Source organism: Ferrovibrio sp. GW821-FHT12D07, assembly GCF_058807275.1.
On record NZ_JBXAQN010000001.1, the window covers coordinates 824,602 to 937,055 of the forward strand.

A 112,454-nucleotide genomic window follows, 5' to 3' on the forward strand; every position below is an offset into this window, starting at 1 on the left:
ACCGGCGCCGGCGGCACCATCGGCGCCAACCGCGTCGCCACGGCAGAGCCGGACGGCCATACCCTGCTGGTGCACCATGTCGGCATCTCCACGGCCGCCACGCTGTACCGCAAGCTGCCCTATGACACCAAGACGGCCTTCGCGCCCATCGCGCTGCTGACCGATTCCGCGATGACCATCATCGCGCGCGAAGACTTCCCGCCGAACACGCTGCCGGAGCTGATCAAGTATCTTGGCGAGCAGAAGGAGAAGGTTTCCTACGGCAATGCCGGCATCGGTGCCGCCTCGCATCTGTGCGGCATGCTGATGATGTCGGCCATGGGCGTGCAGCTCAACACGGTCGGTTATCGCGGCAATGCCCCGATCATGCAGGACATCCTGGGCAAGCAGCTCGACATGACCTGCGACCAGGCCACCAACACGACGGGTCAGATCAAGGCCAAGAAGGTGAAGGCCTATGCCATCACCACCAAGGAGCGCCTGCCCGACCTGCCCGACCTGCCGACCGCCGACGAGGCCGGCCTGAAGGGCTTCGAGGTCAATGTCTGGCACGCCCTCTACGCGCCGAAGGGTACGCCCGATGCCATCGTGCAGAAGCTGGCCGCCGCGTCGCGTGGCCTGCTGAAGGATGCCGAAATCGTCAAGCGCTTTGCCGATATCAACACCACGGTGGCCTCGGATGCGCGCGCCACCCCGGCCGCGCTGTCGCAGCATCTGAATGCGGAAATCGCCAAATGGGCACCGCTGATCAATGCCGCCGGGCAGTACGCCGACTGAGTGAGAAAAACGTTTAAGCCTCCCCAGTATTCTACAGTGACAAAAAAGGACGCGTGAGTATGGCCAAGAAACACAGGATTGCGGTTATCCCCGGCGACGGCATCGGCAAGGAAGTGGTGCCCGAGGGCCTGCGGGTGCTCGACGAAGTGTCGCGCAAGTTCAGCATCGACTTTAATTTCGACAGCTTCGACTGGAGCGTCGACCACTACATGAAGCACGGCAAGATGATGCCGGACGACTGGAAGGAGAAGATCGGCAAGCATGACGCGATCTTCTTCGGTGCGGTGGGCTGGCCCGAGAAAGTGCCGGATCACATCTCGCTCTGGGGCTCGCTGATCCAGTGGCGCCGCGAATTCGACCAGTATGTGAACCTGCGTCCGGTTCGCCTGATGCCGGGCATTCCCTCGCCGCTGGCCAATCGCAAGGTCGGCGACATCGACTTCTACGTGGTGCGCGAGAATACCGAGGGCGAGTATTCCTCAATCGGCGGCCGCATGTTCCATGGCACCGAGCGCGAATTCGTCGTTCAGGAAACCATCCTCAGCCGCATCGGCACGGACCGCATTCTCAAGTTCGCGTTTGAACTCGCGCAGAGCCGGCCGAAAAAGCATCTCACCTCGGCCACCAAGTCGAACGGCATCTCGATCACCATGCCCTACTGGGACGAGCGCGTGGCCGAGATGAAGAAGGGTTATCCCGGCGTGAAGGTCGACCAGTATCACATCGACATTCTCACCGCGCATTTCGTGCAGCATCCCGACTGGTTTGATGTCGTGGTCGGTTCCAACCTGTTCGGCGACATCCTCTCTGACCTGGGTCCGGCCTGTACCGGCACCATCGGCATCGCGCCTTCGGCCAACCTCAATCCGGAGCGCAAGTTCCCCTCGCTGTTCGAGCCGGTGCATGGCTCGGCGCCCGATATCGCGGGCAAGGGCATCGCCAATCCGGTCGGCCAGATCTGGTGCGGCGCCATGATGCTGGAGCATCTGGGCCACAAGGAAGCCGGTGCCGCCGTGCTCAAGGCCATCGAGGATGTGCTGGAAGCCGGGCCGCGCACGCCCGACATGGGCGGTCAGGCCAACACGAAGGATGTCGGCAAGGCGATTGCCGAGGCCGTCGCCAAGGGCTGAGTCTTTCCTGTATCGAATACCGAGCGGCCGGGCAGTTCACGCCCGGCCGTTTTCGTTTCAGGCCCCGTTTCAGGCATCGACCAGCGGTGCCACGCCGCGCACCATCGCCATGCCTTCGGGCGTGAGGCGCATGGCGGAGAGGAAATTCTCTACCTGATAGCCGGGCCAGATGCTGCGCGCCTGCAGCATCGCTGTCCGCGCGTCCTGCACGCGGCCAGCCAGCGCCAGGGCATAAGCGGCCAGCGCCCGCACATGGGCATGGGCATTGGGGCGCGCCGCGGCCTGCACCGCGAACTCGACGCCCTCGTCAAAGCGCTTCAACCGCAGCAGCGCGATGGCGCGGCTGGCCAGCATGGCGAAGAGCAGCGGATCGAAGGGGCTGATCTGGCGCGAATGATCGGATGCCGCAATGGCCGCCTCGGGATCACCGATCAGGCAGTGGAAGAAAGACAGCGTGTAATGCCCGAGCACGAAATTCGGGCTCAGCTCGATGGAGGTTTCCATCTCGCGCTGCGCCTGATCATGCTGTCCGCGCAGCCACAGCGCCCGCCCCATCACCTCGTGACAGGCCGGATCGTGGTCGTCGGCCAGCAGGCCTTGGCCGGCGGCGGCATAGGCGCGATCGGTTTCGCTGGCGCGGTCGGCCCAGCCCTGGAAGGCGTTCTGGTAATGGGTGCAGGACAGGCCCGCATAGGCGCGCGAGAACGTGGGATCAAGCCGCAAGGCGCGCTGGAACAGATGCTGGGCGGCCTGGTTGTCGTCGCGGCTGAAGCGATAGAAATGCCACATGCCGCGGTGATAGGCCTCCCAGGCATCCAGTGAATTCGGCGCCTTCAGGATCGCGCGATTGCGTTCCACGGCCTCCACTTCGCGGATGATCGAGCCAACGATATGGTTGCCGATCTCGTCGAAGATCAGCAGCGCATCGTCGGTCTTGCGCTCGAAGGCCTCGGCCCAGATGATCCGCGCCGTGCGCGTGTCGGCCAGTTCCACCGTGATGGTGATGCGGTTGCCCCGCCGCTGCAGCGAGCCGCTGACCAGATAGTCGACATTCAGCATCCGCCCGGCTTCTTCGGGCGCCACCCAGCGATCGCGCAGCGCAAAGGTCGTGCCCTGCGAGATCACCAGCAGGTTGCGCAGCTTGGCCAGACGGATGACGATGTCGGTGGTCAGGCCATCGGCCGGACCGCCCGGCAGCGTGACGGCGGCATTGCGGTCGAGAAACGGCATCACCGCGATGGAGGCCCGCCGCGCCGGTCCGGCAGGACTCTCGGTGGCACTATCGAGCATATCCGGAGCGGCGGCGGCTGCTTGCGCCTGTGGTGTCGTCGTCGGCGTCCGGATGGTCTGCCACAGCTCGCGGATCGGCCGGTCGTCCATATCCTCGGTCTCGAACAGCCTGGTGGTGGCTGCGACATGCTCGTCGCCTTCGCGGATGCGGCCCTGCCGTGCCAGCGCCCGCAGCAGAAGGTCATGGACGCGCCGATCGAACGGGGCAAGCTGCCGCCACTGTTCAAGCGGGATGAAGGCCTCTTCATCGGGCAGACGTTTGACCAGTTCTTCCAGCAGGGCGGCGTGATAGCCGCGGAAGCGGCGGCGCTGCGCCATCATCCAGCTGTTGAAGGTCGGGCTGTTGTCGGCCTCCAGCCCGGCGAGGAAGTCGCCTGTGAACAATCCGGCCAGCAGGCGCAGCCGGTCGGTCGGCAGGGTTTTCAGGCCGCCCTGGATCGCCTCGGCGATATCGGTCGCATCGACCACGCAGCCGGTCAGGTCGAGCCGCACGCTATCGTCGTGCGTTTCGATGCGACTGCGGCCGCGCTGGTCCGGCGCGTGGTCGATCACGCTGCGGATTTTGCTCAGGCACCAGCGCAGCTCGCCGCGCGGATCGTTCGGGCCGTCCCACAGCAGGTCGCAGAGCTGGCTGCGGGCTGTCGCCTGCGGCGCGACCGCCAGATAGGCGAGCAGGGCGCGGACCTTGCGCGAGGCCGGCAGCGGAACCGCGACGCCATCGCGGGTCACCGTCACCGCGCCCAGCAGGCGCAGTTGCATTCGTGATTCGTCCGCTTGAGCTGTCTTGTTCATGGGAGTTTCCACGCCGCTTTCCACGCTGGTTACTACGGGCGGCCGCTACGACTCACTGTCAGTGAGGATGGTGCATTTGGCATCCAGCGCCAATGCTTTCAATAACCCAGCAGAGTCAGTGCCCGTGTCCCCTTGGCGGGATCGCGCTTGGCTTCACCGAGTGAGGAAAAAATGGGCGGTTTTGTCGCGCTTCTGTACGGTCTCGTGAGTTACCTGATCTTCTTCGTTACCTTTTTGTATGCCATCGCCTTCGTCGGCAATCTGGGCGTACCCAAATCCATCGATTCGGCGACGACCTCGTCGCTGGCCGAGGCGCTGGTCATTAACGTCCTGCTGCTCGGCCTGTTCGCCGTTCAACACAGTGTGATGGCGCGTCCCGGCTTCAAGCGGGCTTGGACGAAGATCGTGCCCAAGTCGGTCGAACGCAGCACGTATGTGCTGCTCGCCAGCCTGATCCTGATCCTGCTGTTCTGGCAGTGGCGGCCGATGCCCACGCCGGTCTGGACGGTCGACAGCACCATCGGCGCCGTCGTGCTGCACGCCACCTTCTGGTTGGGTTTCGGCCTGGTGCTGCTCAGCACCTTCCTGATCGACCATTTCGAACTGTTCGGTCTGCGGCAGGTCATCGCGCGTCTGTTCCGCCGCGATATGCCCGGTCATGTCTTTCGCCTGCCCTGGCTGTACCGCCAGGTGCGTCATCCGCTCTATCTCGGCTTCATCATTGCCTTCTGGTCGGCGCCGGTGATGAGCCAGGGCCATCTGCTCTTCGCCATTGCCACCACAGGCTACATCTTCATCGGTATCTTCTTCGAGGAACGCGATCTGATCGACGCCTTCGGCGACCAGTATCGCAACTATCGCAAGCAGGTCGGCATGATCCTGCCGCGCCTGGGCGGCAAGGCCGTGGCACAGACACCGGAAGCGCCGAAGTAAGACCGGACGAAGCACCGGCGCTCCCGATCGTCATGGGAGGGCCGGCTTCCGGAACGGCCGGGCCCTGACCCCGGCCGTTCTTCTTTCAGACAGTGAAGCATCAACAGGGAGAATGCATATGCTTGCATCACGAACGGGAACCCTTGCCAATCCAGCGGAAACGATCGATCTGCAGGCGGTGAAAATGCGGCAGCAGGGCGCCTGGTCGTCTGGCGACTATGCGATCATCGGCACGACGCTGCAGATCGTCGGCGAACAGCTGTGTGAATCGCTCGATCTGCGATCCGGGATGGTGGTGCTGGATGTTGCGGCCGGCAACGGCAATGTCAGCCTGGCTGCCGCCCGCCGCTTTGCCAAGGTGGTCTCCACCGATTATGTGCCCGCCCTGCTGGATCGCGGTCGCGAGCGCGCCGCCGCCGAACGGCTCGATATCACATTCCAGGTCGCCGATGCCGAGGCGCTGCCGTTTCCCGAGGCGACCTTCGACGCGGTCGTGTCCACCTTCGGCGTGATGTTCACCGCCGATCATGACCGTGCCGCGGCGGAACTGCTGCGGGTCTGCATGCCCGGCGGCAAGATCGGCCTGGCCAACTGGACGCCCGACGGCTTCATCGGTCATGTCTTCAAGACGCTCGCCGCCTACATCACGCCGCCGGCCGGCACCCGGCCGCCGCCGCAATGGGGCACGCAGGAACGCATGACCGAATGGTTCGAGCCGCAGGCTGCGTCGCTGCAGATGGTCAAGCGGCAGTTCGCGTTCCGCTATCGCTCGCCGGCGCACTGGCTGCACATCTTCCGCACCTATTATGGTCCGACGCTGAAGGCCTTCGCCGCGCTGGAGTCGCAGGCGCAGACCGCGCTGGAACAGGACCTGCTGGCAGTGGCCACGAAATTCAACCGCTCGGGCGACCACAGCATGGTGGTGCCGTCGGAATATCTGGAAACGATCATCACCAAGCGCTGAGCATGAGGCGATGGTGGAGGCGAGGCGGCCGGGCCCTGATCCCGGCCGTCTTTTCTTTCCGCATGCGGCCCTTCGGGTCGCGGCCGCCCGCATGATGGAACCATGACAGTTTCTTCCAGTTATCTGCAGGTGATCATCCCTTCGGTGATTGGAGACATGCGTCAGCGTCTGGATTATCTCGATTGCGGCAAGGATTTCGCCCGCTGCCTGCCCAGCGTGGGTGTGGTGGACGGCGTCTGCATCGCCGAGGACGGCAATCGCTGGGCCGTCTTCCGGCCCGAGGTGCCGATCCATTTCAGGGGCCGGTTGCAGCGCGCCCTGCTGCTGCAGTGGCCCTGGGATGACCGCCAGAATGCACACGAACCGCCGGCGGTCACCATCGTGGAGATGTCCAGCGTCAGGGCCAGGGAATATGGCTTCGATCTTCGCCAGGCCCGCTATCTGGCGCGCGGCCGGCTGCAGCCGCTGTGAACAGGCCAGTCTGAATAGGCCGGTCTGAACAGGCAGGCACGGCCAGGCTTCGCTTCGCCACGGCCGATTTTGGCGGTTCATTCATTCCTCATCCGCACGCGGGAAATCGCCATATCCAGCGATTCCAAGCGGTTAAAAAATGTCTCCGACACGTCACGGAGACATGCAGAAGACCCGCCCTAGCTTGATGCCGGTCCGCTTCCCCAAGCCCCGGAAAAAATCATGCTGCAAGACCTCGCCTGGAGCAGTTTCACCCTGCCGCCCGAAGCCGATCAGTGGCGCGCCGATGTGGAACGCGCCACGGGTTTGCAGGTGAAGCTGCTGCGCGACGACGCGATGACTGATGCCGAGGGCGAGGCCTGGTCGGAGCCGGGCCTGCGCGCGGTGGCGCTCGCCGCCGACGGCAATGCCATGACGGTGGTGCACGAACTCGGGCATCTGAAACTGGAAACGCTGGGCTGGCCGCATTGCTACCTCTGCGCCGAGGAGATGGCCTGGATCGACGCGCATTACGCGCTGGTCAGCGATCTGGTCTCGCTGATCGAGCATCAGGCATTCTTTCCCGCCATGCTGCGCATGGGCCTCGATCCTTATGCTGCGTCGGAAGCCGATCTGGTCGATGCCGATGTGCTGGACTGCCTGCGCTGCACGCCGGCCGGCCTCATTCCGGACTGGGAGATCACCATGCAGCTGTTGCGCGCCCTGCTCGAAGCGCGGCCGCAGGCCGTCGCAGACGTGATGCAGGCCGCGACGCATCTGGTGGTCGAAAGCCGGCTGGCGCGAGCGTTGGCAAGGATCGCACGCGCCGCGCCGCCGACGCCGGCGGGATTCCGCACCGCCATGCGCGACTGCTGGGCCGCGCTCGATCTGCCGCCGCAGACGCTGTGCTTCGAGGAAGACGACTGTGCGGAAACGTCACCCATCAAAGACACGCAGGGCGGCGAGCAGGGCGCAACACCGATGCCGGAACTGGTGGCGGCCCGGCCATCATGATGCAGCCGTCATAACGGCTACAGCCGGCTCAGATCTTCCACCGCATCCAGCACCATGCCGGTGCCGACCGCGATCAGCAGCACATCGGCGGCGACGCGTACATATTTCGCACCGGCCGGCGCTTTGAGTCTGACGCGCAGCTCGGGCGGCAGGTCATAATAGATCAGGTCGCCGGGCAGGCGCTGGCCCTTGGCCCATTTCTTCGCCTGGCCCGGCGGCATGCAGCCGTTGTTCTTCTTCGCCAGGCCGGGCGGGCATTTGCCGCTGCGGAATACACCGCCGTAGTAATCCTGGATCATGCCACGATCCGACGTGTCGATGCTGATATCGATCGAGATGCCGTCGCCGCCGCCATGATGTTTGCCGCCGCCCTTGCCGCCTTTGGCATGACCGGGCGGATCGGCGAAGGCAGGCGCGGCGAGGAGAAGGATGGCGAGAACGGCGAACAGGGACGGGGCGGATTTGCGCATGGGGCGGCTCGCTCTTGTGGTTTGCTGGCAGCCGGATCGGAACGCGGCATTGGGGCGGAATGAGGGCGGAACTTCATGCGCCCTGCGTAATTGAATCCAGCGCCATCGCAGCAAAGAGGAGGCTGGGCATGACCGATCTGCGTAAGGACTTTGCTCCGTCCGATCTCAACCGGGTCAACATGGAAGCCGATCTTGAGGTGCGCTACTGGTGCCGGCATTTCAGCGTGACGCCGGATCGCCTGCGCGATGCCGTGGAAAAGGTCGGCGGCTCCACCCGCGCGGTGAGCCAGGAGCTGGAACAGACCTATCAGTGACTGCTCCAGGAGCTGGCGGCTGGCCCGAGCCGGGCTTGACTTTTTGATATAAATGTTCCTATAATGTTCCATTCTTCTGCCGAAGTGGCCTGGCGGGACGGTTTTCCATGCCTCGCAATGGTTTACGGGTTATGACGCCGAACCGCAGCGGGCTCCAGTGGTCGCCAGTGAACCCCAGCGAACCGGAATGAACCCGAACGAACTCAAACGAACCGAAACGAAGCCAAACGAAGGCGGGGGCAGTCCGGGGATGCCCGGCTAAGAGGTTGAAATGACATATCCGGACCCGCTGCCCGCATGCTGCGCCTGCGTTGCCGCTGGGCCCCCTGGATGCTACAACCCCGGCCCATGAGCGCCGCCCCCCAGAATCCCCCCGAGTCTGCTGCCATTCCTGCCGGAATGAAGCGGATGTCCTTCATGGGATTCATGGAGGTAAACGGGCCGCTCTGGGGCCGGCTGGATGAGAGCGACGGCCTGCCGGTGATGGGCTTCCGCGTCGAACAGCGCCACTGCAATCCGATGCAGATTTGCCATGGCGGCATGCTGATGACCTTTGCCGACATGCTGCTCGGCTTCACCTGCGGCGTGGCGGCTGGCGGCAAGAAATTCATGCCGACGGTCAATCTCGCCGGCGACTATGTCGGGCCCGCGCCGCTGGGCGCCTGGGTCGAGGGCAAGGGTCGCCTCATTCGCCAGACCCGCAATCTCGGTTTCGCCGAGACGCTGATCACCGCCGATGGCGTCGCTTGTCTGCGCGCCAGCGGCATCATGAAGATTCCCGCGCAGGAGACCCGCGAGGGCGACATCCTGAGCCTGTTCCGTTGAGCTGACATCGTGGCCACCGATCCGAATCTGATCCGCAACTTCTCGATCATCGCGCATATCGATCACGGCAAGTCGACGCTGGCCGATCGCCTGATCGAATCCTGTGGCGGTCTCGAAAAGCGCGAGATGAGCGAGCAGATTCTCGACAGCATGGACATCGAGAAGGAACGCGGCATCACCATCAAGGCGCAGACCGTGCGCCTGAACTACAAGGCCAAGGACGGCAAGGATTACGTCCTGAATCTCATGGACACGCCCGGCCATGTCGACTTCGCCTATGAAGTCAGCCGCTCGCTGGCCGCCTGCGAAGGCTCGCTGCTGGTGGTCGATGCGTCGCAGGGCGTGGAAGCTCAAACCTTGGCGAACGTGTACCAGGCGCTCGATGCCAAGCACGAGATCGTGCCGGTGCTCAACAAGGTCGACCTGCCGGCCGCCGATGTCGATCGCGTCAAGCAGCAGATCGAGGATGTGATCGGTCTCGATGCATCCGATGCCGTGCCGATCTCGGCCAAGACCGGCATCGGCATCGACCTGGTGCTGGAAGCGCTGGTCACCCGCCTGCCGCCGCCCAAGGGCGATCGCGAGGCGCCGCTGAAGGCGCTGCTGGTCGATTCCTGGTACGATGCCTATCTCGGCGTCGTCGTGCTGTTCCGCGTCATCGATGGCGTGCTGAAGAAGGGCATGCGGATCAAGTTCATGTCGTCGGGTGCCGTGCATCCGGTCGAACGCGTCGGCGTCACCACGCCGAAGAAGGTCATGGTCGACGAGCTCGGCCCCGGCGAGATGGGTTTCTTCACGGCCGCCATCAAGGAAGTGGCCGACACGTCGGTCGGCGACACCATCACCGAAGACAAGCGCCAGGCGGCCGAAGCACTGCCGGGCTTCAAGCCGTCCATCCCCGTGGTGTTCTGCGGCCTCTATCCGATCGACGCCGGGGCCTTCCCCGAACTGCGCGAGAGCCTGGGCAAGCTGCGCCTCAATGACGCCAGCTTCCATTTCGAGATGGAAAGCTCGGCCGCGCTGGGCTTCGGCTTCCGCTGCGGTTTTCTCGGCCTGCTGCATCTGGAAATCATCCAGGAGCGGCTTGAGCGCGAATTCAATCTCGACCTGATCACCACCGCGCCCAGCGTGATCTATCACGTCTACAAGACCGACGGCACGATGGAAGAGGTGCATAACCCCGCCGACATGCCCGATCCGATGCTGATCGACCATATCGACGAGCCATGGATCAGGGCCACCGTGATGGTGCCCGACGAATATCTCGGCGCAATCCTGAAGCTGTGCGAAGACAAGCGTGGCCGCCAGGTTGAACTGACCTATGCCGGCAACCGCGCCATGGTGGTCTATCGCCTGCCGCTCAACGAAGTGGTGTTCGATTTCTACGATCGTCTGAAGTCGGTCAGCCGTGGCTATGCCAGCTTCGATTACCAGATGGACGGCTACGAGGCCGGCAACCTGGTGAAGATGACCATCCTGGTGAATGCCGAGAATGTCGACGCGCTGGCCACCATCGTCTATGCCGGCCGTGCCGAAACCCGCGGCCGCCAGCTCTGCGAGCGGCTTAAAGAGTTGATCCCGCGCCAGATGTTCAAGATCGCCATCCAGGCCGCCATCGGCGGGCGCATCGTGGCGCGCGAGGATATCTCGGCCCTGCGCAAGGACGTGCTGGCCAAGTGCTACGGCGGCGACATCAGCCGCAAGCGCAAGCTGCTGGAGAAGCAGAAAGAGGGCAAGAAGCGCATGCGCAATGTCGGCAATGTGGAAATCCCGCAGGAAGCCTTCATCGCCGCGCTCAAGATTTCGGACTGATCTGTCTTAGGACAGCGCCCCGAAGCGCTGGCGGCGGCGCGTCGCGCGGCTGCGGAACAGGATCAGCAGCACCATCCCGATGATGCCCAGCGTGGGCACGGCGGCCCAGCCCAGCACGGTGACGACGCCCGGGTCCCAGGCGGCCGGTGGAATCAGGCTCTGGATGAAGTCGAGGCTGCCGCTATCGAGGCGACGCCAGAAGTCGCCCAGGGAGATGAAGGCGGTGCGGCCGGTTTCCAGCCAGCGCAGGCCGTCGCCACCCAGCGCGAGCAGCGCCAGTGCGAGCAGCAACCAGCCCAGAATGCGTCCCAGCAACACCGTCGTTTCCCCCTGAATCCGCCTGTGTGGTCAGGATGTTAAGCCGAAGGCCGGGTGGATTGCAAATTCGCCGGTGGCGGGTATAGTGCCGCCCCGCGCAGGAGAGATGGCCGAGCGGTCGAAGGCGCACGCCTGGAAAGTGTGTATACCTCAAAAGGGTATCGTGGGTTCGAATCCCACTCTCTCCGCCATTTTGGCCAGCCCCCTGGAGAACCGGTTCTCCGCCGGGTTGCCGCGCCCGGCAGGCCTGGCGGCCCTGGAGACAGCAATGTCCGCCGCCGTCCCCCTCCTATCTTTACGGCACCCCGCGCTTATATAGATTCCGGTCACCACGACATTGACACATGCAGCGGGCGTCGCGTCATGCCGCCTGCCTGTCCTCACTGAATTCCCTCTCGGGAATTGACAGTGTTTCCCGAGAGGGAATGCCCGGCGTCCCGGGCGACACCGAAGGCCAGCAACAGGATTGCTCGCTCCCTCGGATGCGCTTCATGTGATCGATACCTGCAATCGATAGCCGACTGAACTCCCTTCACCGAATCGGTGGGATGTGGGCGTAAGCGCAACGCTGCACAAAAGAGGTAGGCCGCAGGAAGTATTTCGTATCGAGATGCTGCGCCCATAGCCGTGTGGCTTATTGCCGTGCGGTCGACCCGACTAAACTGAATCATCGCCTTCGGTTCCGTGAACTCGAAGAGGCCGTGAAGGTCCGCGCGGAAGTTTGGGTGAAACACACAGGGAATTGAATGTCCGCCCGTCGGCGTGTGCTGGTCGCTTCGCGAAACTCAGATTTCGCCGCGACCCTGCATCGTGAAGTGAGTCGTCTGCCCGAATGGCAGCTGATCGGTATTATCGATCCACGGGCTGAGGATGTGTTCGAGCGGACCTGCGCGATGGCCGATGTCGTGCTGATCGATGCCGAGGATCTGGTCTGGCTCTGGAACAACAGGCGGGACGCCACCGACAAAACGCTGGAAACCCTCCGTGTTGTGGCGATTCTGAGCGACAAACAAATTCTTGATGTGGTGCCGCGCCTGCCGCTGAACAGCGGACTGCTGTTCAGGGCGCCGCATGGAGACGTACCGTTCGATACGCTGGAAATAGCGCTCAAGGGATACATGTCGGTTCGCGAGCCGCTGCTTGACCGCATGAAGCAGAACCGTCTGCGGCTCGACATTGTTGCCGGCTTTTCCCCCGAAGAACTGCGCGTCCTGGCCTATATCGGCAATGGCTTGTCCAACCGGCAGATCGCCAAGATCAGCGGACTGGCGGAGAATCGGGTCAAGACGGTGGTCTATCTGGTGACCCATAAACTGCGGATGGAGAACCGGACCGCGGTGGCCATGTTCGTCGTTTCAAACAGGCTGACGGATGGGAATTCGGGCTAATATACCTCTAAAGTAGACCACGGCTTGTGTTGGTCGTGCTCGCGGCCGCCGCGCGTCCCACGCGTCCGCAGGACAGCGGAGCGCGCTCCAGAGGCGGCGCAAGGCCACTGGCAATAGCCGGAGGCTGCGGCGGTGCCGAGGACTTGGAGCGACTGGCAACAGAATGCGCTTCGGCGATAACGCCGTTCTGCAGGGCCCAGATCGCCGCCTGGGTTCTGTTGGTGACGTGAATTTTTTTCAGAACGCCCTTCAGATGCACCTTCACGGTGCCTTCGGTAATCTGCAGATGACTGGCGATCACCTTGTTCGACTGGCCATTCACCAGGCAGGCAAGGATTTCGCTTTCGCGGTCGGACAACTGCCGGTTCCGGTCTGGCGTCCGGGTGCTGTCCTGGGCGAGATGTCGCGTATTGATCAGCAGATGCGCGAGATCGGTCGGGAAAACCTTTTCGCCCATCAGAACCAGGTTCAGCGACTGCTTCAGGGCTTCCGCCGACATGTCCTTCAGCAGATATCCGTCCACGCCGGCGCTCAGGGCATTCGCCAGTCGCGGAATGCCCACGGTGTCCGTCAGGATCACCACCCGTGGCGGCACTGGCAATGCCCTGACGCTCAGCATCAGGTCCAGCAGGATATCGCCATAGCCGGCGGTATCGATGATGACGACGCCGGGTTGATGGGCGGCGATCTGCGCATTTCCTTCCGAGAAGGACGAGACGCCGAACGCGATGGTGTATTGCGACCCTTCCAGTATCCGGCACAGGCCTTCACGGAAAAGCTGGTTCCGATCGATGTGGACGATCCCTATGCCGTTCATGCTTCCCTCAGGGGTGCAGAATGAAAAATGCAATATTGCGAATGGCGCCGGATGCGCACGATGAACACTAACGGGCGATGCATTCCGCTCATAAGGAGCGTTTGGCACCAGCTATGAACATTCGTAGGAGGTGTTTGCGCTCATGTTTCAAGCGGAGTACCTCCTTTGAGCAGCATGTGCGATTAGCGGGGTGTCTTATTTAAGGCGGCCCGCATGAAAAAGCGCGAATGCAGGTTGCGTGCAATCGTCTGAATGCAAGTTGCAGAGAAGACAATCGATAGACTGTCAGCAGGCGCATCGTCGCAAATGAGGATGAAGTCTCATATCTGGCGCTTGTTTGTCACGGAGCGCGCTGTCTGCATTGACAGATTCGATGAATCTGCTGAATCGCATGGCTCTTATGGAACGATGGCCTTGCTGTCTTCAGCCCAGCGCCAGTCAGACATGGCGGATTTTATTATTTCTGGTGAGGTGCTGCGTGTGTCACCAGTGCAGAGACGCAGCCTGATCGGGTGTTCGCTGCCGGGCAGGCAGGTCGGTCGCATCGCGCAGCCTGTTTCCGGAGCCGGTTCGGGTGGTGGCAGTTTCGCCGTGCAACTTGGCCGCACATGGTGTTCGACGCCGGCCAATGCATCGCTGACCGGGGAAGCGGCCGGGCGGCTATTCTGGGTTGCGGACGGTGCGCCGGCGAATGGCCCGGCAAGCTGCGATTTTTCTGCCGGCCCACCGAGCGCGGCACCCAGCAACGGCAACAGGGGCGAGCAGCCGGCGATCAGCCCTGTCATGGCAAACAGCAGCATCGCATTGGCGACTGGGTTGCATCGTGCCATCAGCGCACACGCAGCGGCGTCCAGGGCGACGCATTATGCTGTTCCAGCCATTGCAATGCGGCATCGGTTGCATGGGCCACCTGGTCGGCAGCCAGCCGGGGCGCCAGCTTGTCGATGGTTTTGCCGGCACTTTCCCTCAGCGCGTGATCCTGGCCCGTTGCCAGAATGAGAAGCCATTTCAGAGCTATGACCGGCTCGTAATGGTCGCTGGCCGCCTGCAGCAGCATCAGCGCAAGCGTGTATTGCGCCTTGGCCTTTCCGCCTTCGGCCGCCATGCCATACCATTTACGAGCGGTGACAAGATCCTGCGGAACCCGGATTCCGGTGTGGTGAAGCCATCCGAGATAATGCTGGGCCTCGAGTACGCCATTCATCGCGGCATCGGTAAGCAGCTCAAGACCGCGCGCGCAATCGCCCGGCGTACCAGTATTCTGGATATAGAGGACGCCAAGATTGGCCTTGGCATCGTGCAGTCCCTGTGCGATGGCAGCATTGAGCAGGTTGATGGCGCCGGCGGTATCGCGTGCCAGGCCGTTGCCCGACAGCATCAGTTGTGCCAGCGCGTTCTGTGCCCGTGCATGGCCCGAGCGCACGGCATTCTGGAACAGATGGACGGCTTTCGCCGGATTGGGCGGCATCAGGGTGCCCTGCTGATGCAGGGTACCCAGCGCGAAACAGGCGTTGGGGTGGTTCTGCATGGCGGCGGCAGCGAGCAGGGCATGAGCCTTGCGACGGCCGACGACGCCCAGTTTTCCGACCAGACCAAGGACACCAAGTGTGTACTGCGCTTCGGCATCGCCCCGGTTTGCAGCCCGGGCCAGGGCGGTGAGCCGCACCGGCGACACGGCGCGGGCCATGGCCGGCCCGGTCTTCGGCCGGGCCTGGGCATCGATGCTCACGCCAAGACGACGGCGTGAGATCGCATAAAGCGCCATGGTCTGCACCCAGGGACTTTGCATGACCGGTTTCTCTCTGCCACCGACCGTCTTCTCTTACGGCCGGTTATTGGAGTTGGTCTGGGTGCGCGTGATCGAATTGTCGATCGTGGTTCTGGTGCTGGCCGAGGCATCCTGGTTGCCGTGGCTATCCTGGTCGCTGTTGACCGTCGCCGTCGATCCGCCGGTCACGGTCTGGTTGACCTGGTTGGCGATCGCGGTCGAGCTGGAGTTGTACTGGGTGACATACTGGTTCAGCGCGCCCATGCCGGCAGCGGCGCTGCTCTGCTGCATGTTTTGCTGAAACTCGAACTGCGCCGCCATGCTGGGCGTGCGGACGGGGAAATTGTAGCCCTCGCGGCCCATCTGCTGCGCGGCGGCGGGTTGACTTGCGGATGCCAGGACGACCAGCACGGCAAGCGTTGAAAGGTTGGTCCAGAACATGACTGCCTCCATGGTTTGAAAGAGTGAAAGTCTTGGCTGAGGGAGAGAGGGCAGGGGGACCACCCTCTCTCCCGTCGCCACCAGTGCGTTACGGAGCCGCAACCACCGGGGTCTTGACCGAGATGGAGGCATTGTTGCCCACCGCGGTCGCAACCGAGTTCACGACCGGGCGAGTGAGGCTGCCCAGGCCGCTGTAGTTATTGATCGACACACCGGTCACCTTCGACTTCGCCGACACGTCGGCGTAGGCGAACTGGGTGATGTCGGCGATCACCATCGCGTTGGCAGCCGAAACGGGTTCGACGGCGACGCTCAGGTTGTTGCCGACTGCCGTGGCCGAGCTATCGACCGTGGCATTCAGGATGTCGGAGACCTTGGAAGTGGCCTTGATATTCGCCTTCACCAGGTCGCCGCCCATGACCAGATTGGTCAGGGTGTCGGCCAGGGTCAGGTTGGTGTTGCCGCTGTTGCCGCCATGGTTGTTGCCGCCATGATGGTTGCCACCGCCCTGGGTGTTCACGCTCGGGCTGCTGTTGCCGTCGCCGAAGGCGAACTGGCCGACATGCAGCTGAACGCCAACTTCCGAGGCGATGCTCAGGTTGTTGCCCACCGCCGTTGCCGCACCGATCACCGAAGGCAGATTCGCTTCGGCATTCAGGGCTGCAGTGGCGGGAACTTCAACGGTGCCAAGGTCGACAGTGGCCGTGACAGTGCCGTTGATGTTCGGCTGCTGGTCGGTCTCGTTGACATTGCCGGCAGACACGTTCGGGCTCTGGAAGCCGTCGTTGAGCATGCCGCCGCCAATCCCGTAATGGAACTGGATGTCGGTCGAGCCGAGATCCACGGTTCCGCCACTGGACGGCTGGTAGTTGTAGATGCCGTTGATGATCGACTTCGCCTTCACATCGCCGATGTTGATCTGCTGGGCTTCCACCAGAACCAGACCGGTCGGGTCGATATCAACGTTCACACTCACATTGGTGTTGATGTGCTCGTTGATGCGGAGGTCCCACTTCCAATCGACGTCATCGAAGGCGTGGGCAGGGGAAACGACCATCAGCGAGATGGCCGCCAGGGATGCGCTGGCCAGCAGGCCAGCCTTAAGGGAACGTTTCATTTCTTCTCTCCTTTGGGTTTGGATAGCGACTCTTCTGCGTAGGTGGTCCGTTCGAGTTGGCACTCGGCCGAGCTCGGCAGACCCAGGTATTCCGTCATGATCTGGTACACGGCCATCTCGACGACGGATCTCACACCGAGCTGCAGCGGTTCGTTTTGAATACGTCCCGCGTCAAACTCGACGAGCCTTGAGCCGAAGAAACGGAAGACGTTTGCTTCGACCTCATAACCAAAGATCTGCTTCTGAAGTGAGCTGACATATCGAACGTCAAAGCTCTGCGAATTAACGACCCGGATATCCAGGCCGACGTTGATCACCACCGTGCGCGCCCCGGCGCCGATACCGGTGACGGAAAGTCGCGCGCCTTCGCTCATGATGTTGTAGTTGAGCTCGGTCAGCGCCCCCATGACGACGAAGTTGCTGGCGCGAATGGGTGCCGCGGTCTGGGCCGGCGCCATGGCCAGCTTCTGTTCGACCATGCGGGCTTCGGCCAGCGGAATGCGCAGGTCGAAGCGTTCAACCAGATGAACGCGGCGCGTCTTGTAGAACGCGCTCATCATCATCTCGGTGATGCCCTGGGAGAGCACGGCGCCGTTGTTGGAACGGTCGACCTGGCCGGTCTTGTCGGCTACCTCGCCTACCGTGAAGATCGGCAGGTTGTTGCCCGGTATCTTGGCGAGTGCGGAAAGGCACTGCGAATAGGGCGTGTCGTTGTTGGTGACGGGAAGTCCGTATGTTGGACGGACGCCATGGCTGGAATAGACGCTTTGTGCCGAGCAGGCGCTCAGCGACATGGCGGCTACAGCGATCAAAGGTAAGGTGCGCACCGGATCTCTCCCGCCTGTTGTGGAGGTTGGCGCCTACCGAATTTGCAGTCCGGTCTGGCGGAAACTCCGTGATCTCTCGTCAGCCACAATAGGGATCGCGTGCAGCGACTAAAGAAATCAGGCGGTTGGTTTTGGGCGCAACAGAGGTATGCACATCAGGTGTGCCTCGTCGCGAGATGGGGAGGTGATACCACCGATGTATGATTGGTGTTGACGTGCCATGTGCATTAAGCGATTACTGCAACATCGCATTTATGCTCTGCATTCCTGAGAGGCCAGAATGGCCCGTGCAGAATATTTGCCGATAACAATGGTAAAATGTATGTCCACCGGCCGGCGCGTACTTGTCGCCTCAAGAAAGTCTGATCTTGCCTGGGCGTTGCATCATGAAGTGATGCGGCTGACGCAATGGGAGCTGATCGGCATTATCGATCCGCGGGTCGGGGATGCATTCGATCGGACATGCGCCATGGCGGATGTTGCCCTGATAGAGGCCGATGATCTGATCTGGCTGTGGGATCATCGCCTCGATACAACGCAAAAAACCCTTTCAACTGTGCGCGCGGTGGTGATTCTCACGGACCAGCAGATGCTGGATGTGATGACTCGGACGCAGCAGAGCTGCGGCCTTTTGTTGCGTGAAGAGTATGGCGATGTGCCGGTAGACCTGCTGGAACTGGCGATCAGGGGCTATATGTCCGTATCCGATGCGCTGCTGGATCGTCTCAAAGAAAACCGTTTGCGCCTCGAGATTGTCGGCACCTTCTCGACGGAAGAGCTGAGCGTTCTGGCCTATATCGGCGCCGCGATGCCGAATCGGAAGATCGCGCAGACCAGCCGCCTGGCGGAAAGCCGCGTCAAAACGCTGGTGCATCTGGTGACGCACAAACTGCGCATGCACAATCGGACAGCAGTCGCGGTATTCGCATCGGCAAATGGGTTGACGCCAGTTTCATCCGGTATGCCCGCACCCCATATTCTGGCCCTGCCAGGTTGCGCATAAGGGGTAGCGCAGCGCATAGGGGATAGGCGGCCGAAGCCCGCTTCCTGGTAAGAGTGAAAGCACTACAGTCGTGTCGCCATATATGGGAGGCACGACATGATTTCAGGTATCAGCCCCATTCGCCTGCTGAGTACGGTTTTTTTCGGGGTGGCGCTTTGTCTCGTCGGTGCGACGGCGGCGCAGGCTCAGGCTGGCAATCTTCCCTATCAATCCGGCAGTGCCGGTCTCAGCTACGGCGCGCGTCAGGCGATCCTGAATGCGAGACTTATCAACAGCCGTCCGAAGGCCCTGGTGCGTGGTGCCGATGGCAGCCTGCTCGATGTGTCGCGTCGCGGCAGCCAGGCTTTCCTGCGCTCACCGGAAACGGGCGCCATTCTTCCGGGCGGCAGTCCGGGCCGCGGCTGGGCGACCGGTCTGGGGACCGGATTGGGATGGGGCGGCCTGGCCAGTGCGTATGGCGGTGCCCTGAGTCATCGCTATTCCAGGCCAGGCGCCGGCGGCGAAAGCATGATGCAATGGATATCCATGCTGGATATGGGCGCGGGCCGGTCTTACAGCGGTTTCTCGGTCAGTGAGTCTGCAGGTCCGATCGACCAGTGGACCCAACAAAACGACCTTGGCTGAACGGCCTCAGGTATGGGCGATCTCTGCATCGGATGTGATATCCGCGACAATGCCGTGCTGTAAGGCCCAGATCGCCGCCTGTGTCCGGTTTTGCGCGTGAATCTTTTTCAGAACGCCCTTCAGGTGCACTTTCACCGTGCCTTCGGTGATTTGCAGTCGATTGGCGATGGCCTTGTTGGAATGGCCGTTGACCAGACAGGCCAGGATTTCGGTTTCGCGTTCCGAAAGCGTGCTGCTGCGTTCAGTCTGCCCGCCATTCTGGGCGACGAAGCGGTTGTTGATCAGCAGGTCGGCCAGATCGGTCGGGAAGACCTTCTCGCCCATCAGGACCAGGCGCAGCGACTGCTTCAGGGCTTCGGCCGACATGTCTTTCAGTAGGTAGCCGTCCACGCCGGCGCTCAGTGCAGAGGCAAGACGCGGAATGCCGACCGTATTGGTGAGAACAATGACGCGGGGCGGGACGGCGACGGATCGTGCGCAGAGCATCAGCTCGGGCAGAACTTCGCCGTAACCGTCGGTATCGATGATGACGATGCCGGGTTTCTGGGCCACGACCTGACCGGCGCCTTCGGAGAAGGAGGCTGCCTCGAAAGAGATATAGAAGGGCGAGTCGTCGAGAATGCGGCGGAGGCCTTCCCGAAACAACTGATTGCGGTCGATGTGCAATACTGGAGTCCCGTCCATGCGCCTCCCCCTCAGGGTGTGAACTTTTAGAAAGTCGATTTGCAAAATTGCATCTGCTGCGATGCAAATGACGCTAGCGAAGTCGCGGTTGCTGTCCTAATGAGCGTTCGGAGCAGTCCGGGCGCATTCGGGCGCCGACGCGGCATTCTGCTCCTGAACTGGGTACCCCTTTCAGCTGACTACACCGCTATGTGCCGCTGAGCCCCCATTCTATGATAGGCAGCCTTATCCGACGAGCATGGTCATGCTTCGGTGTGCGCGGCGATTCTTCTAGCGAAGGGAGCGTATAGGAGTACCTGCTCACAGTTTTGATTGTTCAGCACCTACTATCTAGCAATCAGTGGTAATGCGGATGCCTCCGACCTGCTGTCTTGCAACCGTTTTGACCCGAATACCGCGTTCAACGCTTTGTCAATCAACTACCACGTTCATTGTTAATCTCAAAGAGACGCCCGACGGGGCGTTGGCGCCGCCAGCCCAGGCGTTTTAGAGACGATCTGCCGTTATATTCGTGCGCGGCTTGATTGTGCAGCATACGGTCCCCATCTGTATAAATGTCGATAGATGGCCGGACGACTCCGCCTTCCGCTGATTTGATCAGCGCCATGCTGACATCTTCTTTCCTGAAAATGCGATTTCGACGGCGCCCGGAGGGGCGCGCTCCTCTATTTGAAAGGGTTTCCTTATGACGACGGGAACCGTGAAATGGTTTAATGCCACCAAAGGCTTCGGCTTCATTGCGCCCGACGAAGGCGGCAATGACGCCTTTGTTCACATCAGCGCGGTTGAACGCGCCGGCATGAACGATCTGCGCGAAGGCCAGAAACTAGGTTTTGAGCTGGTTGCCGACCGCAAAAACGGCAAGATGTCGGCCGAGAATCTCAAGGCTATTGGCTGAGATGACTGACCTAGCGGGATGCACAAACGGTCCGCCAGGCTTCAGCGCCATGAAATACAAGGCCCATGGGCCCCGCACCTGATCGAGGTGACGGGGCCTTTTCATTTTTCAGCCCGGCCGCATCCGTGGATCGGGCAGCACAGGAGGTCATCATGGCCAAGTCACAAAAGCGCAGTAACCGCGAAGCCAAGAAGCCGAAGAAGGCTGCTGCCGTCGCCGTGGTCGAGTCTACGCCGATGAAGGGGTTGATGGCCTCGGCCTCGCCGGCGAAGAAAAAGAAATGAAGGCGCCCGCACAAGCCGTGATGTCGCCTCATACGGCCAGTCCGTAAGGCGACATCATGCGCTATCTCGGCAACCTGCATGGCCGGGCGACGCTCGCATGCGGCATCGAGATGTTCGGGCAGGCCGACTATGACTTCGAAGGGTTCATCGGACCCACCGGCCAGATCATGGCCAATGGCGAAATCCGGATGTCGCCCGAGATTCTGCGTAGTGTGTTCGGCCGCCGGGACCTGCAGCTGCTGATGGAGGGCGGGCACGTCGTCAGCCTGCGTTTCAGCGAGCGGCAGCTCATCCCCAATGGCGATGTCGCCCATGTCGATATCGACGGCGATCTTCCGGCGGCGGCCGACTGGCGCCAGTAACACGGATTATCCAGAGCTTTGCATGTGGCGATAGCGCCGGTGCGAAGTGGAAAGGCGTTCATGATCGCGATCATTCGTCAAATGTTCAGTCGTCGATCATTGCCATGGCATGACACAGCGCCGGTCAGGGAGGAGCTGTTCGGCATCGAACGGCTGGAGCAGCATGCCGAGAGTCTCGCCCTTGCCCAGCAGATAACCGGTAGACCGCCTGCTGTTCTGCCGCTGCGCATCCGGCTGAATGACAATGCCCGCGTCCTGCTGGCGGCGTACCGGGCCGACGCCGCCGAGCTGGAAAAAGGCGGCGATGTCGTGCCGGCTGCGGAATGGCTGCTCGACAACTATCACCTGGTCGAGGAACAGATTCGCGAAATCCGCGATGATCTGCCGCCGGGCTATTATCGCCAGCTGCCGAAACTGGCAGAGGGGCCGTTTGCCGGATATCCCAGGGTATTCGGTCTCGCCTGGGCCTTTGTCGCTCATACAGACAGTCATTTCGATCCGGACACGTTGCGGCGCTTCATCGCCGCTTATCAGCGGGTGCAGCCCCTGACCATCGGCGAACTTTGGGCCGTCGCCATCACACTCCGTATCGTTCTGATCGAAAACCTGCGCCGGCTGGCCGACCAGATCACGGTGGGACGCGAAACCCGGGCGAGCGCCGATGCGCTGGCCGACCGCCTCCTCGACCCTTCAAGGCTTCGGGCCGCGCTGGAAGCGGACCTGTCGGCGCAGTCACCTGAGCCATTGTCGGAACGGTTCGCGGCCCAGCTGGCCAAGCGGTTGCGCGATCAGGATCCCCGCACGATGCCCGCCCTGGGATGGCTGGAGCACCGGCTGAGAGATCAGGATGTCACGATCGGCGATGTCGTCCAGCACGCCCAGCAAAGACAGGGTGCATCCAATCTCACGGTGCGCAATGTCATCACCAGCATGCGGCTGATTTCGGATATCGACTGGGCTGATCTGGTCGAAAGCGTCAGCCTGGTCGATCACCGTCTGCGGGCAGCCAGCGATTTCGCTGCGATGGATTTCCCGACCCGCGACCTCTACCGGAAGGCCATCGAGCAGTTGGCCCGCGGCTCCGCCTGTTCCGAACTCGAGGTTGTCGAGCATACCCTGGAGGCCGCGCGCCTTGGCGGTATCGATGCGATCAATCCGGCCCAGGCCGAACGCGTGGGCGATCCCGGCTATCATCTGATCGCCGAGGGACGGCAGGCGCTGGAACAGGCGATCGGATTCAGGCCATCGCCGCGCCTCTGGATCGGCCGTCTGAACACTCGCTTGGGCATTCCCGGCTATGTCGGCGCCATCCTGCTGGTCACCGGACTGCTGCTGGGCCTTGCCGCGATGGCAATCGGGATGCCTGGCCTGCAGGGCGGCTGGATCGCGGTGTTCCTCGTCGCCGGTTTCCTGCCGGCATCTGACGTGGCAATCGCGCTGGTCAACCGCGCGGTCATCTGGAGCGCGGGCGCCGTGGCGCTGCCCGGACTCGAACTCAAGGCCGGCGTGCCTGCGTCGCTGCGCACCCTGATCGCCGTGCCGACCCTGCTGGTCGATGAAACGGACCTGCTGGAACAGATCGAGCGTCTGGAGGTCCACTATCTCTCCGGCATCAGCGGCGATCTGTACTTCGCTCTTCTGTCGGATGGAGAGGATGCAGACGAAGAGATGCTTGAGGGTGATACGCATCTGCTTGCCATGGCCGCAGATGCCATTGCCGATCTGAACCGGCGTCACGGACCGGCACCCGGCGGCGCCCGGTTCCATCTTCTGCATCGCCGCCGCACCGTCAATGCGAGCGAAAGCACATGGATGGGGTGGGAACGCAAACGCGGCAAGCTGCACGAACTGAACCGGTTGCTGCGGGGCGCAATCGACACCACATTCATGCCGGTCTCGGGCCAGGCCTCGCAACTGCCGGACGATGTGCGGTACGTCATCACCCTGGATGCCGACACAAGGCTGCCACGTGATGCCGCGATCCGCCTGATCGGCAAGATGGCGCATCCGCTGAACCGGCCAAGGTTCAGTGTCATCGAGCAGCGTATCGTCGGCGGTTACGGGATATTGCAGCCCCGTGTCACGCCATCTCTTCCGATCGGCAGCGAGGGGTCACTCTATCAGCGGGTATTCTCCAGCCCCGGCGGTATCGATCCCTATGCCGCCGCCGCGTCCGATGTTTACCAGGATCTGTTCGGCGAGGGTTCCTACACCGGCAAGGGCATTTACGATGTCGATGCCTTCGAGGCCGCGTTATCTGGCCGTATTCCGGAGAACCGGGTCCTCAGCCACGATCTGCTGGAGGGGATATACGCACGCTCCGGCCTGGCGTCCGATATCGAGGTTATCGAGGATTTTCCATCCCGCTATGACGTCGTCGCCAAACGCCAGCACCGATGGACGCGCGGCGACTGGCAGTTGCTGCCCTGGATATTCGGACCGCGCAACGGATACCTGGCGGTTCCGGCGCTCGGGCGCTGGAAGATGCTCGACAACCTGCGGCGCTCGCTGCTGGCACCATTTACGTTGCTTCTGCTTGGCCTGTGCTGGCTACTGCCGCCGCCGTTCATTCTGCCGGGGCTTTTGCTGACCCTTGTCGTCATCGCCGTGCCGGCCTTCCTGCCTGCTGTCTTTGCGCTACTGCCACCGCGATCTGGAATCCGCCTGCGCAATCACCTGGGCGCGCTGGGTGGCGATGTGAGACTCGCGGTCACGCAGACGCTGTTGTCGATTGCCTTCCTGCCCGATCAGGCCTGGCGCATGGGCGATGCCATCGTCAGGACCCTGGTGCGGCTGTTCGTGACGCATCGTCGCCTGCTGGAATGGACGACAGCGGCAGCATCGGCCGGGAGCCCGCGCCTGAGCCTGGGCGGCTTCTATGGAAAAATGTCCGGCGGGTTGGTCCTGGCCGGGCTTCTGACCGGCAGTGCGGCTGGCCTGATGCCCATGACCTGGCCATTCATTCTGCCCTTTGCGGTGCTGTGGCTGGCGGCGCCGGCCCTGGCCCTGGCGGTCAGCCGGTCGCCGCCGGCATCGCGGCGCCTCGCGGTCTCGGATGTCGAGAGTCGCGAGCTGCGCCTGATCGCGCGACGGACCTGGCGATACTTCGAGGTCTTCGTCACGCCATCGGAAAACATGCTGCCGCCCGACAATTTCCAGGAAGACCCGAAGCCGGTGACCGCGCATCGGACATCGCCGACCAATATCGGGCTTTATCTGCTGTCCACGGTGGCGGCGCGGGATTTCGGATGGGCAGGCACGACGGAAACCATCGAGCGGCTGGAAGCGACGATGGAAACCCTGCATCGGCTGCCGCGTTTCAAAGGCCATTTCTACAACTGGTATGGCACGCAGGATTTGCGGGTCCTTGACCCTGCCTATGTGTCCTCCGTCGACAGCGGCAATCTCGCCGGCCATCTGATTGCACTGGCGAATGCCTGCGAGGAATGGATGGATGCCGGTACCGCAACCACGGTCCGCGCCGGCATAACCGATACCCTGCTGCTCGCACGGGCCGCTCTCGGGATGCTGCCCGCCAATGGCGGGGAGCGTGGACAGGAGATTGCCGCGCTGCTTGGCGAGATCGATGGCCATCTGAACGGTGGTCTGACGCCAGGCGCGGTTTATCCGGCCCTGAAGCGGCTCGGTGAAAAGGCAGCAAAGGCGGCGCTCGACATTGTGCCGGCGAGCGGTGCGGGCCTGTTCCGCGATCTGGTGTTCTGGACCGAGGCGTTACGATGCCTCATCGGCGAGCATGAACGCGACAGGCTGCAACTGGCCGTTCTGTCGCATGACCTGAGCAGCCGGCTGCAGACGATCGCGGCGGCAGCTCGCGAAATGGCACTCGCCATGGATTTTTCCTTCCTGCTCGATCCGGAGCGCAAGCTGCTGTCGATCGGCTATTCGGTTGCCGATAACACCCGCGACAGCAGCTGCTACGATCTCCTGGCATCCGAAGCCCGGCTGGCCAGCCTGTTTGCGATCGCCAAGGGCGATGCCCCGAGCCAGCACTGGTTCCGCCTCGGTCGCGCCTCGACGCCGCTGGGCAATGGCGCCGCGCTGATTTCGTGGTCCGGGTCGATGTTTGAATACCTGATGCCGTCGCTGGTCATGCGCGCACCGGCCGGCAGTCTGCTGGAGAGGACCAATACCCTGGTGGTGGATCGTCAGAAATCCTATGCGCGCACCTTGGATATTCCCTGGGGCATATCAGAATCCGCCTATAACGCACGTGATATGGAATTCACCTATCAGTATTCCAATTTCGGCGTACCCGGCCTGGGCCTGAAGCGCGGCCTGGCCGAAAATGTCGTGATCGCGCCCTATGCGACGGGCCTCGCTACCATGGTGGACCCGCGCGGTGCGCTGCAGAATTTCGCCCATCTCGAAAGACTGGGCGGCGGTGGGCGGTACGGCTTTTACGAGGCGCTCGATTTTACCTGGTCGCGGCTGCCGGACAACACAGCGGTCGCCATCGTGCGCAGTTTCATGGCGCATCACCAGGGCATGACCATCGTGAGCATGGCGAATATCCTGCAGGATGGGAAAATGCGGGCCCGTTTCCATCGTGAACCGATGATCCAGGCCAGCGAACTGCTGCTGCAAGAGCGCATGCCGCGTGGTATTGCCATTGCGCATCCGCGCGCCGAAGAAGTCAAAATCGCTGCGACCAAGTCCAAAGCCGAGGTGGTGACCGTGCGCCGCTTCACGGGAGCGGTGGGCGGTGCACCGGTGACGCATATGCTGTCGAACGGCCGCTATGCCGTGATGCTGACGGCCAGCGGAGCCGGCTACAGCCGCTGGCGCGACATCGCCATTACCCGCTGGCATGAGGATGCAACCCGCGATGACTGGGGCAGCTTCATATTCCTGCGGGATGTCCGCACCGGGCAGACCTGGTCGGTCGCTGCAAAGCCGGCGGATGCCGGCGGTGACGGCAATGAAGTCATTTTCGCCGAGAACTGCGCCGAGTTCATCTGCCGCATCGATTCACTGGTTACCGCCATGGATGTCCTGGTGTCCGGCGAGGATGATGGCGAGGTCCGTCGCATATCGGTGACCAACAGCGGTCGCCGGGCGCGCGAGATCGATATCACCTCTTATGCCGAACTGGTTCTCGCGGCCCCGGCGGCCGACAGCGCCCATCCCGCCTTTTCCAAGATGTTCGTGCAGACCGAGTATCTTGCCGAATTCGGGGCGCTGATCGCGACGCGGCGCCGGCGTGCGCCGGACGAGCCCGAGGTCTGGGCCGCCCACTTCGCCGTTGTGGAAGGCGAGGTCTCGGCCGATCCGCAATACGAGTCCGACCGCGCGCGTTTCATCGGGCGAGGCAAAAACATCGCCATGGCTGCAGTCATGACCGGCGATGCGACCCTCACCAATACGGTTGGCACTGTTCTGGACCCGGTATTCGCGCTCCGGCATCGCGTAACCATTGCGCCAGGACGCGTAGCGCGGCTGGCATTCTGGACCCTGGTCGCATCGTCGCGAGCCGCGCTGCTCGACCTCATTGACCAGCATCATGACCGCAGCGCCTTCGAGCGGGCCAAGACATTGGCCTGGACCCAGGCCCAGGTGCAGTTGCGCCATCTCGATATCGAAGCGGAGGAAGCCGCAGACTTTCAGCGCCTGGCGGCACCGATTCTCTATGTTGACCCGCGTTTCCGGGCGCCGTCGGATGCAATCCTGCGCGGGGCGGGCCCGCAGTCGCGTTTATGGCCGCAGGGCATTTCCGGCGATTGCCCCATCGTTCTGCTGCGGATCGACGAGATCGAGGACATCGCCCAGGTCCGGCAGTTGTTGCGTGCCCATGAATATTGGCGCATGAAGCGCCTCAGCGTCGATCTGGTCATCGTCAACGAGCGGGCGTCCTCCTACACGCAGGACCTGCAAATCGCCATTGAGACGGCTGTGCGCAGCAGCCAGGCGCGGCCGCGCTTCGGCGGAGACATGGCGCGTGGTTCGGTCTTCACGCTGCGCGCCGACCTGATCAGCAGCGAAACCCGGGCCCTGTTGCAGTCGATCGCCCGTGTCGCCCTGATCGCCCGCCGCGGTCCCATCACCGACCAGCTTGCCCGATTGCCGGCAACGGCAGCAGTCGCGCCCGTCATTGTGCATCGCGAGCCTCCGCAGGCTGATGCATCGCCCGGTCCGACCACACCGCCTGTGCTGGAATTCTTCAATGGCCTTGGCGGGTTCGACAAGGATGGCCGGGAATATGTGACGGTTCTCAAGGCCGGACAGGTTACGCCGGCGCCATGGATCAATGTGATCGCCAATCCGGCTTTCGGCTTTCAGGTCTCGGTGGAGGGCAGCGGTTACACTTGGGCCGAAAACAGTCGCGAGAACCAGATCACAGCCTGGTCGAACGATCCGGTGCGGGATCCGGCCGGAGAAGTCCTGTATATCCGCGACGAGATCAGTGGCGAGCTTTTGACGGCCACCGCGCAGCCGATCCGGGACGGCGGTGTTTATACGGCACGCCATGGTTACGGCTACACGCGCTTCCAGCATGAGGCGAGCGGTCTCGCGCTCGACCTGCTGCAATATGTACCGCTCGCCGATCCGATCAAAATCTCACGTCTGACGCTTCGTAATCTTTCAGGTAGGCCGCGACGGCTGTCTATTACGGCCTATGCTGAATGGGTGCTTGGCACAGCGCGTGGTGTTTCCGGCCCGTTCATCATCACCGAGATCGATGAGGCAACAGGGGCGATGCTGGCGCGCAATCCCTGGGACACGGCCTTTGCCGGCCGCGTCGCCTTTGCCGATCTTGGCGGCAGACAAACGGCATGGACGGCGGATCGCACGGAATTCCTCGGCCGCAACGGATCGGTTTCCGCACCCACGGGGCTGACCGGGAACACAGCGCTGTCGGGCGCCACCGGTGCAGGACTGGATCCCTGTGCGGCCCTGCAGGGCATCGTGGAACTTGGCGTGGGAGAAGAGATCGAGATTGTCTGGTTCGTCGGCCAATGCGGATCGGCCGACGAAGCCCGGGCTTTGGTCTTGCGTTATCGCGAGGCTGATCTCGATGCGGTATTACGCGGCGTGACCGATCACTGGCAGACGCTGCTGGGGGCTGTGCAGGTCAAGACGCCGGATCGCGCGATGGACATCATGTTGAACGGCTGGCTGCTGTATCAGACCCTGGCCTGCCGTGTCTGGGCACGTTCGGCCTTCTACCAGGCCAGTGGTGCCTATGGCTTCCGCGATCAGCTCCAGGACGGCATGGCTCTGGTTTTCGCCAAGCCAGACGAAACGCGCTGCCACCTGCTGCGGGCCGCCGCCCGCCAGTTCACTGAGGGTGATGTTCAGCATTGGTGGCTGCCGTATTCGGGACAGGGCGTGCGGACGCGGATATCCGACGATCGCGTCTGGCTTGCCTTTGCCACTGCGACCTATGTGACGACGTCGGGGGATGGCGCGGTTCTCGATGAGACCGTGCCGTTTATCGAAGGGCCCGTGCTGGGCGCGGGAGAGCATGATGCCTTCTTCCAGCCAATGGTGGCCGATGAAGCGGGAACGCTGTTCGACCATTGCGTGCGCGGCCTCGACCAGTGTCTGGCGCTGACCGGCCGGCATGGTCTGCCTTTGATTGGCACTGGCGATTGGAACGATGGCATGAATCGCGTCGGGCAGGATGGGCAGGGCGAAAGCGTCTGGTTGGCCTGGCTGCTGTTGCGGACCATTGATCTTTTTGCACCCCTGGCGGAGCAGCGTGATCCAGAGCGGGTGGTTCGCTGGCAGGCCCATGCCGCCCATGTGCGGGCGGCACTCGAGCGGGAGGCCTGGGATGGCGCCTGGTATCGTCGCGCGACCTTCGATGACGGCGTCTGGCTCGGATCGAAGGACAGCCCGGAATGCCGGATCGATTCCATTGCGCAGTCCTGGGCGGTGTTATCCGGTGGCGCCGATCTGGCACGCGCAGTTACGGCGATGGCGTCGCTGAAGCGGCATCTGATCCGTGAGCAGGAGGGCCTGGCACTGCTGTTCACGCCGCCCTTTGATCGAACCCTGCGTGATCCCGGCTATATCAAGGGCTACCCGCCGGGCCTGCGTGAAAATGGCGGGCAGTACAGCCATGCTGCCATGTGGGCCATTCTGGCCTTCGCAAAACTGGGCGATGGTAAGGCGGCGTCGGATTTGTTCGCCCTGCTCAATCCGATCAATCATGCCCGCACGCCTGATGATGCCGAACGCTACAAGGTCGAGCCTTATGTCGTCGCCGCCGACGTCTATTCCGTGGCGCCGCATGCCGGCCGTGGCGGCTGGACTTGGTATACCGGAGCGGCCGGCTGGATGTACCGGGCCGGCATCGAGGGTATTCTTGGTCTGCGCCGTGAAGGCGCCGTGCTGATTGTTGAGCCCTGCCTTCCGCCGGCATGGCCCGGCTTTGAAGCGACCGTGTCGGTCGGTTCGGGCCGCTACGATATCCGGGTCACTCAGTCACTGGCAGATTGCTGGGATGGCGCCCATGCCATCCTTGATGGCGTGCGGATCGAGTGTGTCGGGAAGGGCTTCCTGGTACCGCTGGATGGCGGCGAGCACAGCCTGCTGATTTCGATCTAAGCGGACGGGATGTCATTATCAAGATCTTCTCAAAATCATGTCGCCTTCCCGAGACTGAGACGGTCATCGACTACAATGGCATCGAGACTGAGATGAAGGTGAAACCCTGATCGTGTGAGCGCCCGCGCTTGGCGAGTAATCATTTACTGATAAGCCAGCCTGCAGGGGGGTGAGATCAAAGAATTCGGAATAATTCTGTATTCAGTGCGATAAGGGCCCGACGTTGCTTGCCAATAGGTCTGAGCTTCCGGAAAGATGTTGCCAGAATCTCTGATAATTCATTGCCAACGACTCGGGTCCGCTTCGCCTGAATTGGGCCTAAAATTGCCAACTACTCTGGTTTCCGACAGCGTCCCCGCTGCCCCCTGAAATCACCGATGCCTCGGCGTGGTACGGCCCCGCCATGCTGCGGGACCAGTCCTGGCTCGGGCAGTTCAATGCCGCCGAGGTGGCCGAGGTCGAGGCGGCGTTGAAGCCGCTGGCCGCCAATCCGGCCTTCAATGCCGCCCGCATGACGGCTGCGGATTTTCCGTTGCCCACGCTCGGCCCGCGACTGATTGTCCTGCGCAGCGAAATCCTGGATGGACGCGGCTTTGCCCTGCTGCGCGGCCTGCCGGTGCAGCGCTGGTCCCTGCGCGAAGCGGCGATTGCCTTCCTCGGCATCGGCAGCCATCTGGGCAGTGCACGCTCGCAGAATGCGCGCGGCCATGTGCTGGGCCATGTGAAGGATATGGGGCTCAGCAGCGACGACCCAAATGTGCGCATCTACCAGACGCATGAGCGTCAGACCTTCCATACTGATTCCTGCGATATCGTTGGTCTGCTGTGTCTGCAGGCGGCAAAAAGCGGCGGCCATTCGGCACTGGTCAGCTCGGTGACCATCTTCAACGAGATGCGCCGGCGCCGGCCCGACCTTCTGGCGCTGCTGTTTGCGCCAATCGAGACCGACCGGCGTGGTGAGGTGCCGGTGGGCGAGAAGCCCTATTTCACCATTCCCACCTACAACTGGCATGAAGGCCATCTCTCGGCCATCTACCAGCGCCAGTATATCGAGTCCGCTCGCCGTTTCGATGACGTGGCGCCGCTGACGCCTGAGCAGATCGAGGCCTATGACCTGTTCGACGCGCTATCCAACGATCCGGCCCTGAACTTCCATATGGAACTGCAGCCCGGCGATGTGCAGATGGTGCATAATCACACCCTGCTGCATGACCGCACGGCCTTTGACGACTGGGCCGATACTGCAAAGCGCCGCCATCTGCTGCGGCTCTGGCTGGCGCCGAAGGAAGCGCGTCCTTTACCTCCAGCCTTCGCCCAGCGTTATGGCTCGGTCACGCCGGGGGATCGTGGCGGCATCATTGTGCCGGGCACGCAGCTGACGGTACCCTACGAGGCGGTCTGACCTAAGATAAGGGATGGCCACTCCAGGGAGGAAACCATGACTGTCAGCGCCACCGAGAAACGCACCGCCTTTCGCCGTCTGCATGAGAGCGGCTGCTTCGTCATCCCCAATCCCTTCGATGCCGGCAGCGCCGTGATGCTGCAGAGCCTGGGCTTCAAGGCGCTGGCCTCTTCCAGTGCCGGCATGGCCTGGACGATGGCGAAGTCGGACAACAAGGTAAGTCGCGCCGATGTGCTGGCGCATCTCAAGCTGCTGACCGCGGCCACGGATATTCCGGTCAATGCCGATTACGAGAACGGTTTCGCCGATGATCCGGACGGCGTGGCCGCCAGCGTCACGCTGGCCATCGATACCGGCATCGCCGGCCTGTCGATCGAGGACTCGACCGGCAGCAAGGAGCAGCCGCTCTACGATTTCGACCTCGCCGTTGCGCGCATCAAGGCCGCTCGGGCCGCCATCGACAAAAGCGGCAGCGGCGTGCTGCTGACCGCGCGCTCGGAAGGCTTCTTTGCCGGCCGGCCGGACCTGGATGAAACCGTGAAGCGCATCAGGGCTTATGCCGCCGCCGGCGCCGACTGTCTCTATGCGCCTGGCATCAAAGAGGATGCGCAGATCACCGCCATCGTGCAGGCGGCGGGTGGCAAGCCGGTCAACCTCCTGACCATGGGGCACAGTGTCGAGCAGGCGGCCGGGTTGGGTGTACGCCGCATCAGCGTCGGCGGTTCGCTGGCGCGTGCGGCCTATGGCGAGCTCATGCGGGTGGCGAAGGAGATCGCCGAGCAGGGCAGCTTCGCCGGCTTTGCCCGCGGCATGCCAGGTGCTGAATTAAATAAGCTGTTCACGGGGACATAAGGAATGACCTGGCCGACCCAGAACGGGCGTTTCAGTCTCGGGAATCTCGGACTGCTGTCGGGCGAAACCCTGCCCAATGCGACGATCAGCTGGAAAGCCCATGGCACGCTGTCGCCGGCGCGTGACAATGTCGTGCTGTATCCGACCAGCTATTCGGCGCGTCATCCCGATCTGGAATGGCTGATCGGGCCCGATGGCGTGCTGGACCCGACGCGCTGGTTCATTGTCATCCCCGACATGTTCGGCAACGGGCTGTCCTCCAGCCCTTCGAACACGCCCGATTATCCGGTGCTGGTCACTGCCTGGGACAATGTGCAGGCCCAGAAGCGGCTTCTGGCCGAGCAGTTCGGGATCGAAAAGCTGCACGCCGTCTATGGCTGGTCGATGGGCGCGCAGCAGGCCTATCACTGGGCCGCCTGCTTCCCTGATGCGATGCAGGCCGTGGTGATCAACTGCGGCAGCGCGCGTACGGCTGTGCACAACCAGGTGTTCCTGAACGGTCTGATGGCGACGCTGGAAGCCGCCCCCGAGCATACCGGCAACGGGCAGTTCTCGGCTGAACCGAAGGCGGCGCTGCGCGCCTTTGGCCGGATTTATGCCGGCTGGGGCCTGAGCCAGGACTTCTACCGCGCCGGGCTGCATCTGACAGCGCTGGGCGCGCCGGACCTGGAGACCTTCTTGCGCACCGGCTGGGAGGAACGCTTTGCCCAGCGCCCGGCCGCCGATCTCTATGCACAGCTGCGCACCTGGCATGCCGGCGATATCAGCAATAACCCGCTTTACAACCGCGACCTGCATATGGCGTTGCGTGCCATCCGGGCCCGTGTACTGCTGATGCCGGGCGAGACGGACCTGTATTTCCGCGTTGCCGATAACGCGGCTGAACTGCCGTTTCTGGCCCAGGCCGAGCTTTGTCCGATCCCCAGTATCTGGGGCCATCGCGCCGGCAATCCACAGGTGATCCCGGAGGATACCGCTTTCATAAAGGCGCAGGTCCGACGCTGGCTGGGCTAGCCGCGACTCAGCGCTTTGCTATCTCGTTGGCGCTTTGCTATCCAGAATGGTGGATAGCGAATCGGCATGACCTCACTCTCTCTGGACGCGGCACAGGATACCCTGCACAGGGTTTTCGGCTTCGAGCGTTTCCGCGCCGGGCAGGCCGAAATTGTGCAGGCGCTGCTGAACGCCGAGAATGTGCTGGCGGTGATGCCGACCGGCAGCGGCAAGTCGCTCTGCTACCAGCTGCCGGCGATCCTGAATGGCGGGCTGACCGTGGTGGTTTCCCCCCTGATTGCGCTGATGCGCGACCAGGTGCGGCAGCTGCAGGGCTTTGGCATCAATGCGGCGGCGCTGAACTCTTCCATCGATGACGAGGAATACCGCCGCATCCATCGCGACCTCAATGACGGATCGCTGCGGCTGCTCTATGTGGCGCCTGAGCGACTGGTGCGGCCCGATACGGTGACGCTGCTCAAGCGCGTCAATCCCGCGCTGCTGGCTATCGACGAGGCCCATTGCGTTTCGCAATGGGGCCACGATTTCCGCCCGGAATACCTGAGCCTGGGCAGTATACGTGCCGAACTGGGCAATATCACCACCATCGCGCTGACCGCCACCGCCGATGCGCCGACGCGTGCCGACATCATTGCCAAGCTGTTTTCCGACCATAATGGAGTGGGGCGTCCGCGCGAATTCATTCGCAGCTTCGACCGCCCCAACCTGCATCTGATGATGCAGGCCAAGGCCAGCGCCCGTACCCAGATCGGCGAGTTCATCGCGGCACGGCGGGGTTTGAGCGGCATTATCTACTGCTCCTCTCGCAAGCGCACCGAAGAGATGGCGGCGGCGCTGAAAACCATGGGGCACAATGCGCTGGCCTATCATGCCGGCATGGAGCAGCGGCAGCGCGACACCAATCAGGACACCTTCTTGCGTGACGACGGTGTGGTGATGGTGGCCACCGTCGCTTTCGGTATGGGAATCGACAAGCCTGACGTGCGTTATGTCTGTCATGCCGATCTACCGCGCAATGTCGAAGCCTATTACCAGGAAATCGGTCGTGCCGGCCGTGACGGCCTGCCGGCGGAGACGCTGACGCTCTATGGTCTCGACGACATGCGCTTCCGGCGCATGCAGATCGAGGAAGGTGAGACCTCGGACGAGCGCAAGCGCATCGAGCGCCAGCGCTTCAATGCGCTGGTGGCGCTGTGCGAATCGCCGCGCTGCCGCCGCCAGACCCTGCTGGCCTATTTCGGTGAGCAGTCCGAACCCTGCGGCCATTGCGATCTCTGTCAGGACGGCGTGGCGCGCTTTGATGGGACTATCGAGGCGCAGAAAGCCATGTCGGCCATGATGCGTACCGGCCAGCGCTACGGCACCGAGCATCTGGTGCAGATTCTGCTGGGCAACAAGACAGACGCGATCCTGCGCAACGAGCATGACCGCCTGCCCACCTTCGGGATCGGCAAGGATCGCGACGCCAATGCCTGGCGCTCGATTTTCCGCCAGCTTTACGGCGCTGGCCTGGTCGATCTGGATATCGCCGGCCATGGCAGCTGGTTCCTCACCGATGCCGGCCGTGCCGTGCTGAAGGGTCAGAACCGCGTCGAATTGCGCATCGAGGCGATCAGCGGTAAACGCAGCAAGGGCCAGCGCGGCAAGTCCTCGGTTGCTGAGGTGGCGCTGGGCCATGACGACCAGATCCTGCTGGCGGCGCTGAAGGACCTGCGGCGCCAGATGGCGACCGAGCTGCAGCAGCCGGCCTATGTGATCTTTTCCGACCGCACCCTGCTGGAGCTGGCGGTCAAGCGGCCGAACAACCTCTATCGCCTGAGCGATATCCATGGCATCGGGCAGGCCAAGCTGGAACGCTTCGGCCAGGCTTTCCTTGATGTGGTGCTGGCGCATGACCGGCAGGGAGAGGCCGCATGAAAACGGTTGGTCTCATTGGCTTCGGCGGCATCGGCCGCTCCATTCTCGATGCCTGGGCGAAGATGCCGCCAGAAGGTTATCGTCTTGCTGCATTGCTGGTGCGCTCGCGTCAGCTGGATGAGGCGCGTGCTGCGGTGCCCGATCCCGTCGTCACCGACGACCTGGCCGCTTTCCTGAACGCAAAGCCGGAGATCGTGGTGGAAGCCGCTGGCCAGCCGGCGGTACGCGACTGCGCCGAAGCGGTGTTGTGGCAGGGCTGCGAATTCTTTGTCATTTCCACCGGCGCGCTGGCCGACGATGATTTCCGCACAGCTGTGCAGACGGTGGCGAAAGCCGGCGGCGGCCGGATCGTCATTCCGGTCGGCGCCACCACCGGCCTTGATGGCCTGCTGGCCATGCGGCAGGACGGGCTGCACAGCGTGACCTACACCTCGACCAAGCCGCCGCTGGCCTGGATGGGTACGCCGGCGGAAAAAACCTTCGATCTCGCCGCGATCAAGACACCGACGGTGATCTTCCGCGGCAGCGCGCGCGAGGCTGCGCTGAACTATCCCAAGAATGCCAATCTGGCGGCCACCGTGGCGCTGGCCAGCCTGGGGCTGGACCGCACGGTGGTTCAGTTGGTCGCAGACCCTGCAGCAGCAGGCAATACCGGCCGCATTGAAGCGCAGAGTGAAAGCTCGACACTCACCGTGATCGTGGCCGGCCGCAGCAGCGCCAGCAATCCAAAGACCTCGGCCATCACCGGCATGAGTGTGCTGTCGGCGCTGGCCAACCGCAGCGCGCTGCTCACCTACGCCTAACCCTGACTCAGGTCGGCTTCGACCGCGTCAGCGGCGCGGCCGTAAACGGCGAGGCGCCGGCGCCCAGCAGCACGCCGCCCTTGGTCTTGCGCGCGAATGGTAGTTCCACCAGCGGCGGGATCGGGCAGTGATAGGGCTGGCTGTTTGTGCGCTTTTCCCATTCGGCGCGCGCATCCTTCAGCAGGTTTTCGTCGGTCAGCATGTCGATGGCGGTGGCCGCCATCGCCTTGGCGGCTGCCACCATCGCCTTATGCGCAGCCGGCTGCTTGCCCTGCGCCACCAGCTGCCAGGAATGGCCCGGCGTTCCCACCGCAAAGCATGGTCCCCAGCATTGCACCGTCGGCGTCAGCCAGCTGACATCGCCCACATCGGTGGAGCCATAGAGCTGCCGTGGTGTGCCGTCGAAGGGCAGGATGGCATCATGCAGCGGCTGGTCATAGGTGGTCGGTTCGCCCACGCTGCGCAGGGACGAGAAGACATCTTCCGGCGTCAGGGCGTTCTTGCGCATCTCGGTGGCGAAGGCGCGGTCGGCCGCGTCGAACTGCACCGGGCCGAGCTGCTCGATATTGCGATGCATGGCCCATTCCAGTGCGGTATTGGGCAGCACTTCGGAACAGGCCTTGTCGAAATCGACAAAGGCTTGCGTCTCGGTCATCAACGCCGCGCCTTCGGCGATCTTCTTGACGCGTTCGAAAAGCTTGGTGGCTTCCACCACCGACGGGCCGCGCACCAGATACAGCACTTCCGCCTTGGCCTGCACCACGTTGGGCGAGATGCCGCCGGTATCGGTGACGGCGTAATGCACACGCGTGTTCGATGGCATATGCTCGCGCATGTAGTTGACGCCGACATTCATCAGTTCGACGGCATCCAGCGCACTGCGGCCCAGATGCGGCGCTGAAGCTGCGTGGGCGGCGCGGCCGGTGAAGCGGAAATAGGCCTGGATATTGGCCAGGCTGTTGACCGACATGACGCCCCAGAAATTGCCGGGATGCCAGCAGATCGCGGCGTCCAGATCCTTGAAGAGTCCACCGCGGGCCATGAAGGTCTTGCCCGAGCCGCCTTCTTCCGCCGGGCAGCCGTAATAGCGCACGCGGCCGGGAATCCTGTGTTCGGCCAGATAGTCCTTCACCGCGATGGCGGCCAGTGCGGCGCTGGCGCCGAGCAGATTGTGGCCGCAGCCCTGGCCGTTGGCCTGGCCGCTGGGCTTGCGTTCGGTCACGCCCGCCATCTGGCCCAGACCTGACAGGGCGTCGTATTCGCCGAGCAAACCAATTAGCGGACCATTTCCGCCGCCAGTGTCCTGGCCTGCCTCCGCCATGAAAGCAGTTGGAATGCCGGCGATATCGCGGGTGACGCGGAATCCCTCTTGCTCCAAAAGGGCGATCTGCGCCGCAACCGCGCCGTGTTCCTGATACCGCAGTTCAGCGAAATCCCAGACAGCGTCGCTTAATTTCAGGGCATCTGCAGCCTTGGCGTCGATCAGTTTGTTAATGCGTTGGATATCCTGCATGGCGCTTCCGTTGGCATGTCAGTATTTGGGCTTTTCAGGGTTGGCGGCTTTCTTCTACTCTAATTCCACAAGGCTCGTAAGAAGCACGATACGCAAACAGGTTTCTGCAAGTGGAACACAGGGGTATCAGAGATGACACGCAACCTTAGGGGAATATGCGGCCTGATGGTCGCCGGCATGGCGGCCGCAGTGCTGGGACTGGCGCAGCCAGTCTTGGCGCAGGAGCTGAAAGTCGGACTGAAGACCGAGCCGAGCTCGCTCGATCCGCAATATCACGCGCTCACGCCCAATCTGCAGATCGCACTGCATATCCACGACATGATGGTGATGTCGGACGCGAAAGGCGTGCTCTATCCGGGCTTGGCCACATCGTGGAAGACCATCGACGATACCACCTGGGAATTCAAACTGCGCGAAGGCGTGAAATTCTCCGACGGTTCGCCGTTCACCGCCGAGGATGTGGTCTACACCTATCAGCGTGCAGCCAAGGTGCCGAACAGCCCGTCGCCCTACACGGTCTACACCCGGCAGATCGCCGGTTATGAGATCGTCGATCCGCTGACCCTGCGCATCAAGACCGATGGTCCGGCGCCGGCGCTGCCGATCGACATGTCGCAGCTGCCGATCATGCAGAAGAAGTCGGCCAAGGCCGATGTGGCCGAGGGCGTCACCTCCGAGGCGCTCAATCGCGGCGAGGGCCTGGTCGGCACCGGTCCGTTCAAGTTCGTTGAATGGAAGCGCGGCACCCAGCTGGTGCTGGAGCGTAACGACAATTACTGGGGCCAGAAGCCGCACTGGAAGACGGTGACCTTCCGGCCAATGTCGAATTCCGCCGCCCGTACGGCGGCCATGCTGGCCGGCGACGTCGACCTGATCGAGGATCCACCGACCGACGATATCGAGAAACTGAAGAAGGATCCGAAGCTGAGTGTCAGCCAGGCCGTGTCCAACCGCATCATCTACATCCATGTTGATCATGTGGGTGAGCCCAGCGTCGGCATCGAAGGTACCAACGGCAAGAATCCCCTCAAGGACAAGCGGGTGCGTCAGGCGCTGTCGCTGGCCATCGACCGTGACGCGATCTCGTCGCGCATCATGGAAGGCCTGGCCATTCCGGCTGGTGATTTCCTGCCCTATCCGATGTTCGGCACGCGTCAGGATTCCAAGCCCGACAAGTACGACCTGAACAAGGCCAAGGCCCTGCTGGCGGAAGCCGGCTATCCCGACGGTTTCGGCATTTCGTTGGGTACGCCGAACGGCCGCTACATCAATGACATCAAGGTCGCCCAGGCGATCGCGGCGATGTGGACCCGGGCCGGCGTGAAGACCAAGGTGGATTCGGCCGTGCCGCCGGTCTTCTTCAAGAACCGCGACGAGCTGAAATACAGCGCCTACATGGCCGGCTGGTCCTCGCAGGAGATGAGCAACGCACTGCGGTCGCTGGTCGCCACGCCCAATCGCGAAAAGGGCATGGGCACCACCAACAAGGGCCGCTACTCCAATCCGGCGATGGATGCCAAGCTGGAGCAGGCCATGGGCACGGTGGATGATGCCAAGCGCAGCGCGCTGCTGCAGGAAGCCAGCAAGATGGTGGTCGAGGATTACGGCCTGCTGCCGCTGCATTACGAGCAGTCCGCCTGGGCGATGAAGAAGACCGTTGCCTATGCCGGTCGCAACGACCAGATGATCCGTTCCGACTTCGTCACGCCGGCCAAATAACCGACGACGTCATTGCGGCAATAAAAAAGGCGCCGGGTTTCCCCGGCGCCTTTCCTTTTGGACCGAAGCCCGATGCTTACTTGTGGTCGTCGGCGAAGATGTCCTTGTTCCGGTTTTCCGGAACGAACAGCGCGCCGATGATCAGGGTGCCAACCGCGATCACGATCGGGTACCACAGACCGAAGTAGATATCGCCCGTCTCCGCGCTCATCGCGAAGGCCGAGGCCGGCAGCAGACCGCCGAACCAACCGTTACCGATATGGTAGGGCAGCGACATGCCGGTGTAGCGGATGCGGGTCGGGAAGAGTTCGACCAGCGCCGCAGCGATCGGGCCGTACACCGCCGTCACCAGGATGACCAGGAAGGTCAGCACGACGACCAGCTTGATCGGCTGGGCCCGGAAGATGTCGAAGAACCCGGAGGTCTTGACGATTTCCGGATTGGCCGCACCCGGAACCGGGTAACCGCCAGCGCCGAGCGCATCGTTCACAGCCTTGACGAAGGCAGCCGGGGTGGTGCGTACGGCATCACCCGACAGCTTGGTGGCGTCATACGACGGCACCGTAGTGTTGCCGATGCGGATCACCGTGTCGGTCACGCCAGCCTTGTGCTCGGTCGTGTACTGGACCGAGCTGCGGGCGAGCTGCGCCTTGGCGATATCGCAAGGGCTGGTGAACTTCGAGGTACCGGTCGGGTTGAACTGGAACGAGCAGCTGTTGGTGTCGGTGACAACAACGACCTGCGTGTTCTGGTGCGCCCGTGCCAGGGCCGGATTCGCGGTCTCGGTGATGTACTTGAAGACCGGGAAGTAGGTGATGGCCGCAACCAGGCAGCCGCCGAGGATGATCACCTTACGGCCGATGCGATCAGACAGCGAGCCGAAGAAGACGAAACCAGCGGTACCCAGAATGAGCGACCAGGCGATGAGCACGTTCGAGGTCAGCAGGTCGACGCGCAGCACGTTCTGAATGAAGAACAGCGCGTAGAACTGGCCGGTGTACCACACCACGGCCTGACCGGCGGTGAGGCCGAGCAGGGCGAGCAGGGCGAACTTGGCGTTCTTCCACTGGCCGAAGGCTTCCGACAGCGGAGCCTTCGAGGTGCGACCCTCTTCCTTCATCTTGGTGAAGGCCGGGCTCTCTTCCATCTGCATGCGGATGTAGACGGAGATGATCAGCAGGATGATCGAGAGCAGGAACGGCACGCGCCAGCCCCAGTCGGCGAACTCCTTTTCACCTAGGTAGGTACGGGTGGCGAGAATGACCAGCAGCGACATCAGCAGGCCGAGCGTGGCCGTGGTCTGAATCCAGCTGGTGAAGTAGCCGCGACGATCCTGCGGGGCGTGTTCCGCCACGTAGACGACCGCGCCGCCGTATTCACCGCCGAGCGCCAGACCCTGCAGCATGCGCAGCGCGATCAGGATGATCGGAGCGGCCCAGCCGATGGTGTTGTAGCCCGGGAGCAGACCGACCAGGAAGGTCGAGGTGCCCATGATCAGGATGGTCATGAGGAAGGTGTACTTGCGGCCGACGAGATCGCCGAGGCGGCCGAACACCAGCGCGCCGAACGGACGCACCAGGAAGCCGGCGGCGAAGGCGAGCAGCGCGAAGACGTTGCGGGTCGCTTCCGGGAATGCCGAGAAGAACTGCGCGCCGATCACTGCGGCGAGCGAGCCGTAAAGATAGAAGTCATACCATTCGAAGATGGTGCCGGCGGAGGAGGCGAGAATGACTCGCTTCTCATCCTTGGTCATCGGCCGACGGCGATCGCCGGCCGCTGCGATATTGGCGCTCATGAAGCGTTTCCTTCCCTTGTGAGCGGTCGCGGTTTATCTGCGCGATCCGATGGGCGGAATCATAAATTATTGTGGTTAAGGAAGGGGATAGACCAAGGTCAAAAACGCCCCCGACCTTAGTCGAAGGTGCAGTGCAGCATTGAGGCGGCACGACAGCGGAAAACAGCAGCTGTAATGCAGTCTCGAGGGCTCAGTCAGCGGCGTCGGCCTTGGCCGCCCTGGCTCTTTCGTCATCCTGCAGCACCCGCCACAGGATCTTGCCGGTGGCCGATTTTGGCAGGGCTTCGGTGAATTCCACCACGCGCGGCACCTTGTAGGCCGCCATGCGTTCGCGGCACCAGGCCTGTACGGCATCCGGCGTCAGGTCGCCCTGGCCTGCGGCGGCCGCATCCTTGGGCACGATCACGGCCTTCACCGTCTCGCCGCGGCGCGGATCGCCGGCGGCGATGATGCAGACCTCGCGGATGCCGGGATGGGCGTACATCATGCCTTCGATCTCGGTGGGCCAGACCTTGAAGCCCGACGCATTGATCATGCGTTTCAGGCGGTCGACCAGGAAGAAGAAGCCTTCCTCGTCGTAATAGCCAAGATCGCCCGAGCGGAAGAAGCGCTTGCCGTCGCGCTCGAAAAAGACCTGCGCGGTTTCGTCGGGCCGGTTCCAGTAGCCGAGGAAAATCTGCGGCCCAGCCATGACGATCTCGCCGGTCTCGTTGGGGCCGAGTTCTTCCAACGTATCGGGGTTGATCACGCGCGAGTCGACATCGAAGACGGGAATGCCCAGGCATTGCATCTTAGGTTTGTCGACCGGGTTTATATGCGTGGCAGCAATGGTTTCCGACAGGCCGTAGCCTTCGATGTAATCCAGTCCGGTCATCTCTTTCAGCTTTGCCGCGATCGCCTTGGGCATGGCCGCGCCGCCGCCGCCAATGCCGACCAGCGAGGACAGGTCCCAGTTTGTCGCATCGGGATCGGAGAGGAAGTCGATGCACATCGTGGTGATGTTGCGCCAGTTGGTGACGCGATGGCGCCTGATCAATTCGGCCGCCACTTTGCGGTCCCAGCGCGTCATCACCACCAGCGTTGCGCCGTTGAAAATCGGGGCATTCATCGAGTTCTGCATGCCGGTGACATGGAACAGCGGCAGCGTCACCAGCTGCACGGATTCCGGCGAGGCCGGGTTCCAGGCGATCGAGCCGAACAGCGTCGCCGTCACGCCGCGAATGCTGTGCAGGCAGCCTTTCGGTGCGCCTGTCGTACCCGATGAATAGGGCAGAACGCACCAGTCGTCATGCGTGGCGCTATGCGGCGAAGCGGCAAGATTCTGCTGCAGCGCTGTCTCCCAGAGCGTGCCTTGGTCGAGACCCTGGCGCGACGCAGCCACCATGTCGGGCAACGGCAGGTCGGTCGGTGTGGTGACGTAATCGCTGTAGGCGGCGACCACAGCATGCTGCAGGTCATGACCCAGCAGGGGTTGCGCAAACGGGAAGATGTCCTGGCCGCAGATCACCGTGGTGGCACTGGTGTCGCGCGCGATATGGCGCAGCTCTTCGGCCTTGCTCATCGGATTGACTGGCACGACCACGGCGGTCAGTCGCAGGATGGCGTAATAGGCGATGATGTATTGCGGACTGTTCTGCATGTAGAGCAGTACGCGGTCGGTCGGCTTCACGCCGCAGCGGTGTTCGAGCCAGCCGGCCAGCCGGTCGACATGATCCTTCAGCTGCGCATAGGTGAGAGCCGAGCCATAATAGAGGATCGCCGGCTTGTCGGGATAACGCCGGGCGGAAATCTCCAGATTCTCGTACAGGCTGGTCGCCGGCAGGGTCAGGTGCTTGGGCACGCCCTTGGGCCAGACGGCGTAATGCCGGTCGAACATGGGTTTCCTCCGTTTATGGGGCCATGCTCCGGCCTTTTGGCTTCGGATTCAATTGTGACCTTACGGAAGCTGGTTGACGGTCTGGTGAAGCGGGAGGATAATATTTGCAAATGCAAATAAATCCGTGTCGGGAGGATTCGGAGATGAACTTTGCCCCTGCTGTGCCCCCGGCAGGTCTGCCGCGCTGGTCCGACGAAGGCTCCAGCCGCATCCCCTTCTGGGCCTATACCGATCCTGCCGTCTATCGTCGCGAGCTGGAGCGGTTTTTCCATGGCACCGGTCATTGGTGCTACGTCGCCCTGGATGCCGAACTGCCCAAGCCCGGCGATTACAAGCTGTCGCATGTGGGCGAGCGCTCGGTGATCGTGGTGCGGGATCGTGATGGCAGTCTGAATGTCGTCGAGAACCGTTGCGCCCATCGCGGCGTGCGCTTCTGCCAGAAGCCGCGCGGCAATGCGCGCAGCTTCGTCTGTCCGTATCACCAGTGGACCTACAAGCTGAACGGCGATCTGGCTGGCCTGCCGTTCCGCCAGGGCGTGAAGAAGGATGATGGCGAAGTGCAGGGCGGCATGCCGGCCGACTTCGACCTCAAACAGCATGGCCTGAGCAAGCTCAAGGTCGCGACCTATAACGGCCTGGTCTTTGCCACCTTCGACCAGAACCCGCCGGCGCTGGAGGATTACTTCGGTCCGGATGTGATGCCGTGGCTGAACCGCATCTTCGATGGCCGCAAGCTCACCATCCTCGGCACCAGCCGCCAGCGCATTCCGGGAAACTGGAAGCTGATGATGGAAAACATCAAGGACCCGTATCATCCGGGCCTGCTGCACACCTGGTTCGTCACCTTTGGCCTGTGGCGCGCCGACCAGCAGTCACGCATGGTCATGGACTCTGAAGGCCGCCACGCGGTGATGATTTCCCAGCGTAATGCCGGCGGCGAAGCAAAAGCCGTCACCGAGGGCGTCACCAGCTTCAAGAAGGACATGGCACTGAACGACACGCGCCTGCTGGATGTGGTGCCCGAGCCCTGGTGGAAGGGGCCGACGGTCACCATGATCACGCTGTTCCCCAGCGTGATCATCCAGCAGCAGGTCAATTCGCTCTCCACCCGTCATATCGTACCGTCAGGGCCGGACGCTTTCGATTTCGTCTGGACCCATTTCGGTTTCGAGGAAGACTCCGAAGAGATGACGCGGCGGCGGCTGCGTCAGGCCAACCTATTCGGTCCGGCCGGCTTCGTTTCGGCCGACGATGGTGAGGTGATCGAATTCTCGCAGGATGGCTTCCGCCAGAAAGGCGCCGAGGGCAGCACCATCTGCGAGCTCGGTGGCCGCGATGTGGCGCCTACCCAGCATATGGTCACCGAAACGCTGATCCGTGGCATGTATGGCTACTGGCGCAAGGTGATGGAGCTCTGACCATGCGTCCCAATCCGATCGGTCTCGGCATTCTCGAGGCGCAGTACTGTGTCGACCAGTTTAATGCAGCCTATGGGGATATCCTGGATCGCGGTGATTACGATGCCTGGGTGACCCTGTTCACCGAGGATTGCTACTACCGCATCGTGCCGCGTGAGAATTACGATGCCGGCCTGCCGCTCAGCATCATGGCACTGGAAAGCCAGGGCATGCTGCGCGACCGCGCCTATGGCATCACCAACACGCTGTTCCATGCGCCCTATTACCAGCGCCATGTGATCGGCGTGGCGCAGGTGTTGAGCGACGATGGCGTCACCATCAAGGCGACCGCCAATTATTCAGTCTTCCGCACCAAGCCTGGTTCAATATCCGAGGTCTACAATGTCGGTCGCTATATCGACCAGCTGGTGCGTACGGATGACGGTTTGAAGCTGAAGGAACGCCTCTGCGTCTTCGACAGCGAACTGATCCTCAACTCGATGATCTATCCGATCTAGACCACGCGGTCCTTCAGACTATCGGCGGCAGAGAGTAGTGCCGGCAGGAAATTGTCGCGCATCTGCTTCGGCGAGGCGCTTTCGATGCGGATGCCGATATTCAGCGCTGCCACCACGCGGCCGTCGAAGCGCCGCACCGGCACGGCGAGCGAGCGGAAGCCCAATTCAGCTTCCTGATCCGACAGCGCATAGCCATCCTTGCCGGCCTTCAGGATCAGTAGTGCCAGTTCCTTGGCATCGGTAACGGTTTTCGGCGTCAACGCCTGCATGCTCAAGCCTTTCATCTCCATGTCCGGGCGCACGCTCAGCAGTACGCGGCCTAAAGCCGAACAGAAGGCCGGTACACGGAAACCGGGACCAGGCGCGGATGAAAGAAAACGGGGCGGGGAGGCATGGGCGACCATCACGGCGTATGCGCCATCCAGTACGGCGGCCGAGCAGGCTTCATCCAGATCGCGGCAGAGCGTATCGCAGGCGGTCTGTAATGCTGCGGCATTGCCAGCGGAGCCAAGATAGGCCCCCGCCAGCCGCAGCACCTGCGGGGTCAGGCGAAAGAGTTTGCCGTCGGTTTCCAGATAGCCGAGTTCGCTGAGCGTATAGAGCGCGCGGCGCACGGTGGCGCGCGGCAGGTCGACGCGCTTGGCCACATCGCTCAGCGACATCTGCGGGCGCTCACCGTCGAAGACGGTCAGCACATTCATGCCGCGGGCCAGTGCCTCCAGGAAATCCGGGCTGCGGCCGCTTTGGGCTCGCTTTTCGGCATCGATGGCGCGCAGCCGGGTCATGGATTGAGTCTGTTTCTCGTTGCCGTGAAGGACGGACAGGTTTAAAATCGCACATATGTTCGCTAGTTGGATATTGTCGGGCCTGTGGGAGGGTCCGTCAAGGCCGGAAATGAGGGACCAGCGATGACCACGCACGACCAGAATATGCGTATGACCCGCGTCGGCGCTGACCAGCCGGCCGGCAAGCTGCTGCGCCGTTATTGGCAGCCGGTGGCCCTGGTGGAAGAACTGGAAGACATCCGGCCAGTCAAGCCGGTGAAGCTGCTGGGCCAGGACTTCGTGCTGTTCCGCGATGAGCAGGGCCGCTATGGCCTACTGGATCGCGACTGCCCGCATCGCGGCGCCGATCTCGCTTTTGGCCGGCCGGAAGATGGTGGCCTGCGCTGTCCCTTCCATGGCTGGCTGTTCGATGTCACCGGCCAATGCCTGCAGACGCCGGCCGAACCGGCCAACAGCAAGCTCTGCCAGCGCATCAAGCAGAAGAGCTATCCGGTGATGCTGCGCAGTGGCATCCTGTTTGCGTATCTGGGGGAAGGCGAGCCGCCGGCCTTTCCTGATCTCGACTGCTTCGTCGCGCCCGACAGCCATGTCTTCGCCTTCAAGGGGCATATCGCCTGCAACTGGCTGCAGGCGCTGGAGGTCGGCATTGATCCGGCCCATGCCTCTTTCCTGCATCGCTTCTTCGAGGACGAAGACCCGAACGCCAATTACGGCCGGCAATTCCGTGCCAATTCGGCCGATTCCGACATGCCGATGACCAAGGTGCTGCGCGAATTCGAATGTCCGCAGATCGAAGTGGCGCGCACGGATTACGGTATGCAACTGATCGCGCTGCGCCAGATCAGCGAGCAGAGCACCCATGTGCGTGTCACCAATCTGCTGTTCCCGCAGGCTTTCGTGATTCCGCTCTCGGCCGAGATGACCATCACCCAGTGGCATATCCCGATCGATGACGTGAACTGCTACTGGTATGCGATCTTCACCAGCTTCACCACGCCGGTCGACAAGCCGCAGATGCGCGCCCAGCGGCTGGAACTCTACACATTGCCCGACTACATCCCGCGCAAGAACAAGGCCAACAATTATGGCTTCGATGCGCTGGAGCAGAAGACCCAGACCTATACCGGCATGGGCAGCGACATCAATGTGCACGACCAGTGGGCCATCGAGGGGCAGGGGCCGATCCAGGATCGCACGCGCGAGCATCTGGGCAGCACCGACAAGGCGATCATCAACTACCGTTCGATGCTGATGAAGGCGATCGACCAGGCAGAATCTGGCAACGAGCCGCCGCTGATGGTACTGGACGCGACGACCGCCAGGGCCATTCGCGGACCGGTCACCATCGATGGCATTGCCCCCACCGCCACGTGGCAGGCATACTGGCGTGAGGCCGATGCGCGCAAACGCCAGGCCGCGCCGTGGCAGGCTCCTGCGCCTCTCGCTGCGGAATAAAGACCAGCCGTCTTTCGGGGGATTTTGCGTGGAGCGTTTTGTCGACCAGTACGGCCTGTGGACGCCGGAGCAGCAGAAGGCGGCCAAGGCTGTCGAAAAAGAGGTTGCTGACCGTGGCCTGAGCGTCATCCGCTTCTCGTTCGCCGACCAGCACGGCATCTTGCGCGGCAAGACCGTGGTGGCCGAGGAGCTGGTGAGCGCCATGCGTAGCGGCATAGGTTTCACCACGACCCTGCTGGCGAAAGACACCTCGCATCGCACGGTGTTTCCGGTCTTCACGAAGGGCGGCGGTTTCGGCATCCCGGAGATGCAGGGCGCAGCCGATGTGTTGATGGTGGCCGATCCGACCACATTCAAGGTCTTGCCCTGGGCGCCGCATACCGGCTGGCTGCTTTGCGATCTCTATTTCGCCGATGGCCGTCCGGTGCCTTTCTCGACGCGGCAGCTTTATCGCAATGCGCTAAAGACAGTGAACGACGCGGGCTATGACTATGTCGCTGGCCTCGAAGTGGAGTTTCACGTTTTCAAACTTGAAGACGCCAACCTGCGGCCGGAAGATGCCGGCCAGCCGGGCACACCGCCAAACGTCAGCCTGCTCACGCAGGGCTACCAGTATCTGACCGAGCAGCGTTACGACCAGTATGACGGGATCTACGAAATCCTGCGCAAGGACATCCAGGCGTTGGGCCTGCCGTTGCGCTCGATGGAAGTGGAGTTCGGTCCCAGCCAGTGCGAATTCACCTTCCGGCCCGGCGCCAACATGGAATCGGCCGACACGATGGTGCTGTTCCGCTCGGCGGCCAAGCAGATCGCGCGTCGGCACGGCTATCATGTCACCTTCATGTGCCGGCCGAAGCTACCGAACATCTTCTCATCCGGTTGGCATCTGCATCAGTCGCTGAACGATCGCAAGACTGGCAAGAACGCCTTCATCCCCACGAGCGATGGCGAGCCGCTATCGGCGCTGGGCCAGCAGTTCCTCGCTGGCCTGCTGGAGCAGGCGCCGGCCTCGGCTGCCTTTGCCGCGCCCACCATCAATGCCTATCGTCGCTATAGGCCCTATTCGCTGGCGCCTGACCGCGCCATCTGGGGCAAGGACAATCGCGGCGTGATGTGTCGCGTGCTGGGCGCCAAGGGCGATCCGGCCAGCCGCATCGAAAACCGGCTGGGCGAGCCCGCCGCCAACCCTTACCTCTATCTTGGGTCGCAACTACTCGCCGGCCTCAATGGCATGCAGCGCAACCTGACGCCGCCGGCTTCGGCCGATACGCCGTACGAGACACCGGCGCCGCCGTTGCCGCGTTCGCTGGAGGCAGCCCTGGCCGCGCTCAAATCCAATGCCTGCTATCGTGCCGGTTTTGGCGATACGTTCATTGACTATTTCATCCATATCAAGGAAGCAGAGATCGCCCGCTACCAGCTCGAAGTGAGCGAGTGGGAGCATCGCGAATATTTCGAGTTATTCTGATGACCATGCTCAGCCTGTTCCCCACCCGCATCGAGGTGGTGTCCCTGAAAAAGAAGGGCGTCGAGGCCTTCAACCGCGACCTGATCGATGTCTGCGATTCCCTGCGGGTGGCTGACAAGACCGGCCAGCGCTGGAGCGCCAAGCATTATCCTGGCGGTTATACGTCTTATGGCAGCCATGACCAGATGCATCGCATCTCCTCCACATTCGCAGCGCTGGAAAAGGCGCTCGACCCGCAGGTGAAGGCCTATGCAATTGCGCTGGGCTACGATCTGCGTGGCCGCAAGCTGGAAATGACCGACTGCTGGGTCAACATGATGGCTGGCGCAGTGACGCATGGGTTGCACCTGCATCCGCTCAGTTTCATCAGCGGCACCTATTATGTGCAGGTGCCGCGCGGCGCCGCGGCGATCAAGTTCGAGGATCCGCGGCTTGACCGCTTCATGGCTGCGCCGCCACGCCGCGCCGATCTGCCGCCGCGCGAGCAGCTTCACGTCAGCGTGAAGGCGAAAGCCGGTCAGGCCGTATTGTTCGAAAGCTGGCTGCGCCATGAAGTGCCGGCCAGTTTCACGGTGCAGGAACGTATTTCGGTCAGCTTCAACTACGCCTGGTCCAGTAAGACGTAATTGGTTCGGACTTGATTTAGGTGTTGGCTGCGTCATCCTCAACGGGCACCGCAACCAGCCCGAAGAAGCTTCCCCATGTCAGCCCTGTTCGAACCGCTGCAGCTCCGCTCTGTGACGCTGCCCAATCGTATTGTTCTGTCGCCGATGTGCCAGTACAGCGCCATCGATGGCGTGCCGAACAACTGGCATCGCATCCATCTTGGCCGCTATGCCACTGCGGGTCTGGGCCTCCTGATAGCGGAAGCGACGCATGTGAATGCGCAGGCGCGGATCACCCCGGGCTGCCTCGGGCTTTACAATGCCGTGCAGGAAGCCGCCTTCGCCGAGATCACCGCTGACCTGAAGCAGTTCGGTCCGGCGCCGGTCGGTATCCAGCTTGCCCATGCCGGCCGCAAGGCTTCGGCCGATCTACCCTGGCGTGGTGGCCACTCCCTGCAGGGTCCGCTGGCCTGGCCGACGGTGGCGCCGAGCGCGCTGCCGCATGATACGGGCTGGCATGTGCCTGGCGAACTTGATGAAGAGGGCCTGGACGAGATCAAGCGCGATTTCGTCTCGGCTGCCCAGCGCGCCGACCGCGCCGGTGTCGATCTTATCGAGATGCATGGCGCACATGGCTATCTGTTCCATCAATTCGTTTCGCCGATTTCCAACAAGCGCAAGGATGCCTATGGCGGCAGCCTGGAAAACCGCATGCGCTTTCCGCTCGAAGTCTTCGAGGCCGTCCGCGCGGTCTGGCCGGCGCACAAGCCGCTGGGCATGCGCATCACCGGCAGCGACTGGATGGGCAGCGAAGGGCTGGAGATCGCCGATGCTATCGCCATGGCCTCGCGTCTGAAGGAGCTGGGCGTCGATTTTGTCGATGTCAGCTCCGGCGGCGTCTCGATGCAGCAGAAGATCAAGACCGGCCCGGGCTATCAGGTGCATTTCGCCGAGGCCGTGAAGAAGGCCACCGGCCTTGTCACCATGGCGGTCGGCCTGATCACCGAGGCTGAACAGGCCGAAGCCATCGTGAAGGATGGCAAGGCCGATCTGGTGGCAATGGCGCGCGGGCTACTGAATGATCCCTACTGGGCCTGGCATGCTGCCGATGTGCTGAACGGCGAAGTTCATGTGGCCCCGCAATATCTGCGCGGCCGGGTGCGCGGTGCCGATACGCCGCGCGAGGTCAGGCTGACGGCGACCCGTTGACGTAACGGCGATCACGCAAAAATTGTCCTGCGACATTCGTGCTCTTGCGGCCGAGCGATTGTCGTCCTATCCATGATCCTGACGCACCGGATGGTCCGGTTCGTCAACGTTCTCAGGGCGGGGTGAAAGTCCCCACCGGCGGTATGCATCGCAAGATGTGAGCCCGCGAGCGCCTCCCGGCTTTCATTTGGCCGGAAGGGTCCAGCAGATTCGGTGCAAGGCCGAAGCCGACGGTTACAGTCCGGATGAAAGAGAGCGGTCCACGGAACGCGCCTGGCGCGCGCAGCCTTATGCTGTGCGCAGGGCGCGTGCCCGTTGCCGTGCGCCCTGATTCAGGCAAGGCAATGAAAGGACGCCCCCATGAATCAGAGCCCAGAACAAAATATCAGTGACATCCGCCTCGACAGCATCGGCCGGGAGGCAAGGCGCATCGCCTTCATCCAGGCCTGCTGGCATCGCGATATCGTGGACGAGGCCTGGGAGGCCTTCCTCCCAGAGATGGCGAAAGCCGGATTGCGCCAGGGCAGCATCGACCGTTTCGAGCTGCCGGGCGTGTTCGAAATCCCGTTGCAGGCTAAGCTGTTGGCCAAGACCGGCCGCTATCACGCCATCGTCGCCGCCGGCTTCGTGGTCAATGGCGGAATCTACCGCCACGACTTCGTATCATCGGCGGTCATCGATGGCCTGATGCAGGTACAGCTCGAGACGGAAGTTCCGGTGTTATCTTGCGTGCTGACACCGCATCATTTCCATGAGCATGACGAGCATCGCCAGTTCTTCACCGAGCATTTCAAGGTGAAAGGTCGCGAGGCGGCGATTGCCTGTGCGGCCACGCTGCGGAACATGGCCGCGTTGCAGAAGGCGGCATGAACAGAAGGCCCCGCTCCAGCGGGGCCTTTTTCTACGCCGTCAGCCGACGCACCAGCAGCGGGCTGGCTTGCAGCGCCATGGCGATCAGCTTGGCGACCAGCAGCGTAAGCAGGACTCGGCCGACCAGCACGACCCAGATATCCGCGCCGACGGCCAGCATCAGGCCGGTATCCTCAATCAGGGAGTGGCTGAGCGAGATCCAGCATAACGCCAGCACACGCATCTTCGGTTCGAAATTGCGTTCCTGGGCTTCCTTGATAATCAGGCCGCCGCCATAGGTCAGGCCCAGCAGCACACCGACGGTTGTCACCGGCGCCAGATCGCGGGTGAGCCCGGAAAAGCGCAGCAGCGGCATCATCATTGCGGTCAGCCGCTGCGTGATGCCGGTCTTCTCGAAGATATCCAGCAGGATGATCAGTGCCACAATGATTACCAGTGTCGCTGCCAGCGAGACGGCGGATGAGATCAGCCAGTCGACATGCCCGGCGGCGGGCGAGGCCATGCGGTGCAGCAGGCCGGCATCCACCGGTGCGGATAGCCAGCCGGTGGCCTTGCACACGGCGGCGATGATCATGGCGTAAACAAGCGCGGCCATGAATCGCAAGGCGGCGGTGAACCAGAAGCTCGCACCGGCTTTGCGTACGATGGCCTGTTCCATCGGCAGGGCATGGGCGAACAGGATCATTGCGCAGATGGTGGAGAGCTGGCCGACGGTCAGCATGGAGTCGGCCAGCAGCGGCAGTGCGCCCAGGCCGCCATAGACACCGATGGCCAGCGCGGCGACCCAGACGAGCCCGGCTTCCGGTGGCAGGCCGACCAGCGCCATGACGGGTGCCAGCGCGGGTCCCAGCGCATCCACCAGTCCGAGTTCGGCGGCAACTTTCACTGCCACCATCACCGGTACCATGACGCGGACCAGTTGCCAGAAGACCTGCAGGCTGGTCTTCAGCCGTGAAACGACATACGCACGCATTGTAGGATTCTTCAGGCCCGCTTCACGAAATCGGCGAGGCGTTCCACCGCACCGTCCAGCTTGTCGTAAGTCTTGGCGAAGCAGAAGCGCACCACGCTGCGCACATGGTCGGCCGCGTAAAACGCGCTGACCGGGATGGCGGCGACTTTCGCTTCTTCCACCATGCGCAGGCAGAAGGCGGCATCGTCCAGATCGTTGGAGATGGTGGAAAGGTCGACATTGAGGAAATAGGTCGCCTTGCTGGGCAGTACGTTGAGACCGAGCTGGGTCAGGCCGGCGGCGAAGCGGTCGCGCGCTGCCGCCAGGTCCTGCCGCATGCCGAGGAAGTAGGCGTCGTCCTTGGCCAGGCCATAGGCGACAGCGGCCTGCAGGTTCGGCGGCGTGGTGAAGGTGATGTACTGATGTGCCTTGGCCAGCACCTTCATGATCGCCGGTGCGGCGCAGACGAAACCGACCTTCCAGCCGGTCAGCGAGAAAATCTTGCCGGCCGAACCGATCTTGACGCAACGCTCGCGCAGCTCCGGCAGGCCGATGAGCGGCTGGTGCTGCAGGCCATCGAACAACACGTGTTCCCAGACCTCGTCGCAGATCGCAATGGCATTGAACTTCACCAGATAGCGGCCGAGAAGCTCCAGGTCCTCGCGCGGGAATACCGTCGCGGTGGGATTGAGCGGGTTGTTGAAGATCACCGCTTTGGTCTTGGGCGAGAAGGCCGCTTTCAGCGCGGCTTCGTCCAGACGCCAGTGCGGCGGGCGCAGCGTCACGAATTTCGGCACACCGCCGGCGCGCTGCACCAGCGGCAGATAGGCATCGTACAGCGGCTGGAACAGCACGACCTCGTCGCCCGGCTCGATCAGCGCCATCAGCGCACCGGCCAGCGCTTCCGTCGCGCCCGAGGTGATCATCACTTCCGACTGCCAGTCGAGGTCGAGATTGTGGAAGCGCTTGTAATGCGTGGCGACCGCCTGGCGCAGCTCGGGCAGGCCCATCATCGGCGGATACTGGTTCCAGCCGGTCATCACTGCGTCGGCCGCCTTCTGGCGCACATCCTCGGGGCCCGGATCATCAGGGAAGCCCTGGCCGAGATTGATCGCGCTATGCTGCATGGCCAGCCGCGACATGGTTTCGAAGATGGTGGTGGGGGCTTCGGCAAAGATGGGATTCATGACGAATAGTCCAGCAAAGGTACGTGAAAACACGCGGAAAATGCGGGCTATCGCTTAGCACGCCGTGGACGGCTGCAACAGTCCTGCCGCGTTAAAGTCGGCCCTCGGCGATGGCATGGCGGAAGGTCTCGGCCAGGAAATCCACGAAAACCCGCACCCGCGGCGAGAGCTGGCGGTGCGCGGGATAGACGGCTGAGACCGGCATCGGCGCCGGGGCCCAGGCCTGCAGGATTTCGCGCAGGCTGCCATCGGCGATGGCGGCAGCCACGTGATAGCGCGGTACCTGCACGATGCCTAGTCCGGCGCGGCAGCAGGCGACATAGGCATCGGCGTCATTCACCGCGACGGTGTTCTCCAGCACGAAAGGACGGTTGGTGTCGTCGATGGTGAAGTCCAGCGACTCATGGCGTCCGGTGGCTATCGACATGTAACTGACCGCGCGATGGCCGCCCTGATGCAGGTCGTCTGGTCGCCGCGGCACACCATGGCGTTCCAGATAGGCCGGGCTCGCCACCGTCACCTGTTCGATGTTGCCGACACGCCGCGCCACCATGCTGGATTCGGGCAGGGGCCCGCTGCGCATGGCGCAGTCGACGCCCTCACGGATCAGGTCGACCGGGCGGTCGCCGATGCCCAGTTCCAACGTGATATGCGGATGCTGGGCGAAGAAGCCGGGCAGGGCCGGAATGATAACGGTGCGTGCGACCGTGCCCTGCAGGTCGACGCGCAGGCGGCCGCGCGGGCTGGCGGCGGACTGGCTGAACACGGCCTCGGTTTCATCAAGATCGGCCAGCAGCCGTGTGCAGCGCTGGTAATAGGCCTCACCATCCAGCGTGGTGCGCACGCTGCGGGTAGTGCGCTCTAGCAGCCGGGCATTCAGACGGCTTTCCAGTTCCTTGATGGCGTAGGTGACGGTGGCGCGCGGCATCTGCAGGTCGTCGGCGGCAGCGGTGAAGCTGCCCAGTTCGACGATCCGGGTGAAAAGCCGCATAGCCTGTAGGCGGTCCATGGCTATTGTTTAGTATTATTGAATAATAATGTCTATAAATGCTTATTTATTCAATAAAATCAAAGATGCATATCAGAACGCGTCATCCCATCCAGGAGCGCTTTCCATGACCATTTCTCCCACTGGCAAGACCGCCATCGTTACCGGCGGGTCGCGCGGCATCGGCGCCGCCATCAGCGAAACCCTGGCCCAGGCGGGCCATGCGGTCGTCATCAACTACGCCAGCCGCGCCGCCGATGCTGAGATGTTGGTGTTGAAGATCGCCGAAGCCGGCGGCCGCGCCATCGCCGTGCAGGCCGATATCAGCGACCCAGCTGGCGCGCGTCGCCTGTTCGATGTCGCGCAGGAGACCTTCGGCGGCGCCGATATCCTGGTTGCCAATGCTGGCATCCTCGATCCGGCGCTGCCTAGGATTGCCGAGACCACCGATGAAGGCTTCGATCGCATGGTCACTGTCAACCTGAAGGGCGTGTTCAACCTGCTGCGCGAGGCCGCGACGCGTCTGCGCGATGGTGGCCGCATTGTCACGCTGTCCTCCAGTGTGGTGGGCATGAACCTGCCGGGCTATGCGTCCTATGCAGCGACGAAAGCAGCCGTGGAAACGTTCAGTCGCTTCCTGGCACAGGAATTGCGCGGCCGGCAGATCACGGTCAACACCGTGGCCCCGGGTCCGGTGGCGACAGAACTGTTCTTCGCCGGCAAGACGGAGGAACGCGTGGCGCAGCTGGCGAAGCTCTCGCCGTTGGAGCGCCTGGGCCAGCCTGACGACATCGCGACGACGGTTGCATTCCTCGCCGGCCCCGGCGGCTGGATCAACGGTCAGGTGCTGCGCAGCAATGGCGGTGTGATCTAACGCGACTTGCTGAGGTGGCGTCGGCGCAGCAGCGCCAGCGCCACCGCAACCACCAGTGATCCAGCGAGCCCGGCAGTGAAAGCCGGCATCAGGCCGATCTGCGGCCCCAACACTGTCAGTGAGGTGAAGAAGGGGATGTGGCTCAGCATGCCGATCTGGGTGGCGCGTAGCGCGGCACGGATGCCGGCAATATCCAGACGACGCGGCAGGAACCAGCAGACCGTCACCAGCGCTACCGGGAAGGACGCGAGAATCCCGGCAACCTTTGGACCCAGGATATGGGCGATGCCGCTCAGGATGGCCACCAGGCAGCCCGCCATCGTGCCGCGCAGCAGGATTTCATAAAACGGCGAGCGGCTGCGTGAGGCCGGCGCCGTCATTGCCACGTTACGGCCGGCCCACCAACCGATCGCGCCGGCTACGGCAAGCACTGCCAGCGATACCGACAAGGTGGCAGGCAGCTGGCGGATCAGCAGACCGGTCAGGAACCAGGCGGCAAGACCGCCCAGCAGCGCCAGCGGCATCGGCACGCGGCGCACCAGCGCGATGACGCTGACGATGAACAGCAGCACGGCGCCGATGGTGGTGAGGCTGGCGATGGCTGCCTGCGGCACGAAGCCCGGTGGTTCATGCAGGATCAGGAAAACATAGGCCGGCGCAGTGACGATCGGCAGTGCCAGCACGATGCCGCCGATGAAGGGCGAACTCCGCTCCATCAGCACGCCGACGCCGGCGACAAATCCGGCGGTGGCCAGGTCGCGTGAAGCGATGGCCAGCAGGGTGAGAAGCGGCAGGTCCATGATTTATGGCTTGTCCGACGGCATCGGCGGCGTGCCCTGGCTCAATCGCTGGGTCGGGGCCACCAGGCGATGGCCACTGACCTCAGCGCCCGCATCGGCCGGCAGGCGGAGGAAGACAAATGTAGACAGTGCGGCCATCGTTCCGACCACGAAAAAGGCGGGGGCAAAACTGCCGGCGGTGATCTGGTCAGTGCCGCCGCTGAAAGTGACGGTCGCATGCAGCACCATGGCGCCCACGGCGACACCGGCTGACAGTGACAACTGCTGCATCATGGATGTGAAGCTGGTGGCACGGCTCATGCGATCGGGCGGAATGTCGGAAAAGGCCAGGGTGTTGATGCTGGTGAACTGCAGCGAGCGGAAGAAACCACCCATCAGCAGCAGGCCCATGATCATCAGATGCGCGGTATCGGGCCGGAACAGGCCATTGATGAAGATGAAGGCGCCGCTGATTACCGCATTGCCGATCAGCACGCGGCGGAAGCCGAAGCGGCGCAGGATCGGGGCAGCCGCCATCTTCATGGTCAGCGCACCGGCCGCCGAGATGAAGGTGATCATGCCGGATTCAAAGGCGCTGAGCCCGAAGCCCAACTGTAGCATCAGTGGCAGCAAAAAGGGAAGTGCGCCGACGCCGATGCGGAACAGGAAGCCGCCGGCGACGCTGGCGCGGAAGGTCGGCATTTTCAGCAGGCGCAGCTCCAGCAGCGGATGCGGATGGCTGAGCGCGTAGCGGATGTAAAGTCCGGTGCCGAGCGCGCCCATCACCAGCAGGCTGACGACAACGCCCGTGGGCAGCAGGTCGCGGCCGATGGTCTCGAAGCCAAAGACCAGTCCGCAGAGGCCGGTGGCCGACAACAGGAAGCCACGCCAGTCGAGCGGCGGCACATCCTTCTCGCGCACATTGGGAATGTAGAGCGTGACCAGCACGATCCCTAAGAGGCCGATCGGCAGGTTGATCCAGAAAATCCAGCGCCAGGACAGATAAGTGGTGATGAAGCCGCCCAGCGGCGGTCCGATAACAGGACCGATCAGCGCCGGCACGGTCAGCCAGGCCATGGCGCGCACCAGTTCGGCCTTGGGGATCGAGCGCAGCATCACCAGGCGGCCGACGGGCACCATCATCGCGCCGCCCAGACCCTGCAATGTGCGCGCGCCGACCAGTGTCCAGAATGAATCCGCCAGGCCGCAGAGCAGCGAGCCGATGGTGAACACGGCAATCGCCAGCCGGAACACCGTGCGTGCGCCGAAGCGGTCGGCCACCCAGCCGCTGATCGGGATGAAAACGGCGAGACTGAAAAGGTAGGAAGTGATCGCCAGGTTGAGCTTGAGCGGACTCTCGCCAAAGGATGCGGCGATGCTGGGCAGGGCGGTCGCCAGCACGCTGGAGTCCAGGTTCTCCATGAACAGCGCGCAGGCAACGATCAGCGGAATCAGCATAAGGATGGATGCGGGGCGGGGAGGAAAGGGGAATGAATCGGCAGCGACACGCCACTATAGCGAGTCGCGATCATGTCGAACGTTGCAAAGGATGCAATGGTTGCATGATCCACACACAATGGCCATGCGGCAGAATGTCCAGCACCTGCGGCGCGTTGCCCCAATGCGGCAATTCGCGCCTGCAGCATCGGATTGACCGGACGGGGCGTGGCAGTTTTGTTTTGTGACTGTCGAAAACAGACATAACATCTTTCCCGGGCATGGCCCCTGGAGGAATTGCGATGCAAGCCCTGCTCGATCCTGTCTTCCTGGCGCGACTGCAATTCGCGTTCACCGTTTCCTTCCACATCATCTTCCCCGCTTTCACCATTGGTCTGGCGAGCTATCTCGCCGTGCTGGAAGCGCTGTGGCTGTGGACGAAGAGGGATGTCTATCTGCAGGCCTTCCGCTTCTGGCTGAAGATATTCGCTATCAGTTTCGGCATGGGCGTCGTTTCCGGCCTGGTGATGAGCTACCAGTTCGGCACCAACTGGGCCGTCTTCTCCGACAAGGCCGGGCCGGTGATTGGCCCACTGATGGGTTGCGAGGTGATGTCTGCCTTCTTCCTTGAGGCCGGCTTCCTCGGCGTCATGCTGTTCGGCATGAACCGCGTGGGCAAGGGCCTGCACATGTTCGCCACTGCGATGGTCGCTTTCGGCACCTTCATTTCGGCTTTCTGGATTCTGGCCGTGAACAGCTGGATGCAGACGCCGGCAGGCTATGCCATCGCGCCGAATGGCCAGTTCGTGCCCGAAGACTGGTTCGCGGTGATCTTCAACCCGAGTTTCCCCTATCGCCTGGTGCATATGGTGCTGGCAGCCTATCTCACCACCGCCTTCGTCGTCGGGGCGGTCGGTGCCTGGCACCTGCTCAAGGACAAGTCGAACGTCAGTGCGCGCGTCATGTTCTCGATGGCGATGTGGATGGCCGTCGTGGTCGCGCCAATTCAGATTTTCGTCGGCGATCTCCATGGCCTGAACACGCTCAAGCACCAGCCTGCAAAGATCGCCGCCATGGAAGGTCATTACGAGACCCACAAGGGCGCGCCGCTCTATCTGTTCGGCCTGCCCGACAACGAAGCGGCCGAGACGAAATACGCCCTCGGCATCCCCAAGCTCGGCAGCCTGATCCTGACGCATGACTGGGATGGCGAGCTGAAAGGCCTGAAGGCGTTTCCGCGCGAGGAATGGCCGCCGGCGCCGGTGGTGTTCTGGAGCTTCCGCATCATGGTCGGCTTGGGCATGCTGATGCTGCTGATCGGTGCCGCCAGCCTGGTACTGCGCCTCGGCGGCCGCATCTATAGCACGCCGTTGCTGCATCGTGCCGCATTGCTGATGGGGCCGAGCGGCTTCATCGCGGTGTTGGCCGGATGGATCACCACCGAAGTCGGTCGCCAGCCTTATACGATCTACGGCTTGCTGCGCACCGCTGAGAGTGTGTCGCCCATCGGCCTGCCGGGCGTCGCCACCTCGCTGATCGCTTTCATCGTGGTGTATTTCATCGTCTTCGGCGCGGGGACATTTTATATCCTGCGCATGATGGGCAAGACACCGGGTGCCGATCATCCCGATGAACCTGTCGTCGCGGCGCCGCTACGCACTGCCGGCATCATGCCGGGCCCCGCCATGCAGGGCACTGCGATGGGCAAGGGAGGCGTGTCATGACGCTCGATCTTCCGCTGGTTTGGGCCGGGCTGATCGCCTTCTCGGTGCTGGCCTATGTAGTCCTCGATGGTTTCGATCTCGGCATCGGCATGCTGTTCCCGCTGTTCAAGGACGAGTCGGATCGTGATGTGATGATGAATTCCGTCGCGCCCGTGTGGGACGGCAATGAAACCTGGCTGATTCTGGGCGGCGGCGGTCTGCTGGCGGCATTCCCGCTTGCCTATGCGCTGATCTTGCCGGCGCTCTATGCCCCGCTCACCGCCATGCTGCTCGGCCTGATTTTCCGCGGCGTGGCGTTCGAGTTCCGCTGGCGTACCTTGCGCTGGAAACCGGTCTGGGACTGGAGCTTCATCCTCGGCTCGTATGTCGCCACCTTCATGCAGGGGATTGCGCTCGGTGGCCTGATCCAGGGCATCAAGGTGGAGGGCCGCGCCTATGCCGGCGGCTGGTGGGACTGGCTCACGCCCTTCAGTCTCCTCACCGGCCTGTCGCTGGTGATCGGCTACATGCTGCTTGGTGCCTGCTGGCTGATCATCAAGACCGAAGGTGGCCTGCAGGATCGCTGCTATCTGCTCGGTCGTCGCCTCAGTGTGCTGCTGGTAGCGATGATCGGCCTGGTCAGCCTGTGGACACCGTTTCTGGATGCGCAATTCCTGCAGCGCTGGTTCAGCTGGCCCAATATCGCGATCACTGCGCCGATGCCGATCCTGGTGCTGGTGATGTCAGGGATATTGTGGCGCGGCCTGCATGATCATCGCCGCGAAAAGACGCCGTTCCTGGCGGCGCTGGCGCTGTTCGTTCTGTCCTATATCGGCCTCGGGATCAGTTTCTGGCCGCTGATGGTGCCGCCATCGGTCACCTTCTACGACGCAGCGGCGCCGGATGTTTCGCTCGGTTTCCTGCTGGTCGGCGCGGTCATCCTGCTGCCGATCATCCTCGCCTACACGGCCTATGCCTATTGGGTCTTCCGCGGCAAGGTGGATCGTCATGCCCACTATCACTGAACAAAAGCCGTTCTGGCAGCGGCTGCTGTGGTTCGTGGTGCTCTGGGCTGGCGGCGTGCTGAGTGTCGCCGCCGTGGGCTATGCGATCAAGCTGGCGCTGAAGGCGTGAAGCCGCAGGCCTTGAGTGCGGCCAGCATATGCGGCGGCGGTTCGGCCATCACGCTGACCGGTGCGCGCGAGGGATAAATCGGCAGCACGATGCCATGGCTCTGCAGGTGCAGCGTGACGCCGCGATCCTTCTCGGCATCGCCATATTGCGTGTCGCCCACCAGCGCGCAGTCCAGGGATGCCAGATGCACGCGGATCTGATGCGTGCGGCCGGTGCGCGGCCGGCATTCGATCCAGCTCAGGCCATCGGGCGATGTGCCCAGCAGCTTGTAATCGGTAACTGAAGCCTGTCCCTGCGGATCGTCGGCCGGCACGATGGCCATGTGCCAGCCGCCATCGCGCGTGCTCAGCTTGCGCAGGGGTGCGCCGATGCGGCCTTCGGGTTGCTGCGGCACGCCACGCGCAATCGCCCAGTAGATTTTCTCGACCTTGCCGTCCTGGAACAGCTTGCCCAGCTTGCGCAGCGCCTTGGGGTGCCGGCCCAGCACCAGGCAACCGGAGGTGTCGCGATCCAGGCGATGCGCCAGCGCCGGCGGGCGCGGCAGGCCGAACTGCAGATGATGGAAATGACGCTCCAGATTGTCGCCGCCGCCGGGACCGGCATGCACCGGCAGGCCTGCGGGCTTGTCCAGCACCAGCATCAGGCCGTCGCGATAGAGCAGGCGATGTTCAAGTTCGGCGGGCGTCATGCCCGAGGGGTGACGCAGTTACGGCGTCGGGTCAAGAGCCGCCGGTTAAGAGCCGGTCGGTATTGCGACGCTCTTCTCGGCGCAGCCACGGTAGGTGCGGCCCTGATAGGTGGCCTGCGCGCTGTAAGGATAGGTGCGGGTCGCCATGCTGTCGGCGCAGGCGGTTTCCGTGATCACCAGTTCCAGCTTTTCGCCAGCGCTGCCCTCGGATGCATCCAGCGTCCAGGTCTGGCGGTTGCCGGAGACGGCCGGCGGCTTGGCGGCATAGCGTTGCGGCACCTCGCCCAGGCGGTCGAAGACGATATCCTCGCCGGCAATGCGCAGGTTCCAGTAGGGCTCGTTGCCGAAGGCGCGCCAGCCGCTGTCGGCCGCCGCGCCCTCGGGCGGGCAGTCCGGCGTGAAGTAGGTGAGCCAGCCCAGCAGATGGCCAGTGCCGGTCTGCACCGGCTGCGGCGTGCCGCAGCGCATGAAAGGCTCGGCCATCGCGGCCGGTGTGAAGGCCGGTCCGGCGACAGGTTGCGACGTGGTCGGTGTCAGCTTCGGCGCAGGACTGCCGCCGCTGCCGGTGCTGCATTCGTAGCGGCTGTTATCGACGCCTTTCATGCGCACCAGGATCATGCCGTGATTCTGCGGCACGACATCGGTCGCATAGGCCGGCTGTGCCGGATGCGTGGCCAGACAGGCGGTCACGCCGCCATACATCTCGGGCAAGAAACGGCCCCAGTCCTGCGACTCCCGGCTCTGCCGGGTGAGCTGGATATCGCTGGTCGTCGCGCGGTCGGCACAGCCGGCCAGCAGCAGAAGTGTCACAGCAAGGACGAAGGTTGCACGTTTCATACAGGCATCCAGATAAAGGCAGGTGGCCGGGGAATAGCCGTCTTGCCGTATAAAACGCGGTTTTCTAGCCTGTGGTTCCCTGATCCGTGGGTTTCCATGACACTGCCGCCCGGCCTTGCCCTGCATCCCTGCACATCCGCCGATATGGCCGATGTGCGCGCCCTGCATGCGCTGGCCTTCCGTCTGCTGGCGGCCGGTCATCACACGCCGGCACAGATCGCCGCCCATGAAGACCTGATCGCAGCACCGGCCTATGCCGAGGATGTGGCGCGCTCGCATCTGATCCTGGCTCGTGAAGATGCGTCGGGCCGTCTGGTCGGCACGGCCGGCTGGCTGGCGATGGCGGAGCGTCCGGCAACGGCGCGCATCCGCAAGGTCTTCGTGCATCCCGATATGGCCCGGCGCGGGCTTGCTTCTGCGCTGGTGCGGACGGCCGAGCAGGCGGCAGCTGCGGCCGGCTGTCCGCAGCTGTATGTGCGGGCCAACATCAATGCCGTACCGCTCTATGAGAAACTGGGCTATCGGGCCGAGGCGCACGGCAGCATGCCGGCCGGCGGTCAGGACCTGCCCGTGGTCTATATGAGCCGGTCCTGAAAAGGCTTGGGCCCCGCCCGGTTTGCAAAAATTTAGCGCCCGGGACGCAGGGCATGGACTATGCTGGCCCGGACGCAGCAGACGAGCCCAGTAAACAAGGGCCGGCGCGTCACGGGGGAATGTAGATATGCAGACCATGAGCATGCCGGCCGCTGCACGCCCATCACAGACGAGGCGAGCCTATGACGAACTCAAGCGCCGCATTCTCGACAACGAATTGCCGCCGGGCACGCAGGCGTTGGAGCAGGAGATCGCATTGCTGCTGGGCATGAGCCGCACGCCGGTGCGCGAGGCGCTGATCCGGTTGGCGCAGGAAGGCATGGTGGAGGTACGGCCGCGTCACGGCATGCGCGTGTTGCCGATCTCGAGCGCCGACCTGCGTGAAATCTATGATCTGCTCACCGGGCTTGAATCAACTGCCGTCGACATTCTGGCGCGCCGCGGCCTGACCACGGCCGAAGGTGTCGAACTCGACGGGCTGCTGAGTGAGATGACGGCGGCATTGCAGCGCGAGGATCTGGAAGGCTGGGCGGCGGGCGATGCGCGCTTTCATCGCCGGCTGGTCGAGATGGCGGGCAATCAGCGCCTGCTCGCCATGTTCGAGGCGATCCGAGACCAGTCGCATCGCGCCCGCATGGTGACGCTGCGGCTGCGGCCCACGCCGTCGCTGTCGAATGACGAGCATGGGGCTGTGGTGACGGCGATCCGCCGTCGCGATGCCGAAACCGCGCATCGGTTGCATCGCGCCCATCGCCAGCGTGCCGCACGGCTGCTGCTCGATCTGGTTGAACATCACGGGCTGGACCAGCTCTGAACCTTTCACAACCCGGTGGAACAGGGTCGTCTCTGTCTTGACGGCACGACTCTTGCGTCGCATTGATCGCAAGCGTTCATCCAAAGGGTTCTTCCGATGTTGAATACACCGCGTGCCCGCCGGGGCATGGTCACCGCGCCGCATCATCTGGCGGCCGAAGCCGGGCTTTCCGTTTTGCGCGAAGGCGGCAATGCCATTGAGGCGACGGTGGCGATGGCTGCCTGTCTCACCGTGGTCTATCCGCATATGACCGGTATCGGCGGCGACGGCTTCTGGCTGGTGGCTGCGCCTGGCAAGGACCCGGTGGCAATCGAGGCCTGTGGCCGCGCAGCGGCGAAAGCCACGCCCGATCTTTATAAAAGCCAGGGCCTGGGCAGCATTCCCTGGCGCGGACCGTTGGCCGCCAACACCGTGGCCGCCACGGTCAGCGGCTGGGGCGAGGCGCTGAAGCTCAGCGGTGAATATGGCGGCAGGCTGCCGCTGTCGCGTCTGGTCGCCGATGCTGTCTGGCATGCCGGGAACGGCTTTGCGGTGACGCAGAGCCAGGAAGACCTGACCCGTATCAAGCAGCCCGAGCTGCAGGGCCAGCCGGGTTTCGCCGCGCGCTTCCTGCCAAACGGCAAGCCGCCGGCCGAACGCAGCGTGATGAAACTGCCGGCGCTGGGCGCGACGATCAAGGAGATCGGCACGAAAGGCACAGAGGATTTCTATCGCGGCGCACTGGCAAAAGTGATCGCGGCCGATCTGGCGAAGATCGGCAGTCCGGTTGCCATTGATGATCTAGGCAGGCATCAGGCGCGCCGCCTTGCGCCGCTCAGTGTCGCGCTGAAGGCAGCGAAGCTGTTCAACTTTCCGCCGCCGACTCAAGGGTTCTCGTCGCTGATGATCCTGGCGCTGTTCGAGCGGCTGGGCGTGACAGAAGCTGAAGGCTTCGCCTATCTGCACGGGTTGGTGGAAGCGACCAAGCAGGCCTTCATCATCCGTGACCGCATTCTCGGCGATCCCGACAGCATGCCGGAACAGCCGGAGAAATATCTGCAGGCCGCGCAGCTCGATGCGCTGGCAGCGAAGATCGACCCGAAGACGGCGCTGCCCTGGCCGCAGCCGGCGTCCGGCGGCGACACCACCTGGATGGGTGCCATCGACGGCAACGGGCTGTCGGTCAGCTTCATCCAGTCGATCTATTTCGAATTCGGCTCGGGCTGCGTGCTCGATGAAACCGGGATCAACTGGCAGAACCGCGGCTCCAGTTTCCTGCTCGATGATAACGGTCCGCGCGCGCTTGCGCCCGGCCGCATGCCCTTCCACACACTCAATCCCGCGATGGCGCGTTTCGACGATGGCCGCACCATGGTCTACGGCACCATGGGCGGCGAGGGACAGCCGCAGACCCAGGCCGCCGTCTACAGCCGCTATGCGATGTTCGATCAGGGATTGCAGGCCGCCATCACCGCGCCGCGCTGGCTGCTGGGCAAGACCTGGGGCGAGAACAGCGTGACGCTGAAGCTGGAAAGCCGTTTCGATCCGGCCCTGGTCACAGCACTGAAATCCGCCGGCCACAATGTGGAACTGCTGGAAGACTTCACCGGCACCATGGGGCATGCCGGGGCCATCGTTCGGCATGCGGATGGTGTGCTGGAAGGCGCCACCGATCCGCGCAGCGACGGCGCGGCGGCCGGTTTTTAAGACCTCTGCCTAAAAATCCACCCGGTATCGGCCGGGAAGGGCAACTCAGGGCCTGTTCCGGCGTTTTACACTGGACAGGCGGGCGGCATACCGATTGCATCGTCTGGCGTAAACCGCCCGGGGAAAGCCAGTCATGAGTGCTGCGGTATGAGTATCCAGGTCGCGCTTCACCACCGCACAACCTATCGCTACGACAAGCCGATCAATCTCGGGCCGCAGGTGATCCGCCTGCGCCCGGCGCCGCATTGCCGTACGCCGATCCTGTCCTATTCGCTCAAGATTTCGCCCAAGGATCACTTCATCAACTGGCAGCAGGACCCGCAGGGCAACTATCTCGCTCGTCTGGTCTTCCCCGAGCGCACCGATCATTTCGAGGTGACGGTCGATCTGGTCGCCGATATGGCGGTGATCAATCCCTTCGACTTCTTCCTCGAGCCGCAGGCTGAAACCTTTCCCTTCGATTACGATCCCGATCTGAAGGAAGATTTGGCGCCGTTCCAGCGCGTCGATCCGCCGGGCCGTCATCTCGCTGCATGGCTCGCCGAAGTGCCGCGCGAGAAAAAGCGCACCATCGATTTCCTCGTCGGCCTCAACCAGCGGCTCGCCAGCGAGATCAAGTATCTCATCCGTCTCGAGCCCGGCGTGCAGACCGCCGAGCAGACGCTGGACCTGAAAAGTGGGTCCTGCCGCGACACGTCATGGCTGCTGGTGCAGGCGCTGCGGCATCTGGGGTTTGCTGCGCGCTTCGTCTCGGGCTACCTGATTCAGCTTGTCGCCGATGTGAAGGCACTCGATGGCCCCGAAGGTCCGGCCGCCGATTTCACCGATCTGCATGCCTGGGTAGAGGTTTATCTGCCGGGCGCGGGCTGGATCGGTTTCGATCCCACCTCGGGCCTGATGGCGGGCGAGGGCCATATCCCGCTGGCGGCCACACCCGAGCCGCAATCGGCCGCCGCGATTAGCGGCGCCATCGAAAAGGCCGAGGTCGAGTTCGGCTACGATATGAAGGTGATGCGTTTCCACGAGACGCCGCGCGTCACCAAGCCGATTGCCGACGAGGCCTGGGCGCAGATGTTGCAACTGGGTGATGCTGTCGACGCGCGGCTGGATGCCGGCAATGTTCGACTGACCATGGGCGGCGAACCGACCTTCGTTGCCATTGATGACATGGAAGGCGAGGAGTGGAATATCGCAGCATTAGGCCCGACCAAGCGCACTTATGCCGGCAAGCTGCTGCGCCGTCTGGCGGATCGCTTTGCAGCCTCGCCGCTGCTGCATTACGGCCAGGGCAAATGGTATCCGGGCGAACAGTTGCCGCGATGGGCCTTGAGCTGTCACTGGCGCAAGGATGGCGAGCCGGTGTGGCGCGACAAGACGCTGCTGGCCGCCGATGAAGACGCCGGCGACGGTGCCACCAACCACGACGCCGATATCTTCGCTGCCACGCTTGCCGACAAGCTCATGATCGATCCCGGCTATCGCATCGCCGGCTTCGAGGATGTCTGGTATTACCTGTGGCGCGAACGGCGGCTTCCGGTGAATGTCGATCCCTTCAAGTCGCACCTGAAGGACGAGCAGGAGCGTGCGCGCCTTAGCCGCATCTTCGAACAGGGCCTCGACAAGGTGGTCGGCTATGCATTGCCACTGACCCGCGAGTGGACGGGTGCCGGTCGACGCTGGCGTTCGGGTCCGTGGTTCCTGCGGCCGCAGGCGATGTATCTGCTGCCCGGCGATTCACCGATGGGCCTGCGCCTGCCGCTCGACAGCCTGCCCTGGGCCGCACCATCGGATCATCCCGGTCACCATCTGCCCGACACCATGATCGAGCGTCCGCTGCTGCCGGTGCGCCAGCCGATCTATCCGGCAGCGCTGGCCGCATCGGATACACCGCCCACGATGATGCAGCGCTGGCGCTCATGGTTCGTCGGGCGTGGTTATGCCGGCAGTGATGCCGGTCCGGCGATCACCTCCGACATCCGGCCTGATGCGTCGCCGACACGGCCGCCGAACCAGAAGTCCGATCCCGGCGTGGTGCGCACGGCTATGTGCATCGAACCACGAGGTGGTCTGTTGCATGTCTTCATGCCACCCTTCGATCTGGCGGAAGATTATCTCGACCTGCTGACGGCGGTGGAAGACACGGCGGCGCAGCTCAAGCGCAAGGTGGTGATCGAAGGCTATCCACCGCCGCGCGATCCGCGCCTGATGAATTTCAGCGTCACGCCAGATCCCGGTGTGATCGAGGTGAACATCCATCCATCGGGCAACTGGCGCGAACTGGCCGAGAAGACGACAGCGCTGTACGAAGAGGCGCGCCAGACCCGGCTCGGCACCGAGAAATTCATGCTGGATGGCCGCCATATCGGCACCGGCGGCGGTAATCATGTGGTGATGGGTGCGGCTCAACCCTTTGACAGTGCCTTCCTGCGCCGGCCGGATTTATTGCGCAGCGTGGTCGGCTACTGGCAGAACCATCCTTCGCTGTCCTATCTCTTCTCCGGGCAATTTATTGGTCCGACCTCGCAGCATCCGCGCGTCGACGAGGGTCGCGACGATGCGCTGGTCAACCTGCAGATCGCCTTCGATCAGGTCTCTCAGCATGGCAACACGCCGCAGCCCAATTCAACTCCACCTTGGCTGGTTGATCGCATTTTCCGCAATGTCCTGGTCGATATCACGGGCAATACGCACCGCACCGAATTCTGCATCGACAAGCTCTACTCGCCTGATGGCCCCACGGGGCGCCTCGGCCTGGTAGAGCTGCGCGCCTTCGAGATGCCGCCGGATGTGCGCATGAGCCTGGCGCAGCAACTGCTGCTGCGCGGGCTTCTCGCCGCTTTCTGGGAGCAGCCCTATACGCGCAAGCCGGTGCGCTGGGGCACACGGCTGCATGACGAATTCCTGCTGCCGCATTTCTGCCTGCAGGACTTCAATGACGTGCTGGATGATCTCAAGGCCGCCGGCTTTGGCTTCGATCCCGGCTGGTTCGCTGCCCATGCCGAATTCCGCTTCCCGCAGATCGGCGAGATTGCGGCGCGCGGTCTGGAGGTGGAACTCCGTCATGCGCTCGAGCCCTGGCATGTGCTGGGCGAGGAAGCGACGGCAGGCGGCACCGCGCGCTATGTCGACAGTTCGCTTGAGCGTCTGCAGGTGAAGGTGAAGGGGCTGGTGGACGGTCGTCATGTCGTGGCCTGCAACGGCCGCGCCGTGCCGCTGCGCGCCACCGGCGTGCCGGGCGAATATGTCGCTGGCATCCGCTACAAGGCCTGGGCGCCGCCCAGCGCCATGCATCCTTCCATCGGCGTCCATACCCCGCTGGTCTTCGACCTGTTCGATAGCTGGAACGGCCGCTCGCTAGGCGGGTGCACCTACCATGTCGCGCATCCCGGCGGGCGCAGCTACGACACCTTCCCGGTTAACGCGAACGAAGCCGAGGCGCGCCGTCGTGCCCGGTTTTTCAGCATGGGCCACACGCCGGGCCACATGCCCACCCCGCCGGCACAGCCGTCGCGCGAACAGCCGCTTACCCTCGACCTGCGAACGGGGTAATATTCGGCGCCCGATTCGACCGCATCGAATGCCGACACGCTGATGAATTCGCCCCTGCAGGCTCCGTTAGGTGATCCGGCTGCGCCCGCGCTGCTGCCGGCCGGTCTCGCCAATGCCTATGACGAGATGGTCACCGGCCAGGGCATCATCCGTCCGCACTGGCAGCCGCTGCTTGCTACCTTGAGCGAGCTGGGTCCCGCCGGCCTGGCTGAACGCGCCGAGCGCGGCCGCCAGTATCTGGAAGACGAGGGCGTCACCTACAATCTCTACGAATTGCCCGACAACACGGGCGGTGCCATCGCGCCGCCGCTGCCCGAGCAGCGGCCCTGGCGTCTCGATCCGGTGCCGGTGCTGCTCTCGGCCGAGGAGTGGGCCGGTATTGAGGCTGGTCTGATCCAGCGCGCGCATCTGCTGGATACACTGCTGCGCGACCTTTACGGACCGATGACCCTGCTGCGCGAGCACCGCATCCCACCGGCGTTGGTCTATGGTCATCGCGACTTCCTGCGTGCAGCGCGGCGCACCGATGGTCAGCCGCAGGGGCGCATGCTGCAGCATTATGCCGCCGAACTGGTGCGCGGGCCCGACGGCATCTGGCGCGTGATCGCCGACCGCACGCAGGCCCCTGCAGGTGCAGGCTATGCCTTGCAGAACCGCCGCGTGATGTCACGGCTCCTGGGCGGCGCGCTGCGCCAGTGCCGTGTGCGTGCGCTCAACACCTATTTCGAATACTGGCAGGCCGATCTGGCGGCGCGCTCGCCGTCGCAGGCCGACAATCCACGCGTCGTGCTGCTGACGCCCGGCCCGTATAACGAAGCCTATTTCGAGCATATCTATATCGCGCGTGAACTGGGCGCGACGCTGGTGGAAGGCGCCGACCTCACCATGCGGGATGGCCGCATCTACATGAAGACGCTGGCTGGGCTGGAACAGGTGGACGTGATCCTGCGCCGGCTGGATGGCGAGTGGTGCGATCCGCTTGAGCTGCGCGCCGATTCCACGCTGGGTGTCGTCGGCCTGCTGCAGTCATCGCGCGATGGTCAGATCGCGGTCAGTAATGCCATCGGCAGTGGCCTGGGCGGTTCACCGGCGCTGCAGGCCTTCCTGCCCAGCCTTGCCGATCAGATGCTGAAATCTTCGCTGGCGCTGCCCTCGGTGGCGACCTGGTGGTGTGGCCAGTCCTATGCATTGAAGGAAATGGAGCAGCGCTTCGACAGCCTGGTGATCCGCAGCGCCTATGGCCTGCAGGACCAGCCCATCGCTGTCAGCGCGCTGTCCGATGCGGAGAAGGCCAGCCTGCTGGCACAGGTGAAGGCGCGACCGGGCGATTACGTGGCGCAGGAACGCATCGTGCCGTCAGTCTCGCCGGGCCTGGGCGAAAGCGGCCTGGAGCCGCAGCCGATCCTGCTGCGCGTGCAGGTGGTCGCCGATGGCGACAGCTATGTGGTGATGCCGGGCGGTCTGGCGCGCGTGCCGGAGAAGAATGATCCTTTCGGCGCCACCTTGCAGCGCGGTGGCGTCAACAAGGATGTCTGGGTGGTGGCGCATGACCAGTCGCCGACCATCATCCGTGGCAGCGCCACGCGTCAGCGGCTTACCTTGCGCCGATCGTCGGGCACACTGCAAAGCCGCGTCGCCGACGATCTGTTCTGGCTCGGTCGCAGTGTCGAACGTCTTGATGATGGCGCGCGGCTGTTGCGTGCCGTGCTGTCGCGGCTGGTCGGTGAATTCGCCTCGGCCCGCGATCTGGTGGAAATGACGGTGCTGGCCCGGGCACTCGCCCGCTGCGGCCTGATCGACCAGCGCGCCGCTGCCGCGCCGCCGGACAGCGCGCTGTTCATGGGCGCGATCACGCGCGCCTGCACGTCGGGTCAACTGATGGGGCAAACGCTGGATGGCATCGAGCGCCTCGCCGCTGTGTCGCGGCATCGTTTCTCGGCCGATATGTGGCGCATGTTCAACCATCTGCTGGGTGAGCTGCGACAAAGTCGCGCGGCGGCCACCGGTGACGCCGATGCAATGCTGCAGTTCTGCGACCAGATGATCCGCGCTACCGCCGCCATCGCCGGCATGCTATCGGAGCACATGACGCGTGGTTCGGGCTGGCGCTTCCTCGATTTCGGCCGCCGGCTGGAACGCGCCATCTTCATCACCCGCAGCGTTTCGGCCGCGACGACAGTGTTGGGCCAGAGCAGCGACAGCGCCTTTCGCATCGCGCTGGAGGTCAGTGATTCCACGCTGACCTATCGCCGCCGCTACCGCGCCGCCCTGCAGGCCGCCGCCGTCTTCGATCTGCTGCTGCTCGATGCCAGCAATCCGCATGCGTTGGCCTTCCAGCTGCATGCCATGAACCAGCATCTGGATGCCCTGCCCAATCCCGATGCACCGCCGCGCGGCACCGACTGCATGGCGCTGGCGCGGCCGTTTGCCGATCTGGTGGCACTGTTCGATCGCGACGAAATTTCGCGCGAGGACATGATGCAACTCGCCTCACGCCTGCGCGGCAGCCTAGATGCCGCTTGCGATGCGTTGATGGATGTGTCGGATCAGCTCTCGCGCACCTATTTCAGCCATGTCCAGGTGGCGCGCAGCTTCGGGTTTGGCTCCTGATGAAATACCGCCTGCGCCATACCACCTCCTACAGCTACTCCTGGGCAGTCGATATCTCGCACCACATGCTGCATCTGGCGCTGCCCGACCTGCCGCGCCAGCGCGTGAAGAGCTGCGCTGTCACCACCACGCCGAATGCCGACCAGTTGCGCGAGCAGGCCGACCATTTCGGCAATCGCATCGCTCACCTTACGATTGCCGAATCCCATACCCGCTTCGATGTCGAGCTGCGGGCCGAAGTCGAGGTCGATCCGGTGCGCGCACCCGATCCGCAGGCGACGCCGGTCTGGGAAAGCGTGCGCGACGCACTGGCGGGCGACGGCTTCCCCGATCCGGTGCCGGAAAGCGAGTTCGTGCATGAGTCGCCGCTGGCGCAGCCCAGCGATGCCGCCATCATCTATGCCATGGCCAGTTTCACGGCGGGCCGTCCGATCCTGGCGGCGGCAGTGGACCTGACCGCGCGCATCTTCAAGGATTTCCGTTACGATCCCGCCGCCACCGATGTCTTCACGGCCGTGGCCGTGGTGATGCAGAAGCGCGCCGGCGTTTGCCAGGATTTCGCTCATCTGCAGATCGCCATGCTGCGCGGGCTTGGTCTCGCGGTGCGTTATGTCTCGGGCTATATCCGCACCCTGAAAGCTGGCGATGCACCGGGTTCAGGTCTGCGGGGCGCCGATGCCAGCCATGCCTGGATCAGTGTCTGGTGTGGACCGGAATATGGCTGGATCGATCTCGATCCGACCAACAACCTGATCTGCTCCGACGAACACGTCACTGCAGCCATCGGCCGCGACTATGGCGATATCAGCCCGGTGCGCGGCGTGGTGCTGGGCGGCGGACCGCATCGCATCGGCGTCGCCGTCGAACTTGTTCCGCTCATCTAAACTGGCTCCTGCAATAGACTCACATGGGCGCTCACCACGCGCCAGCCGTCCGGCGTGCGAATCCAGGTTTGGCTCTGTCGCCCGGTTCTGGGTGAATTCGCCCGCCTGAACTCGGTATTCGCCGTGGCGAAGTCGCGGCCATAGGTGGTGATGCGGGTGTTGAAGATTTCGCGCATCAGGCCCGCCGACGGCCGGCCGGCGCGAAAGGCCTTGATCTCGTCATAGGACTGCAGGTTCTCGGTCACGCCATAGCGCAGCGTCAGCGGGCTGTTCAGGAACAGCTCATCCAGCACATCCACGTCGTTGCCGGTCAGCGCCTTTTCGTAACGCATGAAGGCGGCTGTCACCTCGGCGACCACGTCGGGAAGATTGATGTCCATGATGTCCTCTGTGCCTAGACGGCAATGGATGCGGCGATGCCGCTCTGTTCCAGCCGGCGCGCCACCCGCAGCGCTCGTTCTTCCTGCCATGGCGCGGCGATGATCTGCACGCCAATCGGCAGTTTTCCCTTGCGGTCTGCATAAGGTGCGGCCACCACCGGCAGGCCGATGGCCGAGATCGGCTGCGTGAACAGACCCATATTGGCGCGTACTGGCATTTCCACGCCGTTCAGCACCATCATCACCTGGCCCAGCTTGGGGGCCACCCGCGGCGTCGCCGGCGCCAGGATGATGTCGACATTTTTAAACACCTCCAGCACGCGGGCCTGATAGTAGCGCCGGAAGCGATGCGCCTGCACCAGCCAGTCGCTGGGCAGCATCAGGCCGGCGAAGAAACGGTCACGCACGGCCGGGTCGAAATCCGCAGCGCGCGTCTTCAGCCGTTCGCGGTGCAGATTGGCGCCTTCGGTCGTGGTGATGACATAGGCCGCCGCACGGCCACGCGCGGTTTCGGGGATGGTGACACGCTTGTCGGTTTTCAGTTCCCTGGCGAAGGCGGCCACGGCGTCATGCGCGTCAGGTTCGCCCTGATCGGCGAAATAGCCGTCGGCCACGGCGATACGCAAGCCGTCGATACCGGCATCCAGCGCGGCCATGGTGGCTTCGACCGGCTTCTGCGCACACCAGGCATCCTGTGCATCGGGTCCCTGCATGGCGTCGTAGCTGAGCGCCAGATCGGCCGTCGCACGCGCCATCGGGCCCAAATGATCGAGGTTGGCCACGAAGGGAAAACTGCCATGGCGACTGAGTCGCCCGAAGGTCGGCTTCAGACCGAACAGGCCGCAGAGCGACGATGGCACACGGATCGAGCCGTTGGTATCGGAGCCAAGGCTGAGCGGCACCATGCCGGCTGCCACTGCGGTGCCCGACCCGCCCGATGAGCCGCCGGCCATGCAGGTGGGGTCGTGCGGATTGCGGGATGGGCCGTAATGCACATTTTCGCCGGTGAAGTCGTAAGCATATTCGCCCATGTTCAGCGCACCGACGAGAATCGCGCCGGCAGCCTCCAGACGCTGCACCAACACGGCATCGGCTTGCGCCAGCGCATGGTCGCGATTGATCTTCGATCCGGCCAGGGTGCTGAGTCCGGCGACATCGAACAGGTTCTTCACAGCAAAGGGCACACCGGCCAGGGGCCCGAGTGTCTGCCCGGCGTCACGCATCTGATTGATGGCGGCGGCCTTGGCGTGGGCGCGCTCCGAGGTGACAGCGGTGAAGGCGTTCAGCTCCGGATTGGTCGCCTCGATGCGGGCCAGCGATACCCGCACTGCCTCGGTGGCAGAAACCTTGCCGCCCTGCACGGCCGCAGCAATTTCGTGGGCCTTGCTCTGCCAGTCGATGCTCATGGTTTATGCCTTGAAGATCGGGGCGGGCTCGGTGTCATCGGGCAGCGGCTGGCCCAGGAAGGCCTGCGCGATCTGGCGCGAGCGCTGGAGATTGTCGATCACGCCGGGTTTCCAGGCGTCGTCCAGCGTGATGCCCAGTGCCTTGGCGGCGGCGGCCATATAGGCTTCGGCATCGAAGGTATCGTCACTCATGCAGCATCCTCGATCAGGGCGGCGGAGTATCCGCTGCCGGAATATGACAGGCAACCCTGGTGCGGAGCGGCGTCGCGCTGCGTCTGGCTTGCCCTCGATACAGCAATTCCCGGACCACAGCCGCGTCGTCTGAATCGTCATTCTCCGGCCACGGTCCATTGGCAAGTTGCCTTGCCGCTGGGCAGAGGACTTGCGCTGCCGCCCGCCTCTTGGGCATTAACCCTGCCTGGATCGGCTCAAACCGCCCCGAAAGCCCGCAATGACGCTGGCATGGAATCTGCTTTGTATGGATCAGCATCCGGTGCCGAGGCGCATCGGGCTGCGAGAGTAACCCCGGCTCCCGATCTCTGATCGGACCGGGTGGCGAGACGGACACTTGCGCCGGCTGCGGTTTCCGCAAGCCGGCGTTTTTTTGCCTGCCGACCAGTCCCACGCCTCATGACACACGGGGATTAAGCATTGTTACCCTCCGGATCCGGCCATTTTGTCGGTATTGTCCGCATGGCGTCTGTCCTTTGCCGGGGCTAGGCTGGCGGCCTCGCCATCAAGGGAAGAAGCACAATGAAACTCTACTATTCGCCAACCTCGCCCTATGTCCGCAAGGTCACCGTGCTTGCGATGGAAACCGGGCTGGACGCGAAGATCGAGCGCCATGCGCTCAGCACCACGCCGGTCAACCAGCATGCCGATGTCGTGCAGGCCAATCCGGTCGCCAAGGTGCCGACGCTGGTCACCGATGACGGTCTGCATCTCTTCGACAGCCGCGTGATCTGCGAATATCTCGATGGCCTGCATGACAAGGCGAAATTCTTCCCGGCCAGCGGCAAGGCGCGCTGGGTGGCCCTGCGCGAACAGGCGCTGGGCGACGGCCTGCTCGATGCGGCACTGCTGGTGCGCTACGAAGGCTTCCTGCGTCCTGAAGACAAGCGCTGGTCCGACTGGTCGGAAAACCAGATGAAGAAGGTCCATGGCGCGATGACCGAGATCGAGAAGCTGGCCGGCGGTTTCGGCGATCGCCTCGATATCGGTACTGTCACCATCGCCTGTGGCCTCGGCTACATGGACTTCCGGTTCGCCCATACCGAATGGCGCAAGCAGTATCCCAAAGCCGCAGCCTTCGCCGACCGCATGTTTGCGCGGCCGTCGTTCAAGGCCAGCGTTCCTCCGGCCTAGCCATGAGCGAGGCGGCGCCCTGGCTGAAGGACCGCCGCCTCGCGCATCTGCTGACCGTGTGGCGTGACCTGCGTCCCACGCCGGGCCACCTGCCATCGCGCCTCAGCATCGATCCGCTCCGTCTCGGTGCCGATCTTCTGCCCCATGTCGGTCTGGTCGAAGCTGTCGATGGTGGGCAACGTTTCCGCTTCCGCCTGGTCGGTAGCCGCATCGTCACCCACTCCGGCCATGAGCTGGTCGGGCATTACATCGACGAGCTGAACCCCAACCGCGACTACGCCGACTATCTCGCCAACCTGTACCGGCTGGCGATGAGCGAGCGGCAGCCGGTTTATTCCGAAACTGCCTATCGCGCACCGACTGGCCGCGCCGGACTGACGCGACGACTCATCTGCCCGCTGGCGGATGATGGCGTCACCGTTGACATGTTTGTCGCCACGCAAACCTTTGCGGCCGACGAGGGCAGCGGCGATGCGCCCACCTATACCTATGCCGCCAGTTTCGAGCCGGGCGTCACACTCGTTGTGCCGGACTGACGGTCAGGCCGCCGCCAGAACCCGGCGCCGATCCTCCACCACGCGGTCGGCCAGTTTTCCGGCCAGCTCCTGCAGATGATCGAAATGCGCGGCGAAACCGCCGACACCCAGTGTCATCGAGCGCAGCTCGACTGCCAGATCATGCATCTCGGCTTCCGGCAGATAACAGTCGATGGCGTCCCAGCCAGGCCAGTCCTCGCGGGCGCGGATGCCTAGGATCTGGCCGCGTCGTGACGACACGATGGCATGCACCTTCGCCGTATATTCGGTCGGCACCGTGAAGGTGACGGCCTGGATCGGCTCCAGCAGCACCGGCGCGCATTTCGCCAGGCCCTCGCTCATCGCCAGACCGCCGCAGGTGCGGAAGGCCTGGTCCGATGAATCGACGGTGTGATACTGGCCATCCACCAGCGTCACGGCCACATCGACGACCGGGAAGCCCAGCGGCCCGCGATGCAGCGAATCCTGGATGCCCTCGTCCACGGCAGGGATGTAGTTCTTCGGGATGGCGCCGCCCACCACCCGGTTGGTGAAGTGATAACCCTGTCCGCGCGGCTGCGGCACGATCTCCACCTTGATGTCGGCGAACTGACCATGGCCGCCGGACTGCCGCTTGAAACGCGCATGCTGTTGCGCGCCGTGGCGGATTGTTTCCTTGTAGGCGGTTGGCGGTGCGCTGCTGCGCACGGCGACGTTGAAGCGGTGCTGCAGCTTGTCGACGCCGAGCTTGAGATGGATTTCACCCTGACCCTTCAGCAGCAGCAGGCCCGCGCTCTGTTCGATGATCAGGCTCGGGTCTTCCTCATGCAGCTTGGCCAGTGCCGCCGTCAGCTTCACATCGTCCTTGCGGTCGGTGGGATGCAGCGCGCGGGCATGCACGGCGTCGGCCGGAACAGGCCAGCCTGCCACGGTGCGGCCTTCACCCTCGCCATTCAGATGCTGGCCGGTGGTGATGTCGTCCAGCTTGCCCAGCGCCACCACATCGCCGGTGCTGGCATGCGCCAGCTTGTCGGCCTTGCCGCCCATCATGCGATAGAGACCGCCGAGGCGTTTACCGCCCAATGCGCCATTCTCGGCGATCTGGCCCGACCAGATGCGGCTGAAGCTCAGCTTGCCGGTATGCGACTGATGCTGGGTCTTGAACACGGTGGCACAGAAGGCCTCGTCGCCTGGCGAAAGCCCCAGCCGCGCGGCGGTTTCCTGGTGATGCGGTGCTTCATGCCGCAGCGCCTTCCACAGGCGCAGTACGCCATTGCCGCGTTCGGCCGATCCGAAGAAGACCGGCACGATCAGGTCGGCGGCGATATCCTTGGCCAGTTGCGCGTAGATTTCCTGCGGCGGCGGCGTGCGGTCCTCCAGCAGCTGTTCCAGCAGCGTGTCGTCAAAATCGGCGATGGTCTCCAGCAGCATCTGGCGCGCCTCGTTCTCGCGTGGGCGTACGCTGTCGGGCATCTCGATCAGGTCGGAAGACTTGTTGTCGCAATAGCGGTAGGCGCGTTCCGACACCAGGTCGACATAGCCGGTGATGGTGTCGCGGTCGCGGATCGGTACCTCACGCAGCACTAGCGGCCGGGTCGAAACCTGCTGCAGGGCGGCCAGAAGATCGGCCATGCGGATGCTGGTCTTGTCCAGCTTGTTGACGAACAGCACATGCGGGATGCGGCGTTCGTCCAGGAAGCGCAGCAGCGGCGCCAGCGTTACGGCGCGCGCCGGATCAGGCTCGGCCACCACGATGGCGATGTCGGCCACCATCAGAGCGCTTAAAGATTCCTGCGCCAGTTCCACCGAACCGGGACAGTCGATGAAAATCCAGGGATCGTCCAGGAAGCGGCCATGCGCCAGATTGGGCTCAACCGTCATCTGGCGGCTGCGCGCTTCCGCGCTGGCATCGCCGATGCTGGTGCCGTTGGCGACGCTGCCCTTGCGCGGGATCGAGCCGGCGATGAACAGAAGTGATTCCATCAGCGTGGTTTTGCCGGACGCATACGGTCCGACGATGGCGGCAACTCTGGGCGCGCTTGCACCCGAGGTGCTTACACTGGGCGAGGATTGAGATGTGTTGGGCATGATCGGTCTCCCTCTGTTGCAGCCGCTGCATGATGCAGCGACGGGCAAGCCTGGCGGCGGATAAGACCGGTTCTGCTGCCGGTCTTAAGAGAACGGAACAGCGTTTAACCCTGCGCTCAGGATTCCACAGGGCGGGCGTCGCGGATAGAAGATTTTTCAAAAATCTTCAGGGCGCTTGCACTGGATGTTCGTATGCATGCATCCGCCCTATGCCTTTCTCGGACCTGAAAAATCGTGCATCCCCGCCATCGCTTGGCCATACTTGGCGCAGACGCGACTCGGCTATGGCTTACCGAGAGGGTAGGTCCCGGCCGGAAACAACCCAGGGGGATTCCATGCTCGAGAGCTATTTCAAGCTGGCGGAGAAGGGCACCTCGGTGAAGATCGAGCTGCTGGCCGGTCTCACCACCTTCCTCACTATGGCCTACATCATCTTCGTCAATCCGCTGATCATGTCGAAGGCGGGCATGGACCAGGGTGCGGCCTTCGTCGCCACCTGCCTCGGCGCTGCGCTGGCCAGCGCGCTGATGGGGCTGTGGGCCAAGTATCCGGTCGCCTTGGCGCCGGGCATGGGGCTCAACGCTTACTTCACCTATGGCGTGGTGCTGGGCATGGGGCATACCTGGCAGGTCGGCCTCGGCGCCGTCTTCCTCTCGGGCGTGATCTTCCTGATCATCTCGGTGCTGCCCATTCGCGAAAAGATCGTCAATGCCATTCCGATGTCGCAGAAGATGGCGATCGGCGCAGGCATCGGACTGTTCCTTGCCATCATCGCGCTGGAGAATGCCGGCATTGTCGTTGCCCATCCGGCCACGATCGTCACGCTCGGCAAGATCGGCGCGCCCACTGCACTGCTGGCCTGCCTTGGATTCGTGCTGATCATCGCTCTGGACTATCGCAAGATTCCGGGCGCCATCATGATCGCCATTTTGGTGATCACGGTGGCGGGCATCGCGCTCGGCCTGTCGAAGTTCAACGGCATCTTCTCGGCTCCGCCCAGCCTTGCGCCGACCTTCCTGCAGATGGACATCATGGGGGCGCTGTCGGTGGGTCTGATCTCCATCGTTTTCGCCTTCTTCATGGTGGACCTGTTCGACAACACCGGCACGCTGATCTCGATTGCCCCGCGCGCCGGCATGATGGACAGCGACGGCAAGCTGAAGCACATCGGACCGGCCTTCATCACCGACTCGCTCGCCACTATGGTCGGTGCGGCGCTCGGCACCTCGACGGTGACCAGCTATATCGAGTCGGCGGCCGGCATCCGCGCCGGCGGCCGCAGCGGTCTCACGGCCGTGGTGGTCGCGGTGCTGTTTCTGGCCTCGATCTTCCTGGCGCCACTGGCCACCAGCGTGCCGGCCTTCGCCACCGCGCCGGCGCTGTTCTTCGTCGCCTGCGTGATGTGCTCCAGCATGCTCAAGGTCGACTGGGAGGATGTCACCGAATATGCGCCGGCCGTGGTCACCATGGTGGCGATGCCGCTGACCTTCTCGATCGCCACCGGCATCGCGCTGGGCTTCATCGCCTATGTGGTCGGCAAGGCGCTGTCGGGCCGGGTCAGGGACATCCACCCGATCATGGCCGTGCTGGCCGTGCTCTTCGTGATCAAGCTGGCGGTCTCGTAAGTATCCGCTGCAGCGGAAAACGGAACGGGCGGCCCGCCAAGGCCGCCCGTTTTCGTTGCCGCTAGTACCGCAGGCCCAGTTTCAGGCCATAGGTGCGCTCTTCCTGGAAGGTGTCGTTGTTCTCACCACCTTCCATCGTCAGCGAGATGGCGACTTCTGGCACCTCTTTGGGTGAATACTCGATGCCAGTCTCCCAGCGCCGGGCCTGATCGCGTCCGATATCCCCGAACAGCTTCATCTGCCGAATCTTTCCTTTCAGGATGAACTGGGACAGAAGGTCTGTTCCTTCCAGCTTGGCGCGCAGGCTCAGTTCACCGCCAATGCCGTAGTAGTTGTCGGTGTTGACCAGCAGCGGGTTGCTGCCCCTTTCCATCACGCGGGCATATTCGGTAATCATGGTGAAGTCCGGATACAGCAGAACCGGGCTGGTTCCCTTGAGATATGTACCGAAGAGTATGCCCCGACCGGCCCCCAGACCGAAGGCGGGTCCGATATAGAGGCGGGCGATGGCCTGTTCGGAGTCCTGGTGGCTGTCGATCAGCCACGATGCTTCCAGCTGATTGTCGAACGCCACGCGGCCGGGCTGCCAGCTGTGCGACAGCAGGAGGCCGGGCATCATCGTCTCAATGTCACCTTTGTGCTTCGTGGACGAGCGGTTCTCGTAAGCGAAATATGGAAATGCCTCCCACAGCCCGAAAGATGTCTGCTCATCCATAACGCGGATGCCGGCCGTGCCCTTAATACTGAAAACCTTGTTGTCCTCGACCTTGTCTCGATTCATGTGAATTTCTGTCGGGTCAAGATCGGACAGATCGTCTTTCGGTCTCGCCAGGTCCTTTGCCGAACCACGCAAGCGGGCCCAGGGTGCGAAGCCATCCTTTTCCGCCGGCTTTTCATGGTTTTTGTCTTCGCAGACGACAACATACGGTGCGTTGTAGCCGAACAGGTCGATGGCAGACCTTCTGTCCTGTGCAGGGCCGGCAGGGACTCCGCTGTCGCGCCGCTCGACAACAAAGTCTTTTGTCTTGCCCCGTCGGTTGGCGCCGCTCTGCATCATCGGACCGAGGTCTGCCTGAAGGGCTGCCTTGATTTTGTTTGCGGCGGCTTCTGCGTGACTGCCCTCGAGAAGAGGGAAGCCAGGCCCGAAAGGAAGGTAGGATTCTCCCGGTTTCTGCTGCGTGAAAACCCTTTTGATGACTCGGACATACTTGCTGTCCATTTTCGATGTGGATTGATCCTGGAGAGGGCCATCGGGATGGGTCGCCATGTCGGCATTGGCGGCGGTGATCAGAGTCTGTGATGCTGCACTGGAGACGATGACCATTGCCAGATCGTCGGTGTTGACGATCGTGCGGGTTCCTCTATACGGCGTTGCGCAATATCTTGCGGCGTCTGTCGGAAGGATCTCCGCCTGTACAAGGGGTGGCATCAGGAGAAGAACTGTCGGGAGGACGAAGCGCGTATATCGCATCACTGCTTCTCCGACAGCTGTTCGATCAGTTTACTGGTCAAATACGTGCATATCTTGCTGAATGGCTCGCTCAGCGTATCGCGGGCATATATTTCCTTGTGCCTGTATGGCCGGTAGGTATTGCGCTTGTTGCGCAGCATGGTCGCATAGGTCTGGAGGCATATGCCCCACGCTTTCAACTTCGCTTCTATAGGTGGCTTCGACGGTATGGTGGTGCTGGCGATGTCTTCAATGGCGATGTTGAACTCTTCCGCCATAGCCCGCATGAGGCAGTTCTGCACATCGAGATAGATGTCATCGCGCTCCAGTATGGCTTTCGGGATTTCCGTGTTTACTGACTGTTGGCGTGTGGCCATCGCTATTGCCCCTTTGTCAGACGATGATGAATGGATGCAGCCGCAATCCTGCGTGACGCAGGACGGCGAGCCGTGTGCGAAAGAACGCGACGCAAAGATATTGCCTGATTGACGAAGAACGGCCCTGAACCCCGCAGGCAGCCTAGCGACGGGCTGCGGCGGCGCACAAACGGAAAGGTGGCGTTGTCCTAAGCGCGTATGCCGCGCGCTGATAATTCTGGTGGATAACTTTTCGTGATTGATTGGCCGTGATTGACCAGACGGTGACTTCGTGAAAATTCCGTACACTGCCGGTCGCCGCGTGACGCCACTGCGTGATTACGCTAGTCTGCAACCATGCAGGTCCGCACGCTTTTGCAAACCGAACAGATCAGGGTGGTCGACTACCGCTGCGAAGCGGGGCCGGATGCGAAGCCGTTTGAGGAGCAGCATACCGGCACCTCCGTGTCCTTCGTCCGGCGCGGCAGTTTCGGCTACCGCTATCGCGGCAAGGCCCATGAGCTGGTGGCTGGCGCCGTGCTGACCGGTCATCACGGCGATGAATTCACCTGCACTCACGATCATCATGTCTGCGGCGACGAGTGCCTGTCCTTCAACCTGTCGCCGGCACTGACCGACAGCCTGCATGACCGCAAGGCCCTGTGGCGCACCGGCGCGCTGCCGCCGCTGCCCGGGCTGATGGTGCTGGGCGAGCTGGCGCAGGCTGCAGCCGAGGGCAACAGCGACCTGGGGCTGGACGAGATCGGCCATGCCTTTGCCGCCCGCGTGGTCGAGACGGTCACCGGCAGCGACATCGCATCGCCCGATGGCAGTGCGCGCGATCGCCGCCGCGCCGTGGAAACCGCCCTGTGGATCGACGCCCATGCGGATCAGGAGATCGATCTGGCGGCGGCCGCCGCGGAAGCCGGCCTCAGTCCGTTCCATTTTCTGCGCGTCTTCACCCGCGTGCTGGGCGTCACGCCACATCAGTATCTGGTGCGCGCCCGCCTGCGCCGCGCGGCGCGTTTATTGGTCGACAGCGATGCGCCGGTCACCGGCATCGCCTATGACGCGGGCTTTGCCGACCTGTCGAATTTCATGCGCAGCTTCCGCCGCGCCGCCGGGGTCACGCCGCGCGATTTCCGCCAGGCGGCGCGCGGAAAGTCTATTCCGGGCAAGAATCGCAAGATTCTCCAAGATCGCATCGGGCTCCCAGCGTAACCCTGATCCTCCAATTACGGAGGATTCGATGTTCGATCATATCGGCCTGAAGGTGAAAGACCTCGCCGCCAGCCGTGCTTTCTATACCGCCCTGCTCAAGCCGCTGGGGTTCGTGCCTGACAGTTCCGGCACCGGTTTCGGCCCGCCCGGCGCACCGGCGCTGTGGCTCTATGAATCGAAAGACGCCAAGGCGGCCGTCCATGTGGCCTTCCGTGCCGAAAGCCACAAGGCAGTGGTCGCCTTTCATGCGGCCGGGCTGCAGGCTGGCGCGAAGGACAACGGCGCTCCCGGCCTGCGCGAGGATTACAGCCCGACCTACTATGCCGGCTTCCTGCTCGATCCCGACGGCAATAATGTAGAAGCCGTCTGCCTGGATTGAGGAGATCGCCGATGGCCAGCATCCGCAAGGAAATCACGCTCAAGAATACGCCCGACCGCGTCTGGGATGTCGTGCGTGATGTCGGGGCCCTCCACACGCGCTTCTGCCCCGGCTTCGTCACCGATACGAAGATCGAGGCTAGCGGTGCGTCCCGCATGGTCACCTTCGGCAACGGCCTGGTGGCGCGTGAACGCATCCTGCACGTGGATGAGGCGCTGCATCGTCTGGCCTATTCGGTCGAGCCCAACGAGCGGCTCACCCATCACAGCGCATCCTTCCAGGTCGTGCCCGAGGGTACAGGCTGCCGTCTGGTCTGGATCGCCGACCTGCTGCCCGATGCGATGGCGGCGGCCATTGGCGGCATGATGGAGCAGGGTATGGTCGCGGCGCAAAAGGCCCTTGAGGCAGCATAATCGGAGAAGGCGTAACTGCGCCCTTCGTCGTCAGTCCTGCCGGGGATTAGCCTTCCCGTCGGGAGTTCCATCTCAACTGGAATCCGGTACCTGTCCGGTTGACGACGAAGCGCGGTTTCGTCGGGCGAGCACCTGCTCGGGCTACTTCCGGACCGCGAGTCCGAGCAGGATGCCGCCGACCAGCACGATCACGCCGGTGATCTCGGTGCGGGATGGCTTCTCGCGGAAGACCAGATAGGACATGAGAAACGTGAAGATCATCTCACTCATGCCCAGCATGCGGACATAGGCCGCCACCTGCAGCGCCATGGCGGTGAACCAGCCGGCTGATCCGGCGGCCGAGGCCATGCCGACGATCAGTCCCGGACGCCAGGCTGCCACGACACGACGCAGTTCGCCCGGCTCGCGCAGCACCAGATAAACCAGCATCAGGGTGATCTGCAGCACGATGGCATGCACCAGCGTGGTGGCCGCGGCCAGCGGCAGGAACTCTTCGTTCAGTGACAGCGAGGCGGCGCGGAATCCGATGGCCGAGACGGCGAAAAGCGCACCCGAGCCGATGCCGATCAGCGCCGACTTCTCCATCCAGCCGAACAGGAAGGACTTCAAGGCATTGTCGCTGCCTTTCAGCGAGATCAGCAGCACGCCGATGGTGCCGATCACGATGGCGGCGACGCCGCCCATGCTCATCGGCTCGGCCAGGATCAGCATGCCGAAGGCGGCGGCCTGCAAGGCTTCGGTCTTGGAATAGGCCGTCGCCACCACGAAGTTGCGCATGGACAGTGCAAGGATGAGAAGATTGGTCGCCAGGATCTGTGCCACGCCGCCCAGAGCGGTCCAGGCATAGAATTCCAGATGCGTGTCGGGCAGGGGCCGTTCAGTGAAATACAGGCAGGCGGCGAGATAGGCGATGGCCAGCGGCAGGCCATAGGCAAAGCGCACGAAGCTGGCGCCGTTGGTACTGAGCCGGCCTTTCAGCTGCTTCTGCAGGCCGGTGCGCACGGTCTGGCAGGCGGCAGCCCAGATGGTGATCGGTATCCATGCCCATTCCATGGATCATGGCGTAGCTTGGGCGTGGCGCACGCGCAAATGAAAAGCGTGCAGGTCCCCCTTGAGGGGAATTCGCCGGGCTCAGGCTGTTTCGGCGGCAGCGCCCAGGTGGTCGACCATGCGCTGGGCGGCCGGCAGCAGGGTGTCATACTCACGGAAGCAGATGACGAAGCGCCGCAGCGCCCAGCTGTCGGTTAGCGGCACCATCACCACATCGCGCAGACCGGTATACTGCTTGCCGACTTCGCTGGGCATGATGCCGATGGCGAGATTGGCGGCCACCACGCGGAAGGCGGAATCGAAGTTCGACACGATGATGCGGTTGGTGATGGTCTGGCCGGCGCGTGCCGCGGCGCGCTGCAGCATCACATGCACTGACGAGGCTGGCGGCAGGCTCACCTGCTCGTAGCCGAAGGTCTGCTCGTAACGCAGGCTCCTGTGATGTGCCAGGGGGTGGTCGGGATGCATCGCCACGGCCAGGTGATCGGTACGATAGGGGCGATGCTCCACGCCGGTCAGGTCGGTGTTGTCCCAGCAGATGCCCACCGACGCCACGCCCTCGCGCAGGGAGCGGATGATGTCGCGTGTCAGATGCTCTTCGATATCCACCTTGATAGCGCGGTTGTCGGGTGCGCGCAGGAAGGCCGCAACATCGTCCAGCAACGCCTCGGCAATGGCGGAGGGTGAGGCCAGCATGCGCACATGGCCGGTCATGCCACCGCCATAGGCGGAGATGTCGGCCTCGATCCGCTCCAGGGTGAACAGCATGCTGCGGGCATGCTCCAGCAGGGCCTGTCCCGCCGGAGTCGGTCGCACGCCGCGCCGGCCGCGCATCAGCAGCGACGTGCCGAGCTGGGCTTCCATCTGGGTGATGCGCTTGCTGATGGCCGAGGCGGCAATATTCTCGGCCTCGCCGGCACGGGCGATATTCTGGTGGTCGCAGACGGCAACCCACAGGCGCAGGGTGGTCAGGTCCAGATCACGCATGGGAGCATCCTGCCATAGCTGGATCAGCCATGCCAGATGGGAAATCCTGGCGTTCTGAAATGGCAATTGTATGCCGAACGGGAATGGCTACTGTCCCGCGCCAATCTGATGATGGTTAACCCTTGGGGAGCGAGTCGGCCTGCGATGAAGCGTCCAATCGTCATCCGCGAAGTGGGTCTGCGCGACGGGCTGCAGAGCATCGCCACGATTCTGCCGACGGCGCGCAAGCTGGACTGGATTCGCCGCGCCTGGGAGGCCGGGCAGCGCGAGATCGAGGTCGGCTCTTTCGTCCCCCGTCATCTGCTGCCGCAGCTCGCTGACACGGCCGAACTGGTAGCCTATGCGAAAACCCTGCCCGGGTTGTTCGTCTCGGTGCTGGTGCCGAACCTCAAGGGCGCCGAAGCCGCACTCGCCTCCGGCGCCGACCTGATGCTGCTGCCGATCTCGGCCAGCATCGCACATAGTCGCGCCAATGTACGCAAAGAGCCCGATGAGATGATCGCCATGGTGTCGCAGATTCGCGACCTGCGGGATGCAACGGGCGCGACAACGCTGATCGAGGGCGGCATCAGCACGGCCTTTGGCTGCACCATCCAGGGTGCTGTCGATCCGGACGAGGTCTTGCGCCTGATGGATGCCGCGCTGAAGGCCGGCGCCGACCGCGTCAGCCTGGCCGATACCGTGGGCTATGCCGATCCTGCTGGTGTGAAGGCGCTGTTCACGCGCGCCGTCGAGCTCGCTGGCGACAAAGTCTGGTGCGGCCATTTCCACGATACGCGCGGACTGGCGCTTGCCAATGTCTATGCGGCGATGGAAACCGGCATCGCTCGCTTTGATGCATCCCTGGCCGGCATCGGCGGTTGCCCGCATGCGCCGGGCGCCAGCGGCAACGTCACCACCGAAGACCTCGCCTATATGCTGGCCAGCATGGGCTGCGAGACCGGCATCGATCTCGACCGGCTGCTGCGCCTGCGCGCCGATGTGGCGCTCTGGCTGCAGGGCGAAACCCTGCACGGAACGCTGTGGCGCGCCGGTCTGCCCAGAACCATGAAAGTTTCCGCATGAGCAAGCTTCCGCTGCAGGGTATCCGCGTCATCGAATTCACCCATATGGTGATGGGGCCGACCTGCGGCATGATCCTCGCCGACCTTGGCGCCGAGGTGATCAAGGTCGAACCGCCGAACGGCGACCGCACGCGCAAGCTGCCGGGTCTGGGCATCGGTTTTTTCCGCAGCTTCAATCGCAACAAGAAAAGTATCGTGCTCGATGTCGATGCGCCCGAGGGCCTGTGCAAGGCGCTGAAGCTGATCGACACCGCCGATGTGGTGATCGAGAATTTCCGTCCCGGCCGCATGGCTTCTCTTGGCCTGGATTACACCACGCTGGCGGCGCGCAATCCGGGCATCATCTATGTCTCGCATAAGGGGTTCCTGCCGGGTCCCTACGAACATCGTACGGCGCTGGATGAAGTCGTGCAGATGATGGGCGGGCTGGCCTACATGACCGGACCGCTTGGCCGTCCGTTGCGCGCCGGCACTTCGGTCAACGACATCATGGGCGGCATGTTCGGCGCCATCGGCGTGCTGGCGGCGATCATCGAGCGACGCGACACCGGCAAGGGCCAGGAAATCCAGAGCGCGCTGTTCGAGAACTGCGTCTTCCTGAATGCCCAGCATATGCAGCAGTATTCGATGACCGGCGAACCGCCGCCGCCCATGCCGTCGCGCGTCTCGGCCTGGGGTATCTACGATGTCTTCACGCTGGCCAACGACCAGCAGCTGTTCATCGCGGCCGTCAGCGACAAGCAGTGGCTGCAGCTCTGCGACATCATCGACCGGCCCGATCTTGCCGCCGATCCGACGCTGAGCACCAATGCTCAGCGCGTGGCAGCCCGGCCCGGCCTGATCCAGCGCCTGGGCGAGACCATGCGGCTTTACAAGATCGGCGAGCTGTCGGCGAAGCTGGAGGCGGCCGGGCTGCCCTATGCACCGATTGCCCGGCCCGACCAGCTGGTTGACGATCCGCATCTGAAGGCCAGCGGCGGCATCGTTCCCATGCAGACCGAGGATGGCGAGACCGAGGTGGTGCTGCTGCCGCTGCGCATGGGCGGCCGCCGGCTCAATGTGCGTCGGCCGCTGCCGGCCGTGGGCGAACATACCGAAGAGGTGCTGGCGGAGCTGGCGTCGCCCAACCGGTACGAGCGATACTGACTGAGACTGACGACAGAAACGACCCGGAGGATATCACCATGACCCGTCTTTTCAGCCGCCGCGGCCTCGCGGTTCTGGCCGTGGCGCTGCTGGCGCCGTCTCTTGCCCTGGCCCAGGGCAAGGTGACCCGCATCATCCTGCCGGTCGGCCCGGGTTCGGGCGTCGATGGCGCGACGCGCGTGATGACTGATGCGCTGTCGAAGTCACTCGGCCAGGGCATCGTGATCGAGAACCTGCCTGGCGCCGGCGGCGTCACCGGCACGGCGCAGATCGTGAAGGCCCCGAAGGATGGCAGCACCGTCGGCATCGTCTCCAACAATCATGTCGTCAATCCTGCCGTCTACAAGGCGATCCCGTATGACTCGGTGAACGACATCACGCCGATCATGGTGCTGGGTGCGACGCCGTTCGTGCTGGTCGCGCATCCTTCGGTGGAAGCGAAGACCATCCCTGAGCTGCTGGCGCTGGCCAAAGCCAAGCCCGGCACGCTGAACTATGCCTCCTCGGGCAATGGCACCATCATTCATCTCGCCGGCCAGATGCTGGTCAGCGAAGGTGGTGTGAACATCACCCATGTGCCTTACCGCGCCACCGGCCAGATGGTCACCGACCTGCTCGGCGGCCAGGTGCAGCTCGGTTTTGTCGCGGTGAATGTCGCAGCCCAGCATGTGAAGGCCGGCACGCTCAAGGCGCTCGGCGTTTCCACGCCGGTGCGCTCGCCCATGATGCCCGACGTTCCCACCATCGCTGAACAGGGCCTGAAGAATTACGCACTGGAAGGCTGGTTCGCCGTGATCGGCCCGGCCGGCATGGCGCCGGCGGATGTCACCCGCATTCACACCGCCTTCAAGGCGGCGCTGACCGATCCGCAGGTACGCGATGCGCTGGTATCCCAGGGCTATATCCTGCAGGGCAGTACGCCCGAAGTGGCGAAGGCCTATTTCGCGTCCGAGACCAGCCGCATGGGCAAGCTGGTCGAGCAGGCGGGCCTGAAGCCGGAATAGGCTTTCACAGCCTCTGCAGGTGCAATGGAGCGGCATTTTGCCCATTGCCTGCCATAGGGGCGGTTGCTAGATAGCACGGCACTCATCACCTGTTGCGGGCCGCATCCATGGCGGAGGCGGCCCGCAGCTTTTGCCGGCAGGCCGATGTCGAACCTCGTCTCTTTTTTCAAGCGACAGATTCCCGCGCTCGGGCCGATCACCTATGGCGAAAGCCTGCGCGCCTGCTGCGGCGTGCTGATTGGTGTGCTGATCACCGGCCTAGTTGGCCGGGCGGCGCTGGGCCAGAATCTGGGTCCGGGCGATCTGCCGGTGCTGATCGCGCCGATGGGCGCCTCCGCCGTGCTGCTCTTCGCTGTGCCCTCCAGCCAGATGGCGCAGCCCTGGTCGATCCTGGGCGGCAATATCGTATCGGCGCTGATCGGCACCACGGCCATTCTGCTGCTACCCGACGATCCGCTGGTGGCGGCTGCGCTGGCGGCCGCCTGTGCCATCGCTGCGATGTATCTGCTGCGCTGCCTGCATCCGCCGGGCGGCGCAGTGGCGCTGACAGCGGTGCTGGGCGGTCCTGCGATCCAGGCCGCAGGCTATGGCTTCGCCTTCTGGCCGGTGGGGCTGAGTTCGCTGCTGATGCTGCTGGTGGCGCTGGTATTCAACAACATCACCGGCCGCCGCTATCCGCATCTGAAGACGCTGCCGCGCAATCCGCACAACACCGCCGACCCACTGCCGCTGTCGCGCGTCGGCGTCACTGCGGCCGATGTCGACACCGTGCTGCGCCAGCAGGGCGAGTTTTACGATGTCAGTCCCGATGATCTCGGCATGCTGGTGCAGCAGGCCGAGATGCAGGCCTGGCATCGCCATGCGGGCGAGCTGACCTGCGGCGACATCATGTCGCGCGACGTGGCCACCGCGACGGCGGACATGCCGCTGCGCACCGCCTGGGTGCTGCTGCGCGACCATCGCATCAAAGCGTTGCCGGTACTCGACGACGACGGCTGCGTTGTCGGCATTGTCACGCAGACCGACCTGATGCTCCATGCCGGCTGGCATGGCCAGGCCGGTGTACTGAAGGGCATGGGCAGCTTCATCCGCCGCGCCAGCTGGCGGAACTGGCCGCTGGCCAAGAGCGTCGACCAGATCATGAGCGCGCCGGCCCATTGCGTCAGTCCGGCGCTCCGCGTCACCGAGCTGGTGCCGGTGATGGCCGATCTGGGCCGTCATCACCTGCCGGTTGTGGATGACGAGCAGCGGCTGGTCGGCATCGTCACCCAGTCCGATCTGATTGCGGCGCTGTTCCGCAGCCGCCTGGTGCTGTCCTCGGCCGCCTGACGGCTGATTGCGCTTTGCTTGCCGCATGGCAGCTTCTAGTCTGGACGCATCGACAGCCTGCCCCAAGGAGTTGTCATGTCTTCCGATCAGCCCTCCCATCACGTCCCGCAGGATTTCTCCGATCGCTTCGCCCTGGCGCTGGTGAAATTCATGCGTTTCTTCGCCGATGCCTTTTTCGCCAAGCGCTACGGCCATCGCGCCGTGGTGCTGGAAACCGTCGCCGCCGTGCCGGGCATGGTCGGCGGCATGCTGGTGCATCTGAAATGCCTGCGCCGCATGACCGATGATCGCGGCTGGATTCACACCCTGCTGGAAGAGGCCGAGAACGAGCGCATGCATCTGATGGTGTTCGTCACCATCGCCAAGCCGAATGCGCTGGAGCGCCTGCTGGTGCTGCTGGTGCAGGGCGGCTTCTTCAACGCCTTCTTCCTGCTCTACCTGCTGGCACCCAAGACCGCGCATCGCATCGTCGGCTATCTCGAGGAAGAGGCAGTGGTCAGCTACACGCAGTATCTGGCCGAGATCGATGCCGGCCGGCAGGAGAATATCCCGGCCCCGGAGGTGGCTATCGCGTATTGGAAACTCGCCCCCGATGCCCGGCTGCGCGACGTGGTGCTGGCTACCCGGGCGGATGAGGGCAACCATCGCGACGTCAATCACCGCTTCGCCAGCATCCTGGCCGGCGAAGCGCCGGGTGCGAAGCCGGCCGAGGCTTAACTCATTGAAAAGACTTATAACTGCCTGGAAATAGGCCAGAACCCTTGCGGCTCCCCGACCCGGCGTCTACCAAGGCGCCATGACTTCCGCGTCCATCATTATCGCCGTCGACGGCCCCGTCGCGGCCGGCAAGGGCACCCTGGCCCGCCGGCTGGCCGACCGTTACGGTTATGCCTATCTCGATACCGGCTCGCTCTACCGCGCCGTCGGCTCCAAGGTGCTGCGCCTCAAGGGTGATCCCGCCGATCCGGAAACTGCATCTAAAGCTGCAGAATCGCTGGATGAATCCGATCTGGCGGCATCGGACCTGCGTTCCGAGGCCGTGGGGCTCGCCGCCTCCAAGGTTGCCGCCATTCCGGCTGTGCGCGCGGCCCTGCTGGACTACCAGCGTCGCTTCGCTTCGCAGCCTCCCGGGGGCAGGCCCGGCGCCGTGCTGGATGGCCGCGATATCGGCACTGTCGTTTGCCCCGATGCCCCGGTGAAGCTGTTTATCACCGCCCGGGACGAAGTTCGCGCGGAACGCCGCCATCGCGAGCTGGTCGACAAGGGCGAAACCGCCACATTCGAGCGGGTCCTGGCCGATCTGCGCCGCCGCGACGAGCAGGACCGGGCCCGCAGCACCGCGCCGCTCAAGGCCGCAGGCGATGCCCACTTGCTGGATACCTCGGATTTGGCTATAGAAGCGGCCGTCTCGGCGGCGGTGGAAATCGTCGCCCGGGCCCTGAAGCGCTGACGCCCGTCTTCAGGTTCATCAACCAACCCTCCGGACCGTTTGCGTCGCGCCGGATGCCTGCTCGCCCCGAGGACGTTTTAATCGTCCGGCAGGCCACCAACCCAAGGGGCTCCTAGGAGACAATATGGCCAAGCGTCCTGCCGTTAAGGCTGCGGAAGAGTATTCCGCGGACAACGAGAATTTTGCCGCCCTGCTCGAAGAGTCGTTCACCTCGTCTTCCGCCATGGAAGGCTCGGTGGTAAAGGGCATCGTCGTCAGCATCGAGAACGACTTTGCGATCATCGATGTGGGTCTGAAGTGTGAAGGCCGCGTGCCGCTGAAGGAATTCGCGGGTCCGGGCCGTGCCGCCGAGATCAAGGCTGGCGACGTCGTCGAGGTCTTCCTCGACCGTATCGAAAATGCCATGGGCGAAGCGGTCATCAGCCGCGACAAGGCCCGCCGTGAAGAAGCCTGGGAAAAGCTGGAGCAGAGCTTCAACGCCAACCAGCGTGTCGAAGGCGTGATCTTCGGCAAGGTCAAGGGCGGCTTCACTGTCGACCTGTCCGGTGCCGTCGCCTTCCTGCCTGGCAGCCAGGTTGACGTCCGCCCCGTGCGTGACATCGGCCCGCTGATGGGTCAGCCGACCCCGTTCCAGATCCTCAAGATGGATCGTCGCCGCGGCAACATCGTTGTCTCGCGTCGCGCCGTGCTCGAAGAGAGCCGCGCCGAAGCCCGCAGCGAACTGGTGTCCAACCTCAAGGAAGGCCAGATCCTCGACGGCGTGGTCAAGAACATCACCGATTACGGTGCGTTCGTTGATCTCGGCGGCGTCGACGGCCTGCTGCATGTCACCGACATCGCCTGGCGTCGCGTGAACCATCCGTCGGAAGTGCTGTCCATCGGCCAGACCGTCAAGGTGCAGGTGATCCGCGTCAATCCGGAAACCCAGCGCATCTCGCTCGGCATGAAGCAGCTGGAAGCCGATCCGTGGGAAGGCGTGAAGGTCAAGTACCCGGTCACCGCCCGCTTCATGGGCCGCGTCACCAACATCACCGACTACGGCGCCTTCGTGGAGCTGGAGCCGGGTGTGGAAGGTCTCGTGCACGTGTCCGAGATGAGCTGGACCAAGAAGAACGTCCATCCGGGCAAGATCGTTTCGACCTCGCAGGAAGTCGAAGTGATGGTGCTCGAGGTCGATCCGGCCAAGCGTCGTATCAGCCTGGGTCTGAAGCAGTGCATGTCCAACCCGTGGGATGGCTTCGCCGAGAAGCATCCGATCGGTTCGACCATCGAAGGCGAGATCAAGAACATTACCGAATTCGGTCTGTTCATCGGTCTCGACGGTGGCGTGGACGGCATGGTGCATCTGTCCGACCTCGACTGGAACAAGGCTGGCGAACAGGCCATCACCGAGTACAGCAAGGGCCAGATCGTGAAGGCGCAGGTTCTCGACATCGACGTCGAGAAGGAGCGCATCTCGCTCGGCATCAAGCAGCTCGCGAACGACCCGTTCCAGTCGCTGGGTGATCTCAAGAAGGGCAGCGTCGTCACCTGCACGGTGGCCGCGGTCGATCCGAAGGGTCTCTCTGTCAGCGTCGGCGACGGCGTGCAGGGCTACATCCGCCGCACCGAGCTGAGCCGCGATCGCGACGAACAGCGCCCCGACCGCTTCTCGGTCGGCGACAAGCTGGACGCCAAGATCGTCACCATCGACGGCAAGGCCCGCAAGCTGACCCTGTCGGTCAAGGCGCGTGAGATGGAAGAAGATCGCAAGGCGATGGAACAGTTCGGTTCCACGGACTCGGGCGCGTCGCTTGGCGACATCCTGGGCGCCGCCATGCGCAAGAAGAAGGACGACGAGGCCGGCCAGTAAGCCGCAGCCTTTCAAGTCTGAAAAGACGAAACCCCGGCGGAGTGATCCGCCGGGGTTTTTTATTGCCGTCACCGCCGGCCTGTGGCTCAAATGGCAGTGTGCGTGAGAGCGGAGATTTGATTGTGGTTCGCGGGTGGTTGTGCGGTCTTTCTGGCCTGGTGATTGCCCTTGTTCTGGCGCTCGCGACGGGCGCGTCTGCGCAAACACCGCATTGCCCGCAGCGCCTGGCCTTCATCGAGAATGATCCGATCCTGGTATGGCAGGCCGAGCGGATGAAGGCGGCCTATGCCCGCATCGGCTGTCCCGATGTGGCCTTCATCGGCCTGCCCGGTCGGCGCGGCCTGATCGCCTTCAACATGGGCGAGGTGCAGGGCGAGATGATGCGCCTGCCTGCCATCGAGATCGAATACACGCGCCCGTTCCTGCGCGTGCCGCAGCCAGTGACGCATATGACCGGCCGTTTATGGGCGCGCGATGCCGCGCAGGCCGGAACCGGGCCGCTTGGTTTCGTGTTGGGCGTGGCCTGGCAGGAACAGTATGCGCAGGGCAACAGGTCGGGCAGTGGCATCGGCTATCATGGCCAGAGCGAATTGTTTCGCGCCTATACGACGGGGGTGATCGACCGTTTCCTGGCGGAGGATGCAGCGGTCGGCGATGCCGGTACCGACGGTCGGCTGCCGGGGCGGCCGGCCTATAGCGGAGCGCCGCTGGTGGCGGCGTCGCTGTATCACTATCTGGGGATCGAGTTTGCCGGTGTGTCGGCGGCGCTGGCGGTCGAACTGGCGCGATAGAGCGAAGACTGACGCGCCTGGGCGCGGCTCAGGCGCGGCTTAGACCCTGGCGCCGGCCAGCGGATCGAAATACAGCGCGACCTTCTTGGCCATCTGCTTGTCGGAGCAGGTATATTTCATCGCCACCATGCCTTCGTCGCTGTAGCGCACCACATCGCCGACGGCATCGAAGGTGATCTGCAGCTTCGGGTTCTTGATCTTCACCGTCAGCTTCAGCTCTTCGCCCTCGAAGAAAGTGCCGGTGATCGGTCCGAACAGCAGGCCGCGCACGCTCCAGTTCTTCAGCGGGATGCGATTGCCTTCCAGCACCACGTGATCTTCCGGGCCGCACTGGTTGCGGGTGGCCTTGCGCTGGTCGCCGCTGGCCAGACGCGGGATCAGCGGATCGAGGATGCCGAGGAAGGCCTCGCGGCGATGGTCCGACAGGCCGACGCTGATCAGCTTCTTGCGCAGCTCCTGGGCGATCTCCACCTTTTCCTCGATGGTGTAGGCGGGATCGACGAATTCCTTTTCCAGGTCGCGATGCTCGAACAGGTAGGAAATGTATTTGAGCAGGATTTCCTTCGGCCCGTCGCCGATGCTTTCCTCGAACAGCTTCAGGCCCTGCATCAGCTTCGGCGCCGAGAAATGGCCGGGGATCAGGCGGTTCAGTTTTTCCGACGTCACCAGACGAACCATGCGCTTCTCGAACAGGTCGGCGGCGCCCAGTTCCAGCGCGAAGTCCCGCTCCCTGGTCAGCAGCGCATAAACCTGGCGCGTGGCATCAAATTCCTCGACCGGCTCTTCCGACAGCAGCGGCACCGACGAAATCAGCAGGCGACGGATCAGCTGGATCACTGCTTCCCGCATCGCCGGCATCTTGTGCTTGGCGGCAACGCCGTTCAGGCGGCGCGCGATATCGTTTTCATAGGCATGCTCGTCGACGGCATAGCGCTGGTCGAGCAGCGACATGAACTGGATGATGCGGATGCGGGCATCGCGGAATTTGCCCAGCAGCTCCGGCACGGCGCTCTTGCCCTGCAGAATCTCGGCCAGCGCTTCGTCCAGGATGGTGGCTGCCGTGGGATCGATGGCGTCATCGAAGAGGTCGAGGCATTTCTCGGCCTTCTCGGTCCAGGTCTTGCACTTGTCCAGGTGATGCGCGAGGCCGCAATAGGCGATGCGGATGCCATACAGCGGATCAGAGGTGGTGAGCTGCGCCAGCAGGCGATGGGTCAGTGCCGTGGCCGGCAGACGCTTTTCGAAGGCTTCCACCTGGGTGATCGCCGCCGTGGTGATGGCATACAGCTTCTTCACCTTGTCGCGCACCGGCGAATTGGTTGCCTGCGCCTGCGCCACGGCTGCTTTCTGCACCAGGGCGGCGCAGAGATTCTCGGCGCCGTTCAGCAGCTTTGCATGGCCGCTGTGATGCAGCAGTTCGAAGGGCGAAAGGATGTTCTCGTCAAAATAGTCGCGGCAGATACGGCCGATCATGATGCGCGCACGCCGTTCAGATAGCGAATGGGCGTCCTGACACAGAACAACCCCGCTGCCAACCTCTGTAACCCCCGATGGCGCGTTCACTGTCTTTACGGCCTTCTATGCAACGCCTGCCTTACGCGCCCATTATGACAGGGCCTTCCGCGAAGGGAAGCGCAAGGCTGTTGATTCTATTAGAAATCGGGTCGACTCGGGCGCTATGCATCGGGACATTGTCCGGCCTGCAACCGGCTGTTTTATTGGCTGGCAAATAACCGCCTAGGGTTAACCCCATCACCCAAGGTTATCGCTTTGGGTGCCGGCCACCCGGATTGGTCGTCGGCAGCGCCTTGGCCAGCGGCGACAGCGGGCGCTCGGCGAATTTCCCCAGGGTGATCAGCCGGTCGTACATCACGATGGCGCCGGCCACCCCGACATTCACGCAGAAGCTGGTCGGGATTTTGATGATGTGGTCGCAGCGGCTGACCAGCTCGGGGCTCAGCGACCCCATTTCGGGACCCAGCACATAGGCCGCTCGCAAGGGGTGGCGGAAGCTTGGGAGTTCGATGGCCTCGTCCAGCAGCTCGATCCCGACCAGCTTGCAGCCGGCCGGCAGGCTCAGCTCGGCCGCCGAGTCGTAGGTGTACCAGGGCAGGTTATGGGGGGTCTTGCTGGTATCCGACCGTGCCGCGTTCACCGAATAGGTGGCGGCAATGGTGAAGACGAAGCTGCCGCCGAAGGCATGCGCCGTGCGGAAGAGATTGCCGGCATTCATGGGCTTGCTCATGCCCTCGACGCCGATTCCGAAAAAGCCGCGCATCGCCAGCCTTGCTCCATGCGTGTATAAAGCCACCGGTTTCAAGACAGGAGTAAAGCCATGGGCCAACCCTTCGCCCCCCTGCCTGCGCCCGGTGCGCGGCCCTTTATTGTCGAGGTCCGGCGTGGCGCGCAAGTGGAAAGCCGCCATCCCGTGCTGGCCGTGATCACGGATGCCGCCGGCAGGACGGTGGCGGCCTGGGGCGAGCCCGAGACCATGATCTTCCCGCGCTCGTCCAACAAGGCGATCCAGGCCCTGCCGCTGGTCGAAAGCGGCGCGGCCGATGCTTTCGGTCTCAGCCTGAAGGAACTCGCCATGTCGGGTGCCAGCCATGGCGGCGAGGCGGCCCATACCGAGACCGTGGCCGCCTGGCTCAAGCGCATCGGCCGCACGCCTGATGATCTCGAATGCGGCGCGCACTGGCCCTATCACGAGGAAACCGCGCGGCAGATCGCGCGTCGCCAGGAAGCGCCCACCACCCTGCACAACAACTGCTCGGGCAAGCATGCCGGCATGGTCTCGGTGGCGACGCATCTGGGCGAGGATCTGCTCGGCTATGTGAAGCCCGATCATCCGGTGCAGCGCCGCGTCACGGCTGCGATTGAAGATGTCTGTGGCATCAAGATCGATCCCGCCACCATCGCGGTCGATGGCTGTTCGATGCCGACCATGGCGATCCCGCTGCGCAATCTCGCCTGGGGGTTCGCGCGCTTCGTCACCGGACAGGGCCTGTCGCCTGCGCGCGCGAAAGCCGCGCAGCGCATCGCTGCTGCCGTCGCGGCCGAGCCGTTCTATGTGGCCGGCAGCGACCGTTTCTGCACGGCGGTGATGGAAGCCGGCAAGGGACGATTCATTGCCAAGACCGGCGCCGAGGGCGTCTATACTGCGGCCTCGGCCGAACTGGGGCTGGGGATCGCGCTTAAAGTGCTGGACGGTACGGCGCGCGCCGCTCAAACGGCGCTCGGCGGCCTGCTGGAGCATCTGAAGCTGCTGGACGATGCTGGCCGCGAGCATGTGCGTCCGCTGGTCGAGCAGTCGCTGAACAACTGGTGCGGCATCAATGTCGGCAGCATCGGGCTTGAGCCGCCGGCCTTCTGAGGCAGTCTAGTTGATCGGCTGGGCCAGCGCGATGGCGAGAGCGTCATCGGCGGCCACGGCCTGTCGCACGTCGCGTCCGGCATAGGGTGCGATCATGCGCGCGAGATTCAGCAGCCACCGCATGCGGCGGCGCAGTGTCGCCAGACTTGCGCGCACTTCAGGGGTTGCCTGCGAGACCATCACGGTAGCCAGTGCAGGCAGGCGTGGCGGTATCAAGTTGCGGTCGTAGCGCATCAGCGAATAGAGGAACAGTAGCAGATCGCGCGCTTGGCGCTCATGCAGCGTCATGCCCGGAAGATCGTGATCCTCGAAATCCAGCAGGCCGGGCGCATCCCCGGTCCAGCTGAAGTTGCGGATCTGCGCACCGCCATGCCACAGGTTTGCGGCATGCAGGCGCATCAGCAGGTCGCCGGCGCGCGAGATCATCTGCCAGCGCGCATCGATGTCGCCGGTCGCATTCAGCCGCTCTTCCAGCGCCATGCCGGAATCGCCCAGCACCAGCCACTGTCCGGTGCAGGCCAGCACGGGCGGTACCGGAAAACCGGCGGCATCCAGCTTGCGGATCGCGGTGGCCTCGGCGGCCAGTCCCAGGGCACCGCTCGGCGATCGTGCCGGCCGCAGGATCGGCAAAGCGAAGACAAAGGCAATCGCGCGCTGCATCAGCACCGAGGACCTCAGGCGCGGCCGGCCCGTGGTCTTGACCCAGAGTTTGCGGTCGTCATAGGTGAGCGAGAAGACGCGGGTCAGCGCGGTGGCGCGTAAGGAGCGGATCAGGTCCTGCAGGTCGGGGTTGGCGGCCAGATCGTCGGCCGGCGCGGCATTGGTCATGAACGCGGCTTCAGCCTCGCATTGGGGCCGTAACCGATGCTGTTCTTGCGCAGGCCGTCGCGCAGCATGTCCAGCATCGCCGCCGCCTGCAGCTGTTCGCCGGCGATCAGCTTGGCATTGTCCTGCAGCGCGACTTCCGCGTCGGCCGCCGCCTTTTTCCAGGCCTCGCGTTCCTGCGGCGTGGCCTGGTCGCGGCGCGGCGCCAATGCCGCCATGCTGTCTTGCAGCACCGCGTGATACTCGCCCTTACGCGCGGTCAGCGCCTCGAAGCCCTGGCGTTCGCCGCGACGCAGCGCTTCGGTCTCGGCCTGCACGATGCGGGTGAAGGTTTCGGCCAGCGCGATCAGTCCGGCGAAACCGGCGGCGGCCGTGGCCGGCGGGAAGGTGGGTTGGTCGGTCATGATGCGGGCACCGAGGTTGGGTCGGGTTCGGCTTTCAGCAGCGCCACCAGCGTCTGCTCAATCACCTCGCGGCCGAGCTCGCGGGTGATGAAGACGATGCGCGAACGGCGGTCGGCATCGGGCCAGGCCGGAATGGTGGCTGGCGGATGGAACAGGTGCTGCACGCCGTGGATCACCACCGGGCGGTCGACGCCGGTCACATTTACCAGACCCTTCACCCGCAGCAGGTTGTCGCCGCGATAGGCGGCCAGCAGGTCGAGCCAGGTGGCCAGCGTGTTCCACTCGAAAGGCTCGTCGAAGGTCAGGCAGAAGGACTGGATCGAGGCATCATGCCGGTTCACGTCCAGCTTGCCATCGGCGGTCTCGAAATGCTGGTGGCCATGATCGTGCCCATGATCATGGTGATGATGCTCGTGATCATGATGATGGTCGTGCCCATGATCGTGTCCGGCCTCGTAGGATTCGGCGCGCAGCCAGTTCTGCACGTCGAAGCTCTTGGTCGCCGGATCATACAGGCCCGCATTGAACAGCTGCTTGGGCGCGATGTCGCCGCCGATGGCGGTAAAGACGGCAGCGCCAGGATTCAGGTGCTGCAGGCGATGCCGCAGCTTCTGCACAGCCTTGGCGTCGGCCAGGTCGGTCTTGGTCAGCACCAGGCGGTCGGCGACGGCGGCCTGCTTCACGGCCTCGGTGTGATGGTCCAGCGTGCCGTCGCCGTTCACGGCATCGACCAGCGTCACCACGCTTTCCAGCCGGCAGCGTTCGGCCACCACCGGATCGCTCATCAGGGTGTGCAGCACGGGCGCGGGGTCGGCCAGGCCGGTCGTCTCGATCACCACGCGCTTGAACGGCTTGATTTCGCCCTTGTCGCGCCGGGCGGTCAGGTCGCGGAAGGTGTTCACCAGATCGCCGCGCACGGTGCAGCACAGGCAGCCCGAGCTGAGCAGGATGGTGTCTTCCTTGCTGGAGGCGATCAGCGCGTGGTCGAGCCCGATCTCGCCAAATTCGTTCACGATCACGGCGGTTTCGCCCATGTCGGGATGGCGCAGCAGACGGTTCAGCAGCGTGCTCTTGCCGGCGCCGAGAAAGCCGGTGATCACCGAAACCGGGATGCGATGGTCGATCTGTTCGGACATGACGCGAAACTCCTATAGGCGGAGTATTTTGGGCGCTGTGGCCCGCCTGTCCAGCCCCACAGGACTTACAGCGACCAGTATTGCAGGCCCTCGGGCAGCTTGCGGCCGCGCCACAGGCTTTTCAGGTCGGCGACCAGGCCATCGGCCTTGACCAGCCGGGCCAGCGCCGCGTTGTCGAGATCGACATATTCCTTGTGCCGCACGGCGGCCAGCACGGCGTCGAAACCCGAGAGCTGGTCGAGCTGCGGCGCCAGCATCAGGCCGTATTCGTGCTGGGCCTCGTTGGGATCGGCCTGCGGATCGTGGATGGTGATGCTGTGGCCGAGCTTGCCCAGCGCCGCGATCAGGTCGACCACCTTGGAATTGCGCAGGTCAGGCACGTCTTCCTTGAAGGTGATGCCCAGCACCAGCACTTTGCTGCCGGGTTTCAGCCGCTCGGAGATGCGTTCGGCGACCCAGGCGCTCATGCCGTCGTTGATGGCGCGGCCCGACAGGATGATGCGGGCGTGATGGCCCAGTTCCTCGGCGCGATGCGCGAGATAATAGGGATCGACGCCGATGCAGTGGCCGCCGACCAGGCCGGGCTGGAACTTGAGGAAGTTCCACTTGGTGCCGGCAGCCTCCAGCACGTCATGGGTCGAGATGCCCATTTTGCCGAAGATCATGGCGATCTCGTTGACGAAGGCGATGTTGATGTCGCGCTGCGCGTTCTCAATCACCTTGGCCGCCTCGGCCGTCTTGATGGTCGGCGCCAGATGGATGCCGCCGCTGGTGATGCGGCCGTACATGTCGGCCAGCTGCGCGCCTACGGCGGGCGTCTGGCCGGCCACCACCTTGGTGATCTTGTCGACCGTATGCACCTTGTCGCCAGGATTGATGCGCTCGGGCGAATAGCCGAGGAAGAAATCCTTGCCGCACTTGAGGCCCGACAGGTCTTCCAGGATCGGGCCGCAGATGTCCTCGGTCACGCCGGGATAGACGGTGCTTTCGTACACGACGATGGCGCCGGCCGCCGGATTGGTCTTGAGCGCCGTTCCCACGGTGCGCGAGGCCGAACGCACCGGCTTGAGGTCGGGCACGTTGTTCTCGTCCACCGGAGTCGGCACGGTGACGATGTAGATGGTCTGGCCCGGCAGGTCGGCGGCCTCGCAGCTCAGCTTGAGCGTGCTGGCGCGCAGCGCCGGAGCCTCGATCTCGCGGGTGCGGTCATGGCCCTGCCGCAATTCCTCCACCCGGCCGCGGTCGATGTCGAAACCGACCACCGGGAAGTGCTTCGCCAGGGCCACGGCCAGCGGCAGGCCGACATAGCCAAGGCCGATAACCGCAATCCGGGGGGCCGGGGGGCTGGAGGATGGGGGAGAGGCGGACATGCCGCGGACCTTTCGTGAAATCCTGTCGAGGGGGGTAGCCCGGCTGCTCCGGTCTGTCAATAAAGCCGGCCCAAAAGCTATCGGGTAAGCCCTGCCGAAAGCGTTGGATAGATAAGGGAGATTGACCGCTTGACCGCCCCCGCGCCAGCCGGTAGAGGCCGGTCATGGCCCATGACCAACCCAGGCGGACTCAGCCCAGCTGGCCTCAGAGCGGCCGCCGCCTGCTCATCGTGGTGCAGGAAGCGCTGTTCTTCACCACCCACCGCCAGCCCATCGGGCAGGCGATGCGGGCGCGCGGCTGGGAGGTCCATGTGGCGGCCCCGGCCGATCCGGCCCTGGCCGCCCGGCTGCAGGCCGAGGGCTATCATTTCCACGCCATCCCGCTGGCGCGCGGCAGCCTCAATCCGCTGGCCGAGCTGCGTCTGCTGCTGGCCCTGCTCACGCTTTATTGGCGGCTGCGGCCGCGGCTGGTCCATCTCGTCTCGATCAAGCCGGTGATCTGGGGCGGCATCGCCGCCCGGCTCGGTCGCATGCCCGCCGCCGTCCATGCCATCACCGGCTTGGGCTTCCTGTTCATCCGGCAGGATTCAAAGGCCGCCGCGATGCGCCGCCTGCTCGAGCCGCTGTATCGCTTCGCGCTGCACCACCGCAACAGCATCGCCATCTTCCAGAATCCCGACGACCTCGACACCTTCCGCACGCGCCGGCTGCTGACCGGCCCGCAGGTGATGATCCGCGGCTGCGGCGTCGACATGCAGAAATTCCGTGAGCAGCCCGAACCGCCGGTCCGGTCCGATGCGCCGCCGGTGGTGATGTTCCCCGCGCGCCTGCTGGGTGACAAGGGCGTGCGCGAATTCGCCGCCGCCGCTGAAAGCTTGCGGCATACCGGCGCACGCTTCGTGCTGGTCGGTCGCCCCGATCCCGACAATCCCACCGATGTCGGGCCGGCGCAGCTGCAGCAGTGGGTGGACAAGGGCATTGTCGAACATTGGGGTTTCGCCGAGGACATGCCGGCCATGCTGGCCCGCGGCCATATCATCGTGCTGCCGTCCTATCGCGAAGGCCTGCCGCGCGGCCTGATCGAGGCCGCCGCCGTGGGCCGCGCCATCGTCACCACCGATGCGCCGGGCTGCCGCGAAGTGGTGCGGCATGAAGACAACGGCCTGCTCGTGCCGGTCGCCGATGCGCCTGCCACCGCCGCCGCCATCGAACGCCTGCTGAAAGACGATGCGCTGCGCCGGCGTCTGGCGGTGCGCGGCCGCGCTATCGCGGAAACCGAATTCTCGGTCGGGCAGTTCGTCGCCGACAGCCTCGCGGTTTATGAAACGCTGCTGAAGCGGCAGGGAGAGGCGCTGTGAGCGACGTCGTGCAGGACTGGCTGATCGCGCTGGCCATCGCGGCTGCGGTGGCGCTGGCCGTCGGCCTGTCGTTGAAACCGCTGATCGGCTGGCTGCGGCGCCGCGCCGTGTTAGACATTCCCAACGACCGCTCCAGCCATGTCGAGATCACGCCGCGCGGCGGCGGCATCGCCGTCACCGGCGGCATTCTGCTCGGCAGCCTGCTCTGGATGATCTTCGATCCCAGCGCGGAATTCGCGATCGTGCTGCTGGGCATGATGGTGCTGGCGATGGTGTCTTGGATCGATGACCGGCGCGGCGGCCTGCCGGTCGGCCTGCGCCTCGGCATCCAGGCGGCGGCCATCGGCATCGTGCTGGCCGCGCTGCCGGCCTTCGCCACCGTCACGCAGGGCCTGCTGCCGGTCTGGCTGGAACGCATCCTGCTGTTCTTTGCCTGGATCTGGTTCACCAACCTGTTCAACTTCATGGATGGCATCAACGGCATCACCGGCGTCGAGACGATCAGTGTCGGCCTCGGCAGTGTGGTGGTGACCGCCCTGCTGTTCAACGGCATGGTCAACGGGCCGTCGCTGGTCATCGTCGCGGCAGCGCTGGGGTTCCTGCCTTGGAACTGGGGCCGGGCGAAAGTCTTCCTCGGCGATGTGGGCAGCGTGCCGGTCGGCTATATGCTGGGCGTGCTGCTGCTGCTGCTGGCCTTTTCAGGCGCCTGGGCCGCAGCGCTGATTCTGCCGATGTATTACTGGATGGATGCCACCGTCACCCTGCTGCGCCGCCTGCTGCGCGGCGAGCAGATCTGGCGTGCCCATCGCAGCCATTTCTACCAGCAGGCCACGGCCAAATTCAGCCATGCCGGCGTTGCCGGGCGAGTCGCGGTGCTGAATGTCATCCTGATCGGTCTGGCCGTTGTCAGCCTGCACTCTTTCATGGCCGCCCTGGGTGCGCTAGCGGCGGCTGTGCTGCTGACAGCCGGCCTTTGCGGGTATTTCGCCAGGACGGCCCAGCGGGTAGACTGAACCGATCATGGCCGAACCCGCCGCAATGCCGAAACGCCTGCGTCTCAATCACCGCATCATGCTGGTCGCGCTGCATGACCTGGTGATGGCGGCGCTGTCCTTCATGCTGTCGCTGTGGCTGCGCTATGGCATCGCCGATATTCCCTGGGTGCCGGCCGACTGGCTCGACACCATGCTGGGCTTCGTGGCGGTCGCCGCCGTGATGTTCTGGCTCTCCGGGCTCTATCGCGGCATCTGGCACTTCGCCTCGCTGCGCGACGTGATCGCCATCCTGCGCGGCGCGGCGCTGTCGATCCTGGTCTTCCTCGCCATCCTGTTCCTGCTGACCCGCCTGGAAAGCTATCCGCGCAGCGCCTCGGTCCTGCAGTTCTTCATCCTGGCCGGCCTGCTGGCCGGCCCGCGCATGCTGTACCGGAGCTGGAAGGACGGCAGCCTGATCGCGGCGCTGAAGCGCAGCGACGACACGCGCGTGCCGGTGCTGCTGCTGGGCTCGGGTGTCGCCGCCGATGCCTTCATCCGCGAGATGCAGCGCGGTGGCCAGTATCGCGTCGTCGGCATCCTGGATGATTCCGAAGGTCGGCGCGGCCGCGACATGCGCGGCATCCGTGTGCTGGGCGGCCGTGGCGACCTCGCTGCCATCCTGTCCGACATGAAGGATGTCGATCGTCCGCGTCGCATCATCATCGCCGATGATCGCTTTGACGGCCGCACTATCCGCGCGCTGGTCGACGATGCCGCCCAGTTCGGCATCAGCGTCGCCCGCCTGCCGCGCCTCACCGAATTCCGCAAGGAGGGCGAGCCCCAGCAGGTGCGTCCCATCGACGTGGAGGACCTGCTCGGTCGGCCGCAGCGCGTGCTGGATCGCGGCCCGGTCACCCGGCTGATCAATGGCCGGCGCGTACTGATCACCGGCGCCGGCGGCACCATCGGGTCTGAACTGGTGCGTCAGGTGGCGGCGCTGGAGCCGGCCGTGATCGTTCTGTTCGAGCAGAGCGAACATGCGCTGTACCAGATTGACATGGAACTGGCCGAACGCTTCCCCGACGTGCCGCGACTGGCCGTGCTGGGCGATGTGCGCAACGCCGATGCGGTTGAAACCGCCTTTGCCGCGCACCGCCCCGGGATCGTGCTGCATGCCGCGGCCTACAAGCATGTGCCGCTGGTGGAAGCCAATACGGGCGAGGGCGTGCTGACCAATGTGCTGGGTACGCAGGTCGTGGCGCAGGCCAGCAAGCGCCATGGCGTCGCCATCATGGTGATGATCTCCACCGACAAGGCGGTCAACCCCACCAACGTGATGGGCGCCAGCAAGCGCGTGGCCGAGATGGTGTGCCAGAGTCTCGATCTCGAGGCCGGCACCGACACGCAGTATGTCACCGTGCGGTTCGGCAATGTGCTGGGCTCGTCAGGATCGGTGGTGCCGCTGTTCCAGCGCCAGCTCGCCCAAGGCGGCCCGCTGACGGTGACGCATCCCGATGTGACGCGCTTCTTCATGACCACGCGCGAGGCAGTCGAACTGATCCTGCAGGCTGCCGCCATGCCGGGCGATCAGCTGCAGGCCGAGGGGAAGATTTTCGTGCTCGACATGGGCGAGCCGGTGCGCATCCGCGATCTGGCGCAGCAGATGATCCGTCTGGCCGGGCTGAATCCCGACAAGGACATCAAGATCGCCTTCACCGGCCTGCGGCCGGGCGAAAAGCTCTATGAAGAAGTGCTGCACAGCGACGAAACCACTGTGCCGACGGCGCAGGACGGCGTGCTGCTGGCGGCGCCGCGTGTCACCGACCGCACCGAACTGGATCGTGCCATCGCCGCGCTGACCGAGGCGGCCAAGGCGCGCGACAGCGCGGCGCTGCTGCGCCTGCTGGTGCAGCTGGTGCCGGAATTCCGCCACGCACCCAATGGCGAAGTGCCGGGCGCTGCCGAGACGGCGGCGAAGTAAGACGTAAGATCGCGTCCTAATTTTCCGACAATAAAGATCGTCACCCCCGGATTTATTCCGGGGGTCCATCTGCGTGTTCAGATGCGCCGATGATGGGGATGGACCCTCGGCCAAGATGATCTCTTGGGCCCGAAGGTGACGATCTGTGGGGTTGTCACCCCTTCGCGATCAGCTCGGCCTGCTTGACGATGCCCTCTGCCTGACGAATGGAGGCGATGTCGATCAGCTTGCCGTCCAGCGCCACCGCGCCCTGGCCGGCCGCCTGCGCCGCCTTCATCGCTTCCAGGATGCGCTTGGCCTTGGTCACTTCCGCCTCTGGCGGCGTGTAGACCTCGTTGGCCAGCGGAATCTGGTTGGGGTGGATCGCCCACTTTCCTTCGCAGCCGAGGATCGCAGCACGATTGGCCTGTGCCTTGTAGCCCTCGTTGTCCGAGAAATCGCCGAACGGACCATCGATGGGCCGCAGGCCGTTGGCGCGCGCCGCCACCACCATGCGTGAAATGGCGTAATGCCACATGTCGCCCCAGAAATAGTCGCGCGGCTTGTCGCCGTCCTTGTCGGTCAGCACGCCATAGAGCGCATTCGGCCCGCCGATCGAGGTCGTGCGGGCGCGCGTCGAGGCGGCGTAATCGGCGACGCCGAAATGCAGGCTTTCCATGCGAGGGCTTGCCGCTGCGATCTCGTGGATATTCTGCATGCCCAGCGCGGTCTCGATGATCGCCTCGATACCGATGCGCTTCTTGAAGCCTTTCGCGGTCTCGATCTGGGTCAGCAGCATGTCGACGGCATAGATGTCGGCCGCCGTGCCCACCTTGGGCACCATGATCAGGTCGACCTTGTCGCCGACGCCCTCGATCACCTCGACCACATCGCGATACATGTAATGGGTGTCCAGCCCGTTGATGCGCACCGACATCACCTTGCGGCCCCAGTCCACATCATGCAGCGCCTGCACGATGTTCTTGCGCGCCTGCGGCTTGTCGTCGGGAGCGACCGCGTCTTCCAGGTCGAGGAAGATCACATCGGCGGCGGATTTCGCCGCCTTCTCGAACAGCTTCACATTGCTGCCGGGCACGGCGAGTTCGCAGCGGTTCAGCCGGGCCGGCGCAGGTGTGATGGTCTTGAAGCTCATGGCGGCAACGCTCCCTCTTTTTTCTATGTTGCAACTGCTAACTAGCCCGGACGGCCTTGGCAAGCGTGACGTAGGGAGAAGGGGTTATCGGCAGGATTTGATTTTTATCCTATTTAATGTATCGTATATGTTCTTAAATTCCCGATCTTGGAAATCGTGAATCTGTTCGTGTGGCGCTATCGGCCCGGATTGGCCTTGACCGGGACGCACTTGGCCCGAATGGGCTCCTAATGGGACTCAATTGGCTCCGAATGGGACCGAACTGGCTCTCAATGGGCTCGAATTGGCTCGTCTTGGCGCTGTCCGGGCCGCAATTATGTCGGATTTCCGCGCTTAACCCTTGGCCAAGGGATGATGCTGGCGCACCAGCGCCTGTTTCCGCGCTTCCAGCACATGGGTGTAAATCTGCGTGGTGCTGATATCGGCATGGCCCAGCATCTTCTGCACGGCGCGCAGGTCGGCCCCGTGCGCCAGCAGATGGCTGGCGAAGGCATGGCGCAGAACATGCGGCGACACCTTTGAAGGCATCAGCCCGGCGGCAATGGCGAGTTCCTTCAGCAACTGGCCGAAACGCTGGCGCGTCAAATGTCCGCTTTCGCCGCGCGAGGGAAACAGCCAGGGCGAGGTCTTGGTTTCCATGAAGACGGCGCGGCAACCGGCATAGTCCTCGATGGCCTGGCGCGCCGGCTCCGACAGCGGCACCAGCCGCTCCTTATTGCCCTTGCCGCGAATGACCAGGAAGCGGTCGTCGTCGCCAAACGGCGGCCAGCGCATCGAGACCAGTTCGCTGACGCGCAGGCCGGTGGCGTAGAGGATTTCCAGCAGCGCGGTCAGCCGCAGGCTTTCGGCCGGATCATCGCGTAACGTCCGTGCTTCCTGCAGCAGCATGTCGACCTCGCCCTCGCTCAGCAGTTTGGGCAACGGCCGCGCGCGCTTGGGTGCATCCAGCAGCGCGGCGGGATCGTCGGTGCGAATGTTTTCCTGCACCATGAATTTGAAAAACTGCCGCAGTGCTGACAGACGCCGCGCGGCGGTGGCAGGTTTCAGCCCGGCATCATGCAGGCCCTGCACATAGGCGCGCAAACTGTCGACGCCGATGCTCTCGGGCTTTTCGTCGCGCGCGGCGATGAAGCCGCTGAACTCGGCGAGGTCGGTCTGGTAAGCCAGCAGGGAATTCTTGGCCAGTCCGCGCTCGGCGCTAAGCATCTCGAGGAAGCTGTCGATATGACGACTTGCTCTCGCCATCGCGCTGGCTCAGAAGCCGCGCAGCAGGGCGGCTTCCAGGGCGATCTGGCGCGCTTCGGCGATCAGGCCGACGGCGCGTAGCGCTTCCAGCGCGGTGGCAAGGCTCTGGCCATCGGCATCCAGACTGCCGTTGCCACCCAGCATGGCCAGCGACAACGCAATCGTCTCGGCCTTCGCCTTGGCCATCGCGGCGCGCTGCAGGTTGCGCCACAGGCCGGCCGGCGGCACGCGCGCACTGGCAGCGGCCGCGGCATTCAGCAGGCTGTCCCAGCGCTCGGGCGGCACCGCGATGCCCGAGGCTTCGGCCAGCGTCAGCAGTTGCGCCGCGCGCGCGATGCGGTCGGGCGGCGAGAGTTCGTCCTGCGCGGTCCACCAGGCTTCGTAGCGGCTGTCGCGCCATTCGCCGTCTTCGCCGGCGATCAGCAGCAGCGGCCAGGCGGTGGCGACGATATCGCCGGCATTGTCGCGTTCGGGCGGCAGTGTCATCAGGGTGGTGCGCCACAGCCGCGCCAGGCCCAGATCACCAGAGGCCAGTGCCATGCGGATCACGGCCGGCGCCGCGTGGATGCTGTTCTCGTTCGGCACCAGATTGGCCAGCAGCGGCTTGTAGACGGCCGCCGTGGTCAGCAGCAGGTTGCGCGCCATGCTCAGCTCATAGGCGCGGCGGATCAGTTCGGCGCGCGTCTTCGGCTCGGTGGTGGCCTTGGTCTGCTGATAGATCAGGGCGGCGGCGCGCACGCTCTTCTCTTTGCCGCTGCCGATGCCGGCGATCAGCGCCGTGCGCTGTGCATCCGAAATCTCGACGGCGGCATAGGCTTCGGCCAGCAGTTCGGGCGGCAGCGCGCCGAAGCTGACGGCGCGTTCGGTGGCCATCAGCCGGGTCTCGGCGTCGGCCTTGTCATAGCCCGCCACCATGATCAGGACGGCTGGCGATGCCATGTCCAGTGTATCTTTGGGTAACGGCCGGCCGCTGGCGCGCAGCATGGCGAAATGCAGGGGCGTGACCGGACCGCCGAAGGTGTCGATCTTGGCGCGCGCATCGCCGCGCAGCACTGAGGCCAGCGTGTTGAAGGCCGGATCGGCGGGCTCGTTCGCATCCTTGGGGCCGTCGCGCCACAGGCTCAGCGCCAGGTCGCCGCCGGGAATGTTCTTGGCGATGTAGCGGCAGAAGACGGCGGCCTTCTGCCAGGTGGCAGACGGCTCGTCGCGCAGGCCCGCATCGGCGATCTCGCAGGCGCGCGGCACCTCGTTCTTCAGTAGCGCCAGATTGAACGGCAGCTCCCTGAAGACGGTATCCTTCGGCGCATTGGCGCCCGACGGCGCAAGACGCTCGGCCTCGTTGATACGGCCGAGCTTCATCAGCTGCGCCACGCGCAGGCCGAGGATGGACGGCGTGACGTCGTTGCCCGGGGGCACTTCGGCGATGGTCAGCAGCAGGCGGCGCTGCAGATCGCGCAGCGCGGGCGCGGCGACGGGTGCGGGCAGCACGCCCAGCGCCTGCAGGGCCTGCGGGCGCGTGGTCTTCTGCCACATGGCCGACCCCAGGCCGCCGTTGCCATCGTCGAGCAGGCCGGCCGATGAGGGATCGGGTGCCTTCAGCGGCTGGATGACGAAATCGGGGGCCTTGCCGTCAGTCGCCGGTTGCGAGGAAGGGGCTTCGGCTGCAGCCGGCGCGACGGGTGTGGGTGTGGGTGCGGGCAGGGGCTGCAGCTGCTGGGTCTCGACCTGCATGCCGCCGCCGGGGATCGGCGCGATCATGGTGGGCGGTGCTGCCGGCGCGGCCCCGAGCGGCATGGTGTTCTGCTGCTGCTGGACGGCAGAGGGCGACTGGTCTTGGCTGGCGGGCTGTTGATCCGGCGGAATGAGGCGCACCGGCTGCGCGGCGGCCGGGCCGGCCGTGAGGACAGCCAGCGCGAGAGCCGGGACCAGGGCGCGCATGGTGGTTATTTGCCGAGACGGTCGGCAGGTATCACCTTCTCGACCTTGCCGCGCGGTGCCGGAATGTCCCAGGTGGCGAGGAAGGCGGTGCCGCCACCGACCAGCAGGATCAGGAGAGCAACCAGGATAAGCGACATACGGGCCATGCGGCGTCCGCTCCGAACTGGAATTGTGAAACGATTGCTTTATTCTATCGGTGCAGCCCTTTCCAGGCAATCGGCGGGCTGCTGGTACACCTGAATTCGGACCCCTATTGGGTCCAAAGATACGAGTCGCAAAGCATACGAGAATGGGCGTGAGCACCATCGATACCGTCTCCGCCGCTGCCGCCCCGTCCGAGTCTCCCTCCACGACCGGTGAAGGCCGGCTGCGCAGCATCGTCCTGGTTGGCCTGATGGGCGCGGGCAAGAGCTCGGTCGGCCGCCGTCTGGCCAACCGGCTGGGCTTCGCTTTCCTAGATGCCGATGTCGAGATCGAGAAGGCGGCTGGCGCCGCGATTCCGGAAATCTTCGCCGAGCATGGCGAGGCGGCCTTCCGTGATGGCGAGCGCAAGGTGATCGCCCGGCTTCTCGATCAGCCGCAGATCGTGCTGGCCACCGGCGGTGGCGCCTTCATGAATCCGGAGACGCGGGTCCGCATCCGCGAGCGCAGCGTCTCGATCTGGCTCAAGGCCGAGCTCGACGTGTTGGCTAAGCGCTGCTCGCGCCGGCCGGGCAACCGGCCGCTGCTGGCGGGCGGCGATCTGCGCGGCACGTTGTCGCGCCTGATGGCCGAACGCTATCCCGTCTATGCCGAGGCCGACATTACGGTGATGAGCGTCGACGGCCCGCATGATGCCGTGATCGAGGATATCCTTCGTGCCTTGCCGGAGGAATACCGCGAATTGGCCCGCAAGCATCCGCCGGGCCATGGCCGCATCGGTCCCGATGAGTGAAGTGAGATGATGAAAGAACAGACTGTCCGCGTCGCGCTTGACGATCGCGCCTATGACATCCAGGTCGGTGCCGGCCTGCTGGAACGGGCCGGCGACCATATCGCGCCGCTGCTGCGCCGGCCCTTCGCCGTGATCGTCACCGACGAGCATGTGGCGAAGCATCATCTCGATACACTGAAGCGCGCGCTGGCCCTGAAGAATATCGGCTGCGAAACGATTATCCTGCCGCCGGGTGAGAAGCAGAAGTCCTATGCCGGCTTCGAGCATCTGTGCGAGGCGCTGGTGGCGCTGAAGGTTGAACGCCGCGACCACCTGATTGCATTGGGCGGCGGCGTGATCGGCGATCTGGTCGGCTTTGCCGCAAGCGTGCTCCGGCGCGGCATGGATTTCATCCAGGTGCCGACCAGCATGCTGGCGCAGGTGGATTCTTCCGTGGGTGGCAAGACTGCGATCAACAGCCGTCAGGGTAAGAACCTGATCGGCGCTTTCCACCAGCCGAAACTCGTGCTGGCCGATGTGGCGCTGCTGGATACGCTGTCGCCGCGCGAACTGCGCGCGGGCTATGCCGAAGTCGTGAAATACGGCCTGCTGGGCGATGCCGAGTTTTATGCTTGGCTGGAACAGAACGGCGCGAAACTGCTGGCCGGCGACATGGGCCTGCGCACCGAAGCGGTCGCGCGCTGCTGCGCCCACAAGGCGCGGATCGTGGCTGCTGACGAACGCGAAGAGGGCGAGCGCGCGCTGCTCAATCTGGGCCATACCTTCGGCCATGCGCTGGAAGCAGAAACCGGCTATTCGCAGCGCCTGCTGCACGGCGAGGGTGTGGCGGTCGGCATGGCGCTGGCCTTCCGGCTGTCGGCCAGGCTTGGGCTTTGCACGGCCGATCTCGCGCCGCGTGTGGAGCGGCATCTGGCCGAGAGCAGCCTGCCGGCGCGGTTGACCGATGTCGATGGCGCGGCTGCGTTCAAGCCGGCCGTGCTGCTTGAGCATATGAAGCAGGACAAGAAGGTGCGCGACGGCAATCTGGTCTTCATCCTGACTGAAGCCATCGGCCGTGCGGTGGAAAAACGCGATGTCGCGCCGCAGGCCGTGCTCGATCTGCTGGCCGAACAACTGGGCGCTGCGTCCGGCCGCGCGGCCTGAGCCCATGCCGCTGTCTCTCGTTGTCGAGGTCTTCTCGGTCATCGCACCGTTGCTGGTGATGACCGGTATCGGCTGGCTCTGGGCCAAGCGCGGCCGGCCGTTCCAGGTCGACAGCATCAGCCTGCTGGTCACCAATATCGGCACGCCCTGCCTGGTGATCTACACGCTGCTGACGGCGGAAGTCGATCGCGCGATGATCGGCACCATGACCTTTGCCACCTTCGTCGCGCTGGCGACCTTCATGGCGATCAATGCACTGGCGCTGTATCTGCTGAAACTGCCGATCCGCAGCTATGTCTCGTCGCTGACCTTCCCCAATTCGGGCAACGCCGGATTGTCGCTCAGCCTGTTCGCCTACGGGCAGCCGGGTCTGGCGCTGGCGATCCTGTTCTTCGCCGTCGGCTCGCTGGGCAATTTCACGCTGGGCCAGTCGATCATGGCTGGGCGCGGCAACCTGAAAGAGGTGTTTCGCTCGCCCATGATCTACGCCGTGCTGATCGGCGTGATCGGCAATCTGCTGGAGGTGCATCCGCCGGGCTGGATCCTGCGCAGCCTGCAGGTGACCGGCGGCATTGCCATTCCGCTGATGCTGCTCACGCTGGGCGTGTCGCTGGCGACATTGAAGGTGAGCGACCTGCAGCGCGGCCTGCTGCTGTCGGCGCTGCGGCTGCTGGCCGGTATCGGGGTGGGATTCGGCCTGAGCTGGCTGTTGGGGCTGGAAGGCGCCGCGCGCGGCGTCTTCATCATCCAGTGTGCGATGCCGGTGGCGGTGGTGAATTATATTTTCGCGCTGCGCTACAACCGCGATCCGCAGACGGTCGCGAGTCTGGTGGTGATTTCCACCCTGCTCAGTTTCGCGACTCTTCCTGCCCTGCTGGCCCTGGTGCTGGGCTGATCCCCAGATTGATCAGCGCTTCGCGGGCAACGCCGGTCGGCGCCGCGATGGTGACGCCGGAGCGCGCCACGAAATAGGACAGGATCGC

Annotated in this window: 101 protein-coding genes, 1 tRNA gene and 1 riboswitch (2 of these 103 only partly in view); of the genes, 61 read left to right on the forward strand and 41 right to left on the reverse strand. The window is 63.7% G+C overall.

The window, feature by feature from the left end; genetic code table 11:
• Together AC1RRE_RS04260 and AC1RRE_RS04265 are read left to right on the forward strand one after the other, a co-directional pair.
• Positions 1-777 carry the 3' portion of a tripartite tricarboxylate transporter substrate-binding protein gene (locus AC1RRE_RS04260; protein WP_492979846.1) on the forward strand. 204 nt of this gene lie to the left of the window's left edge, so only the last 777 of its 981 coding nucleotides appear in the window; its start codon lies off the left edge, out of view; its stop codon occupies positions 775-777.
• A 59-nt stretch (positions 778-836) separates the two neighbouring features.
• Positions 837-1,907 (forward strand): tartrate dehydrogenase, encoded by a 1,071-nt coding sequence (locus AC1RRE_RS04265; protein ID WP_492979847.1) that lies wholly within the window; start codon positions 837-839, stop codon positions 1,905-1,907.
• 69 nt (positions 1,908-1,976) lie between these two features.
• On the opposite strand, the gene AC1RRE_RS04270 is transcribed toward AC1RRE_RS04265, so the two are convergent.
• Positions 1,977-3,956 (reverse strand): hypothetical protein, encoded by a 1,980-nt coding sequence (locus AC1RRE_RS04270; RefSeq protein WP_492979848.1) that lies wholly within the window; start codon positions 3,954-3,956, stop codon positions 1,977-1,979.
• A gap of 204 nt (positions 3,957-4,160) precedes the next feature.
• Between AC1RRE_RS04270 and mddA the strand changes: the two genes are divergently transcribed.
• From mddA to AC1RRE_RS04290, 4 genes are all read left to right on the forward strand, one after another.
• A complete protein-coding gene (mddA, locus tag AC1RRE_RS04275) occupies positions 4,161-4,922 on the forward strand; it encodes a methanethiol S-methyltransferase (RefSeq protein ID WP_492979849.1) in 762 nt (253 codons plus the stop codon).
• A gap of 118 nt (positions 4,923-5,040) precedes the next feature.
• Positions 5,041-5,886: a class I SAM-dependent methyltransferase gene (locus tag AC1RRE_RS04280; protein ID WP_492979850.1), complete on the forward strand. Its 846-nt coding sequence runs from the start codon at positions 5,041-5,043 to the stop codon at positions 5,884-5,886.
• 102 nt (positions 5,887-5,988) lie between these two features.
• The gene (locus AC1RRE_RS04285) at positions 5,989-6,357 is read left to right on the forward strand and encodes a hypothetical protein (RefSeq protein ID WP_492979851.1); all 369 of its coding nucleotides are present in this window, start codon (positions 5,989-5,991) and stop codon (positions 6,355-6,357) included.
• Between the two features lie 222 nt (positions 6,358-6,579).
• Entirely contained in the window at positions 6,580-7,350 is a 771-nt protein-coding gene (locus AC1RRE_RS04290) for a hypothetical protein (RefSeq protein ID WP_492979852.1), read from the forward strand.
• A gap of 17 nt (positions 7,351-7,367) precedes the next feature.
• Here AC1RRE_RS04290 and AC1RRE_RS04295 read toward each other — a convergent pair whose 3' ends face one another.
• Positions 7,368-7,820, reverse strand: coding sequence for a hypothetical protein (locus AC1RRE_RS04295; protein ID WP_492979853.1), 453 nt, complete (start codon positions 7,818-7,820; stop codon positions 7,368-7,370).
• A gap of 128 nt (positions 7,821-7,948) precedes the next feature.
• Between AC1RRE_RS04295 and AC1RRE_RS04300 the strand changes: the two genes are divergently transcribed.
• From AC1RRE_RS04300 to lepA, 3 genes are all read left to right on the forward strand, one after another.
• Entirely contained in the window at positions 7,949-8,134 is a 186-nt protein-coding gene (locus AC1RRE_RS04300) for a DUF3606 domain-containing protein (RefSeq protein WP_492979854.1), read from the forward strand.
• A gap of 417 nt (positions 8,135-8,551) precedes the next feature.
• The gene (locus AC1RRE_RS04305) at positions 8,552-8,959 is read left to right on the forward strand and encodes a PaaI family thioesterase (RefSeq protein ID WP_492979855.1); all 408 of its coding nucleotides are present in this window, start codon (positions 8,552-8,554) and stop codon (positions 8,957-8,959) included.
• Between the two features lie 9 nt (positions 8,960-8,968).
• The gene (gene lepA, locus AC1RRE_RS04310) at positions 8,969-10,771 is read left to right on the forward strand and encodes a translation elongation factor 4 (RefSeq protein WP_492979856.1); all 1,803 of its coding nucleotides are present in this window, start codon (positions 8,969-8,971) and stop codon (positions 10,769-10,771) included.
• 6 nt (positions 10,772-10,777) lie between these two features.
• Here lepA and AC1RRE_RS04315 read toward each other — a convergent pair whose 3' ends face one another.
• Positions 10,778-11,089: a hypothetical protein gene (locus AC1RRE_RS04315; protein WP_492979857.1), complete on the reverse strand. Its 312-nt coding sequence runs from the start codon at positions 11,087-11,089 to the stop codon at positions 10,778-10,780.
• A gap of 100 nt (positions 11,090-11,189) precedes the next feature.
• Here AC1RRE_RS04315 and AC1RRE_RS04320 point away from each other — a divergent pair.
• Positions 11,190-11,280: transfer RNA gene (locus tag AC1RRE_RS04320), tRNA-Ser, on the forward strand.
• Positions 11,281-11,835: 555 nt separating this feature from the next.
• On the forward strand, positions 11,836-12,477 hold the full coding sequence (locus AC1RRE_RS04325) for a helix-turn-helix transcriptional regulator (protein ID WP_492979858.1): 642 nt from the start codon (positions 11,836-11,838) through the stop codon (positions 12,475-12,477).
• A 7-nt stretch (positions 12,478-12,484) separates the two neighbouring features.
• Here AC1RRE_RS04325 and AC1RRE_RS04330 read toward each other — a convergent pair whose 3' ends face one another.
• The 6 genes from AC1RRE_RS04330 to AC1RRE_RS04355 form a co-directional block, all read right to left on the reverse strand.
• Positions 12,485-13,294, reverse strand: a complete 810-nt coding sequence (locus tag AC1RRE_RS04330) for a LuxR C-terminal-related transcriptional regulator (protein ID WP_492979859.1) — start codon at positions 13,292-13,294, stop codon at positions 12,485-12,487.
• Between the two features lie 398 nt (positions 13,295-13,692).
• Entirely contained in the window at positions 13,693-14,124 is a 432-nt protein-coding gene (locus tag AC1RRE_RS04335; RefSeq protein WP_492979860.1) for a hypothetical protein, read from the reverse strand.
• Positions 14,124-15,083 (reverse strand): tetratricopeptide repeat protein, encoded by a 960-nt coding sequence (locus AC1RRE_RS04340; RefSeq protein WP_492979861.1) that lies wholly within the window; start codon positions 15,081-15,083, stop codon positions 14,124-14,126. Before AC1RRE_RS04340 ends, AC1RRE_RS04335 begins: the two co-directional genes overlap by 1 nt.
• A 33-nt stretch (positions 15,084-15,116) precedes the next feature.
• Complete coding sequence (locus AC1RRE_RS04345) at positions 15,117-15,503, reverse strand: hypothetical protein (protein ID WP_492979862.1); 387 nt, start codon at positions 15,501-15,503, stop codon at positions 15,117-15,119.
• Between the two features lie 88 nt (positions 15,504-15,591).
• Positions 15,592-16,620 (reverse strand): hypothetical protein, encoded by a 1,029-nt coding sequence (locus AC1RRE_RS04350; protein WP_492979863.1) that lies wholly within the window; start codon positions 16,618-16,620, stop codon positions 15,592-15,594.
• Entirely contained in the window at positions 16,617-17,447 is an 831-nt protein-coding gene (locus AC1RRE_RS04355; protein WP_492979864.1) for a CsgG/HfaB family protein, read from the reverse strand. The genes AC1RRE_RS04350 and AC1RRE_RS04355 overlap by 4 nt, the downstream gene beginning before the upstream one ends.
• A 280-nt stretch (positions 17,448-17,727) precedes the next feature.
• Here AC1RRE_RS04355 and AC1RRE_RS04360 point away from each other — a divergent pair, with 280 nt between their 5' ends.
• Positions 17,728-18,450, forward strand: a complete 723-nt coding sequence (locus AC1RRE_RS04360) for a LuxR C-terminal-related transcriptional regulator (RefSeq protein ID WP_492979865.1) — start codon at positions 17,728-17,730, stop codon at positions 18,448-18,450.
• 96 nt (positions 18,451-18,546) lie between these two features.
• Entirely contained in the window at positions 18,547-19,074 is a 528-nt protein-coding gene (locus AC1RRE_RS04365; protein WP_492979866.1) for a hypothetical protein, read from the forward strand.
• A 6-nt stretch (positions 19,075-19,080) separates the two neighbouring features.
• On the opposite strand, the gene AC1RRE_RS04370 is transcribed toward AC1RRE_RS04365, so the two are convergent.
• A complete protein-coding gene (locus tag AC1RRE_RS04370) occupies positions 19,081-19,758 on the reverse strand; it encodes a LuxR C-terminal-related transcriptional regulator (protein ID WP_492979867.1) in 678 nt (225 codons plus the stop codon).
• Positions 19,759-20,173: 415 nt separating this feature from the next.
• Positions 20,174-20,365 carry a hypothetical protein gene (locus AC1RRE_RS04375; protein ID WP_492979868.1) on the reverse strand — a complete coding sequence of 64 codons (192 nt, stop codon included), beginning with the start codon at positions 20,363-20,365 and terminating at the stop codon, positions 20,174-20,176.
• Between the two features lie 78 nt (positions 20,366-20,443).
• On the opposite strand from AC1RRE_RS04375, the gene AC1RRE_RS04380 reads away from it, so the two are divergent.
• The 9 genes from AC1RRE_RS04380 to AC1RRE_RS04420 all read left to right on the forward strand — a co-directional run bounded on the left by AC1RRE_RS04380 (position 20,444) and on the right by AC1RRE_RS04420 (position 35,861).
• Positions 20,444-20,656: a cold-shock protein gene (locus AC1RRE_RS04380; protein ID WP_492979869.1), complete on the forward strand. Its 213-nt coding sequence runs from the start codon at positions 20,444-20,446 to the stop codon at positions 20,654-20,656.
• 152 nt (positions 20,657-20,808) lie between these two features.
• Positions 20,809-20,940: a hypothetical protein gene (locus AC1RRE_RS04385; RefSeq protein WP_492979870.1), complete on the forward strand. Its 132-nt coding sequence runs from the start codon at positions 20,809-20,811 to the stop codon at positions 20,938-20,940.
• Positions 20,941-20,996: 56 nt separating this feature from the next.
• Positions 20,997-21,302 carry a hypothetical protein gene (locus AC1RRE_RS04390; protein ID WP_492979871.1) on the forward strand — a complete coding sequence of 102 codons (306 nt, stop codon included), beginning with the start codon at positions 20,997-20,999 and terminating at the stop codon, positions 21,300-21,302.
• Between the two features lie 60 nt (positions 21,303-21,362).
• A complete protein-coding gene (locus AC1RRE_RS04395; protein WP_492979872.1) occupies positions 21,363-29,873 on the forward strand; it encodes a GH36-type glycosyl hydrolase domain-containing protein in 8,511 nt (2,836 codons plus the stop codon).
• Between the two features lie 403 nt (positions 29,874-30,276).
• A complete protein-coding gene (locus tag AC1RRE_RS04400; protein ID WP_492979873.1) occupies positions 30,277-31,275 on the forward strand; it encodes a TauD/TfdA family dioxygenase in 999 nt (332 codons plus the stop codon).
• A gap of 36 nt (positions 31,276-31,311) precedes the next feature.
• Positions 31,312-32,127: an isocitrate lyase/PEP mutase family protein gene (locus AC1RRE_RS04405; protein WP_492979874.1), complete on the forward strand. Its 816-nt coding sequence runs from the start codon at positions 31,312-31,314 to the stop codon at positions 32,125-32,127.
• 3 nt (positions 32,128-32,130) lie between these two features.
• The gene (locus AC1RRE_RS04410) at positions 32,131-33,141 is read left to right on the forward strand and encodes an alpha/beta fold hydrolase (protein WP_492979875.1); all 1,011 of its coding nucleotides are present in this window, start codon (positions 32,131-32,133) and stop codon (positions 33,139-33,141) included.
• Between the two features lie 66 nt (positions 33,142-33,207).
• On the forward strand, positions 33,208-35,058 hold the full coding sequence (gene recQ / locus AC1RRE_RS04415) for a DNA helicase RecQ (protein WP_492979876.1): 1,851 nt from the start codon (positions 33,208-33,210) through the stop codon (positions 35,056-35,058).
• Positions 35,055-35,861 (forward strand): aspartate dehydrogenase, encoded by an 807-nt coding sequence (locus AC1RRE_RS04420; protein WP_492979877.1) that lies wholly within the window; start codon positions 35,055-35,057, stop codon positions 35,859-35,861. The genes recQ and AC1RRE_RS04420 overlap by 4 nt, the downstream gene beginning before the upstream one ends.
• A 7-nt stretch (positions 35,862-35,868) precedes the next feature.
• On the opposite strand, the gene AC1RRE_RS04425 is transcribed toward AC1RRE_RS04420, so the two are convergent.
• The gene (locus AC1RRE_RS04425; protein WP_492979878.1) at positions 35,869-37,374 is read right to left on the reverse strand and encodes a M20 family metallopeptidase; all 1,506 of its coding nucleotides are present in this window, start codon (positions 37,372-37,374) and stop codon (positions 35,869-35,871) included.
• Between the two features lie 132 nt (positions 37,375-37,506).
• Here AC1RRE_RS04425 and AC1RRE_RS04430 point away from each other — a divergent pair, with 132 nt between their 5' ends.
• Positions 37,507-39,093: an ABC transporter substrate-binding protein gene (locus AC1RRE_RS04430; RefSeq protein WP_492979879.1), complete on the forward strand. Its 1,587-nt coding sequence runs from the start codon at positions 37,507-37,509 to the stop codon at positions 39,091-39,093.
• Positions 39,094-39,169: 76 nt separating this feature from the next.
• Here the strand turns inward: AC1RRE_RS04430 and AC1RRE_RS04435 are convergent, their stop codons facing one another.
• Positions 39,170-40,888: an MFS transporter gene (locus tag AC1RRE_RS04435; protein ID WP_492979880.1), complete on the reverse strand. Its 1,719-nt coding sequence runs from the start codon at positions 40,886-40,888 to the stop codon at positions 39,170-39,172.
• Positions 40,889-41,078: 190 nt separating this feature from the next.
• Positions 41,079-42,764, reverse strand: a complete 1,686-nt coding sequence (locus tag AC1RRE_RS04440; protein WP_492979881.1) for a long-chain fatty acid--CoA ligase — start codon at positions 42,762-42,764, stop codon at positions 41,079-41,081.
• A gap of 143 nt (positions 42,765-42,907) precedes the next feature.
• Here AC1RRE_RS04440 and AC1RRE_RS04445 point away from each other — a divergent pair, with 143 nt between their 5' ends.
• Positions 42,908-44,182: an aromatic ring-hydroxylating dioxygenase subunit alpha gene (locus AC1RRE_RS04445; protein ID WP_492979882.1), complete on the forward strand. Its 1,275-nt coding sequence runs from the start codon at positions 42,908-42,910 to the stop codon at positions 44,180-44,182.
• A gap of 2 nt (positions 44,183-44,184) precedes the next feature.
• Positions 44,185-44,679: an aromatic-ring-hydroxylating dioxygenase subunit beta gene (locus AC1RRE_RS04450; RefSeq protein ID WP_492979883.1), complete on the forward strand. Its 495-nt coding sequence runs from the start codon at positions 44,185-44,187 to the stop codon at positions 44,677-44,679.
• Here the strand turns inward: AC1RRE_RS04450 and AC1RRE_RS04455 are convergent.
• Complete coding sequence (locus AC1RRE_RS04455) at positions 44,676-45,464, reverse strand: IclR family transcriptional regulator domain-containing protein (protein WP_492979884.1); 789 nt, start codon at positions 45,462-45,464, stop codon at positions 44,676-44,678. The genes AC1RRE_RS04450 and AC1RRE_RS04455 overlap by 4 nt on opposite strands.
• A 123-nt stretch (positions 45,465-45,587) precedes the next feature.
• Between AC1RRE_RS04455 and AC1RRE_RS04460 the strand changes: the two genes are divergently transcribed.
• From AC1RRE_RS04460 to AC1RRE_RS04480, 5 genes are all read left to right on the forward strand, one after another.
• On the forward strand, positions 45,588-46,919 hold the full coding sequence (locus tag AC1RRE_RS04460) for a Rieske 2Fe-2S domain-containing protein (RefSeq protein WP_492979885.1): 1,332 nt from the start codon (positions 45,588-45,590) through the stop codon (positions 46,917-46,919).
• Between the two features lie 28 nt (positions 46,920-46,947).
• Entirely contained in the window at positions 46,948-48,387 is a 1,440-nt protein-coding gene (locus tag AC1RRE_RS04465; protein ID WP_492979886.1) for a glutamine synthetase family protein, read from the forward strand.
• Complete coding sequence (locus AC1RRE_RS04470; protein WP_492979887.1) at positions 48,387-49,013, forward strand: TIGR02466 family protein; 627 nt, start codon at positions 48,387-48,389, stop codon at positions 49,011-49,013. The genes AC1RRE_RS04465 and AC1RRE_RS04470 overlap by 1 nt, the downstream gene beginning before the upstream one ends.
• Positions 49,014-49,088: 75 nt before the next feature.
• Positions 49,089-50,201, forward strand: a complete 1,113-nt coding sequence (locus AC1RRE_RS04475) for an NADH:flavin oxidoreductase/NADH oxidase (RefSeq protein ID WP_492979888.1) — start codon at positions 49,089-49,091, stop codon at positions 50,199-50,201.
• Positions 50,202-50,305: 104 nt separating this feature from the next.
• Positions 50,306-50,462, forward strand: a riboswitch (FMN riboswitch).
• Positions 50,463-50,561: 99 nt separating this feature from the next.
• On the forward strand, positions 50,562-51,071 hold the full coding sequence (locus AC1RRE_RS04480) for a 6,7-dimethyl-8-ribityllumazine synthase (RefSeq protein ID WP_492979889.1): 510 nt from the start codon (positions 50,562-50,564) through the stop codon (positions 51,069-51,071).
• Positions 51,072-51,102: 31 nt separating this feature from the next.
• Here the strand turns inward: AC1RRE_RS04480 and AC1RRE_RS04485 are convergent, their stop codons facing one another.
• The 3 genes from AC1RRE_RS04485 to AC1RRE_RS04495 all read right to left on the reverse strand — a co-directional run bounded on the left by AC1RRE_RS04485 (position 51,103) and on the right by AC1RRE_RS04495 (position 54,201).
• Positions 51,103-52,044, reverse strand: coding sequence for a hypothetical protein (locus AC1RRE_RS04485; protein WP_492979890.1), 942 nt, complete (start codon positions 52,042-52,044; stop codon positions 51,103-51,105).
• An 11-nt stretch (positions 52,045-52,055) separates the two neighbouring features.
• Complete coding sequence (locus tag AC1RRE_RS04490) at positions 52,056-53,210, reverse strand: aminotransferase (protein WP_492979891.1); 1,155 nt, start codon at positions 53,208-53,210, stop codon at positions 52,056-52,058.
• A gap of 91 nt (positions 53,211-53,301) precedes the next feature.
• Positions 53,302-54,201 carry a LysR family transcriptional regulator gene (locus AC1RRE_RS04495; RefSeq protein ID WP_492979892.1) on the reverse strand — a complete coding sequence of 300 codons (900 nt, stop codon included), beginning with the start codon at positions 54,199-54,201 and terminating at the stop codon, positions 53,302-53,304.
• Positions 54,202-54,325: 124 nt separating this feature from the next.
• Here AC1RRE_RS04495 and AC1RRE_RS04500 point away from each other — a divergent pair, with 124 nt between their 5' ends.
• Positions 54,326-55,072 carry an SDR family oxidoreductase gene (locus tag AC1RRE_RS04500; protein WP_492979893.1) on the forward strand — a complete coding sequence of 249 codons (747 nt, stop codon included), beginning with the start codon at positions 54,326-54,328 and terminating at the stop codon, positions 55,070-55,072.
• Here the strand turns inward: AC1RRE_RS04500 and AC1RRE_RS04505 are convergent.
• Entirely contained in the window at positions 55,069-55,872 is an 804-nt protein-coding gene (locus tag AC1RRE_RS04505) for a hypothetical protein (protein WP_492979894.1), read from the reverse strand. The two genes, AC1RRE_RS04500 and AC1RRE_RS04505, sit on opposite strands and share 4 nt — an antisense overlap.
• Positions 55,873-55,875: 3 nt before the next feature.
• A complete protein-coding gene (locus tag AC1RRE_RS04510) occupies positions 55,876-57,309 on the reverse strand; it encodes a DHA2 family efflux MFS transporter permease subunit (protein WP_492979895.1) in 1,434 nt (477 codons plus the stop codon).
• 281 nt (positions 57,310-57,590) lie between these two features.
• Between AC1RRE_RS04510 and AC1RRE_RS04515 the strand changes: the two genes are divergently transcribed.
• From AC1RRE_RS04515 to AC1RRE_RS04525, 3 genes are read left to right on the forward strand one after another with little or no spacing between them, the layout of a single operon-like run.
• Positions 57,591-59,012 (forward strand): cytochrome ubiquinol oxidase subunit I, encoded by a 1,422-nt coding sequence (locus AC1RRE_RS04515; RefSeq protein ID WP_492979896.1) that lies wholly within the window; start codon positions 57,591-57,593, stop codon positions 59,010-59,012.
• Positions 59,009-60,016 (forward strand): cytochrome d ubiquinol oxidase subunit II, encoded by a 1,008-nt coding sequence (cydB, locus tag AC1RRE_RS04520; RefSeq protein ID WP_492979897.1) that lies wholly within the window; start codon positions 59,009-59,011, stop codon positions 60,014-60,016. Before AC1RRE_RS04515 ends, cydB begins: the two co-directional genes overlap by 4 nt.
• Positions 60,000-60,125 carry a DUF2474 family protein gene (locus AC1RRE_RS04525; protein ID WP_492979898.1) on the forward strand — a complete coding sequence of 42 codons (126 nt, stop codon included), beginning with the start codon at positions 60,000-60,002 and terminating at the stop codon, positions 60,123-60,125. Before cydB ends, AC1RRE_RS04525 begins: the two co-directional genes overlap by 17 nt.
• Here AC1RRE_RS04525 and AC1RRE_RS04530 read toward each other — a convergent pair.
• Positions 60,103-60,813 carry an RluA family pseudouridine synthase gene (locus AC1RRE_RS04530; protein ID WP_492979899.1) on the reverse strand — a complete coding sequence of 237 codons (711 nt, stop codon included), beginning with the start codon at positions 60,811-60,813 and terminating at the stop codon, positions 60,103-60,105. The two genes, AC1RRE_RS04525 and AC1RRE_RS04530, sit on opposite strands and share 23 nt — an antisense overlap.
• Positions 60,814-60,858: 45 nt before the next feature.
• Positions 60,859-61,650: a COG3650 family protein gene (locus AC1RRE_RS04535; protein ID WP_492979900.1), complete on the reverse strand. Its 792-nt coding sequence runs from the start codon at positions 61,648-61,650 to the stop codon at positions 60,859-60,861.
• Between the two features lie 96 nt (positions 61,651-61,746).
• On the opposite strand from AC1RRE_RS04535, the gene AC1RRE_RS04540 reads away from it, so the two are divergent.
• From AC1RRE_RS04540 to AC1RRE_RS04565, 6 genes are all read left to right on the forward strand, one after another.
• Positions 61,747-62,244: a GNAT family N-acetyltransferase gene (locus tag AC1RRE_RS04540; protein ID WP_492979901.1), complete on the forward strand. Its 498-nt coding sequence runs from the start codon at positions 61,747-61,749 to the stop codon at positions 62,242-62,244.
• Positions 62,245-62,371: 127 nt separating this feature from the next.
• Entirely contained in the window at positions 62,372-63,058 is a 687-nt protein-coding gene (locus AC1RRE_RS04545; RefSeq protein ID WP_492979902.1) for a GntR family transcriptional regulator, read from the forward strand.
• 96 nt (positions 63,059-63,154) lie between these two features.
• Positions 63,155-64,744, forward strand: coding sequence for a gamma-glutamyltransferase family protein (locus AC1RRE_RS04550; protein ID WP_492979903.1), 1,590 nt, complete (start codon positions 63,155-63,157; stop codon positions 64,742-64,744).
• 147 nt (positions 64,745-64,891) lie between these two features.
• Positions 64,892-68,293: a transglutaminase family protein gene (locus tag AC1RRE_RS04555; protein WP_492979904.1), complete on the forward strand. Its 3,402-nt coding sequence runs from the start codon at positions 64,892-64,894 to the stop codon at positions 68,291-68,293.
• A 42-nt stretch (positions 68,294-68,335) separates the two neighbouring features.
• Positions 68,336-70,903, forward strand: a complete 2,568-nt coding sequence (locus tag AC1RRE_RS04560; RefSeq protein ID WP_492979905.1) for a circularly permuted type 2 ATP-grasp protein — start codon at positions 68,336-68,338, stop codon at positions 70,901-70,903.
• Positions 70,903-71,787, forward strand: a complete 885-nt coding sequence (locus AC1RRE_RS04565; protein ID WP_492979906.1) for a transglutaminase family protein — start codon at positions 70,903-70,905, stop codon at positions 71,785-71,787. Before AC1RRE_RS04560 ends, AC1RRE_RS04565 begins: the two co-directional genes overlap by 1 nt.
• On the opposite strand, the gene hpxZ is transcribed toward AC1RRE_RS04565, so the two are convergent.
• The 3 genes from hpxZ to AC1RRE_RS04580 are packed head-to-tail and all read right to left on the reverse strand — an operon-like array spanning position 71,784 to position 73,765.
• The gene (gene hpxZ / locus AC1RRE_RS04570; protein WP_492979907.1) at positions 71,784-72,167 is read right to left on the reverse strand and encodes an oxalurate catabolism protein HpxZ; all 384 of its coding nucleotides are present in this window, start codon (positions 72,165-72,167) and stop codon (positions 71,784-71,786) included. The two genes, AC1RRE_RS04565 and hpxZ, sit on opposite strands and share 4 nt — an antisense overlap.
• Before the next feature lie 14 nt (positions 72,168-72,181).
• Complete coding sequence (locus tag AC1RRE_RS04575; protein WP_492979908.1) at positions 72,182-73,573, reverse strand: AtzE family amidohydrolase; 1,392 nt, start codon at positions 73,571-73,573, stop codon at positions 72,182-72,184.
• Positions 73,574-73,576: 3 nt separating this feature from the next.
• A complete protein-coding gene (locus AC1RRE_RS04580) occupies positions 73,577-73,765 on the reverse strand; it encodes a DUF4089 domain-containing protein (RefSeq protein WP_492979909.1) in 189 nt (62 codons plus the stop codon).
• Between the two features lie 561 nt (positions 73,766-74,326).
• On the opposite strand from AC1RRE_RS04580, the gene AC1RRE_RS04585 reads away from it, so the two are divergent.
• Together AC1RRE_RS04585 and AC1RRE_RS04590 are read left to right on the forward strand one after the other, a co-directional pair.
• Complete coding sequence (locus AC1RRE_RS04585; protein ID WP_492979910.1) at positions 74,327-74,938, forward strand: glutathione S-transferase; 612 nt, start codon at positions 74,327-74,329, stop codon at positions 74,936-74,938.
• Between the two features lie 2 nt (positions 74,939-74,940).
• The gene (locus tag AC1RRE_RS04590; protein ID WP_492979911.1) at positions 74,941-75,474 is read left to right on the forward strand and encodes a PAS domain-containing protein; all 534 of its coding nucleotides are present in this window, start codon (positions 74,941-74,943) and stop codon (positions 75,472-75,474) included.
• Positions 75,475-75,477: 3 nt separating this feature from the next.
• Here the strand turns inward: AC1RRE_RS04590 and AC1RRE_RS04595 are convergent, their stop codons facing one another.
• Positions 75,478-77,541: an elongation factor G gene (locus AC1RRE_RS04595; protein ID WP_492979912.1), complete on the reverse strand. Its 2,064-nt coding sequence runs from the start codon at positions 77,539-77,541 to the stop codon at positions 75,478-75,480.
• Positions 77,542-77,876: 335 nt separating this feature from the next.
• Between AC1RRE_RS04595 and AC1RRE_RS04600 the strand changes: the two genes are divergently transcribed.
• Positions 77,877-79,166: an NCS2 family permease gene (locus tag AC1RRE_RS04600; RefSeq protein ID WP_492979913.1), complete on the forward strand. Its 1,290-nt coding sequence runs from the start codon at positions 77,877-77,879 to the stop codon at positions 79,164-79,166.
• A 61-nt stretch (positions 79,167-79,227) separates the two neighbouring features.
• On the opposite strand, the gene AC1RRE_RS04605 is transcribed toward AC1RRE_RS04600, so the two are convergent.
• Positions 79,228-80,637 (reverse strand): hypothetical protein, encoded by a 1,410-nt coding sequence (locus tag AC1RRE_RS04605; protein ID WP_492979914.1) that lies wholly within the window; start codon positions 80,635-80,637, stop codon positions 79,228-79,230.
• On the reverse strand, positions 80,637-80,993 hold the full coding sequence (locus tag AC1RRE_RS04610) for a hypothetical protein (RefSeq protein WP_492979915.1): 357 nt from the start codon (positions 80,991-80,993) through the stop codon (positions 80,637-80,639). The genes AC1RRE_RS04605 and AC1RRE_RS04610 overlap by 1 nt, the downstream gene beginning before the upstream one ends.
• A 336-nt stretch (positions 80,994-81,329) precedes the next feature.
• On the opposite strand from AC1RRE_RS04610, the gene AC1RRE_RS04615 reads away from it, so the two are divergent.
• From AC1RRE_RS04615 to AC1RRE_RS04625, 3 genes are read left to right on the forward strand one after another with little or no spacing between them, the layout of a single operon-like run.
• The gene (locus AC1RRE_RS04615) at positions 81,330-82,193 is read left to right on the forward strand and encodes a helix-turn-helix domain-containing protein (protein WP_492979916.1); all 864 of its coding nucleotides are present in this window, start codon (positions 81,330-81,332) and stop codon (positions 82,191-82,193) included.
• A gap of 28 nt (positions 82,194-82,221) precedes the next feature.
• Complete coding sequence (locus AC1RRE_RS04620) at positions 82,222-82,572, forward strand: VOC family protein (RefSeq protein ID WP_492979917.1); 351 nt, start codon at positions 82,222-82,224, stop codon at positions 82,570-82,572.
• An 11-nt stretch (positions 82,573-82,583) separates the two neighbouring features.
• Complete coding sequence (locus AC1RRE_RS04625) at positions 82,584-82,985, forward strand: SRPBCC family protein (protein WP_492979918.1); 402 nt, start codon at positions 82,584-82,586, stop codon at positions 82,983-82,985.
• 141 nt (positions 82,986-83,126) lie between these two features.
• Here AC1RRE_RS04625 and AC1RRE_RS04630 read toward each other — a convergent pair whose 3' ends face one another.
• Together AC1RRE_RS04630 and AC1RRE_RS04635 are read right to left on the reverse strand one after the other, a co-directional pair.
• Positions 83,127-84,038: an EamA family transporter gene (locus AC1RRE_RS04630; protein WP_492979919.1), complete on the reverse strand. Its 912-nt coding sequence runs from the start codon at positions 84,036-84,038 to the stop codon at positions 83,127-83,129.
• A gap of 78 nt (positions 84,039-84,116) precedes the next feature.
• Positions 84,117-85,022, reverse strand: a complete 906-nt coding sequence (locus AC1RRE_RS04635; protein ID WP_492979920.1) for a LysR family transcriptional regulator — start codon at positions 85,020-85,022, stop codon at positions 84,117-84,119.
• A 144-nt stretch (positions 85,023-85,166) separates the two neighbouring features.
• Here AC1RRE_RS04635 and AC1RRE_RS04640 point away from each other — a divergent pair, with 144 nt between their 5' ends.
• The 8 genes from AC1RRE_RS04640 (at position 85,167) to AC1RRE_RS04675 (ending at position 93,658) form a co-directional block, all read left to right on the forward strand.
• Positions 85,167-86,087, forward strand: coding sequence for a hydroxymethylglutaryl-CoA lyase (locus AC1RRE_RS04640; protein ID WP_492979921.1), 921 nt, complete (start codon positions 85,167-85,169; stop codon positions 86,085-86,087).
• Positions 86,084-87,232, forward strand: coding sequence for a CaiB/BaiF CoA transferase family protein (locus tag AC1RRE_RS04645; RefSeq protein WP_492979922.1), 1,149 nt, complete (start codon positions 86,084-86,086; stop codon positions 87,230-87,232). The genes AC1RRE_RS04640 and AC1RRE_RS04645 overlap by 4 nt, the downstream gene beginning before the upstream one ends.
• Positions 87,233-87,270: 38 nt before the next feature.
• Complete coding sequence (locus tag AC1RRE_RS04650) at positions 87,271-88,236, forward strand: tripartite tricarboxylate transporter substrate binding protein (protein WP_492979923.1); 966 nt, start codon at positions 87,271-87,273, stop codon at positions 88,234-88,236.
• A gap of 144 nt (positions 88,237-88,380) precedes the next feature.
• Positions 88,381-89,565 carry an HPP family protein gene (locus AC1RRE_RS04655; RefSeq protein WP_492979924.1) on the forward strand — a complete coding sequence of 395 codons (1,185 nt, stop codon included), beginning with the start codon at positions 88,381-88,383 and terminating at the stop codon, positions 89,563-89,565.
• Between the two features lie 75 nt (positions 89,566-89,640).
• Entirely contained in the window at positions 89,641-90,282 is a 642-nt protein-coding gene (locus tag AC1RRE_RS04660) for an alternative oxidase (RefSeq protein ID WP_492979926.1), read from the forward strand.
• 79 nt (positions 90,283-90,361) lie between these two features.
• Positions 90,362-91,015: a (d)CMP kinase gene (gene cmk, locus AC1RRE_RS04665; protein ID WP_492979927.1), complete on the forward strand. Its 654-nt coding sequence runs from the start codon at positions 90,362-90,364 to the stop codon at positions 91,013-91,015.
• 124 nt (positions 91,016-91,139) lie between these two features.
• Positions 91,140-92,867: a 30S ribosomal protein S1 gene (rpsA, locus tag AC1RRE_RS04670; RefSeq protein ID WP_492979928.1), complete on the forward strand. Its 1,728-nt coding sequence runs from the start codon at positions 91,140-91,142 to the stop codon at positions 92,865-92,867.
• Positions 92,868-92,989: 122 nt separating this feature from the next.
• On the forward strand, positions 92,990-93,658 hold the full coding sequence (locus AC1RRE_RS04675; protein WP_492979929.1) for a hypothetical protein: 669 nt from the start codon (positions 92,990-92,992) through the stop codon (positions 93,656-93,658).
• Between the two features lie 39 nt (positions 93,659-93,697).
• Here the strand turns inward: AC1RRE_RS04675 and AC1RRE_RS04680 are convergent, their stop codons facing one another.
• Complete coding sequence (locus tag AC1RRE_RS04680; RefSeq protein ID WP_492979930.1) at positions 93,698-95,131, reverse strand: hypothetical protein; 1,434 nt, start codon at positions 95,129-95,131, stop codon at positions 93,698-93,700.
• Positions 95,132-95,420: 289 nt separating this feature from the next.
• Positions 95,421-95,936 (reverse strand): RNA methyltransferase, encoded by a 516-nt coding sequence (locus AC1RRE_RS04685; RefSeq protein ID WP_492979931.1) that lies wholly within the window; start codon positions 95,934-95,936, stop codon positions 95,421-95,423.
• 57 nt (positions 95,937-95,993) lie between these two features.
• On the opposite strand from AC1RRE_RS04685, the gene AC1RRE_RS04690 reads away from it, so the two are divergent.
• Positions 95,994-97,031 carry an asparaginase gene (locus AC1RRE_RS04690; RefSeq protein WP_492979932.1) on the forward strand — a complete coding sequence of 346 codons (1,038 nt, stop codon included), beginning with the start codon at positions 95,994-95,996 and terminating at the stop codon, positions 97,029-97,031.
• Between the two features lie 6 nt (positions 97,032-97,037).
• Here the strand turns inward: AC1RRE_RS04690 and AC1RRE_RS04695 are convergent, their stop codons facing one another.
• From AC1RRE_RS04695 to AC1RRE_RS04710, 4 genes are all read right to left on the reverse strand, one after another.
• The gene (locus AC1RRE_RS04695) at positions 97,038-97,859 is read right to left on the reverse strand and encodes a hypothetical protein (RefSeq protein ID WP_492979933.1); all 822 of its coding nucleotides are present in this window, start codon (positions 97,857-97,859) and stop codon (positions 97,038-97,040) included.
• Positions 97,856-98,260, reverse strand: coding sequence for a hypothetical protein (locus AC1RRE_RS04700; protein WP_492979934.1), 405 nt, complete (start codon positions 98,258-98,260; stop codon positions 97,856-97,858). The genes AC1RRE_RS04695 and AC1RRE_RS04700 overlap by 4 nt, the downstream gene beginning before the upstream one ends.
• Positions 98,257-99,396: a CobW family GTP-binding protein gene (locus AC1RRE_RS04705; protein WP_492979935.1), complete on the reverse strand. Its 1,140-nt coding sequence runs from the start codon at positions 99,394-99,396 to the stop codon at positions 98,257-98,259. The genes AC1RRE_RS04700 and AC1RRE_RS04705 overlap by 4 nt, the downstream gene beginning before the upstream one ends.
• 65 nt (positions 99,397-99,461) lie before the next feature.
• On the reverse strand, positions 99,462-100,766 hold the full coding sequence (locus AC1RRE_RS04710) for a nucleotide sugar dehydrogenase (protein ID WP_492979936.1): 1,305 nt from the start codon (positions 100,764-100,766) through the stop codon (positions 99,462-99,464).
• 164 nt (positions 100,767-100,930) lie between these two features.
• Between AC1RRE_RS04710 and AC1RRE_RS04715 the strand changes: the two genes are divergently transcribed.
• Genes AC1RRE_RS04715 through AC1RRE_RS04725 form a run of 3 tightly spaced genes read left to right on the forward strand, consistent with a single transcriptional unit; the run spans position 100,931 to position 105,079 of the window.
• On the forward strand, positions 100,931-102,124 hold the full coding sequence (locus AC1RRE_RS04715) for a glycosyltransferase family 4 protein (protein ID WP_492979937.1): 1,194 nt from the start codon (positions 100,931-100,933) through the stop codon (positions 102,122-102,124).
• Positions 102,121-103,137, forward strand: a complete 1,017-nt coding sequence (locus tag AC1RRE_RS04720; protein WP_492979938.1) for an MraY family glycosyltransferase — start codon at positions 102,121-102,123, stop codon at positions 103,135-103,137. The genes AC1RRE_RS04715 and AC1RRE_RS04720 overlap by 4 nt, the downstream gene beginning before the upstream one ends.
• A 7-nt stretch (positions 103,138-103,144) precedes the next feature.
• Positions 103,145-105,079 carry a polysaccharide biosynthesis protein gene (locus AC1RRE_RS04725; RefSeq protein WP_492979939.1) on the forward strand — a complete coding sequence of 645 codons (1,935 nt, stop codon included), beginning with the start codon at positions 103,145-103,147 and terminating at the stop codon, positions 105,077-105,079.
• 154 nt (positions 105,080-105,233) lie between these two features.
• On the opposite strand, the gene AC1RRE_RS04730 is transcribed toward AC1RRE_RS04725, so the two are convergent.
• From AC1RRE_RS04730 to AC1RRE_RS04745, 4 genes are all read right to left on the reverse strand, one after another.
• Complete coding sequence (locus tag AC1RRE_RS04730) at positions 105,234-106,211, reverse strand: HpcH/HpaI aldolase/citrate lyase family protein (RefSeq protein ID WP_492979940.1); 978 nt, start codon at positions 106,209-106,211, stop codon at positions 105,234-105,236.
• Between the two features lie 333 nt (positions 106,212-106,544).
• Positions 106,545-107,456, reverse strand: a complete 912-nt coding sequence (xerD, locus tag AC1RRE_RS04735) for a site-specific tyrosine recombinase XerD (protein WP_492979941.1) — start codon at positions 107,454-107,456, stop codon at positions 106,545-106,547.
• Between the two features lie 9 nt (positions 107,457-107,465).
• Positions 107,466-109,394 (reverse strand): hypothetical protein, encoded by a 1,929-nt coding sequence (locus AC1RRE_RS04740; protein ID WP_492979942.1) that lies wholly within the window; start codon positions 109,392-109,394, stop codon positions 107,466-107,468.
• A gap of 5 nt (positions 109,395-109,399) precedes the next feature.
• Positions 109,400-109,540 carry a hypothetical protein gene (locus tag AC1RRE_RS04745; RefSeq protein WP_492979943.1) on the reverse strand — a complete coding sequence of 47 codons (141 nt, stop codon included), beginning with the start codon at positions 109,538-109,540 and terminating at the stop codon, positions 109,400-109,402.
• A 149-nt stretch (positions 109,541-109,689) separates the two neighbouring features.
• Between AC1RRE_RS04745 and AC1RRE_RS04750 the strand changes: the two genes are divergently transcribed.
• Genes AC1RRE_RS04750 through AC1RRE_RS04760 form a run of 3 tightly spaced genes read left to right on the forward strand, consistent with a single transcriptional unit; the run spans position 109,690 to position 112,366 of the window.
• Positions 109,690-110,328 carry a shikimate kinase gene (locus tag AC1RRE_RS04750; protein WP_492979944.1) on the forward strand — a complete coding sequence of 213 codons (639 nt, stop codon included), beginning with the start codon at positions 109,690-109,692 and terminating at the stop codon, positions 110,326-110,328.
• A 6-nt stretch (positions 110,329-110,334) separates the two neighbouring features.
• Complete coding sequence (gene aroB / locus AC1RRE_RS04755; protein ID WP_492979945.1) at positions 110,335-111,471, forward strand: 3-dehydroquinate synthase; 1,137 nt, start codon at positions 110,335-110,337, stop codon at positions 111,469-111,471.
• A gap of 4 nt (positions 111,472-111,475) precedes the next feature.
• Positions 111,476-112,366, forward strand: a complete 891-nt coding sequence (locus tag AC1RRE_RS04760; protein ID WP_492979946.1) for an AEC family transporter — start codon at positions 111,476-111,478, stop codon at positions 112,364-112,366.
• Here AC1RRE_RS04760 and AC1RRE_RS04765 read toward each other — a convergent pair.
• Positions 112,320-112,454 carry the 3' portion of a ribbon-helix-helix domain-containing protein gene (locus AC1RRE_RS04765; RefSeq protein ID WP_492979947.1) on the reverse strand. It continues 234 nt past the right edge of the window, so the window shows 135 of its 369 coding nt (coding positions 235-369); its start codon lies beyond the right edge, outside the window; its stop codon occupies positions 112,320-112,322. The two genes, AC1RRE_RS04760 and AC1RRE_RS04765, sit on opposite strands and share 47 nt — an antisense overlap.

Excerpts from the sequence above, each read along its gene's own strand:
- AC1RRE_RS04265 (WP_492979847.1), top strand. The coding sequence starts at position 837 with ATGGCCAAGAAACACAGGATTGCGGTTATCCCCGGCGACGGCATCGGC.
- AC1RRE_RS04270 (WP_492979848.1), bottom strand. The coding sequence starts at position 3,956 with ATGCAACTGCGCCTGCTGGGCGCGGTGACGGTGACCCGCGATGGCGTC.
- mddA (WP_492979849.1), top strand. The coding sequence starts at position 4,161 with ATGGGCGGTTTTGTCGCGCTTCTGTACGGTCTCGTGAGTTACCTGATC.
- AC1RRE_RS04280 (WP_492979850.1), top strand. The coding sequence starts at position 5,041 with ATGCTTGCATCACGAACGGGAACCCTTGCCAATCCAGCGGAAACGATC.
- AC1RRE_RS04285 (WP_492979851.1), top strand. The coding sequence starts at position 5,989 with ATGACAGTTTCTTCCAGTTATCTGCAGGTGATCATCCCTTCGGTGATT.
- AC1RRE_RS04290 (WP_492979852.1), top strand. The coding sequence starts at position 6,580 with ATGCTGCAAGACCTCGCCTGGAGCAGTTTCACCCTGCCGCCCGAAGCC.
- AC1RRE_RS04295 (WP_492979853.1), bottom strand. The coding sequence starts at position 7,820 with ATGCGCAAATCCGCCCCGTCCCTGTTCGCCGTTCTCGCCATCCTTCTC.
- AC1RRE_RS04300 (WP_492979854.1), top strand. The coding sequence starts at position 7,949 with ATGACCGATCTGCGTAAGGACTTTGCTCCGTCCGATCTCAACCGGGTC.
- AC1RRE_RS04305 (WP_492979855.1), top strand. The coding sequence starts at position 8,552 with ATGGGATTCATGGAGGTAAACGGGCCGCTCTGGGGCCGGCTGGATGAG.
- AC1RRE_RS04325 (WP_492979858.1), top strand. The coding sequence starts at position 11,836 with ATGTCCGCCCGTCGGCGTGTGCTGGTCGCTTCGCGAAACTCAGATTTC.
- AC1RRE_RS04330 (WP_492979859.1), bottom strand. The coding sequence starts at position 13,294 with ATGAACGGCATAGGGATCGTCCACATCGATCGGAACCAGCTTTTCCGT.
- AC1RRE_RS04335 (WP_492979860.1), bottom strand. The coding sequence starts at position 14,124 with ATGGCACGATGCAACCCAGTCGCCAATGCGATGCTGCTGTTTGCCATG.
- AC1RRE_RS04340 (WP_492979861.1), bottom strand. The coding sequence starts at position 15,083 with ATGCAAAGTCCCTGGGTGCAGACCATGGCGCTTTATGCGATCTCACGC.
- AC1RRE_RS04345 (WP_492979862.1), bottom strand. The coding sequence starts at position 15,503 with ATGTTCTGGACCAACCTTTCAACGCTTGCCGTGCTGGTCGTCCTGGCA.
- AC1RRE_RS04350 (WP_492979863.1), bottom strand. The coding sequence starts at position 16,620 with ATGAAACGTTCCCTTAAGGCTGGCCTGCTGGCCAGCGCATCCCTGGCG.
- AC1RRE_RS04360 (WP_492979865.1), top strand. The coding sequence starts at position 17,728 with ATGGCCCGTGCAGAATATTTGCCGATAACAATGGTAAAATGTATGTCC.
- AC1RRE_RS04365 (WP_492979866.1), top strand. The coding sequence starts at position 18,547 with ATGATTTCAGGTATCAGCCCCATTCGCCTGCTGAGTACGGTTTTTTTC.
- AC1RRE_RS04370 (WP_492979867.1), bottom strand. The coding sequence starts at position 19,758 with ATGGACGGGACTCCAGTATTGCACATCGACCGCAATCAGTTGTTTCGG.
- AC1RRE_RS04375 (WP_492979868.1), bottom strand. The coding sequence starts at position 20,365 with ATGGCGCTGATCAAATCAGCGGAAGGCGGAGTCGTCCGGCCATCTATC.
- AC1RRE_RS04380 (WP_492979869.1), top strand. The coding sequence starts at position 20,444 with ATGACGACGGGAACCGTGAAATGGTTTAATGCCACCAAAGGCTTCGGC.
- AC1RRE_RS04385 (WP_492979870.1), top strand. The coding sequence starts at position 20,809 with ATGGCCAAGTCACAAAAGCGCAGTAACCGCGAAGCCAAGAAGCCGAAG.
- AC1RRE_RS04390 (WP_492979871.1), top strand. The coding sequence starts at position 20,997 with ATGCGCTATCTCGGCAACCTGCATGGCCGGGCGACGCTCGCATGCGGC.
- AC1RRE_RS04395 (WP_492979872.1), top strand. The coding sequence starts at position 21,363 with ATGATCGCGATCATTCGTCAAATGTTCAGTCGTCGATCATTGCCATGG.
- AC1RRE_RS04400 (WP_492979873.1), top strand. The coding sequence starts at position 30,277 with ATGCTGCGGGACCAGTCCTGGCTCGGGCAGTTCAATGCCGCCGAGGTG.
- AC1RRE_RS04405 (WP_492979874.1), top strand. The coding sequence starts at position 31,312 with ATGACTGTCAGCGCCACCGAGAAACGCACCGCCTTTCGCCGTCTGCAT.
- AC1RRE_RS04410 (WP_492979875.1), top strand. The coding sequence starts at position 32,131 with ATGACCTGGCCGACCCAGAACGGGCGTTTCAGTCTCGGGAATCTCGGA.
- recQ (WP_492979876.1), top strand. The coding sequence starts at position 33,208 with ATGACCTCACTCTCTCTGGACGCGGCACAGGATACCCTGCACAGGGTT.
- AC1RRE_RS04420 (WP_492979877.1), top strand. The coding sequence starts at position 35,055 with ATGAAAACGGTTGGTCTCATTGGCTTCGGCGGCATCGGCCGCTCCATT.
- AC1RRE_RS04425 (WP_492979878.1), bottom strand. The coding sequence starts at position 37,374 with ATGCAGGATATCCAACGCATTAACAAACTGATCGACGCCAAGGCTGCA.
- AC1RRE_RS04430 (WP_492979879.1), top strand. The coding sequence starts at position 37,507 with ATGACACGCAACCTTAGGGGAATATGCGGCCTGATGGTCGCCGGCATG.
- AC1RRE_RS04435 (WP_492979880.1), bottom strand. The coding sequence starts at position 40,888 with ATGAGCGCCAATATCGCAGCGGCCGGCGATCGCCGTCGGCCGATGACC.
- AC1RRE_RS04440 (WP_492979881.1), bottom strand. The coding sequence starts at position 42,764 with ATGTTCGACCGGCATTACGCCGTCTGGCCCAAGGGCGTGCCCAAGCAC.
- AC1RRE_RS04445 (WP_492979882.1), top strand. The coding sequence starts at position 42,908 with ATGAACTTTGCCCCTGCTGTGCCCCCGGCAGGTCTGCCGCGCTGGTCC.
- AC1RRE_RS04450 (WP_492979883.1), top strand. The coding sequence starts at position 44,185 with ATGCGTCCCAATCCGATCGGTCTCGGCATTCTCGAGGCGCAGTACTGT.
- AC1RRE_RS04455 (WP_492979884.1), bottom strand. The coding sequence starts at position 45,464 with ATGACCCGGCTGCGCGCCATCGATGCCGAAAAGCGAGCCCAAAGCGGC.
- AC1RRE_RS04460 (WP_492979885.1), top strand. The coding sequence starts at position 45,588 with ATGACCACGCACGACCAGAATATGCGTATGACCCGCGTCGGCGCTGAC.
- AC1RRE_RS04470 (WP_492979887.1), top strand. The coding sequence starts at position 48,387 with ATGACCATGCTCAGCCTGTTCCCCACCCGCATCGAGGTGGTGTCCCTG.
- AC1RRE_RS04475 (WP_492979888.1), top strand. The coding sequence starts at position 49,089 with ATGTCAGCCCTGTTCGAACCGCTGCAGCTCCGCTCTGTGACGCTGCCC.
- AC1RRE_RS04480 (WP_492979889.1), top strand. The coding sequence starts at position 50,562 with ATGAATCAGAGCCCAGAACAAAATATCAGTGACATCCGCCTCGACAGC.
- AC1RRE_RS04485 (WP_492979890.1), bottom strand. The coding sequence starts at position 52,044 with ATGCGTGCGTATGTCGTTTCACGGCTGAAGACCAGCCTGCAGGTCTTC.
- AC1RRE_RS04490 (WP_492979891.1), bottom strand. The coding sequence starts at position 53,210 with ATGAATCCCATCTTTGCCGAAGCCCCCACCACCATCTTCGAAACCATG.
- AC1RRE_RS04495 (WP_492979892.1), bottom strand. The coding sequence starts at position 54,201 with ATGCGGCTTTTCACCCGGATCGTCGAACTGGGCAGCTTCACCGCTGCC.
- AC1RRE_RS04500 (WP_492979893.1), top strand. The coding sequence starts at position 54,326 with ATGACCATTTCTCCCACTGGCAAGACCGCCATCGTTACCGGCGGGTCG.
- AC1RRE_RS04505 (WP_492979894.1), bottom strand. The coding sequence starts at position 55,872 with ATGGACCTGCCGCTTCTCACCCTGCTGGCCATCGCTTCACGCGACCTG.
- AC1RRE_RS04510 (WP_492979895.1), bottom strand. The coding sequence starts at position 57,309 with ATGCTGATTCCGCTGATCGTTGCCTGCGCGCTGTTCATGGAGAACCTG.
- AC1RRE_RS04515 (WP_492979896.1), top strand. The coding sequence starts at position 57,591 with ATGCAAGCCCTGCTCGATCCTGTCTTCCTGGCGCGACTGCAATTCGCG.
- cydB (WP_492979897.1), top strand. The coding sequence starts at position 59,009 with ATGACGCTCGATCTTCCGCTGGTTTGGGCCGGGCTGATCGCCTTCTCG.
- AC1RRE_RS04525 (WP_492979898.1), top strand. The coding sequence starts at position 60,000 with ATGCCCACTATCACTGAACAAAAGCCGTTCTGGCAGCGGCTGCTGTGG.
- AC1RRE_RS04530 (WP_492979899.1), bottom strand. The coding sequence starts at position 60,813 with ATGACGCCCGCCGAACTTGAACATCGCCTGCTCTATCGCGACGGCCTG.
- AC1RRE_RS04535 (WP_492979900.1), bottom strand. The coding sequence starts at position 61,650 with ATGAAACGTGCAACCTTCGTCCTTGCTGTGACACTTCTGCTGCTGGCC.
- AC1RRE_RS04540 (WP_492979901.1), top strand. The coding sequence starts at position 61,747 with ATGACACTGCCGCCCGGCCTTGCCCTGCATCCCTGCACATCCGCCGAT.
- AC1RRE_RS04545 (WP_492979902.1), top strand. The coding sequence starts at position 62,372 with ATGCAGACCATGAGCATGCCGGCCGCTGCACGCCCATCACAGACGAGG.
- AC1RRE_RS04550 (WP_492979903.1), top strand. The coding sequence starts at position 63,155 with ATGTTGAATACACCGCGTGCCCGCCGGGGCATGGTCACCGCGCCGCAT.
- AC1RRE_RS04555 (WP_492979904.1), top strand. The coding sequence starts at position 64,892 with ATGAGTATCCAGGTCGCGCTTCACCACCGCACAACCTATCGCTACGAC.
- AC1RRE_RS04560 (WP_492979905.1), top strand. The coding sequence starts at position 68,336 with ATGAATTCGCCCCTGCAGGCTCCGTTAGGTGATCCGGCTGCGCCCGCG.
- AC1RRE_RS04565 (WP_492979906.1), top strand. The coding sequence starts at position 70,903 with ATGAAATACCGCCTGCGCCATACCACCTCCTACAGCTACTCCTGGGCA.
- hpxZ (WP_492979907.1), bottom strand. The coding sequence starts at position 72,167 with ATGGACATCAATCTTCCCGACGTGGTCGCCGAGGTGACAGCCGCCTTC.
- AC1RRE_RS04575 (WP_492979908.1), bottom strand. The coding sequence starts at position 73,573 with ATGAGCATCGACTGGCAGAGCAAGGCCCACGAAATTGCTGCGGCCGTG.
- AC1RRE_RS04580 (WP_492979909.1), bottom strand. The coding sequence starts at position 73,765 with ATGAGTGACGATACCTTCGATGCCGAAGCCTATATGGCCGCCGCCGCC.
- AC1RRE_RS04585 (WP_492979910.1), top strand. The coding sequence starts at position 74,327 with ATGAAACTCTACTATTCGCCAACCTCGCCCTATGTCCGCAAGGTCACC.
- AC1RRE_RS04590 (WP_492979911.1), top strand. The coding sequence starts at position 74,941 with ATGAGCGAGGCGGCGCCCTGGCTGAAGGACCGCCGCCTCGCGCATCTG.
- AC1RRE_RS04595 (WP_492979912.1), bottom strand. The coding sequence starts at position 77,541 with ATGCCCAACACATCTCAATCCTCGCCCAGTGTAAGCACCTCGGGTGCA.
- AC1RRE_RS04600 (WP_492979913.1), top strand. The coding sequence starts at position 77,877 with ATGCTCGAGAGCTATTTCAAGCTGGCGGAGAAGGGCACCTCGGTGAAG.
- AC1RRE_RS04605 (WP_492979914.1), bottom strand. The coding sequence starts at position 80,637 with ATGCGATATACGCGCTTCGTCCTCCCGACAGTTCTTCTCCTGATGCCA.
- AC1RRE_RS04610 (WP_492979915.1), bottom strand. The coding sequence starts at position 80,993 with ATGGCCACACGCCAACAGTCAGTAAACACGGAAATCCCGAAAGCCATA.
- AC1RRE_RS04615 (WP_492979916.1), top strand. The coding sequence starts at position 81,330 with ATGCAGGTCCGCACGCTTTTGCAAACCGAACAGATCAGGGTGGTCGAC.
- AC1RRE_RS04620 (WP_492979917.1), top strand. The coding sequence starts at position 82,222 with ATGTTCGATCATATCGGCCTGAAGGTGAAAGACCTCGCCGCCAGCCGT.
- AC1RRE_RS04625 (WP_492979918.1), top strand. The coding sequence starts at position 82,584 with ATGGCCAGCATCCGCAAGGAAATCACGCTCAAGAATACGCCCGACCGC.
- AC1RRE_RS04630 (WP_492979919.1), bottom strand. The coding sequence starts at position 84,038 with ATGGAATGGGCATGGATACCGATCACCATCTGGGCTGCCGCCTGCCAG.
- AC1RRE_RS04635 (WP_492979920.1), bottom strand. The coding sequence starts at position 85,022 with ATGCGTGATCTGGACCTGACCACCCTGCGCCTGTGGGTTGCCGTCTGC.
- AC1RRE_RS04640 (WP_492979921.1), top strand. The coding sequence starts at position 85,167 with ATGAAGCGTCCAATCGTCATCCGCGAAGTGGGTCTGCGCGACGGGCTG.
- AC1RRE_RS04645 (WP_492979922.1), top strand. The coding sequence starts at position 86,084 with ATGAGCAAGCTTCCGCTGCAGGGTATCCGCGTCATCGAATTCACCCAT.
- AC1RRE_RS04650 (WP_492979923.1), top strand. The coding sequence starts at position 87,271 with ATGACCCGTCTTTTCAGCCGCCGCGGCCTCGCGGTTCTGGCCGTGGCG.
- AC1RRE_RS04655 (WP_492979924.1), top strand. The coding sequence starts at position 88,381 with ATGTCGAACCTCGTCTCTTTTTTCAAGCGACAGATTCCCGCGCTCGGG.
- AC1RRE_RS04660 (WP_492979926.1), top strand. The coding sequence starts at position 89,641 with ATGTCTTCCGATCAGCCCTCCCATCACGTCCCGCAGGATTTCTCCGAT.
- cmk (WP_492979927.1), top strand. The coding sequence starts at position 90,362 with ATGACTTCCGCGTCCATCATTATCGCCGTCGACGGCCCCGTCGCGGCC.
- rpsA (WP_492979928.1), top strand. The coding sequence starts at position 91,140 with ATGGCCAAGCGTCCTGCCGTTAAGGCTGCGGAAGAGTATTCCGCGGAC.
- AC1RRE_RS04680 (WP_492979930.1), bottom strand. The coding sequence starts at position 95,131 with ATGATCGGCCGTATCTGCCGCGACTATTTTGACGAGAACATCCTTTCG.
- AC1RRE_RS04685 (WP_492979931.1), bottom strand. The coding sequence starts at position 95,936 with ATGCGCGGCTTTTTCGGAATCGGCGTCGAGGGCATGAGCAAGCCCATG.
- AC1RRE_RS04690 (WP_492979932.1), top strand. The coding sequence starts at position 95,994 with ATGGGCCAACCCTTCGCCCCCCTGCCTGCGCCCGGTGCGCGGCCCTTT.
- AC1RRE_RS04695 (WP_492979933.1), bottom strand. The coding sequence starts at position 97,859 with ATGACCAATGCCGCGCCGGCCGACGATCTGGCCGCCAACCCCGACCTG.
- AC1RRE_RS04700 (WP_492979934.1), bottom strand. The coding sequence starts at position 98,260 with ATGACCGACCAACCCACCTTCCCGCCGGCCACGGCCGCCGCCGGTTTC.
- AC1RRE_RS04705 (WP_492979935.1), bottom strand. The coding sequence starts at position 99,396 with ATGTCCGAACAGATCGACCATCGCATCCCGGTTTCGGTGATCACCGGC.
- AC1RRE_RS04710 (WP_492979936.1), bottom strand. The coding sequence starts at position 100,766 with ATGTCCGCCTCTCCCCCATCCTCCAGCCCCCCGGCCCCCCGGATTGCG.
- AC1RRE_RS04715 (WP_492979937.1), top strand. The coding sequence starts at position 100,931 with ATGGCCCATGACCAACCCAGGCGGACTCAGCCCAGCTGGCCTCAGAGC.
- AC1RRE_RS04725 (WP_492979939.1), top strand. The coding sequence starts at position 103,145 with ATGGCCGAACCCGCCGCAATGCCGAAACGCCTGCGTCTCAATCACCGC.
- AC1RRE_RS04730 (WP_492979940.1), bottom strand. The coding sequence starts at position 106,211 with ATGAGCTTCAAGACCATCACACCTGCGCCGGCCCGGCTGAACCGCTGC.
- xerD (WP_492979941.1), bottom strand. The coding sequence starts at position 107,456 with ATGGCGAGAGCAAGTCGTCATATCGACAGCTTCCTCGAGATGCTTAGC.
- AC1RRE_RS04740 (WP_492979942.1), bottom strand. The coding sequence starts at position 109,394 with ATGCGCGCCCTGGTCCCGGCTCTCGCGCTGGCTGTCCTCACGGCCGGC.
- AC1RRE_RS04745 (WP_492979943.1), bottom strand. The coding sequence starts at position 109,540 with ATGGCCCGTATGTCGCTTATCCTGGTTGCTCTCCTGATCCTGCTGGTC.
- aroB (WP_492979945.1), top strand. The coding sequence starts at position 110,335 with ATGATGAAAGAACAGACTGTCCGCGTCGCGCTTGACGATCGCGCCTAT.
- AC1RRE_RS04760 (WP_492979946.1), top strand. The coding sequence starts at position 111,476 with ATGCCGCTGTCTCTCGTTGTCGAGGTCTTCTCGGTCATCGCACCGTTG.